Source organism: Mesorhizobium sp. P2_D6, assembly GCF_056404315.1.
Genome location: NZ_JBFUEG010000001.1, coordinates 569,608 through 683,065, shown reverse-complemented (window position 1 = coordinate 683,065; position 113,458 = coordinate 569,608). Strand labels below are relative to the sequence as shown.

Annotated in this window: 104 protein-coding genes, 1 pseudogene and 1 riboswitch (1 of these 106 cut by a window edge); of the genes and pseudogenes, 59 read left to right on the top strand and 46 right to left on the bottom strand. The window is 63.3% G+C overall.

From position 1 onward, the window contains the following. Positions 1–297: 297 nt before the first annotated feature. Together AC1D1L_RS03050 and AC1D1L_RS03045 are read left to right on the top strand one after the other, a co-directional pair. Positions 298–750 carry a DoxX family protein gene (locus AC1D1L_RS03050; RefSeq protein WP_112563722.1) on the top strand — a complete coding sequence of 151 codons (453 nt, stop codon included), beginning with the start codon at positions 298–300 and terminating at the stop codon, positions 748–750. A gap of 163 nt (positions 751–913) precedes the next feature. Beyond that, entirely contained in the window at positions 914–1,894 is a 981-nt protein-coding gene (locus AC1D1L_RS03045) for a complex I NDUFA9 subunit family protein (RefSeq protein ID WP_477338698.1), read from the top strand. 15 nt (positions 1,895–1,909) lie between these two features. On the opposite strand, the gene AC1D1L_RS03040 is transcribed toward AC1D1L_RS03045, so the two are convergent. Further along, positions 1,910–3,280: a cytochrome P450 gene (locus AC1D1L_RS03040; RefSeq protein WP_477338696.1), complete on the bottom strand. Its 1,371-nt coding sequence runs from the start codon at positions 3,278–3,280 to the stop codon at positions 1,910–1,912. Between the two features lie 217 nt (positions 3,281–3,497). Between AC1D1L_RS03040 and AC1D1L_RS03035 the strand changes: the two genes are divergently transcribed. The 3 genes from AC1D1L_RS03035 to gyrB all read left to right on the top strand — a co-directional run bounded on the left by AC1D1L_RS03035 (position 3,498) and on the right by gyrB (position 7,033). Next, complete coding sequence (locus AC1D1L_RS03035; protein WP_477338694.1) at positions 3,498–4,067, top strand: NADPH-dependent FMN reductase; 570 nt, start codon at positions 3,498–3,500, stop codon at positions 4,065–4,067. 28 nt (positions 4,068–4,095) lie between these two features. Beyond that, a complete protein-coding gene (locus AC1D1L_RS03030) occupies positions 4,096–4,416 on the top strand; it encodes a hypothetical protein (RefSeq protein ID WP_477338692.1) in 321 nt (106 codons plus the stop codon). Between the two features lie 145 nt (positions 4,417–4,561). After that, the gene (gene gyrB, locus AC1D1L_RS03025; RefSeq protein ID WP_477338690.1) at positions 4,562–7,033 is read left to right on the top strand and encodes a DNA topoisomerase (ATP-hydrolyzing) subunit B; all 2,472 of its coding nucleotides are present in this window, start codon (positions 4,562–4,564) and stop codon (positions 7,031–7,033) included. Between the two features lie 262 nt (positions 7,034–7,295). Here the strand turns inward: gyrB and AC1D1L_RS03020 are convergent, their stop codons facing one another. After that, the gene (locus AC1D1L_RS03020; protein WP_477338688.1) at positions 7,296–8,747 is read right to left on the bottom strand and encodes a hypothetical protein; all 1,452 of its coding nucleotides are present in this window, start codon (positions 8,745–8,747) and stop codon (positions 7,296–7,298) included. 345 nt (positions 8,748–9,092) lie between these two features. Here AC1D1L_RS03020 and AC1D1L_RS03015 point away from each other — a divergent pair, with 345 nt between their 5' ends. After that, on the top strand, positions 9,093–10,010 hold the full coding sequence (locus AC1D1L_RS03015; RefSeq protein WP_477338686.1) for a hypothetical protein: 918 nt from the start codon (positions 9,093–9,095) through the stop codon (positions 10,008–10,010). Positions 10,011–10,086: 76 nt separating this feature from the next. Here the strand turns inward: AC1D1L_RS03015 and AC1D1L_RS03010 are convergent, their stop codons facing one another. The 4 genes from AC1D1L_RS03010 to AC1D1L_RS02995 form a co-directional block, all read right to left on the bottom strand. Then, on the bottom strand, positions 10,087–11,484 hold the full coding sequence (locus AC1D1L_RS03010; RefSeq protein ID WP_477338684.1) for an NAD(P)(+) transhydrogenase (Re/Si-specific) subunit beta: 1,398 nt from the start codon (positions 11,482–11,484) through the stop codon (positions 10,087–10,089). 6 nt (positions 11,485–11,490) lie between these two features. After that, on the bottom strand, positions 11,491–11,919 hold the full coding sequence (locus tag AC1D1L_RS03005; RefSeq protein ID WP_352555873.1) for a proton-translocating transhydrogenase family protein: 429 nt from the start codon (positions 11,917–11,919) through the stop codon (positions 11,491–11,493). Next, positions 11,916–13,163 (bottom strand): Re/Si-specific NAD(P)(+) transhydrogenase subunit alpha, encoded by a 1,248-nt coding sequence (locus tag AC1D1L_RS03000; protein WP_477338682.1) that lies wholly within the window; start codon positions 13,161–13,163, stop codon positions 11,916–11,918. The genes AC1D1L_RS03005 and AC1D1L_RS03000 overlap by 4 nt, the downstream gene beginning before the upstream one ends. Before the next feature lie 81 nt (positions 13,164–13,244). Beyond that, a complete protein-coding gene (locus AC1D1L_RS02995; RefSeq protein WP_112563740.1) occupies positions 13,245–13,469 on the bottom strand; it encodes an aa3-type cytochrome c oxidase subunit IV in 225 nt (74 codons plus the stop codon). 259 nt (positions 13,470–13,728) lie between these two features. On the opposite strand from AC1D1L_RS02995, the gene AC1D1L_RS02990 reads away from it, so the two are divergent. Beyond that, a complete protein-coding gene (locus tag AC1D1L_RS02990) occupies positions 13,729–14,544 on the top strand; it encodes an alpha/beta fold hydrolase (protein WP_477338680.1) in 816 nt (271 codons plus the stop codon). A gap of 8 nt (positions 14,545–14,552) precedes the next feature. Here the strand turns inward: AC1D1L_RS02990 and AC1D1L_RS02985 are convergent, their stop codons facing one another. From AC1D1L_RS02985 to AC1D1L_RS02960, 6 genes are all read right to left on the bottom strand, one after another. Next, the gene (locus tag AC1D1L_RS02985; RefSeq protein WP_112563742.1) at positions 14,553–14,702 is read right to left on the bottom strand and encodes a DUF3096 domain-containing protein; all 150 of its coding nucleotides are present in this window, start codon (positions 14,700–14,702) and stop codon (positions 14,553–14,555) included. Positions 14,703–14,843: 141 nt separating this feature from the next. Beyond that, positions 14,844–15,608 carry an N-acyl amino acid synthase FeeM domain-containing protein gene (locus tag AC1D1L_RS02980; RefSeq protein ID WP_477338678.1) on the bottom strand — a complete coding sequence of 255 codons (765 nt, stop codon included), beginning with the start codon at positions 15,606–15,608 and terminating at the stop codon, positions 14,844–14,846. 394 nt (positions 15,609–16,002) lie between these two features. Further along, positions 16,003–18,318, bottom strand: a complete 2,316-nt coding sequence (locus AC1D1L_RS02975; RefSeq protein ID WP_477338676.1) for a putative bifunctional diguanylate cyclase/phosphodiesterase — start codon at positions 18,316–18,318, stop codon at positions 16,003–16,005. 141 nt (positions 18,319–18,459) lie between these two features. Then, positions 18,460–21,930 (bottom strand): indolepyruvate ferredoxin oxidoreductase family protein, encoded by a 3,471-nt coding sequence (locus AC1D1L_RS02970; protein ID WP_477338674.1) that lies wholly within the window; start codon positions 21,928–21,930, stop codon positions 18,460–18,462. Positions 21,931–22,149: 219 nt separating this feature from the next. After that, the gene (locus tag AC1D1L_RS02965) at positions 22,150–22,680 is read right to left on the bottom strand and encodes a hypothetical protein (RefSeq protein WP_376740371.1); all 531 of its coding nucleotides are present in this window, start codon (positions 22,678–22,680) and stop codon (positions 22,150–22,152) included. After that, positions 22,673–23,284 (bottom strand): CGNR zinc finger domain-containing protein, encoded by a 612-nt coding sequence (locus AC1D1L_RS02960; protein ID WP_112563752.1) that lies wholly within the window; start codon positions 23,282–23,284, stop codon positions 22,673–22,675. Before AC1D1L_RS02960 ends, AC1D1L_RS02965 begins: the two co-directional genes overlap by 8 nt. Positions 23,285–23,437: 153 nt before the next feature. Here AC1D1L_RS02960 and AC1D1L_RS02955 point away from each other — a divergent pair, with 153 nt between their 5' ends. The 4 genes from AC1D1L_RS02955 to AC1D1L_RS02940 all read left to right on the top strand — a co-directional run bounded on the left by AC1D1L_RS02955 (position 23,438) and on the right by AC1D1L_RS02940 (position 28,070). Then, positions 23,438–24,343 carry a branched-chain amino acid ABC transporter permease gene (locus AC1D1L_RS02955; protein WP_477338671.1) on the top strand — a complete coding sequence of 302 codons (906 nt, stop codon included), beginning with the start codon at positions 23,438–23,440 and terminating at the stop codon, positions 24,341–24,343. 198 nt (positions 24,344–24,541) lie between these two features. Continuing rightward, positions 24,542–25,147: a TRAP transporter small permease subunit gene (locus AC1D1L_RS02950; RefSeq protein ID WP_203277661.1), complete on the top strand. Its 606-nt coding sequence runs from the start codon at positions 24,542–24,544 to the stop codon at positions 25,145–25,147. Further along, positions 25,144–26,922 (top strand): TRAP transporter large permease, encoded by a 1,779-nt coding sequence (locus AC1D1L_RS02945; protein ID WP_477338669.1) that lies wholly within the window; start codon positions 25,144–25,146, stop codon positions 26,920–26,922. The genes AC1D1L_RS02950 and AC1D1L_RS02945 overlap by 4 nt, the downstream gene beginning before the upstream one ends. A gap of 119 nt (positions 26,923–27,041) precedes the next feature. Then, positions 27,042–28,070, top strand: a complete 1,029-nt coding sequence (locus tag AC1D1L_RS02940; RefSeq protein WP_477338667.1) for a zinc-dependent alcohol dehydrogenase family protein — start codon at positions 27,042–27,044, stop codon at positions 28,068–28,070. A gap of 251 nt (positions 28,071–28,321) precedes the next feature. On the opposite strand, the gene AC1D1L_RS02935 is transcribed toward AC1D1L_RS02940, so the two are convergent. Further along, positions 28,322–29,431: a TRAP transporter substrate-binding protein gene (locus AC1D1L_RS02935; RefSeq protein ID WP_477231993.1), complete on the bottom strand. Its 1,110-nt coding sequence runs from the start codon at positions 29,429–29,431 to the stop codon at positions 28,322–28,324. 297 nt (positions 29,432–29,728) lie between these two features. Between AC1D1L_RS02935 and AC1D1L_RS02930 the strand changes: the two genes are divergently transcribed. Beyond that, positions 29,729–30,502, top strand: coding sequence for a gamma-glutamyl-gamma-aminobutyrate hydrolase family protein (locus tag AC1D1L_RS02930; protein WP_477338665.1), 774 nt, complete (start codon positions 29,729–29,731; stop codon positions 30,500–30,502). A 9-nt stretch (positions 30,503–30,511) separates the two neighbouring features. Here the strand turns inward: AC1D1L_RS02930 and AC1D1L_RS02925 are convergent, their stop codons facing one another. The 5 genes from AC1D1L_RS02925 to AC1D1L_RS02905 all read right to left on the bottom strand — a co-directional run bounded on the left by AC1D1L_RS02925 (position 30,512) and on the right by AC1D1L_RS02905 (position 34,555). Beyond that, complete coding sequence (locus tag AC1D1L_RS02925; RefSeq protein ID WP_477338663.1) at positions 30,512–30,919, bottom strand: hypothetical protein; 408 nt, start codon at positions 30,917–30,919, stop codon at positions 30,512–30,514. A gap of 90 nt (positions 30,920–31,009) precedes the next feature. Next, a complete protein-coding gene (locus AC1D1L_RS02920) occupies positions 31,010–31,993 on the bottom strand; it encodes a 2-hydroxyacid dehydrogenase (RefSeq protein ID WP_477338661.1) in 984 nt (327 codons plus the stop codon). Next, complete coding sequence (locus AC1D1L_RS02915; protein ID WP_112563795.1) at positions 31,990–33,012, bottom strand: LacI family DNA-binding transcriptional regulator; 1,023 nt, start codon at positions 33,010–33,012, stop codon at positions 31,990–31,992. Before AC1D1L_RS02915 ends, AC1D1L_RS02920 begins: the two co-directional genes overlap by 4 nt. A 65-nt stretch (positions 33,013–33,077) precedes the next feature. Continuing rightward, a complete protein-coding gene (locus AC1D1L_RS02910) occupies positions 33,078–33,962 on the bottom strand; it encodes a DMT family transporter (protein WP_352582468.1) in 885 nt (294 codons plus the stop codon). 185 nt (positions 33,963–34,147) lie between these two features. After that, entirely contained in the window at positions 34,148–34,555 is a 408-nt protein-coding gene (locus AC1D1L_RS02905; RefSeq protein WP_477338659.1) for a DUF2000 family protein, read from the bottom strand. Positions 34,556–34,601: 46 nt separating this feature from the next. On the opposite strand from AC1D1L_RS02905, the gene AC1D1L_RS02900 reads away from it, so the two are divergent. Then, positions 34,602–35,465: an AraC family transcriptional regulator gene (locus AC1D1L_RS02900; protein ID WP_477338657.1), complete on the top strand. Its 864-nt coding sequence runs from the start codon at positions 34,602–34,604 to the stop codon at positions 35,463–35,465. Positions 35,466–35,480: 15 nt separating this feature from the next. Here AC1D1L_RS02900 and AC1D1L_RS02895 read toward each other — a convergent pair whose 3' ends face one another. Next, positions 35,481–35,951, bottom strand: a complete 471-nt coding sequence (locus AC1D1L_RS02895; RefSeq protein ID WP_477338655.1) for a MarR family winged helix-turn-helix transcriptional regulator — start codon at positions 35,949–35,951, stop codon at positions 35,481–35,483. Between the two features lie 432 nt (positions 35,952–36,383). Here AC1D1L_RS02895 and AC1D1L_RS02890 point away from each other — a divergent pair, with 432 nt between their 5' ends. Together AC1D1L_RS02890 and AC1D1L_RS02885 are read left to right on the top strand one after the other, a co-directional pair. After that, on the top strand, positions 36,384–37,445 hold the full coding sequence (locus tag AC1D1L_RS02890; RefSeq protein ID WP_477338654.1) for a CobW family GTP-binding protein: 1,062 nt from the start codon (positions 36,384–36,386) through the stop codon (positions 37,443–37,445). Between the two features lie 249 nt (positions 37,446–37,694). After that, on the top strand, positions 37,695–38,669 hold the full coding sequence (locus AC1D1L_RS02885; RefSeq protein ID WP_477338652.1) for a WD40 repeat domain-containing protein: 975 nt from the start codon (positions 37,695–37,697) through the stop codon (positions 38,667–38,669). A 2-nt stretch (positions 38,670–38,671) separates the two neighbouring features. On the opposite strand, the gene AC1D1L_RS02880 is transcribed toward AC1D1L_RS02885, so the two are convergent. Beyond that, entirely contained in the window at positions 38,672–39,127 is a 456-nt protein-coding gene (locus AC1D1L_RS02880; protein WP_477338650.1) for a hypothetical protein, read from the bottom strand. Between the two features lie 64 nt (positions 39,128–39,191). Between AC1D1L_RS02880 and AC1D1L_RS02875 the strand changes: the two genes are divergently transcribed. Next, entirely contained in the window at positions 39,192–39,623 is a 432-nt protein-coding gene (locus AC1D1L_RS02875) for a MarR family winged helix-turn-helix transcriptional regulator (RefSeq protein ID WP_477338648.1), read from the top strand. A 17-nt stretch (positions 39,624–39,640) separates the two neighbouring features. Here AC1D1L_RS02875 and AC1D1L_RS02870 read toward each other — a convergent pair whose 3' ends face one another. Further along, entirely contained in the window at positions 39,641–40,093 is a 453-nt protein-coding gene (locus tag AC1D1L_RS02870) for a hypothetical protein (RefSeq protein WP_477338646.1), read from the bottom strand. Between the two features lie 158 nt (positions 40,094–40,251). On the opposite strand from AC1D1L_RS02870, the gene AC1D1L_RS02865 reads away from it, so the two are divergent. The 3 genes from AC1D1L_RS02865 to AC1D1L_RS02855 all read left to right on the top strand — a co-directional run bounded on the left by AC1D1L_RS02865 (position 40,252) and on the right by AC1D1L_RS02855 (position 43,884). Then, entirely contained in the window at positions 40,252–41,634 is a 1,383-nt protein-coding gene (locus tag AC1D1L_RS02865) for an aspartate aminotransferase family protein (protein WP_477338644.1), read from the top strand. Between the two features lie 62 nt (positions 41,635–41,696). Further along, on the top strand, positions 41,697–43,082 hold the full coding sequence (locus AC1D1L_RS02860) for a glutamine synthetase family protein (protein WP_477338642.1): 1,386 nt from the start codon (positions 41,697–41,699) through the stop codon (positions 43,080–43,082). A gap of 28 nt (positions 43,083–43,110) precedes the next feature. Next, positions 43,111–43,884, top strand: a complete 774-nt coding sequence (locus tag AC1D1L_RS02855) for a UdgX family uracil-DNA binding protein (protein WP_477338640.1) — start codon at positions 43,111–43,113, stop codon at positions 43,882–43,884. Positions 43,885–44,109: 225 nt separating this feature from the next. Here AC1D1L_RS02855 and AC1D1L_RS02850 read toward each other — a convergent pair whose 3' ends face one another. The 4 genes from AC1D1L_RS02850 to AC1D1L_RS02835 all read right to left on the bottom strand — a co-directional run bounded on the left by AC1D1L_RS02850 (position 44,110) and on the right by AC1D1L_RS02835 (position 48,479). Next, entirely contained in the window at positions 44,110–45,375 is a 1,266-nt protein-coding gene (locus AC1D1L_RS02850; protein ID WP_477338638.1) for a glycerate kinase type-2 family protein, read from the bottom strand. Further along, a complete protein-coding gene (locus AC1D1L_RS02845; RefSeq protein WP_477338636.1) occupies positions 45,372–45,869 on the bottom strand; it encodes a heme-degrading domain-containing protein in 498 nt (165 codons plus the stop codon). The genes AC1D1L_RS02850 and AC1D1L_RS02845 overlap by 4 nt, the downstream gene beginning before the upstream one ends. 76 nt (positions 45,870–45,945) lie before the next feature. Beyond that, the gene (gene guaD / locus AC1D1L_RS02840; protein ID WP_477338634.1) at positions 45,946–47,259 is read right to left on the bottom strand and encodes a guanine deaminase; all 1,314 of its coding nucleotides are present in this window, start codon (positions 47,257–47,259) and stop codon (positions 45,946–45,948) included. Positions 47,260–47,261: 2 nt separating this feature from the next. Further along, on the bottom strand, positions 47,262–48,479 hold the full coding sequence (locus tag AC1D1L_RS02835; RefSeq protein WP_477338632.1) for a urate hydroxylase PuuD: 1,218 nt from the start codon (positions 48,477–48,479) through the stop codon (positions 47,262–47,264). Between the two features lie 141 nt (positions 48,480–48,620). Between AC1D1L_RS02835 and AC1D1L_RS02830 the strand changes: the two genes are divergently transcribed. From AC1D1L_RS02830 to AC1D1L_RS02820, 3 genes are all read left to right on the top strand, one after another. Next, the gene (locus AC1D1L_RS02830; RefSeq protein WP_477338630.1) at positions 48,621–49,541 is read left to right on the top strand and encodes a LysR family transcriptional regulator; all 921 of its coding nucleotides are present in this window, start codon (positions 48,621–48,623) and stop codon (positions 49,539–49,541) included. A gap of 136 nt (positions 49,542–49,677) precedes the next feature. Continuing rightward, the gene (locus AC1D1L_RS02825; RefSeq protein WP_477338628.1) at positions 49,678–50,628 is read left to right on the top strand and encodes an LLM class flavin-dependent oxidoreductase; all 951 of its coding nucleotides are present in this window, start codon (positions 49,678–49,680) and stop codon (positions 50,626–50,628) included. After that, entirely contained in the window at positions 50,625–51,875 is a 1,251-nt protein-coding gene (locus tag AC1D1L_RS02820; RefSeq protein WP_477338626.1) for an LLM class flavin-dependent oxidoreductase, read from the top strand. Before AC1D1L_RS02825 ends, AC1D1L_RS02820 begins: the two co-directional genes overlap by 4 nt. A 13-nt stretch (positions 51,876–51,888) precedes the next feature. Here AC1D1L_RS02820 and xdhC read toward each other — a convergent pair whose 3' ends face one another. From xdhC to uraH, 4 genes are all read right to left on the bottom strand, one after another. Further along, positions 51,889–52,899 carry a xanthine dehydrogenase accessory protein XdhC gene (gene xdhC / locus AC1D1L_RS02815; RefSeq protein ID WP_477338624.1) on the bottom strand — a complete coding sequence of 337 codons (1,011 nt, stop codon included), beginning with the start codon at positions 52,897–52,899 and terminating at the stop codon, positions 51,889–51,891. Between the two features lie 62 nt (positions 52,900–52,961). After that, positions 52,962–55,322, bottom strand: coding sequence for a xanthine dehydrogenase molybdopterin binding subunit (gene xdhB / locus AC1D1L_RS02810; RefSeq protein WP_477338622.1), 2,361 nt, complete (start codon positions 55,320–55,322; stop codon positions 52,962–52,964). Then, the gene (gene xdhA / locus AC1D1L_RS02805) at positions 55,322–56,803 is read right to left on the bottom strand and encodes a xanthine dehydrogenase small subunit (protein ID WP_477338620.1); all 1,482 of its coding nucleotides are present in this window, start codon (positions 56,801–56,803) and stop codon (positions 55,322–55,324) included. Before xdhA ends, xdhB begins: the two co-directional genes overlap by 1 nt. A 3-nt stretch (positions 56,804–56,806) precedes the next feature. Next, a complete protein-coding gene (gene uraH, locus AC1D1L_RS02800) occupies positions 56,807–57,181 on the bottom strand; it encodes a hydroxyisourate hydrolase (protein WP_192255027.1) in 375 nt (124 codons plus the stop codon). Between the two features lie 199 nt (positions 57,182–57,380). Between uraH and puuE the strand changes: the two genes are divergently transcribed. From puuE to AC1D1L_RS02735, 13 genes are all read left to right on the top strand, one after another. Next, a complete protein-coding gene (gene puuE / locus AC1D1L_RS02795; protein WP_477338617.1) occupies positions 57,381–58,799 on the top strand; it encodes an allantoinase PuuE in 1,419 nt (472 codons plus the stop codon). 20 nt (positions 58,800–58,819) lie between these two features. Continuing rightward, complete coding sequence (locus tag AC1D1L_RS02790) at positions 58,820–59,683, top strand: bifunctional allantoicase/(S)-ureidoglycine aminohydrolase (protein ID WP_477338615.1); 864 nt, start codon at positions 58,820–58,822, stop codon at positions 59,681–59,683. Further along, complete coding sequence (locus AC1D1L_RS02785; protein ID WP_477338613.1) at positions 59,680–60,186, top strand: ureidoglycolate lyase; 507 nt, start codon at positions 59,680–59,682, stop codon at positions 60,184–60,186. The genes AC1D1L_RS02790 and AC1D1L_RS02785 overlap by 4 nt, the downstream gene beginning before the upstream one ends. Continuing rightward, positions 60,183–60,776: a nucleoside deaminase gene (locus AC1D1L_RS02780; RefSeq protein ID WP_477338611.1), complete on the top strand. Its 594-nt coding sequence runs from the start codon at positions 60,183–60,185 to the stop codon at positions 60,774–60,776. The genes AC1D1L_RS02785 and AC1D1L_RS02780 overlap by 4 nt, the downstream gene beginning before the upstream one ends. A gap of 96 nt (positions 60,777–60,872) precedes the next feature. Next, positions 60,873–62,858, top strand: coding sequence for a CocE/NonD family hydrolase (locus AC1D1L_RS02775; protein ID WP_477338609.1), 1,986 nt, complete (start codon positions 60,873–60,875; stop codon positions 62,856–62,858). Positions 62,859–63,012: 154 nt separating this feature from the next. Further along, complete coding sequence (locus tag AC1D1L_RS02770; RefSeq protein ID WP_352582420.1) at positions 63,013–64,599, top strand: ABC transporter substrate-binding protein; 1,587 nt, start codon at positions 63,013–63,015, stop codon at positions 64,597–64,599. Positions 64,600–64,615: 16 nt separating this feature from the next. Further along, on the top strand, positions 64,616–65,575 hold the full coding sequence (locus AC1D1L_RS02765; protein ID WP_112562024.1) for an ABC transporter permease: 960 nt from the start codon (positions 64,616–64,618) through the stop codon (positions 65,573–65,575). A 10-nt stretch (positions 65,576–65,585) separates the two neighbouring features. Then, the gene (locus AC1D1L_RS02760) at positions 65,586–66,410 is read left to right on the top strand and encodes an ABC transporter permease (protein WP_112562025.1); all 825 of its coding nucleotides are present in this window, start codon (positions 65,586–65,588) and stop codon (positions 66,408–66,410) included. Further along, a complete protein-coding gene (locus AC1D1L_RS02755) occupies positions 66,410–68,065 on the top strand; it encodes an ABC transporter ATP-binding protein (protein ID WP_112562026.1) in 1,656 nt (551 codons plus the stop codon). Before AC1D1L_RS02760 ends, AC1D1L_RS02755 begins: the two co-directional genes overlap by 1 nt. A gap of 95 nt (positions 68,066–68,160) precedes the next feature. Further along, positions 68,161–69,000, top strand: coding sequence for an alkaline phosphatase family protein (locus tag AC1D1L_RS02750; protein WP_477338606.1), 840 nt, complete (start codon positions 68,161–68,163; stop codon positions 68,998–69,000). 281 nt (positions 69,001–69,281) lie between these two features. After that, positions 69,282–69,848, top strand: a complete 567-nt coding sequence (locus tag AC1D1L_RS02745) for a sigma-70 family RNA polymerase sigma factor (protein ID WP_477338604.1) — start codon at positions 69,282–69,284, stop codon at positions 69,846–69,848. A 14-nt stretch (positions 69,849–69,862) separates the two neighbouring features. Continuing rightward, on the top strand, positions 69,863–70,531 hold the full coding sequence (locus AC1D1L_RS02740) for an anti-sigma factor (RefSeq protein ID WP_477338751.1): 669 nt from the start codon (positions 69,863–69,865) through the stop codon (positions 70,529–70,531). Then, positions 70,521–71,942, top strand: coding sequence for a S8 family serine peptidase (locus AC1D1L_RS02735; RefSeq protein ID WP_477338602.1), 1,422 nt, complete (start codon positions 70,521–70,523; stop codon positions 71,940–71,942). Before AC1D1L_RS02740 ends, AC1D1L_RS02735 begins: the two co-directional genes overlap by 11 nt. 19 nt (positions 71,943–71,961) lie before the next feature. On the opposite strand, the gene AC1D1L_RS02730 is transcribed toward AC1D1L_RS02735, so the two are convergent. The 5 genes from AC1D1L_RS02730 to AC1D1L_RS02710 all read right to left on the bottom strand — a co-directional run bounded on the left by AC1D1L_RS02730 (position 71,962) and on the right by AC1D1L_RS02710 (position 77,000). Further along, entirely contained in the window at positions 71,962–73,254 is a 1,293-nt protein-coding gene (locus tag AC1D1L_RS02730; protein WP_477338600.1) for an NAD(P)-binding domain-containing protein, read from the bottom strand. After that, entirely contained in the window at positions 73,254–73,820 is a 567-nt protein-coding gene (locus AC1D1L_RS02725) for an OsmC family protein (RefSeq protein WP_477338598.1), read from the bottom strand. The genes AC1D1L_RS02730 and AC1D1L_RS02725 overlap by 1 nt, the downstream gene beginning before the upstream one ends. A gap of 174 nt (positions 73,821–73,994) precedes the next feature. Beyond that, positions 73,995–74,171 (bottom strand): hypothetical protein, encoded by a 177-nt coding sequence (locus tag AC1D1L_RS02720; protein WP_477338596.1) that lies wholly within the window; start codon positions 74,169–74,171, stop codon positions 73,995–73,997. A 211-nt stretch (positions 74,172–74,382) separates the two neighbouring features. Continuing rightward, a complete protein-coding gene (locus tag AC1D1L_RS02715; RefSeq protein ID WP_477338594.1) occupies positions 74,383–75,729 on the bottom strand; it encodes an NAD(P)/FAD-dependent oxidoreductase in 1,347 nt (448 codons plus the stop codon). A gap of 128 nt (positions 75,730–75,857) precedes the next feature. After that, positions 75,858–77,000, bottom strand: coding sequence for an amidohydrolase (locus AC1D1L_RS02710; protein WP_477338592.1), 1,143 nt, complete (start codon positions 76,998–77,000; stop codon positions 75,858–75,860). A 575-nt stretch (positions 77,001–77,575) separates the two neighbouring features. Here AC1D1L_RS02710 and AC1D1L_RS02705 point away from each other — a divergent pair. Beyond that, on the top strand, positions 77,576–78,244 hold the full coding sequence (locus AC1D1L_RS02705) for a hypothetical protein (protein ID WP_477338590.1): 669 nt from the start codon (positions 77,576–77,578) through the stop codon (positions 78,242–78,244). A gap of 853 nt (positions 78,245–79,097) precedes the next feature. On the opposite strand, the gene AC1D1L_RS02700 is transcribed toward AC1D1L_RS02705, so the two are convergent. Beyond that, positions 79,098–80,120 (bottom strand): substrate-binding domain-containing protein, encoded by a 1,023-nt coding sequence (locus AC1D1L_RS02700; protein WP_477338588.1) that lies wholly within the window; start codon positions 80,118–80,120, stop codon positions 79,098–79,100. Between the two features lie 365 nt (positions 80,121–80,485). On the opposite strand from AC1D1L_RS02700, the gene AC1D1L_RS02695 reads away from it, so the two are divergent. The 5 genes from AC1D1L_RS02695 (at position 80,486) to AC1D1L_RS02675 (ending at position 87,074) form a co-directional block, all read left to right on the top strand. Next, entirely contained in the window at positions 80,486–81,841 is a 1,356-nt protein-coding gene (locus AC1D1L_RS02695; protein WP_477338586.1) for an ABC transporter substrate-binding protein, read from the top strand. Positions 81,842–82,059: 218 nt separating this feature from the next. Beyond that, positions 82,060–83,073, top strand: a complete 1,014-nt coding sequence (locus AC1D1L_RS02690; protein WP_023668891.1) for a carbohydrate ABC transporter permease — start codon at positions 82,060–82,062, stop codon at positions 83,071–83,073. A gap of 1 nt (position 83,074) precedes the next feature. Further along, positions 83,075–84,229, top strand: coding sequence for a carbohydrate ABC transporter permease (locus AC1D1L_RS02685; protein WP_477338584.1), 1,155 nt, complete (start codon positions 83,075–83,077; stop codon positions 84,227–84,229). A 5-nt stretch (positions 84,230–84,234) separates the two neighbouring features. Further along, complete coding sequence (gene bglA, locus AC1D1L_RS02680) at positions 84,235–85,896, top strand: beta-galactosidase BglA (RefSeq protein WP_477338582.1); 1,662 nt, start codon at positions 84,235–84,237, stop codon at positions 85,894–85,896. Between the two features lie 65 nt (positions 85,897–85,961). Then, the gene (locus AC1D1L_RS02675) at positions 85,962–87,074 is read left to right on the top strand and encodes an ABC transporter ATP-binding protein (RefSeq protein ID WP_436257745.1); all 1,113 of its coding nucleotides are present in this window, start codon (positions 85,962–85,964) and stop codon (positions 87,072–87,074) included. Between the two features lie 173 nt (positions 87,075–87,247). Here the strand turns inward: AC1D1L_RS02675 and AC1D1L_RS02670 are convergent, their stop codons facing one another. The 3 genes from AC1D1L_RS02670 to AC1D1L_RS02660 all read right to left on the bottom strand — a co-directional run bounded on the left by AC1D1L_RS02670 (position 87,248) and on the right by AC1D1L_RS02660 (position 88,098). Beyond that, positions 87,248–87,487 (bottom strand): DUF680 domain-containing protein, encoded by a 240-nt coding sequence (locus tag AC1D1L_RS02670; protein WP_477338580.1) that lies wholly within the window; start codon positions 87,485–87,487, stop codon positions 87,248–87,250. 123 nt (positions 87,488–87,610) lie between these two features. Continuing rightward, the gene (locus AC1D1L_RS02665; RefSeq protein ID WP_477338578.1) at positions 87,611–87,814 is read right to left on the bottom strand and encodes a DUF680 domain-containing protein; all 204 of its coding nucleotides are present in this window, start codon (positions 87,812–87,814) and stop codon (positions 87,611–87,613) included. 80 nt (positions 87,815–87,894) lie between these two features. Beyond that, positions 87,895–88,098: a DUF680 domain-containing protein gene (locus AC1D1L_RS02660; protein WP_477338576.1), complete on the bottom strand. Its 204-nt coding sequence runs from the start codon at positions 88,096–88,098 to the stop codon at positions 87,895–87,897. A gap of 503 nt (positions 88,099–88,601) precedes the next feature. Continuing rightward, positions 88,602–88,804, top strand: a riboswitch (cobalamin riboswitch). A 116-nt stretch (positions 88,805–88,920) separates the two neighbouring features. Here AC1D1L_RS02660 and AC1D1L_RS02655 point away from each other — a divergent pair. The 8 genes from AC1D1L_RS02655 (at position 88,921) to AC1D1L_RS02620 (ending at position 96,708) form a co-directional block, all read left to right on the top strand. Then, positions 88,921–90,168 carry an aromatic ring-hydroxylating oxygenase subunit alpha gene (locus AC1D1L_RS02655; RefSeq protein WP_477338574.1) on the top strand — a complete coding sequence of 416 codons (1,248 nt, stop codon included), beginning with the start codon at positions 88,921–88,923 and terminating at the stop codon, positions 90,166–90,168. 78 nt (positions 90,169–90,246) lie between these two features. Next, the gene (locus AC1D1L_RS02650; protein WP_477338749.1) at positions 90,247–91,347 is read left to right on the top strand and encodes an FAD-binding oxidoreductase; all 1,101 of its coding nucleotides are present in this window, start codon (positions 90,247–90,249) and stop codon (positions 91,345–91,347) included. Positions 91,348–91,510: 163 nt separating this feature from the next. Then, the gene (locus tag AC1D1L_RS02645) at positions 91,511–91,933 is read left to right on the top strand and encodes a PqqD family protein (RefSeq protein WP_477338572.1); all 423 of its coding nucleotides are present in this window, start codon (positions 91,511–91,513) and stop codon (positions 91,931–91,933) included. Positions 91,934–91,989: 56 nt separating this feature from the next. Beyond that, complete coding sequence (locus tag AC1D1L_RS02640; protein WP_477338570.1) at positions 91,990–93,039, top strand: serine kinase; 1,050 nt, start codon at positions 91,990–91,992, stop codon at positions 93,037–93,039. Next, positions 93,036–93,779 (top strand): glycosyltransferase family 2 protein, encoded by a 744-nt coding sequence (locus tag AC1D1L_RS02635; protein ID WP_477338568.1) that lies wholly within the window; start codon positions 93,036–93,038, stop codon positions 93,777–93,779. Before AC1D1L_RS02640 ends, AC1D1L_RS02635 begins: the two co-directional genes overlap by 4 nt. A 33-nt stretch (positions 93,780–93,812) precedes the next feature. Further along, positions 93,813–94,565, top strand: coding sequence for a glycosyltransferase family 2 protein (locus AC1D1L_RS02630; protein WP_477338566.1), 753 nt, complete (start codon positions 93,813–93,815; stop codon positions 94,563–94,565). Next, the gene (locus AC1D1L_RS02625) at positions 94,565–95,239 is read left to right on the top strand and encodes a glycosyltransferase family 2 protein (RefSeq protein ID WP_477338564.1); all 675 of its coding nucleotides are present in this window, start codon (positions 94,565–94,567) and stop codon (positions 95,237–95,239) included. The genes AC1D1L_RS02630 and AC1D1L_RS02625 overlap by 1 nt, the downstream gene beginning before the upstream one ends. After that, positions 95,236–96,708 (top strand): nucleotidyltransferase family protein, encoded by a 1,473-nt coding sequence (locus AC1D1L_RS02620; protein WP_477338562.1) that lies wholly within the window; start codon positions 95,236–95,238, stop codon positions 96,706–96,708. The genes AC1D1L_RS02625 and AC1D1L_RS02620 overlap by 4 nt, the downstream gene beginning before the upstream one ends. Positions 96,709–96,726: 18 nt before the next feature. On the opposite strand, the gene AC1D1L_RS02615 is transcribed toward AC1D1L_RS02620, so the two are convergent. From AC1D1L_RS02615 to AC1D1L_RS02590, 6 genes are all read right to left on the bottom strand, one after another. Further along, positions 96,727–97,473 (bottom strand): FAD-binding oxidoreductase, encoded by a 747-nt coding sequence (locus AC1D1L_RS02615; RefSeq protein ID WP_477338561.1) that lies wholly within the window; start codon positions 97,471–97,473, stop codon positions 96,727–96,729. Beyond that, complete coding sequence (locus AC1D1L_RS02610; RefSeq protein WP_477338560.1) at positions 97,470–98,081, bottom strand: molybdopterin-dependent oxidoreductase; 612 nt, start codon at positions 98,079–98,081, stop codon at positions 97,470–97,472. Before AC1D1L_RS02610 ends, AC1D1L_RS02615 begins: the two co-directional genes overlap by 4 nt. 136 nt (positions 98,082–98,217) lie before the next feature. Next, positions 98,218–99,744, bottom strand: a complete 1,527-nt coding sequence (locus tag AC1D1L_RS02605; RefSeq protein WP_477338558.1) for a DegQ family serine endoprotease — start codon at positions 99,742–99,744, stop codon at positions 98,218–98,220. A gap of 226 nt (positions 99,745–99,970) precedes the next feature. Further along, positions 99,971–100,720, bottom strand: coding sequence for an MBL fold metallo-hydrolase (locus AC1D1L_RS02600; RefSeq protein ID WP_477338556.1), 750 nt, complete (start codon positions 100,718–100,720; stop codon positions 99,971–99,973). After that, complete coding sequence (locus tag AC1D1L_RS02595; RefSeq protein WP_477338554.1) at positions 100,720–101,886, bottom strand: diphosphate--fructose-6-phosphate 1-phosphotransferase; 1,167 nt, start codon at positions 101,884–101,886, stop codon at positions 100,720–100,722. The genes AC1D1L_RS02600 and AC1D1L_RS02595 overlap by 1 nt, the downstream gene beginning before the upstream one ends. A 99-nt stretch (positions 101,887–101,985) precedes the next feature. Next, on the bottom strand, positions 101,986–102,753 hold the full coding sequence (locus AC1D1L_RS02590) for a L,D-transpeptidase (protein WP_477338552.1): 768 nt from the start codon (positions 102,751–102,753) through the stop codon (positions 101,986–101,988). Between the two features lie 228 nt (positions 102,754–102,981). On the opposite strand from AC1D1L_RS02590, the gene AC1D1L_RS02585 reads away from it, so the two are divergent. The 3 genes from AC1D1L_RS02585 to xylB all read left to right on the top strand — a co-directional run bounded on the left by AC1D1L_RS02585 (position 102,982) and on the right by xylB (position 106,491). Next, positions 102,982–103,605, top strand: a complete 624-nt coding sequence (locus AC1D1L_RS02585) for a LysE family translocator (RefSeq protein ID WP_477338550.1) — start codon at positions 102,982–102,984, stop codon at positions 103,603–103,605. Positions 103,606–103,631: 26 nt separating this feature from the next. Next, positions 103,632–104,954, top strand: a complete 1,323-nt coding sequence (locus tag AC1D1L_RS02580; protein ID WP_477338548.1) for a tetratricopeptide repeat protein — start codon at positions 103,632–103,634, stop codon at positions 104,952–104,954. 82 nt (positions 104,955–105,036) lie between these two features. Next, a complete protein-coding gene (xylB, locus tag AC1D1L_RS02575; protein ID WP_352582371.1) occupies positions 105,037–106,491 on the top strand; it encodes a xylulokinase in 1,455 nt (484 codons plus the stop codon). 32 nt (positions 106,492–106,523) lie between these two features. On the opposite strand, the gene AC1D1L_RS02570 is transcribed toward xylB, so the two are convergent. Further along, entirely contained in the window at positions 106,524–106,886 is a 363-nt protein-coding gene (locus AC1D1L_RS02570; protein ID WP_477338545.1) for a nuclear transport factor 2 family protein, read from the bottom strand. Positions 106,887–107,000: 114 nt separating this feature from the next. Between AC1D1L_RS02570 and xylA the strand changes: the two genes are divergently transcribed. From xylA to AC1D1L_RS02550, 4 genes and pseudogenes are all read left to right on the top strand, one after another. Beyond that, positions 107,001–108,326: a xylose isomerase gene (xylA, locus tag AC1D1L_RS02565; protein ID WP_477338543.1), complete on the top strand. Its 1,326-nt coding sequence runs from the start codon at positions 107,001–107,003 to the stop codon at positions 108,324–108,326. 144 nt (positions 108,327–108,470) lie between these two features. Beyond that, complete coding sequence (locus AC1D1L_RS02560; protein ID WP_477338541.1) at positions 108,471–109,229, top strand: SDR family NAD(P)-dependent oxidoreductase; 759 nt, start codon at positions 108,471–108,473, stop codon at positions 109,227–109,229. A 71-nt stretch (positions 109,230–109,300) separates the two neighbouring features. Then, a pseudogene (locus AC1D1L_RS02555) lies at positions 109,301–109,393 on the top strand (xylose isomerase); the annotation flags it as partial. 204 nt (positions 109,394–109,597) lie between these two features. Then, positions 109,598–109,801, top strand: coding sequence for a hypothetical protein (locus tag AC1D1L_RS02550; RefSeq protein ID WP_475454560.1), 204 nt, complete (start codon positions 109,598–109,600; stop codon positions 109,799–109,801). 61 nt (positions 109,802–109,862) lie between these two features. Here the strand turns inward: AC1D1L_RS02550 and AC1D1L_RS02545 are convergent, their stop codons facing one another. Beyond that, the gene (locus tag AC1D1L_RS02545; RefSeq protein ID WP_181056733.1) at positions 109,863–110,843 is read right to left on the bottom strand and encodes a GlxA family transcriptional regulator; all 981 of its coding nucleotides are present in this window, start codon (positions 110,841–110,843) and stop codon (positions 109,863–109,865) included. A 134-nt stretch (positions 110,844–110,977) separates the two neighbouring features. Between AC1D1L_RS02545 and bcoG the strand changes: the two genes are divergently transcribed. The 3 genes in view from bcoG to AC1D1L_RS02530 are tightly spaced (at most 14 nt apart) and all read left to right on the top strand, a layout consistent with a single transcriptional unit that may run on beyond the window. Then, positions 110,978–111,901 carry a 3-dehydrocarnitine:acetyl-CoA trimethylamine transferase BcoG gene (bcoG, locus tag AC1D1L_RS02540; RefSeq protein ID WP_112565604.1) on the top strand — a complete coding sequence of 308 codons (924 nt, stop codon included), beginning with the start codon at positions 110,978–110,980 and terminating at the stop codon, positions 111,899–111,901. 14 nt (positions 111,902–111,915) lie between these two features. Further along, positions 111,916–112,539 (top strand): HD domain-containing protein, encoded by a 624-nt coding sequence (locus AC1D1L_RS02535; RefSeq protein ID WP_477338539.1) that lies wholly within the window; start codon positions 111,916–111,918, stop codon positions 112,537–112,539. A 2-nt stretch (positions 112,540–112,541) separates the two neighbouring features. Further along, on the top strand, positions 112,542–113,458 hold the 5' portion of the coding sequence (locus tag AC1D1L_RS02530; protein WP_192249378.1) for a carnitine 3-dehydrogenase. The gene runs 178 nt beyond the window's last position; the window shows 917 of its 1,095 coding nt (coding positions 1–917); it begins with the start codon at positions 112,542–112,544; its stop codon lies off the right edge, out of view.

Sequence of the window (113,458 nt, the reverse complement as noted above, 5' to 3'; positions counted from 1 at the left end):
GCGCCCTGCTGAACCTTTCCGCCGGTCGCGGCGACCAATGGCTGCCGGGTTGGGTTTGCCCGGTCGGTGTCTTCTGTCGGATGCGTTTAGGGCCGGAGCGGGCGTATGCCGTCTCAGGTCAGCCGCCTCGAGCCCTGTCTCGACCGTTGCGTCACCCGGAAAACCCCGCTTCGGCGGGGTTTTCTGCGTCTTACGCTAAGTGCGATAAACATGACGGTGAAAGTTAACTTTTGTTAACTTGACTTGCCGGGAGCCATCGGGCGTTTGCGAGTGGTCATCACAACAACAGGAGCTACGATGTCCGTAACCACCGACGCTTCCCGCGACAGACTGATCATCCCGGCGTTTGGCCGCCTGTATTCGTCGCTGCATGACGGGGTGGAAACCCTGCTTCGCGTCATCGCCGGTGGGTTTCTCACCATCCACGGCTCGCAGAAGATCACCAACCCTTTCGGCGCCGCCGAAATGGTCGAGGGTCTCGGCTTCTATCCCGGGGCGTTCTGGTCCCTGCTTTTGTCCTGCACCGAATTCTTCGGCGGCATTTTGATCGCCATCGGCCTGTTGACCCGTCCGGCCGCCTTCGCCGGCATGTTCGTGCTTCTGGTCACCGTCTGGTTCCACTGGATCACTGTCGGCCAGGGGTTTTCCGGCGCCGAAAAGTCGCTTCTGTGGGCGGCGATCCTGCTGTTCTTCGTCATCCGCGGCGGCAATCGCCAATCGGTCGACGCTCGCATCGGCAAGGCGTTCTGAAAGGTGCTTTACTTAGACGCAATTCCAGACGGAAAACCGCTTCACACTTTTCCTGGAATTGCTCAGAAAGGAGGGTGGCAGCGACGACGCGTCACCCTTTGCCTTTGGCCCAAAACGGACTATGAAACGGCTTCAGCCATGCTTTCGAGCGCCGGAGCCAGCCATGACCGAAATCCTGCAAATCCCCAAGCTCGTGGTCGTCTTCGGCGGCTCCGGTTTTGTCGGCCGTCACATCGTGCGGGCGCTGGCCAAGCGCGGCTACCGCATCCGGGTGCCGGTGCGCCGGCCCGATCTCGCAGGCCATCTGCAGCCGCTCGGCAATGTCGGCCAGATCCAGCCGGTGCAGGCCAATGTGCGCGTGCGTTGGTCGGTCGACCGCGCCGTCCAGGGCGCCGACCACGTCATCAATCTCGTCGCCATCCTGCATGAGACCGGCCGCCAGAAGTTCAACACCGTGCACGAATTCGGCGCCCGCGCCGTGGCCGAGGCAGCGCGCTCCGTCGGCGCCGGCCTCACCCATATTTCGGCGCTGGGCGCCGACCTCAAGGCCGAGTCCGACTATGCCCGCACCAAGGCGCTCGGTGAAAAGGCAGTGCTCGAGACCATCCCCGACGCCGTCATCTTCCGTCCCTCGATCAATTTCGGACCGGAGGACAGCTTCTTCAACCGTTTCGCCGACATGGCGCGCTATTCGCCGGTGCTGCCGCTGATCGGCGGCGGTCAGACCAAGTTCCAGCCGGTCTATGTCGGCGATGTCGCCGAGGCGGTGGCGCGTTCGGTCGAAGGCAAGATCAAGGGCGGCCAGATTTACGAGCTCGGCGGGCCGCAGGTGCTCACCTTCAAGGAGTGCATGGAAGAACTGCTCACGGTCATCGAACGCAAGCGGCTGCTGGTGCCGGTACCGTGGTGGGTGGCCAATCTGCAGGCCTCGGTCCTCGGCCTGCTGCCCAATCCGCTGCTGACCAAGGACCAGGTGCTGCAGCTGCGCGAGCACAACATCGTCTCGGAGGCTGCGACCAAGGCCAACCGGACGCTTGCCGGCCTCGACATCCAGCCGCAGTCGATCGGCAGCATCCTGCCGAGCTACCTCTGGCGCTTCCGCGCCGCCGGCCAGTTTCAGCGCAAGCCCGCAGGCATCGCGTAACTAAGGCTCCACGCCCTAAACGCGCCGCGTCACCTGCATCGGCAGGCCGCCCTGCGGCTGCGTCGTCAGTTTCTGCACCGGCCACGGTTTGGTTTCGGCCGTAACATCGAAGCGGAAGCGCGACAGCATGATGGCGAGCGCAATGATCGCCTCCTGCATGGCGAAACTGGCGCCGATGCAGATGCGCGGCCCGGCGCCGAACGGCAGATATTGGAAGCGGTCGATCTTCTCGCGATTTCCCGGATGGAACCGCTCCGGCATGAAGGCGTCGGGCCTGTCCCACAGTTTCCTGTGGCGGTGCACGACCCAGGGCATCACCAGCACGGCGGCGCGCTTGGGCAGCACCAGATCGTTCCACGTCTCGGTCTCGATCGGCTCGCGGTTGATAGACGGCGCCGGCGGATAAAGCCGCAGCGCCTCCTCCAAGGCGGCGCGGGTGAACGGCATGGCATCCAGCCACTTCGTCGGATCGGGTTCGCGCGCCAAGACGGCATCGATCTCGTGCTCGATCCGTTCGCGCTCCCAGGGCGCTTCGGCCAGGCAGTAAAGCGTCCAGCCCAGCGCCCGCGCGGTCGTCTCGTGGCCAGCGCCGATGAAGGTGATGATGTTGTCTTCGACTTCGGCCCGCGTCAGTCCGTCCGGACCTTCAGCCCTGAGCAGAAGCGTCAGGAAATCCTGCGGCGCGGTGTCTGGGTCGCGCTTCAGCCGCTCTTCCCGCATCTTGACCGTGTCGGTGACGATCTTGCGGAAATAGGCCATGGTTTTGCGACCGCGGATGCGGGTCAGCCGCGGCAGCCATTCGGGCGCGCGCAACAGGTCGAGCGGATCGACACGACCCATGGTCTCGAACAGGCGGTCGATCTCCTGCGCGAAACTGCCGGGTTCCCCCGAAATCTCGCCGGAAAACAGCGTTTCGGCCAGGATGTCGTAGGTGAGCAGCGTCATGTCGTGGGCGATATCGGACATGCCGCCATTCTCGTAGCGGGTAACGAACTGCATCGTGCGGCGCAGCATCGGCTCGGCAAAGCCGAAGATGTGGCGCGGCGTGAACACCGGCGCCATCGCCTTGCGCGAGCGCTTCCATACCTCGCCCTCGGCGGTCAGCAGGCCGTCGCGCAGGATCGGGCGCAGGATCATCTGGCGCACCGTCGCCATCTTGTAGTTCTTGGCGTTGTCGATCAGCACGTGTTTGATGAGGCCGGGATCGTTGGCGACGATCAGATGCCCGCCGACGCCATTCGCCGAAATCCAGGGTTCGTTGTAGGTGTGCTCGCCCCACAGTTCGAGCGGATTGCGGTAGACGATCCGCATCATCTCCAGCGTCGAAGGCGGCGTCGTGCGCGGCTTGGGCGCCGGTGGCACAAAGGGAGCGGGCTGCGTGTCCATGAGGTACTCCGCTGATGCCTCAATGTAGTGGCTGGCAATCGGGGCGTCCATGTGACCGAAGGGCAGACCGGAACCCTGCATCGCGGGCATGCTTCGACTGACAGCCTGTTCATCGGATCGTGACCGCCTGTGAAACGGCTGCGCCTTGTCCGGCAGGACACTCTGCAGTAGGGGACAGTCACCAACAGATACTACAAACCGCCCAGGAGAGCCCGCCTTGAAGCACCAGCTGAACATCATCATCGGCAGCACGCGGCCCGGCCGCGCCGGGCCGGTCTTCGCCTACTGGCTGGAGGGTTTTGCGCGCGAACACGGCAAATTCGAACCGGTGCTGACCGACATTGCCGCATTCCACCTGCCGGTTCTGGACGAACCGCATCACCCGAGGCTTGGCAATTATCAGAACGACCACACCAAAGCCTGGTCGAAGGCCATCGATGCCGCCGACGCCTTTGTGTTCGTGGCGCCGGAGTACAATTATTTCGTTGCGCCGGCGATCGTCAACGCCATCGACTACCTCCTCCGCGAATGGAAATACAAGCCAGCCGCCATTTTCAGCTATGGCGGCGTCTCCGGCGGCCTGCGCGCCGCGCAGGCGCTCAAGCCGCTGCTGACCTCAGTCGGCATCATGCCGATCCCCGAAGGCGTCGCGCTGCCGCTCTACCAGAAACTGCTGGAGAGCGACGGCTCCTTCAAGGCCAGCGAGCAGGTGCAGGGCGGAACCAAAGCCATGCTGGATGAGCTGTCGCGCTGGAGCGAGGTGCTGAAGCCGATGCGGGCTGCGTAAAGCAGCCGGTATTCGGCCCGGCTTGCTAATGTCGATCACCCTGCAGAAGATCGGCTATCTGGAAACCGATCGACGTCATTTTGAGGGTTCCAAGGCGGCATTCGAAGCCAGCCTCGCCATTGCCCAGAAACTCGCCCAGTCCGATCCGGACAATGCGATCTGGCAAATCGATCTGGCGCGCGCCTATGTCGCCTATGCCTATGTGGCGAGGGATCCGAAGGCTGCGCTGACCAAGGCGCTCAAGCTGACGCAGGAGCTCGACCGTACGGGACGGCTGGCGCCCGGGGACAAATTCATGATCAAATATTTGCGCAACCTTCTGGCCCATCCCAACGCCCGAAAAAAATAGCCGGCTGCCGGCTGGGAATTCGGCCTCGAAATCCCCGCAAACCTTGGAAAAACCGCCTTTAGCGCCTATATCTAACCAAAATCAGAAGCGCGATTCGGGGCCGATTTTTCGCGCTGCATAAGCGGCATCTAGACAACAGGTTTTCATGAGCGACCAGACCGAGAACACCAACGGCGCCGAAGCCGAATACGGCGCCGATTCCATCAAGGTTTTGAAGGGGTTGGACGCCGTCCGCAAACGGCCGGGTATGTATATCGGCGACACCGATGACGGCTCGGGCCTGCATCACATGGTTTATGAGGTGGTCGACAACGCCATCGACGAGGCGCTGGCTGGCCATGCAGACCTCGTCACGGTCACGCTCAATCCCGATGGTTCTGTCACCGTTATCGACAATGGCCGCGGCATTCCGACCGATATCCACACCGGCGAAGGCATTTCGGCGGCCGAAGTGATCATGACGCAGCTGCATGCCGGCGGCAAATTCGACCAGAATTCCTACAAGGTGTCCGGCGGCCTGCACGGCGTCGGCGTCTCGGTGGTCAACGCGCTGTCAGCCTGGCTGAAGCTGAAAATCCGCCGCAACGGCCAGATTTTCGAAATGAGCTTCACGCACGGCAATTCCGATGCGCCGCTGAAGGCCACCGGCAGCTATGAGCAAAACAAGCAGCCCGGCACCTATGAAGGGCGCAGCGGCTCCGAAATCACCTTCTTCCCCTCGTCCGAAACCTTCACCATGGTCGAGTTCGATTTCGGCACGCTCGAGCACCGGCTGCGCGAACTCGCCTTCCTGAATTCCGGCGTGCGCATCATTTTGACCGATGCCCGCCATGCCGATCTCGTGCGCCATGAGCTGCACTATGATGGCGGGCTGGAAGAGTTCGTCAAATATCTCGACCGGGTCAAGAAACCGCTGATCGACAAGCCAATCGCCATCAAGGCCGAGCGCGACGGTATCACCGTCGAAGTGGCGATGTGGTGGAACGACAGCTACCACGAGAATGTGCTTGCCTTCACCAACAACATCCCGCAGCGCGATGGCGGCACCCATCTCGCCGGCTTCCGTGGCGCGCTGACGCGCCAGATCACCGGCTATGGCGAGTCCTCCGGCCTGACCAAGAAGGAAAAGGTGGCGCTGATCGGCGACGATTGCCGCGAAGGCCTGACGGCGGTGCTGTCGGTCAAGGTTCCTGACCCGAAATTCTCCTCGCAGACCAAGGACAAGCTCGTTTCTTCAGAAGTCCGTCCGGTGGTCGAAGGCCTGGTCAACGAGGCGCTCGGCACCTGGCTGGAAGAGCACCCGACCGAAGGCAAGGTGGTCATCGACAAGGTGATCCAGGCGGCCGCCGCGCGCGAGGCGGCGCGCAAGGCGCGCGACATCACTCGCAAGAGTTCGCTCGGCGTCACCTCGCTGCCCGGCAAGCTCGCCGATTGCCAGGAACGCGACCCGGCGAAATCCGAGATCTTCATCGTCGAGGGTGATTCCGCCGGCGGCTCGGCCAAGGGCGGCCGTTCGCGCCAGAACCAGGCGATCCTGCCTTTGCGCGGCAAGATCCTCAATGTCGAGCGTGCCCGCTTCGACCGCATGCTCGGCTCCGAAATGATCGGCACGCTGATCACCGCGCTCGGCACCTCGATCGGCAAGGACGAGTTCAACGCCGACAAATTGCGCTACCACAAGATCATCCTGATGACCGACGCCGACGTCGACGGCGCCCATATCAGGACCTTGCTGCTCACCTTCTTCTTCCGGCAGATGCCGGAGCTGATCGAGCGCGGCCATCTCTACATCGCCCAGCCCCCGCTCTACAAAGTGACGCGCGGCAAGAGCTCGCAATACATCAAGGACGAAAGCGCCTTCGAGGAGTTCCTGATCGGCTCCGGGCTGGAGGAGGCGTCGCTGACACTCGCCTCCGGCGAGGCGCGGGCCGGGCAGGATCTGCGCGGCTCCATCGACGATGCGCTTGCGGTGCGCCAGCTGATCAACGGTCTGCACACGCGCTACAACAGGGGCGTGGTCGAGCAGGCGGCGATTGCCGGCGCGCTCAATGCCGATGTGCTCAACGATCTTGGCCGCGCCAACGCCATGGCCGAACGCGTCGCCCAGCGTCTCGACATTATCGCCGAGGACACCGAGCGCGGCTGGACCGGCCGCCTGTCGACCTCCAATGAAGGCGTCGGCGGCTATGTCTTCGAGCGCACGGTGCGCAGCGTCAAGGAATTCGCGCAGATCGATGCCGGGCTGATCAATTCGGCCGATGCGCGCCAGCTCGACCGCTATGCGCCGCGCCTCATAGAGGTCTATGGCGAGCCGCCGGTGCTGCGCCGCAAGGACGTCTCCGAAACCATTTCGGGGCCGCTGGCGCTGCTCAATGCGGTTTTTGCGACCGGCCGCAAGGGCCTGACCATGCAGCGCTACAAGGGCCTTGGCGAGATGAACGCCGAGCAGCTGTGGGAAACCACGCTCGACCCGAATGTGCGCTCGCTGCTGCAGGTCAAGGTCAATGACGCGACCGATGCTGACAGCTTGTTTTCGCGGCTGATGGGCGACGAGGTCGAACCACGGCGCGAATTCATCCAGGACAACGCACTGTCGGTAGCTAATCTGGATATTTGAGGACGGGCGCCTCGCTATCGCTTCGTCATCCTAGGGCGAAGCAAGGAGCGAAGCGACGCAGCGCAGACCCCAGGATCCATGCCGTAACATTAAGGCATTGAAAACGGCGCAGAATTCCGCCTCGCTGCACCCTTCGATCGAGGTCACGGAATGGATCCTAGGGTCTTCGCGACGGAGCTTCGCTCCTGCTTCGCCCTAGGATGACGAAGTCGGGAAGGCTTCCGCCAATCATCCACCGATGAACCGCTCTCGACGCCGCCGCTCAGCTCGGTTCCAGTTTGCGGCCGAGGTCGACGGCGTCGCGCAGCACTTGCAGATGCGAGCGCGGCGCGGCGCCTGCCGGCAGGGCGACCTCGCCGCCGGTTGCCGTCAATGACCAATAGAGCGTGTGGGTGAAGACGCGGCCGAGCGAGCTGTGCAGCTCGACCTGGATATTCTCGACGCCGGGGCCGAAATTTTCCGTCATCGGTCCCGAAATAGGATCGCCTGTCGCCCAGCCATTGCCGCGATCGAAGACGTTGGTCCAGCGCGTTGCCGCAAACACCGCGCCATGATGAATCGCGCGCTGCGCCTTGCCTGCGGCGCTGTGACCTTCCTGATAAAGCACGGTGCCGCCGGCCTGCCCGCCATCGGCAATCGGCGGGCACGCCGAGAACAGCCGCTCGGCGAGGCCGCGCCGGAATTCGGCAAGATTGTAGGTCACCAGGAATTCGCTGTGGGAGAGCGGGCTGCCAAGGGTGACGAAATCGCTGATCTTCCACGGCAACGGATGGTCGGCATCCTTGGTCCGCAGTTGCTGGTAGAGCGCCCACTGCCCGCGCCGAAATCCAGCGAAGTCGTTGACGGCAGCAGGCCAAGTCGAACCATCGGAACCAAGCGTTACGTTGTCGAAGGCCTCGACCGCTTCCAGTTTGGCCTTGTCACGGACGGCTTCCAGTTTTCGCGGCCGGAACTCGGCCCACAAGATCTGCAGCAGATCATAGGCGATGATCGACCCCAGGCTGTGCGAGACCAGCACAATGCGGTCGTAGCTGTCGTCCTTCGTGAGCGTCCTGAGCAGCGTCAGGCCGCGGTCGCGGATCAGCGCCCGCTTCCCGATCGTTGCCGCCTCAGCGCGCACATAGGCGGCGACGTCGCCGAAATAGGGCAGGGCGAACTGGTCGACCGCCCAGATGATGAAAGAGGCGAGAGCGGTGATCACGAGGCCGGTAGCCACGGACACAGCCTGCTGCCAGATTGACGTCGCCAGCACCAGTGCCGCGCCGAGAACGAGGATGACGATCAAAAGCGTGGCGACATAGAGCTTGCGGGCGTCAGGCGGAACATCGGCGGGCTTGCGCCACAACAGGTTCGTCACCCAGGCGGCGAGCCGGCCGCGCGTCGTGCCCTGCGTGATGTCGGCCCAATAGAGCTCGTAGAAATCGGTGCGGCGGCCATCGACATCGTAAGGCGTGGTGATGCGGCGCAACTCGTGCGACCTGGTCCGGCTGTCGGGCGTGATCCAGCTCTGGTTGATCGTGGCGCTGGGATTGTCGGGATCAGGGATCTGGGCGTAAGGCGGAGCACGGGTGGGATCGCTGCTCCAGACCGCGTGGACAAAGCCGCGCAGCGTATCCATCGGCCGCTGCTCGCCCATGCCATGCACGATCACCACCGCCTGGCTGGGCTTGTGCGGCGCTTTTTTGGAAACCGGCGATGCGACAGCTTTGGGCACCAACGTCTCCGTTGACGGCAATCCGGTCGACTGGACGGGATTGGTTCCATGCTACCCCTGGATGCCTTCCCGAGCCAGCAATACACTGCAGCCGATGTGAAACTCCGTGAACCAATCCACAGTTTTGCGGTCTTGGCTCGTGCCAACGCGCCAATAGTTCCATTCCCGGCAAACAAAATCATTTTCATTGCCCGCCGGAACGGAAGTCACTGAGAGACATTGTGAAACCATCGATCACGATTTCTCAAGGAGGCTTTCATGGGACGCGGTATTTTGCTCTGGTTGCTCGGTATTCCGATCCCCATCATCATTCTCATCATGCTGTTCGTACGGTAGGGGGCGTCGATGGAGCCCACCGTATCGGCTATTGACCTATCCGCTTCGGAAGAATCCTCCGCTACAGCCGTCAGCTGGGGGCCGATCATCGCCGGCGCATTCGCAGCGTCGACGCTGACCTTCATCCTCATGCTGCTCGGCTCAGGGCTGGGCCTGACCATGGTCTCGCCATGGTCGGGCTCCGGCGCGTCGCTGACCACCTTCGCGGTGTCCGGAGCGATTTGGCTCATCATCGTACAATGGCTGTCCTCCGGTGTCGGCGGCTACCTCGCCGGACGCTTGCGCACCAAATGGGTCGGCGTTCACACCGACGAGGTCTATTTCCGCGACACCGCACATGGCTTCCTTGCCTGGGCGCTGGCGACGCTGCTGGTCGTCGGCGTGCTCGGTTCGGCGCTTTCCTCCGTGCTAGGATCGGGCGTCCAAGCGGCTTCCACAGTGGCATCAGGCGCCGCCATGGGCGCATCGGCTGGCGCGTCCGCCAATGCCGGCCCCGCATCGGCCGACAATGCGACGTCCTATCTCGTCGATTCGTTGTTCCGGCCCGCCGATGCCAGCAAGCTCGCGGCGGCCAATCCGGATAGCGACGCCGCAGCGGTTGGACAGGCCTCGCGCATCCTGATCGCCAGTGCGGCGGCAGGCGAGATTTCGGCTGACGACAAGACCTATCTGTCGCAGCTGGTCGCCGCCCGCACCGGTCTCTCGGAGGCCGACGCCAAGGCGCGTGTCGATGCACTGGTGGCCAAGGTCGAGGACGCCAAGGTGAAGGCAAAGCAGGCCGCCGACACCGCCAGGAAAGGCAGCGCCACCTTCGCTCTGCTTGGCGCCCTGTCGCTGGTCATCGGCGCCTTCATCGCCAGTGCTGCCGCAGCGCTGGGCGGCAGGCAACGCGACGAGGAGGAAGCGGTTTTTATCGCCAACCGCTGAAGCGGCTACGCCACTAAAAAGCAAAAGCCCGGCCGCACCAAGGCCGGGCTTTTTTGTTCCTCTAAATCCGGCCGGATCAGTGATCCATGGCCTTGACGATTTCCTCGGTCATCTTCTTGGCGTCGCCGAGCAGCATCATGGTGCCGTCCTTGTAGAACAGCGTGTTGTCGATGCCGGCATAGCCGGAGCCGAGCGAGCGCTTGACGAACAGGCAGGTTCGCGCCTTGTCGACGTCGAGGATCGGCATGCCGTAGATAGGGCTGCTCTTGTCGTCACGGGCCGACGGATTGGTGACGTCGTTGGCGCCGATGACATAGGCGACATCGGCCTGCGCGAACTCGGAATTGATGTCTTCCAGCTCGAACACCTCGTCATAGGGCACGTTGGCTTCGGCAAGCAGCACGTTCATGTGGCCGGGCATGCGGCCGGCGACCGGGTGGATGGCGTATTTCACGTCGACGCCATTGGCTTTCAACTTGTCGGCCATTTCGCGCAGCGCATGCTGCGCCTGGGCGACCGCCATGCCGTAGCCCGGCACGATGATGACCTTCTGCGCGTTCATCATCAAATAGGCGGCGTCATCGGCCGAGCCCTGCTTGACCGTGCGCTCGATGCCGTCATCGGCCGCTGCGGTAGTCTCGCCGCCGAAGCCGCCGAGGATGACCGAGATGAACGATCGGTTCATGCCTTTGCACATGATGTAGGACAGAATCGCGCCGGACGAGCCGACCAGCGCGCCGGTGATGATCAGCGCCAGATTGCCGAGGGTGAAACCAAGCGCGGCGGCTGCCCAGCCGGAATAGGAATTCAGCATCGAGACGACGACCGGCATGTCGGCGCCGCCGATCGGGATGATGAGCAGCACGCCGAGCAGCAGCGAGGCGGCGACGATCAGCCAGAACACCAGCTTCGCCTCGGTGGTAACCAGCAGCACGATCAGCACGATCAGCGCGATGCCGAGGACGGCGTTGATGACATGGCGGCCGCCGATCATGATCGGCTTGCCCGACATGCGGCCATCGAGCTTCAGGAAGGCGATGACCGAGCCGGTGAAGGTGATGGCGCCGATGGCAACGCCAAGGCTCATCTCGATCAGGGCCTGGGCGTGGATGTCGCCATTGGTCCCGATGCCAAAGCTTTCCGGCGCGTAGATGGCGGCAGCGGCCACCATGACGGCGGCGAGGCCGACCAGCGAGTGGAAAGCGGCGACCAGCTGCGGCATCGAGGTCATGGCGATGCGGCGCGCGGTGACGGCGCCAACGCCGCCGCCGATGGCCAGACCAAGCACGATCAGGCCGAAGCCGCCGGCCGAAGGCACGGCCAGTGCCAGCGTGGTGGCAATGGCGATGCCCATGCCGATCATGCCGTACAGATTGCCCTGGCGGCTGGTGGTCGGATGCGACAGGCCGCGCAGCGCCATGATGAACAGGACGCCGGAGACCAGATAGAGGAAGGACGCGAAGTTGGCGTTCATGGCGCTCTACTTGTCCTTCTTCTTGTACATCGCCAGCATGCGCTGGGTGACCAGGAAGCCGCCGAAGATGTTGACCGAGACGAGCATCAGCGCGACGAAGCCGAAGCCGGTGGCAATGCCCGAGGCCGAGATGCCGACGGCCAGCAGCGCGCCGACGACGATGACCGAGGAGATGGCATTGGTGACGGCCATCAGGGGCGTGTGCAGTGCCGGGGTCACCGACCAGACAACGTAATAGCCGACGAAGATCGCCAGCACGAAGATCGCAAAGCGGAAGACGAAGGGATCGATGGCGCCACCCGACAGGGCGTGCGCGGCATCACCCGCCGCCTCGGCACCACCGGGCGCGTTGGCCAGGTTCTGCACCGCCAGCCGGACGGCGGCACTTGCCTGATCAAGCTGGTCGAGGGCTTTCTGCAAGCTCTGGTCCATCATGCGATCCCCTTCGGCTTGGCGGCTTTTTTCGGCGCGGCCTTCTTTGGCGCGGCGCCGGCAACCATGGTTGTCGTCGGAATGGCCGCCGGCTCGACATGCGGCTTTTCCGGCGCCTTGGCGAAGGCCGGATGCACTACGCGGCCAGCATCGGTCAGCATCGTCGCCTTGACCAGGTCATCGTCGCGATTGATGGCGAGCGTCTTGGTGGTCTTGTCGACCAGTGTTTCCACGAAAGCGAACAGGTTGCGGGCGTAAAGCAGCGTGGCCGATGCAGCGACGCGGCCGGGCACATTGAGGTGTCCGACGATCTTCACATTGTTGGCCGTGGTCACCACCTGACCTGGGACCGCGCCTTCAACATTGCCGCCGCGCTCGACGGCGAGGTCGACGATCACCGAGCCCGGCTTCATCGAGGCGACCATCGCTGCCGATACCAGTTTCGGCGCCGGCCGGCCGGGGATCAGCGCCGTGGTGATGACGATGTCCTGCTTGGCGATGTGCTCGGCGGTGAGCGCCGCCTGCTTGGCCTGATATTCCTTCGACATTTCCTTGGCGTAGCCGCCGGCGGTCTCGGCCGCCTTGAACTCCTCGTCCTCGACGGCAAGGAACTTGGCGCCGAGCGATGCCACCTGTTCCTTGGCGGCTGGTCGAACGTCGGTCGCCGTGACGACCGCACCAAGACGGCGCGCGGTGGCGATCGCCTGCAGGCCGGCGACGCCGACGCCCATGATGAAGATCTTAGCCGCCGGCACCGTACCAGCCGCCGTCATCATCATCGGCAGCGCCCGGTCATATTCCGATGCGCCGTCGATCACCGCCTGATAGCCGGCAAGGTTGGCTTGGCTGGACAAAACGTCCATTGACTGGGCGCGGGTGATGCGCGGCATGAATTCCATCGAGAAGGCGGTGACGCCGGCCTTGGCCAGAGCCGCTACAGCGGCATCATTGCCGTAGGGATCCATGATGGCGATGACCGCCGCACCCGATTTGTAGGCCTTCAGCTCGGCATCCGTCGGTCGGCGGACCTTCAGCACCACATCGGCTTTGCCGGCATCCGCAACCTTGCCGATCGCGGCACCTGCCTTGGCAAATTCCTCGTCGGGAATGCGCGACCTGGTGCCGGCGCCGGTCTCGACGATCACGTCCAACCCCAACGCCGCAAGTCGCTTCACCGTATCGGGCGAAGCAGCAACACGCGGCTCGTTGGCGTCGAGTTCACGAGGGATGAAAACCGTCTGCCCCACCGGATGATCCTTTCGGCTGGAACCTGTTTGCGCAACATGGCGGCCGGAGTCCGGCCGCCTTCCGGCAAAGGGTCTGAAAGTCTATCGGAGAATGAAGGCGCCGACGGCCAGGATCAGCACGAACAGGATGGTCGCCGAGAAGAAGCCACCTGCAAAGAAGCCGAAAGCCATGGCCAGGAGCAGGGCGCCGCAAAATAGCGAACCGTATTTGGCCAGCGCCAGAAAGCCGTGATAGGTGCGGTCGTGCTCCGCATAATCCATCTTCGCGCCCAGTTCGACAGGACCGGTCGGCGTGTGATCAGCCATAGGAATACCCCTTCGAAGACATCTTTGAGGCACATAGCGAAAAGCCGGGCCAAGAGCAATGGCGCTATTGCCGCACGGCCGGTGACAACAGCCTCAAAGGAATGTTGAAACCGGTCAGCACGGCTGCGCTGAAGCCGGTTTTGCGGCCGCCTCAGGCGACCTCGCCAATGCCATTGCAGTTGGACCGATGATTTCACGTTCCTGGCGACAGGATGCGCGCCTATTATTGCTGGAATACCCCGCCGAACGGTGACGCGTCATGATTTCGCTGACACGAATATTTGACTGGAATGGCACCGGCATCGCATGGGGCACGACCGGCTCGGGTCCACCCGTCGTGCTGGTCCACGGAACGCCGTTTTCCTCGCATGTCTGGCACCGGGTCGCTCCCGAACTGGCCCGTGACCACACGCTCTATTTCTACGATCTTCCGGGCTACGGGCGCTCAGAGCAACGGTCGGGCCAAGATGTCTCCCTGGGCATTCAGAACAAGGCGCTGGCGGCAATGCTAACCTTTTGGAGGCTCGAGCGGCCGAACGTCATTGCTCATGATTTCGGCGGCGCCACGGCCTTGCGCGCGCACCTGATCGACGGTTGCGACTATGAGCGGCTGCTGCTGGTCGACCCGGTTGCCGTGCGTCCTTGGGGCTCGCCCTTTGTTCAGCATGTCCGGCAACATGAGGCCGCTTTTGCGGGGACGCCGGATTACATCCAGGCGGCGATCCTGAAGGCCTATATTTCGGGTGCAGCCTACAGGCCACTATCGGATAGCGAGCTTGAGCCCTACATCGCGCCTTGGATGGGACCTGTCGGCCAGCCGGCCTTCTATCGCCAGATCGCCCAGATGGACCAATGCTTCACCGACGAGGTCGAACAGCGCTACCGAGAATTTCGCTGCCCGGTGTCGCTTCTGTGGGGACAGGAGGACCACTGGATATCGCCGGACAGTGGCAAGACGCTCGCCGCCCTGCTGCCGGATTGCGCCCTCACGCTTGTTCCCGGCTCTGGCCATCTCATGCAGGAAGACGCCCCGGAAACGATAGTGGCTGCGGCGCTTCGCTTTTTCGCCGGCTGACGTTTCTCTCAGCCGGCCAGATGCGGGAACAGGCCGAGCAGTCCGACGACGATCAGATAAAGCGCGACGATGTAGTTGAGGAGCCGCGGCATCACCAGGATCAGCACGCCGGCGATCAGCGAGATCAGCGGGGTGAGCGTAAGCGTGGAGATTGTCATGTCGGTATGCTTTCACGTGAACAATTCGGAGGAACCGCCTTTCAGGCGGGGCTACGGCAGCACGAGGGACGCGGCGCCGCCGCCACAAGCGATAACGACGAAGCCACCGGAAAGGTCCATCGCGCAAGAATGAACATCCGTTCAGGCGGCGTCGCGGTAATATTTCGCTGTTGGCAGAATGGACAAGGGTGTCAGCCGGTTGATAGCCGGATTGCCAAACATCAGCCTTTGCTCCGTCGCTGTCGATCTGAAGAACGGCAACCGGTCGAGTATCCGTTGAACATTCTCTTCATTGCCGGGAATTTCGAACAATGCGAGCGGAGGGAGAACGCCCGGAAACGCCTTGCCCGCAGTCCTCTGCGTGGCGCTGAAGAAGCGGGCATAAAATGCGGAATGCTCCAACTTAATCGGGATAAACATCGCGGTCTGGCGAAAATAACAGTAGGCCGCCATGCAAATCCTGAGCGTCAGGAAAGGCAGCACTCCGGGCGCCGGCGCGCTGTCGGGATCTGTCGCGAAGCGGGTTCCGTCGATGAAGGTTTCCCCGCGAGCAAGCCGGGGAAGCAATATTTCGGGATAAGCGTCGACCGAAGGCGAGTATGGCTGGTCACTGGAAATATAGTGGAGGCGCACTGTACTGACCAATTCGCCGTAGCAGTAGACACCGAACCGATAGGAATTGGGCAGATTGTCCCATCGATCCTCGAACATGCCGCCGGCGATCGGGCCGCACATACCTGAGCGCAGATAGGACTTATAGCGGAGTCTGTAGATCGCCTCCAGATCTTCGCCCCCGGTAATGAGACGATATTCGACATGATCCAGCAATTGCATCATGGATCGGTTGAGCGCCGAGTCGATCCTCGCGCTGGCCTCAACCGACGCACTCTTCTTCGCAGTATCCATTGCCAGTCCTCGAAATTCCGCCTGGAAGTAGGCTATTCGAGTTGAAATGAGACACAAGCTGAAAATTCAACATTGCTTATTTACCGCTTGTTAACCTTAACGACCGGGGTCGTTCACCGATTTTGGACACGAAAAAGCAAATGGCGCAGCCGGTGGTTGCCTGATCCGGTCCGGCGGCGGTCATCGAAATTATTCTGAAGTCAGATCTTGAAAGCGCCAAGACGTAGCGGGGTTTGGACGACGCCTGGGCGGTCATCATTTCATCAAGTGAACAATTGCTCTGTGTTTTTAAATGCAATTTCAGGTGGAGAACCACTCACACTTTTCCTGGAATTGCTTCGCTCAGACGCGATTCCGGACGGAAAACCGCTTCACATTTTTCCTGGAATTGCTTTTAGCTGGCTGTCCGTTTGCCGGCGATATGCAGGTCAGCGGCAAACGGCCATGTGACGGTCGACATCGTCTCGATGCCCGATGCGCTGAGCGCGGCGCCGAACAGGAAGCCCTGCAAGAAGTCCGGCTTGACCAAATGGACCAGCGTCTTCAGCTGCTCGAAGGTCTCGACCCCTTCGATGGTGACCGAAAGGCCCAATGTCCGGGACAGGCCGACGATTCCCTGCAGAAGGTCGAGCGACTGCCGGTTCTGGTTCACATCGACCAGGAAAGAGCGGTCGATCTTGATCTTGTCGAGCGGCAGCTTGTGCAGATAGCTCAGACTGGAGTAGCCGGTCCCGAAATCGTCAAGCGCGATGCGCGCGCCGAGAGCCTTCAATTCCTCGATCGACTCGCGCGTCAGCGACTTGTCGTCGAGCAGGGCGGTCTCGGTGACCTCGATTTCGAGCCGGTGCGCCGCAAGGCCCGACTTGGCCAAGGCATCCCTGACCTTCTCGACGATATCGCGATTGCGGAAATCCTTGGCCGAAAGGTTGACCGACACGCCGGTCTGGGCCGGCCATTTGGCGCATTCGGCGCACGCGGCTTCCAGCACGAAAGTGCTTATGTCGGAAACGATACCCATCTCCTCGGCCAGGGGGATGAAGACACTGGGTGAGATCGGGCCGAGATCGGGGTGGTCCCAACGGCAGAGCGCCTCGCAGCTGGCGATGCGCATGGTGTTTACAGCCACGATCGGCTGATAGACGACGCGCAATTCCCTGGCCTGCACGGCGTTGCGCAGATCGGCCTTCATCAGCTGGCGATTGCGGAAGGCGGCGTCCATGGCCGCCTCGAACAGCCTCCAGCTGTTCTTGCCGAGCTCCTTGGCCTTGTAGAGGGCAAGGTCGGCCTTGACGATCATGGCATCAACGTCGGTGTCCTTGACCTTGGACAGCACCGCGCCGCCGCTGGCCTGGATGCGCAAGCCGTGACCGGCAACGTCCACCTCACCCTGCAGGTCCGCGAATATATGGTCGAGGAGGGTGTTGAGATGGCTCTCGTCCTCGACACGGTCGAAGAAGATCATGAACTCGTCACCACCGAAGCGGCTGACATTGACACCTTGTCCGGCGACGGCCGCCAGGCGTTCGGCAACGGCGTAGATCAGCCCATCGCCAACCGGATGGCCGAGCGTGTCGTTGACGCTCTTGAAATCGTCGAGATCAATCACCGCCAGCGCGCACAGGCGGTCGCGGCTGCCCAACGCCATGGCTTCGCCGACCAGCTCATGGAAATAGGCGCGGTTCGGCAGGCCGGTAAGGCTGTCATAGCGCGCCATGAAGCGGATCTTTTCCTCCGCCTCGACGCGGGCCGTCACGTCCTCGAAGGTGATGACGCCGAGTTCCTGGCTGCCTTCACGGGCGGAGAATTCGTAATGCTGGCCGTTGGCGAGCGAGACCAGTACCTTGCGGTCGCGGCCTTCGCGCAGGGCGCGCGTCAGTTGCGCCTCGATGTAGCGGCAGTCCTTCGGGGCCAGCATGCCGCCGGCAACGCCGCGCAGCAGCAGGGAATGAATCGACCGGCCGAGCAGCTGGTCCGGCGATTTCAATGACATCAAATGTGCTGCCTCGGCGTTGGCGACGACCACCTTGCCGTTCGAGTCGAGCATGACAAGGCCATGCGACATCGTATTTAGCGCCCGATCGAACCTTTGCGCCAACTCCTTCGCCTGCCTGTGACCGATGACCGCCGAGAACAGAACGTTGCGGACATGGTCGGCGCTGCTGATGGTGACGATTGTCGTCGGAATGATCATCAGCCCGAGGACGAAGTCGGGGACGTCCATGCGCAGGAAGAGCGCAAGTGCTGCTGGCCCAATGAGGGTCACGGAAAAAATCTGCACCATGCGCCTGGATCCGTAGCTTCGGCCGACAACCGTGAGCAGGGTGGTCAATGCCAACGACACAGCCGCCAGTTCGGCGAAGTCATCGGGACGCAGGTAGATCGACACGAAACACAACGACCCCAACGCGAGGCCCTGCGCACTGCCTTTGAGAATGTAACCGCGTTCCCACGCCTCTGCCTTTTCGACAGTGGGTATAGGGCTGCCTGCCCTGTGGAAGCTGCGGATGCTGAAGTAACGCCAAAGGCTGATCGACAACAGAAGGAAGGCGAAGCCAAGATACAGCGGATCGTGCGTCCGCAGGTAGATCATCAATCCGAGGATCCAGTAGCATACGCCGCCGACCACCAGCATGTAGGCGTTGTCGGATAACGCCCGCACAAACTGGATATAAACATCCGCCGGGATGTCTTCGGTCTTTGCTCTGTCCATACCGTTGGCCCAACGCTAAGCCTTGTCATGCCACACCCGCCTTAAGAAAGGCTTAGAACGGCGGCTTTGGCCCGTTTGCCGAGGGCGGGCAAATGCAGTACAGATTGGGAAATCAAGCTTCAGGTAAACAAGGCGTGTCGATCACTCCGCGGCCTGAAGTTCAGGCCGCGCCGGCGTGTTGGCCAGCCGCTCGACAAGCCTTTTGCGCTCGCCATCGGCCTTTTCGGCGCTGACCTGCCTGACATGGCCGTAGCCGCGAATGAGCGCCGGCACCGAGGCCAGCGCCACGGCGGCCTCGATCCTGCCTGGGGCAAGTGCTGCCGCGACAAGCTCGAGATCGGCCTCATAGCGGGCCAGAAGCTGTCGCTCCATGCGCCGCTCGGCGCTGTAGCCGAACACATCGAAAGCCGTGCCGCGCAGGCCTTTCAGCGCCGCCAGCAGGCGAAAACCCTTCATCATCCACGGGCCGAAGTTCGATTTCTTCTGTTTACCGTCATTGCCGCGCCTGCCCATGATGGGTGGCGCCAGATGAAATTCGAGTTTTTCGTAGCTCTGGAACTGCTTCGACAGTTCCGTGGCGAAGGAGCCGTCGGTGTAGAGCCGCGCCACCTCATATTCGTCCTTGATCGCCATCAGCTTGAACAGGTTGTTGGCCGCCGCTTCGGTCACCGCGGTCGAGCCGGGCACGGCCTTTGCCTCGGCGGCACGCAAAACCGCCAGCTTTTCGCCATAGCGCCGTCCATAGGCGGCGTTCTGGTAGGCGGTGAGGAAAGCGACGCGGCGGGCGATCACATCGTCCAGCGTCTCGGCGATCGGCGCGGCCTTACCGGGCTGGGCGATGAGGCCGCGCACGAACTCCGGCTGATGCGCGGCGCGACGGCCCCAGCGGAATGCGGCGATGTTCATCGCCACCGCTTCGCCGTTCAATTCGATAGCCTTTTCAACGGCTTCTGCCGACAACGGCAGACCGCCATGCTGGAAAGCGAAGCCGAGCATGAACATGTTGGCGCCGAGCGAATTGCCGAACAGTTGCGTGGCGGTTCGCGTCGCGTCGAAGAAATGCGCCTTGTCGTCGCCGGCGGCAGCGCGGATCGCCTTCTTCAGCCGCTCGATCGGCAGCGAGAAATCGGCCGAGCGGGCGAATTCGCCGGGCATGATCTCGGCGGTGTTGGCAAGGAAGATGGTATGGCCTTCGCGCACGGCGCCAAGCACCTTCTTGGCGCCGGAGACGACGAGGTCGCAGCCGAGCACCAGGTCGGCCTTACCTGCCGAAACGCGGATGGCATGAATATCGTCCGGAGTGCGGGCGATGCGGACGTGGGTGAACACCGAACCGCCCTTCTGGGCGAGGCCGGCCATGTCGATCATGCCGCAGCCCTTGTCCTCGAGATGGGCAGCCATGCCGAGCACCGCGCCGATGGTGACGACACCGGTGCCGCCGACGCCGTCGATGATCGCCGCCCAACCCTCTCTGCCGAGTGGGAATTCAGCCGGGACCGGCACGCCATCGAGCGGATCGGTCCGTCCGGCAATGCCTTCAGCCTTGCGAATCTTGGCGCCGTGCACGGTGACGAAGGAGGGGCAGAAGCCGTTGACGCAGGAGAAATCCTTGTTGCAGCTCGACTGGTCTATTCTACGCTTGCGGCCGAACTCGGTCTCGACCGGCTGGATCGAGACGCAGTTCGACTGCACGCCGCAATCGCCGCAGCCCTCGCAGACCAGTTCGTTGATGAACACCCGCTTGTCGGGATCCGGGAAGGTGCCACGCTTGCGGCGGCGGCGTTTTTCGGCAGCACAGGTCTGGTCGTAGAGCAGCACCGAGACGCCTTTGACGTCGCGCAGCTCGCGCTGGACGAGATCGAGGTCGTCGCGGTGATGGATGGTGGCACTGGCCGGGAATTCGGCCTTGCCGGCATATTTGTCTGGCTCGTCGGTGACGATGGCGATGCGCTCGACGCCTTCGGCACGCACTTGCCTTGCGATCATGTCCACCGTCAGGCCGCCCTCATGCGGCTGGCCGCCGGTCATGGCGACGGCGTCGTTGTAGAGGATCTTGTAGGTGATGTTGGCGTCGGTCGACAGCGCGAAGCGGATCGCCAGTGTGCCGGAGTGGTTGTAGGTGCCGTCGCCGAGATTCTGGAAAATGTGGTCGCGCTTGGAGAACGGCGCCTGGCCGACCCATTGCGCGCCCTCGCCGCCCATGGCGGTGAAGCCGACCGTGTTGCGATCCATCCACAGCGCCATGAAGTGGCAGCCGATGCCGGCGGCAGCGATCGAGCCGTCTGGCACCTTGGTCGAGGAATTGTGCGGGCAGCCGGAGCAGAAGAATGGCGTGCGCGAACCAATATCGCTGGCATCGGCAAGCATCGCCTGGAACTGGCGCAGCTTCGCCACCTTCGCGGCGATCTCTTCCGAGGGACCGATGGTGCGCAGAATCCGCTCGCCCAGCGCAATGGCGATCTCGTTGGGGTCGAGCGCGCCTTTGGCCGGGAACAGCCAGTCGCCGCGCTCGTCCTTCTTGCCGACGATGGCCGGCTGGGTGGCGGTGCCATAGAGGTTTTCGCGCAGCTGCACCTCGATCAGCGAGCGCTTCTCCTCGACGACGACGATGGTGTCGAGGCCACGGGCGAATTCGGAGATATGCTGCAGATCAAGCGGCCACGGGCAGCCTACCTTGAACAGACGGATGCCGATGCGGTTGGCGGCGGCTTCATCGACGCCGATGTCTTCGAGCGCCTGGCGGACATCGAGATAACTCTTGCCCAGGGTGATGATGCCGAGCTTCGGGCGGCGGCCGCCCGAATAGATGATGCGGTTCAGCCCGTTGGCGTGGATGAAGGCGGACGCGGCAGCGCGCTTGTGCTCATGCAGCCGCTCCTCCTGGCCGAGCATGTCGATCTCGTGGCGAATGTTGAGGCCGCCGGGCGGCATGTCGAACTCCGGCACGACGATGTTCAGCCGCTCGAGCGCGGCATCGACGGAGGCCGTCGATTCGATGTTGTCCTTGACGCATTTGATCGCCGCCCATGTGCCGGCAAAACGCGACATGGCAAAGCCGTAGAGACCGTAGTCGATGATCTCCTGGACACCGGCCGGGTTGAGGATCGGCACCATGGTGTCGACGAACAGGAATTCGGTGGCATGCGCATTGGTCGAGGATTCGGCCATATGGTCGTCGCCCATCAGAGCGAGCACGCCGCCATGCTTCGACGAGCCGGCGAGGTTGGCGTGGCGGAAGACATCGCCGGAACGGTCGACGCCCGGCCCCTTGCCGTACCAGACCGAAAACACCCCGTCATGCGTGCCCTCGCCCAGCAATTCCGTCTGCTGTGAGCCCCAGCAGGCGGTGGCGGCAAGCTCCTCGTTGAGACCGGGCTGGAAGACGATATCGGCCTGCGCCAGCTGTTTTTTCGCTCGCCACAGCTGCATGTCCAGGCCGCCGAGCGGCGAGCCGCGGTAGCCGGAAACGAAGCCGGCCGTGTTGAGGCCGGCGCGGCGGTCGCGCTCGCGCTGCATCAACAGCATGCGGATGACCGCCTGCGCGCCGGACAGGAAGATGCGCTCCTTGCCAAGGTCGAACTTGTCGTCGAGCGCGACGTCATGCAGCGTCATCAGGCATTTCCTCTGCGGAGGCGGCGGGGGGCAGGCAGCCAACGTAGGAGTGAGATGGCGCAGTCTTTCTCCGCTTGCAAGGCAGGTCAAACGAAATCGAAAGTGCCAGGCAAAGCGCAATGAACGGTCGCCCGTTATCGCTGCTCCCGCACGAAACCGATCCTCAGCGGCTGTGCGGCGACCGAAAATTTCTACTGAGTCGCGTCGGGCAAAAACACGTCAGCCTTTCGAGCAATCAGGCTTGGGCTCGCCCGGCAGCTTGCCGTCGGGATGGCCGGCAAGGTCAGGATTGGCCGTATAGAGCTGGTCGACCACCAGCGGCCGGTCGGGCAGGATCGACTGGTCCTCCGTCGAGATCAGCGTGGTGTCGATCTTCTGCAGGAATGTGCCGTCAGGACCCCTGATGCTGATGGAGATCGCATAAGGCTTGTCCTTGACGATACAGGTCAGCGCCGGGCTTTCCAGGCTGACCTTGTCGAGCTTCGGCCAAACCTTCTGCTCGACCACCAGGGGAGGACCGCCGGCGGGGTTCTGGAAGCTGGCGACCGCCACCTGGCCCTCGCCCATCGGCTGCAGGGGCCGCAGCGTCACGACATAGGTCGCCCGGGCGAGACGGTAGTTGAAGACGACGACCTTGCCGGAAACCTCGAACAGCTTGCCATCGCCGCCGGTGTCGCGGCAGGCGCCGAGCGCGACGGCGGCAATGAGTGCTGCGCCGACAAGGATCGAACGAAAAAACCCCCTAGGCATTCTTGACCTCATGAGGCGCCGTGCGGCGGCGGCGATAGTGACGGCTTGCTTTCTGGCGGTTGCCGCACACCGCCATGTCGCACCAGAGACGGCTGGAATTGCGGCTTCTGTCGACGAACAGCCAGCTGCAATTGGGACAGATCCTGAGCCTGGCAACTGTATCGTCGCGCAGCAGCGACAAGGCTGAAACCGCCAGCGCCGCCTCAAAGGCGATCGGTGTCGCCGGATCGCCGAACGGCCTTCCCGGCGCGCCGATTTCAGCTGGGCTGTGCTCAAGACCGCCGGCGCAAGCCTTGAGAAAGACAGCCAGATCGTCGGCGGCAAGCGCACCTTTCGACACCGCGCCGCGAAACAGGCGGTCGGTCGTCTCGCGGATCGACAGAACCACGGGCGCGATCCTGTCCGGCGAGGCAGCCTCCAGCCGCCTGCCGCCAAGCTCGGCGCCGCGAAAGCCGGTGGCGGCCTCGGCAAAGCGCGCGATCTCGGCCGGATCAGCAAACCGGTCGAAGGTCTTTTCGGGATCGTTGCGCAGCACCACGGTGTTGGCCGTGTCGAGCGCAAGCATGCCGCCAGTGAAGCGATGCGGGGTCCAGGATACCGTCATATCAGAAATCTAACCGATAAATCGCGTTTGACAAGTTAGATTCCACGATGCAAACCTTGGCCCGGGCGCGGCCTCCGCTGCCTTTTTTGTTTGAGCATGTCGTCGCCCCAAAACCGCTTTGCACTTTTGGGCGACATGCTCTGAGGTCTGTCTATGCTCTATTTCTTCCAGCAGGTGCTGAACGGGCTGCATTCAGGCGCGCTCTATGCGCTGCTCGCCTTTGGCTACGTGCTGACCAACGGCATCCTGCATCGGACCAATCTCGCCTATGGTGCACTGTTCGCCTTTTGCGGCCAGACGATGATCCTGACCGTGGCCTTCGGTTATCAGGTATTGTGGCTGACCTTGCTGGCGGCGGTGGTGCTCGGCGTCGTCACGGCTTTCCTCTACGCCGGACTGATCAGCCACGTGCTGTCGCGTAGCGTCTTCGAACCGCTGGCCGAACGTACGCCCAATGCGATTGTGGTGACGACGCTCGGCATCCTGCTGGTGCTGTCGGAAGCCAGCCGCATTGCCGCCGACACGCATGACTGGTGGCTGCCGCCGATGCTGGCGCAGCCCGTTGTTTTCGCGCAAGGCGCCGGCTTCCAGGCGACGCTGACTCTCATCCAGCTCATCGACTGCGCGATAGTTCTGGCGGCAATCATGCTCGCCGCATGGGCGTTCGCCCGCTCCGGCTTCGGCCGCCGCTGGCGCGCCGTCTCCGACGATCCCCAGGCGGCAGCCCTGTGCGGTGTCGATGTGCGCAGGGTGTTCCGGCAAGCGGTGCTGTTCGGCGGCTTCTGCGCCGCGCTGGCCGGCGTCATGGCCGGGCTCTACTACGGCAATGTCAGCTTCGGCTCAGGCCTCATCTACGGGCTGAAAATCCTGTTTGTCACGGCAGTGGGCGGCTATCTCTCGCCGCCGCGGGCTGCGCTCGGTGCGGCCGCCTTCGGCATGGCGGAGTCGTTATGGGCCGGCTATTTCCCGATCGAATGGCGCGATGGCTGGATGTATCTGTTCCTGGTCGCAGCACTCGTGCTGATCGGTCCCGGCCGCGACCAGCAGAAGATCGCCTGATCGCCGAATCCGGCGTCAGACTTTGGTTGCATGACGCAGCAGCCGGCCGGCACTTTATCCCCTGCCTCAAGTCACAACGGCGTTGATCGCGCCCCTGCCATGTTGACCCGCCGGACCATGCACGGCATACCGTTGGGCCACAGCGGCGCGACGGAAAATAAGGGGAGCCGGCGCGCCTTCGACACAAGGGAGGAATGCATGGCAGGGCTGCTCGCTCTATCCAGAACGATTGACCGTATGAACGAGTTCATCGGCAGATGGATATCGTGGCTGATACTGCTGGCAATCCTGGTCAGCGCCGCCAATGCCGTCATCCGCAAGATGTTCGACATCTCGTCCAATGCCTGGCTGGAACTGCAGTGGTACCTGTTCGGCGCCGCCTTCATGCTGGCCGCCGCCTATACGCTGAAGCAGAACGACCACATCCGCATCGACATCGTCTACGGCATGTTCTCGCGCCGCGTGCAGCACTGGATCGACCTGCTCGGCCATCTCTTCTTCCTGATGCCGTTCGTGACGTTGATGGTGATCTATTTCGTGCCTTACGTGTCGCTGTCGTTCCGCAGCGGTGAAATGTCGAACAATTCCGGCGGCCTGATCATCTGGCCGGCCAAGGCGATCCTGCTCGTCGGCTTCTTCCTGCTGGCCCTGCAAGGCATCTCCGAGATCATCAAGAAGATCGCCATCATGCGCGGCGACATGGACGATCCCAATCCGTTCATCTCGGCGCACGAACAGGCCGAGCTCGAGGCGAAAGCCCTCGCCGAAGAAGCCAAGGCGCTCGCCCAGGAGGCACGCCCATGATGGAGTTCATCGCCCAGAACATGGCGCCGATCATGTTCGCCTCGCTGATCATCTTCCTGCTGATCGGCTACCCCGTCGCTTTCTCGCTCGCCGCAAACGGCCTGATGTTCTTCTTCATCGGCGTCCTGCTGTCTCCCTATTCGGGCGGCTCGATCAACCTCGCCTGGCCGCTGCTGCACGCCTTGCCGGACAATTTCTACGGCAGCAGGGTGATGTCGAACGACACGCTTCTGGCGATCCCGTTCTTCACCTTCATGGGCATCGTGCTCGAACGATCCGGCATGGCGGAAGATCTGCTCGACACGATCGGCCAGCTGTTCGGGCCGATCCGTGGCGGGCTTGCCTATGCGGTGATCTTCGTCGGCGCGCTGCTGGCTGCCACCACCGGCGTGGTGGCGGCGTCGGTCATCGCCATGGGACTGATCTCGCTGCCGATCATGCTGCGCTATGGCTATGACCGACGGCTGGCATCGGGCGTGATTGCGGCATCCGGCACGCTGGCGCAGATCATCCCGCCGTCGCTGGTGCTGATCGTGCTCGCCGACCAGCTCGGCCGCTCGGTCGGCGACATGTATGCCGGCGCGCTGATCCCGGGCCTGGTCCTGACCGGCCTTTACACACTCTACATCCTGATCATGTCGATCGTCCGGCCGAACTCGATGCCGGCCCTGCCGCTGGCGGCCCGCACCCTCGGCCACGGTGTCGTGTCGCTCCTGGCGGCACTGCTGGTGGCAGTCGCGGCTTCCTATGCGGCCTATCGCTATCTTGCGCCGACGCATGGCGACAATGCCGATATCCTTGGCGCCAGCGTCGGCGTGGCTCTGATCTACATCGTGGCTATCGCCGACAAGGGCCTGAACATCAACATGATGTCCAGGCTGGCGCAGCAGGTGATCATCGTTTTGATCCCGCCTCTGGCGCTGATCTTCCTGGTGTTGGGCACCATCTTCCTCGGCATCGCCACCCCGACGGAGGGCGGTGCCATGGGCGCGGTCGGCGCCCTTGCCATGGCCGCGATGAAGGGGCGGCTGTCGCTGGATGTCATCAAGCAGGCGCTCGCCTCGACGACGCGGCTGTCGTCCTTCGTGCTGTTCATCCTGATCGGCGCGCGGGTGTTCTCGCTGACCTTCTATGGCGTCAACGGCCACGTCTGGGTCGAGCATTTGTTGACGTCGCTGCCGGGCGGCGAGGTCGGCTTCCTGATCGGCGTCAACATCCTGGTCTTCGTGCTCGCCTTCTTCCTCGATTTCTTCGAGCTCGCCTTCATCATCGTGCCGCTGCTGGCGCCGGCTGCCGACAAGCTCGGCATCGACCTGATCTGGTTCGGCGTGCTGCTCGGCGTCAACATGCAGACCTCCTTCATGCACCCGCCTTTCGGCTTTGCATTGTTCTACCTGCGATCTGTCGCCGCCCGCGTGCCCTATCTCGACCGCCTCACCGGCAAGCAGATCGCGCCGGTGACCACCGGCCAGATCTATTGGGGCGCGGTGCCCTTCGTCTGTATCCAGGTGATCATGATCGGGCTGACCATCGCATTCCCGCAAATGGTGATGCGCTACAAGGGTGCGGCCGTCGATCCGGGTACGATCGAGATCAAGTTGCCGGACATGCCAGGCCTTGCGCCTCTCGGCACACCACCGCCAGCCGATGGCGGCGCATCACCCGCGGCGCCATCGTCGAACGATTTGTCGCAGCCACCGAACTTCGGCGAGACGCCACCCGCCAAGCCGGCGGCGCCGGCGACCGACCTGTCGCAGCCGCCGAACTTCAACTGATGGCTAGAGCGTTTCGCCGTTTAGCGGAAACGGCGAAACGCTCTATCTCTTTGTTTTGACGCAATTCCGGACGGAAAACCGCTTACACTTTTCCTGGAATTGCTCTGAGTGAGGACGTCATGAGAGCTGTGCGCTTGGAAGCCGTGGGTAGCATTGCGCTGCGGGAAGTGGACAAGCCCGTTGCGGGGCCGCAGGATGTCCTGGTGCGCGTCGAAGCCTGCGGCGTTTGCGGCACCGACCGTCATCTCCTCCACGGCGAATTCCCTTCGAGCCCGCCGGTTACACTTGGTCACGAATTCTGCGGCATCGTCGAGGCTGTCGGAGAAGCGGTTTCCGGCATCGTCGTGGGCGACCGGGTCACCGGCGATCCTAACATCTCCTGCGGGCGCTGCAGTCATTGCCGGGCAGGCCGCGTCAATTTGTGCAGCAATCTCAGGGCCATCGGCATCCATCGCGACGGCGGCTTCGCCGACTATGTCGTGATGCCGCAGAGCCAGGCTTTCCTTCTGCCTGCGAACCTCAAGCCAACGCATGGCGCCTTCTGCGAGCCGCTGGCATGCTGCCTGCACGCTGTTGACCTCGCCGGCATCAGGCCCGGCGCTTCCGTGGTGGTGCTCGGCGGCGGCGTCATTGGCCTGCTTACCGTGCAATTGGTCAGGCTCGCAGGAGCGTCGACAATCATCCTGTCGACGCGGCAGGCCCCCCGCCGGGCGCTCGCCGAAGAGCTCGGTGCAACGGCGACGGTCGACCCAAGTACCGTTGACTCGATCGAGGCCATCGCCGGCCCGGCCGGCCTTGTGCCCGGTGGGGCCGATGTGGTGCTCGAATGCGCGGGTGTCCCCGATACCGTCGAACAATCGATGCGGCTGGCGAAGTCGGGCGGTACGGTTGTGATTGTCGGCGTGATGCCGCAAGGCATGAAGGTGCCCTTCGAACCGTTCGACCTCTTGTTTCGCGAACTGAAGGTTCTCGGCTCGTTCATCAACCCCTTCACCCACAGGCGGGCGGCGGACCTTGTTGCGTCCGGGGCAATCGAGATCGACAAGCTCGTTTCAAGACAGGTCGGCCTCGAGGAAGCCCCCTCGGTGATCGCCAATCCGGCCGCGCCCGGCGAGGTCAAGGTGCTGGTGGTGCCGGGAATAGGCTGAGGGTGCGACCCTCCATCCTGCAACGTTGGCGATTGGCGAAACCGGCGATGACAGCGCCCCTCTCCCCGTCACTATACGGGGAGAGGATGCCGGCAGGCAGGTGAGGGGCAGCGTCAACCTTGGAAAGATAAGGTACAATTCGGGGCGCCTACCAAACCCAGGCGATCAATCGCCAAAGCCTGCGCCGCCCCTCATCCCCCTGCCGGGACCTTCTCCCCGTATAGTGACGGGGAGAAGGGGCTAATCCCCGCCTACAGCTTGCCGTTGCGCTGCTGGACCATCATGAAGGTGTCGTAATTGTACTCGGCCACCTGCGCCCAGAGATAGTGCTCCTTGCGGAAGCCCTTGATCGAGTCCCAGATCTTCTTGAACGGTGCGTTCGAGGCTTCCATCTCGGCGTAGACCTCATTGGCCTTCTCGAAACAGGCGGCCATGATGTCCTGGCTGAACGGGCGCAATTTCGCGCCCCCGGCCACCAGCCGCTTCACTGCCGCAGGATTGAGATGGTCGTATTTCTGCAGCATGTTGGCGTCCGCCGCTTGCGCGGCGGTGTGCACCAGCGACTTGTAGGCAGGCGAAAGCTCTTCGTATTTCGCCTTGTTGAACAAGAGATGGACGGTCGGGCCGCCTTCCCACCAGCCGGGATAGTAGTAGTAGGGCGCGACCTTGTAGAAGCCGAGCTTCTCGTCGTCATAGGGGCCGACCCATTCGGCGGCGTCGATCGTGCCCTTTTCCAGCGCCGGATAGATGTCGCCGCCGGCGATCTGCTGCGGCACGACACCGAGCTTCGAGACGACTTTGCCGGCAAAGCCACCGATGCGCATCTTGAGGCCGGAAAGGTCGGCGACGGTGTTGATCTCCTTGCGGAACCAGCCGCCCATCTGCACGCCGGTATTGCCGCCGGGCAGGCCGAAAAGACCTTGCGTAGCGAGGAACTCGTTGAACAGGTCGATGCCGCCACCATGGTAATGCCAGGCGTTCATGCCACGCGCATTGAGCGAGAACGGCACTGCCGCACCCAGCGCCCATGTCGGGTCCTTGCCCCAGTAATAGTATGACACCGTGTGGCAGGCCTCGACGGTGCCGGCAGTGGTGGCGTCGGCGGCCTGCAGGCCGGGCACGAGTTCGCCGGAAGCAAAGACTTGGACCTGGAAATTGCCGTCTGTCGCCTCCGACAGCATCTTGGAGAAGACTTCCGCGCCGCCATAGATCGTATCGAGCGACTTGGGGAAGGACGACGCCAACCGCCACGTCACTTTCGGATTGGACTGGGCGATTGCCGGCGCGGCAAGCGTGGCGGCAGCCGCCGCGGCGCCCACGCCGGTGACCCCTGCCTTGCGGATGAATGAACGACGATCCATGCAGTTCCTCCCTATTGGACCAACAAACCGACATCAGGGACATCTCCTCACGCCCCGGCATCGGTTTGGCCGAAACAATACACGGGCAAGGGGTCGAGTCCAGCATGGCAGCGGGATTTGACGGCGGCGCGGGTGACAAATCCGCAGGCTTGGCGCCCGGCCTGCAACTATAGTCTAACGTTTATGGCGTGGCCCATGCGAGACAATGAAACTTGCCATGGAAAAGCGCCTTCGGATCGCCTATTTTGCAGGCACAATAGCCTATTCGCTTCGCGTCAAAGGGAATCCGGACCTAAAATGCACCAGCCGCTCGTCGCCATCTCGACCGACGTCCGTCAGTTCGACAACTACACCTGGCATGCCGCCCCACAGCAATATATCGAGGCAGCACTTTCCGGTGCCGGCGTGTTCCCGCTTCTGGTGCCGTCCTTCGGCGACCGGCTCGATTTCGATGAATTGTTGTCGTCGGTCAACGGCGTCATGGTCACCGGCTCGAAATCCAACGTGCATCCCTCGCTCTATGGCGGCGACGCCAGCGAGGCCAACGGCCCCTACGATCCGGCCCGCGATGCCACCACGCTGCCGCTAATCCGCAAGGCGATCGAGCGCGGCGTGCCGCTGCTTGCCATCTGCCGCGGCATCCAGGAGTTGAACGTGGCGCTGGGCGGCACGCTCGGCACCGAGATCCAGGAGCGCGAAGGCTCGCTCGACCACCGCGCGCCGGTGAGCGACAACCAGGACGAACGCTTCGCCATTCACCAGACCATTTCGATCAAGCCCGGCAGCTGCCTGGCCGGCGTGTTCGGCGCCGGCGACATCAAGGTCAACTCGCTGCACCGCCAGGGGATCGACCGGCTTGGCTCCAAGTTGCAGGTCGAAGCGGTGGCCGGCGACGGCACGGTCGAGGCTGTTTCGGTGAAGGATGCCCGCGCCTTCGCCGTCGGCGTGCAATGGCACCCCGAATACTGGGTCAAGTCGGACAGCAACTCGGCCAAGATTTTTCGCGCTTTCGGCGATGCGGTGCGCCTGCACGCGGCGGCGAAAACCGGCGCGCGGGCTGCGGCCGAATAATCGATCGTATCAGTTGCCGGGTTGATCTGGGCTGTCGGTTGTCGCCAACGACAGCAGCGGCAAGGCCGGCGCGTAGGATTCGTAGCCATCGCCGTCGGCAACCGAGAAGGTGACGATCGGGTCGACGCCGTCGGCACTGAAAGCCACCGTGCCGTCCTGCTCCTCGCGCCAGAATTTCGCTCGCTCAATGCCGGGCAGCAGCCGGCGGCAATTCGGCGCCACCGTCAACAATAAAAGGCCATCGTTAATCGCGGCGCCGCGGGTGACCGCGCAGTCGCCTTCATCGCCATTGGCGACCAGCCTAAAGCTGGTGGACGGCGTGACCTCGCCGGCAGCGCTTTGCCCAGCGCCACCGTGAAACAGCTGAACGCCGCCGAATAGCGCCGCCGCGGTAGTCAATACGGAAAGTGTCTTCATTCTGGTACTCATCCACGCATACGCCCTGGATGAATAATCATTTCGAAGGGTTAAGCTGACGTTAATAAATGTGGCCGTCGCGCCCCGGCGTTAACCTGATGCCTTCACATTCACCGTCTCCGGCACCGGCGTCAGCGGCCGGCGCTCGCTGAACCAGGACACCAGATTGTCGACGCACAGGTCCGCCATGGCGCGGCGCGTGTGGTGCGAGGCCGAACCGACATGCGGCAGCAACGAGGTGTTGGGCGCTTCGAGCAAGGCCTTGGGTACATTCGGTTCGTCGGCAAAGACGTCGAGCCCGGCGGCGGCGATGACGCCGTTGGCAAGGGCTGCCGCAAGAGCCGGCTCGTCGACTGTGCTGCCGCGGCCGATGTTGACGAACACGCCATTGGCGCCAAGCGCAGCCAGGATTTCGGCATTGACCGCCTTTTCGGTGGAAGCGCCGCCCGGCACCACGGAAATCAGCGTGTCGACCGCTTCGGCAAGACCTTTCAGCGTCGGGTGGTATTGGTAGGCGAGACCTTCAACCTTGCGCCGGTTGTGATAGGCGACCGGCAGCCCGAACGCTTCCAGCCTCCGCGCAATGGCAAGGCCGATGCGGCCCATGCCGAAAATGCCGACATGACGGCCGCGCAAGGTCAGCCGGCTCAGCGGATAGTTGCCCTTCTTCACCCAGCTGCCGTCGCGCAGCCATTTCTCGGCAGTGTACAGTTCGCGCACGGTGTTGAGCAAAAGGCCGATCGTGGTGTCGGCGACCTCCTCGGTCAGAACATCGGGCGTGTTGGTGACCATGATGTTTTTCTTGGCTGCGTGAACGGCATCCACCGAATCGTAGCCGACACCGAAGGAAGCGATGAGTTCGAGCTTGGGCAATGCATCCATCAATGCCGCATTGACACCGGCGAAGGAGGCAATGGCGCGGACGTCACGGCGCATTTCGTCGGTGACAAGTGCGGGATCGGCGCGTTCGATCTTGACCCGTCTGAAGGTGCGGTCGATGCGCTCGACCGCATGGTCGTTGAAATGCCCCGGCACCAGAACGGCGACGGAATTCAATTGTTCGGCCGTGGTCATACACGCTCCACCGGCTTGCCGGTCGACTGGCGCACATGCAGTTCCGGCTTGATCAGTTCCTGCGACGGCCGTACCGCCTGTCCGTTCAACTTGTCGAGCAGCGCGCTGGCGGCGCGGCGGCCGACCTCGCGCTGGCCGTTCCAGACTGTGGTGAGTGCCGGTGTCGCGATTGCCGCCTCCTCGAGATCGTCATAGCCGGTGACCGAGATATCGGCGCCAGGCACCAGGCCGGCGCGGGCAATGCCGTTCATCAGGCCGATGGCGACGAGATCATTCCAGCAGCAGGCGGCGGTTGGCTTGTCTTTGAGCGCCAAAAACTGTCCAGCCGCCTCGAATCCGCCCTGCTTTGTGCGCGGGCCGGGAATGCGCCAGGACGGCCTGACTTCCAGTCCGGCCGCTTCCATGGCGTTGAGGTAACCCTGATAGCGGTCGCGTCCAGTCGAGGTCTGGTCGGTGCCGCCGATCATGGCAATGCGCTTGTGGCCGAGCGAGATCAAATGATTGGTGGCGAGCGCTGTGCCGTAGGCATCGTCGCCGCGAAACACCGGCACGTCGGCGCCCTCGACGGTGCGCGCGATCAGCACCGCCGGCAGGCCGTTTTCCTCGGCCATGACGATGTCGGAGGCCGGTGTGCCGATCGCCGGCGACATGATGACGCCATCGGCGCCAAGCTGCAGCAGCGTGTCGATGAAGGTGCGCTGCTTTTCCAGCTGGTCGTAATGGTTGGAGAGGATGAAGGTCTGCCGGCTGCGGTCAAGCTCGCTCTCGATCGAGCGCAGGATCTCGGCAAAGAACGGGTTCATGATGTCGTGCACAACGACGCCGACAATACCCGAACGCGAGGTGCGCAGCGAGGCGGCGCGGCGGTTGTAGATATAGCCGATGGCGCGGGCATGTTCCTTGATGCGATCGCGCGTGGCGCCTGCGACCAGCGGGCTGTCGCGCAAGGCGAGGGAGACCGTGGCCGTAGACACGCCAAGCGCATCCGCGATCGTCGAAAGCTTGATCTTCTGTGCCAGCCCTTCGCTCCCCGAGTTTTTTAAATTTTTTAAATGCGGCGTTATGCCATCGGATACGGAGCAAATCAAAGTTTTTTCGCCAGCGCCTCCGCTTCGACGTCGACAGTCGTGCGATTGCGCAGCCGCAAACGGTGCTCGCGATGGATGATGTAGAGGCCGCTGGCGACGATGATTGCCGCGCCAACCAGCGTCCAGCGGTCGGGAAATTGGTGGAAGATGATCCAGCCGGACAGGATCATCCAGACCATCTGCGAATAGGGGTACGGCGCCAGCGCCGTGGTGGTCGCCAGGCGGTAGGCCTGCACCAGCATCCAGTGGCCGCCGGCGCCGAACACGCCCAGCATCACCAGAATGAACCAGTGCCAGCCATCCTGCGGTAGCGAATGCGAGAACGGCAGCATCGGCAAAAGCAGCACGGCCGGCGCTAGCGCCGAAAACAGGATCAGGCTTTCCGAGCTTTCGCTGGCCGACATGCGCCGCGTCATGATGACGTAAAAGGAGTTCGACAGCATCGAGCCGAGCGCGAAGAGATGTCCGACGCCGAACACGCCGACGCCCGGCCTTGTGATGACGAGCACGCCGACAAAGCCTGACAGGATCGCCAGCCAGCGCCGCCACCCCGCCCATTCGCCAAGCAGCGGTCCGGCAAGAGCGGTGATCACCATCGGGCCGAAGAAATAGATCGAGGTGGTTTCGGCCAGTTGCAGGGTTTTGAGTGCCATGACGTTGCACATGGTCGAGCCGAACAGCAGCCCGCCGCGCAGGATATGGGCTGGCAGGTTGTTGGCGCGGAACCGCGACGGCTCGCGCCAGCCGCGCAGAAAGACGCCGACAAGCAGGACATGGACGGTGAAGCGCGCCCAGGCGACGATCAGGGCCGAGACGCCGGCCAGCACCAGATATTTGCTCGACGTGTCGAGGAAGGTGAAAAACACGTAGGTCGAAAGCATGAACAGCATCGCCGCGGGCGGCGTTGCGCTTTCGTCTGATTTTGCGGGAACGTTCAATGTCAGGCCGGACAGGGAGGATAGAAGCCTACCTTTGCGGCAATCGCCTGTACCCGGCAAGCCAAAAGCGACTGGCACAACAGGCGCAGGGCACAGGCTCAGCGAATTGCACCGCAACTGCCTACGAATTACGCATGCATGCGGGCGCCTTTGGTGATCTTGTCGACGAGTTTCTTGTCAGCACGCAGCGCGATGCCGACGATCTTGGCGTCATCTGGCGCAAACTCGGCGAAGACGGCACGGTTGGCGACGTCGTGGCCGGTGGCAAACATTTCTTCGACATAGGCTGACGTCGTCACGCCGCGTTCCAGCGCCCTCTGGTGGATCGCATTGAGCGTCGGGCCATCCGCCGACAGCACGATGACCGGCTGGATCGACAGCGGATTGTAGAGATTGCCGGCGCGGTCGCGATAGGGTTCGCCGATGATGTCAGGGAATTGCGCGACGATGCCGCTGGTCAGGAACGCGGTGACGTTAAGCTTCTGCCAGCCCGCGAGATCGTCCCTCAGCACGATTGCAAATTTTGTATCGAACACCAAAATGAGGACTCCGGGAGTTGGCCCGCAAAGGGCAGGATAGGCGATGGCGCAGGGTCTAAACGGTGAGGCGACACAAGGTCTTGAACGTTCGTGCGCGGATGAGGACCGGATCGTTTCAGCGCCGGGCAGCACCGGCATCGAGCGCATCGAGGCGCATTTCCATGGCAACGCCTTCGACCTGCACCGTCACGACACCCTTGCCGTCGGCGTGACGCTTTCCGGCGTGCAGCGCTTCCACTACCGGGGCGCCGTCAACCACAGCCTGCCGGGCCAGGTGATCGTGCTGCATCCAGACGAAGTGCACGATGGCGGCGCCGGCACCGAGGATGGCTTGCGTTACCGGATCCTCTATCTGGAGCCGTCGCTGCTGCTCGACTGCCTCGACGGCGCGCCGCTGCCCTTCGTCAGGGATGCGGTGGTGAGCGATGCTGCCTTGCGCGGCACGTTGCTATCGGCCTTGGCGCCGCTCGACGAAGAACTGGACGGGCTTTTCGTCGCCGATTTCGTTGCGGAGCTGGCGCAGCATCTCGGGCGTCATGCCGGACAGTCGGCAAAGCCGATGGGAAAGACGGCCTGGCGCGCCGCGGCACTGGCGCGAGACTATCTCGAGGAGAATGCCGAGCGGGCAGTCCGTTCCGACGAGCTGGAGGCGATCACCGGGCTCGACCGCTATGCGCTGTCACGCCATTTCCGCGCGACCTATTCCACCAGCCCGCATCGTTTCCTGCTGATGCGCCGGCTGCAAAAGGCAAGAAGGATGATCGCGGCGGGCGAGCCCCTGGCCGAGATCGCCGTTGGCGCCGGCTTCAGCGATCAGAGCCATTTCAACAGACATTTCAAGAAAGCATTCGGCCTGACGCCCGGACGCTGGTCGGCATTGGTGCGCGGACCTTCGATGGCGGCTTAGCTCAAGACGTGCTGATCAATCGTCGATGTCGGTCTCGTCGTCGACGAGCACCAATTCCTCGTTCGACAGATTGGCTTCGATGCGGGCGAGCAGCTTGAACAGCGTCTTCTGCTCTTTCTTGTCGAGGCCCTTCAAGGCCTGTTTTTCCGTCTTCTTCACCGATTTCTCGATGGCGTGGATGATTTCGCGACCGGCATCGGTGAGGAAAATATGCGCCTGGCGAGCGTCTGCCGAGGAGGCGCGCTTTTCAAGAAAGCCCTGCGCCTGCAGCCGGTTGATGGTCTTGGTGATGGTCGGCGGGCGCACGCCGAGGCGGCCGGCGAGATTGCCGGGCGTCTGCCCGTCCTCGCGGTCGAGCGTCAGCATAATCTGGTCCTGGCCGGCATAGAAGCCGTGCGCCAGAAGCCTTGCCGCCAGCGCGGTCCTTGCCAGCCTTGCCGCCGAATGCAGCCGGCTCATCGTTGCAGTCTTGTCCGCCTTGGCCATGGTGATCCCTCTTCGGCCGTACCGGTGCGTGCAGCATAGACGCAGCCGGCCGGTTGGCAATCGACGATCAAAAGATTCCGGCTTTCGAAACAGCTTTGCCGGCAAGCATTTGTGGTGCCCACCGTGGTGATGCCAGATGTTTATTTCAGTTAGATGACAAACGAGTTTCCGCCAAGGCGATTGCAGTGGTTTGAGACGGCGCGGCTTTGCACAGGTCAACGAAGAGGCGTTCAGGCGACGCGCTGGATGATCGGCATCCCTACCACACTGCCTGTTCGGGGGATGTTTCGGTTCACCCACCCGCTCCGTCACCCTCTGGGTCAAACGCCCAGGCGGTTTGCCCCGTGCAAAAGGCTGGCACACATCCTATATCAGGCCAACAATCCCTTCGTGCGGCCCGGAATTTCGCGGCCCAGTCATTCGAGGCAAGACATGAGCGATGCACAGACGACGCAGATCCCCGTGACCGTTCTCACCGGCTATCTCGGCGCCGGCAAGACGACCTTGCTCAACCGCATCCTATCGGAAAACCACGGCAAGCGTTACGCCGTCATCGTCAATGAATTCGGCGAGATCGGCATCGACAACGAGTTGATCGTGGAATCCGACGAGGAAATCTACGAAATGAACAATGGCTGCGTTTGCTGCACGGTGCGCGGCGACCTGATCCGCGTCGTCGAAGGCCTGATGCGCCGTCCCGGCCGTTTCGACGCCATCGTCGTCGAGACCACCGGCCTCGCCGACCCGGTGCCGGTGGCGCAGACCTTCTTCATGGACGACGACGTGCGCTCCAAGACCAAGCTCGACGCTGTCGTGGCGCTGGTCGACGCCAAGCATCTGCCGCTCAGGCTCAAGGACTCCAGGGAAGCCGAGGACCAGATCGCCTTCGCTGACGTCGTCGTGCTCAACAAGACCGATCTGGTCACGCCGGAAGAGCTGGCCAAGGTCGAGGCGACCATCCGCGCCATCAACCCGGCGGCCAGGATCCATCGCACCACGCGGGCCGGCGTAGCGCTGTCCGAAGTGCTTGACCGCGGCGCCTTCGACCTGTCGCGCGCGCTGGAGAACGACCCGCATTTCCTCGAAGCGCACGATCATGATCACGACCACCATGACCACGACCATGATCACCACGATCATGACGGCCACGATCATCATCATCACCATGATCACGCGCACCCCTCCGACATTCACGACGTGACGGTGCAGTCGGTGTCGCTGCGCGGCGGCGAGATGGACCCGAAGAAATTCTTCCCGTGGATCGAGAAGGTCACCCAGATGGAAGGCCCCAACATCCTGCGGCTGAAAGGCATCATCGCGCTTAAGGGCGACGACGAGCGCTATGTCATCCAGGGCGTGCACATGATCATCGAAGGCGACCACCAGCGCGCCTGGAAGGACGGCGAAAAGCATGAAAGCCGGCTGGTCTTCATCGGCCGCGAACTCGACGCCGAGCGGCTGAAGAAGAGCTTTGACGCCTGCCAGGCGGCTTGATTTCGAAACTCTATGGCGCTAGCGCTGCGCCCTTCTTCCTTCTCCCCTTGTGGGAGAGGGTGGCCGAGCGAAGCTCGGTCGGATGAGGGGTGCTCCAGCTTGGCAAGGACGGCGATCCTTCCAACACCCCTCATCCGTCTCGGCGCTGCGCGCCGATCCACCTTCTCCCACAAGGGGAGAAGGTTGGCGCCACGCCTGGCCGCGCCAGCGGCTTCCCGGGGATGGCGACAATTCATTGGAATGGATGTGATGCCCACAGTCGCCCCGCTTGATCTCGATAGCCATTGCCTTGCCGCCGTCTTCCTCGACAACGTGCCGCATTTTGCGCTGGCCGATGGCGCCGTTCATCGGCTCGACAATGGCCACAAGACAATTCAGGCCAATGACGGCCTGCTGTCCACGTTCCATGACGCCGCCAATGACCGGCTGATCACCAGCGGCGAGGACGGCAAGGTGTTTTCCGTTACGGCCGGCGGCAATGTCGGCGAACTGGCGAGCGCCGGCAAGAAGTGGATCACCAGCGTCGCCGCCGGGCCCCAAGGCGCCATCGCCTTTGCCTCGGGCAAGACCGCCTTCGTGCGCTTTGCCGATGGCAAGACCCGCGAATTTGCCCATCCGCGTTCGGTCGAGGGGCTGGCCTTCTCGCCCAAGGGCATGCGTTTCGGCGTCGCCCGCTACAATGGCGCGACGCTGCATTTCCCGGCCGCCGAGGGCAAGCCGGTGGAGCTAGAATGGGCCGGCGCCCACACCGGCATTACCTTTTCGCCCGATGGTGCCTTCCTGGTCACCACCATGCAGGAAAACGCATTGCATGGCTGGAAGCTTGCCGACGGCAAGCACATGCGCATGACCGGTTACCCCGGCAAGGTCAAAAGCCTGTCGTGGAGCGTGAAGGGCAAATGGCTGGCGAGCTCCGGCGCGCCGGCGGCAATCGTCTGGCCGTTTTCGGGCAAGGACGGCCCGATGGGCAAGGCGCCGCTGGAGCTCGGCACCCGCGGCAACGCCATGGTGACATCGGTCGCCTGCCATCCAAGCCAGGATGTCGTGGCCGTCGGCTATGATGACGGCATGGTGATGGCAGTGCGCTTCGCCGACGCCAGGGAGGTGCTGTTGCGCCGCCCGGGCAAAGGCGCCATCACCTCCATGATGTGGGACAAGGAAGAGCGACGCGTCGCCTTCGGCAGCGCCGCCGGCGACTGCGGCGTTATCGACATTTCGGCCTAAACTCAGCGGACCCGGGCGGCCAGCCGAAGCGGCTTTCGCCGCAGCGACAGCCCGTCGTGCATGTTGAGTGACAAAAGCGCAATGTTGACGGCGCCGGCCGTCAGTTCGATCGCTTGGACGATCATGAACAGGATGTCGAAACGCCCGGCATCGGCAAGGCTGCTGAGCAGGACAGCTGAGGGCACCAGCACCAGCAACCCGTTGGCGGCGACGATACGCATGCGCCGTTTCTTGCGCGCGACGACCGGGCTCCTCCACCCCTTGCCGAGCGAGAAGCCGGACGCGCCGGCGACGATCATCGCCGGGATGAGCACGGCCATGCCGGCCAGCACACAGTTTTTGACCGTTGTGACCGCGGCCGGGTCGCCGAACAGCTCAACTGTGGCCGTCGACAGCCAGAAGACCGAAACTGTGATGAGCGCGATGGCGCCCGCCGCTGCGTGAATCCAGGTTTTCATCTTCATCTCCATAGCAAGCTATATATCATTGCATAGCATGCTATTCAACTGCTATCTGGCGGACATGGCATTTCAGAAGGAACGATCCGCCGGATTCCTGGCCAACCACATGGCACGGCTGTTCGCCAACGGGCTGCAGCAGCGCATCCGGCCGCTCGGTCTGGCGCCGGCTCAGTTCATGGCGCTGCTGGCTCTGTGGGATGAAGATGGCCTGACTCAACGTGAACTCGTGCAGCGGCTCAGCGTCGAGCAGGCGACGATGGCCAACACGCTGATCCGCATGGAGCGCGACGGGCTGATCGAACGACGCTCACACCCCGAAGACGGGCGCTCGCAGTCGATCCATCTCACCGCTAAGGCCATTGCCCTGCGCGAACCCGCGACACAGGCGGCGCGTTCACAGAACGAAGCAGCTTTGGTTGACCTAAGCGAAGATGAGCGGCTGGTGTTTCTCGACCTGATGCGGCGCGCCATCGCGTCGATGCAGTCGGACTGACAGCAGATCAAGAAGAGCTATTCGGCCCCGCACGAGACCTTGCCGGTGACTTCAACCGGCTTGCCATCCTGGTCCTTGTCCGCTGCGGCATCATAGATGGCGAGCGTATAGCCCCCGTCATAGACGCCTTCGTCAGTGGTCTTGGTCAGGATCGTCAGTTCGACCGAGTTGAAGCGTTGCGCGGCTTCGTGCTCGCGGTAGATGTTCAGCCGCAATTCCTTGTCGTCCAGCCAGTACTGCGTCAGGTTGGAATCTTCGAATACGGTCTTGCGCAGGCTGTCGCCGTCGGGGCGGCCGAGAATTTCGAGATCGCCACGAAAGTTGAAGGTCGGACCGCCCATGCCCCGAGTGACGCCGGCTTCGACCTCGAATTTTGCCGCCTTGTCATCAGCGGAACACCAGATGCCACCCGACGCGAAGGCCGCGCCAGCCGACAAAAGCAACATCGCCGAACAGATGATCGTCCGCATTTTCTCCCCCAGAACCAAATGCCTAAGCGTATTGGCACCGGGCTTGGCCTCAAGGTCAAGCGCCAGCCGAGTGCTGCTGAACCAATGCAGTGCAGCCCGGCGGCCAATTGCGGTTTGAGATGGCGATTGGCTAGAGTGGTGGCCGAGAGGGGATTTTCATGCATTCAACCGACCATTCAGGCCTATCGATCGGCGGCATCAGCCGTGACCGCATCGCCAGGCTGCGCGAGAGCGAGGCGGAAGCGTTCCGCAAGGCGCGGCCGAAATCGGCAGCCAAGGTCGGCAACGGCCTGCCTGGCTTCTTCGGCGGCGTGCCGATGCACTGGATGAACGACTGGCCGACGCCGTTCCCGATCCTGGTCGACAGCGCCAAAGGCGCCACCATTACCGACATTGACGGCAACAAGCTCGACGATTTCTGTCTCGGCGACACCGGCTCGATGTTCGGCCATTCGCCGCCGCCGGTGGCGCGCGCCATCCGCCGCCAGGCTGGACGCGGGCTGACCTACATGCTGCCTTCGGAGGATGCGCTGGCCATCGGACCGCTGCTGCAAAAGCGCTTCGGCCTGCCATTCTGGCAAATCGCGACGACGGCAACCGACGCCAACCGCTTCGCGCTGCGGGTTGCCCGCGCAATCACCGGTCGCGAAAAGATCCTGGTTTTCAACGGCTGCTATCACGGATCGGTCGACGAGACGATGGTGCGGCTGGTCGACGGCAGACCCGTCAACCGGCCGGGACTGGCGGGCGAATTCCGCGACCTGACCAAGACGGCGAAGGTCATCGAGTTCAACGATGTCGTCGCGCTTGAAGCAGCGCTGAAAGACAAAGATGTCGCCTGCGTCATCGCCGAGCCGGTGCTGACCAATTCTTGCATGGTGCTGCCCGATCGCGGTTTTCATGACGCGCTGCGCAAACTGACGCGCGCGGCCGGCACGCTGCTTTTGATCGACGAGACCCACACAATCTCCACCGGCCCCGGCGGCTACACCAGGAAATTCGGGCTGCAGCCCGACCTGTTCGTGTTGGGCAAGCCGATCGCCGGTGGCGTGCCGGCGAGCGTGTGGGGGATGAGCGACGAGGTCGCCAGCCGCTATGCCGACTACAACAGAACCAAGCAACCCGGTTATTCCGGTATGGGCACGACGCTGTCGGCCAACCCGCTGCAGTTCGCGGCGATGCGCGCCACGCTGGAAGAAGTGATGACCAGTGAGAATTATGACCGGATGGACCGCCTGGCGCTGCGACTCGACGCCGGGCTGACCGGGGTCATTGACCGCTACAACCTGCCCTGGCATGTCGCCCGCGTCGGCGCTCGCGTCGAGTTCATCTGCGCGCCCGGTCCGCTGCGCAATGGCGCCGAGGCCGAGACTGCGCATGCGCCGGAGCTTGAAGCGGCTGTTCACGTCGCGCTGGTCAACCAGGGCGTGCTGATCGCGCCCTTCCACAACATGATGCTGATCTCGCCAGCCACCACCGGCGCCCAGGTCAACCGGCTGATCACCGCCTTCGCCACGGTTGCGGCAAGGCTGACGGCATGAGACAAGCGACTGAACGGGCGGCTAACGAACGGCCTGCCAAGCAAACCTTGAGTACAGCAATCATGACTTCACCTTCGGGCTCGACGCCCGCCGAGGCGCAAGCCTTTCTCGACGCCCATCCTGAAATCGAGGCCTTTGACATCGTCTTGACCGACGCCAATGGGGTCGGTCGCGGCAAGATCGTGCGTCGGCATGAGCTGAAAAGCATTTATGAGGGCGGCCGTCACATGCCGATCTCGATCCTCGGCCTCGACATCACCGGCGAGGATGTGCACGAGACCGGGCTGATCTGGACGACCGGCGACGGCGACCTCAGGGCATGGCCGATCCCCGGCACGCTGGTGCCGCTCTATGGCACGAGCCCGCCGCGCGGCCAGTTGCTGATGGCGATGTACCATCTGGACGGACAGCCAATGTCGTCGGACCCGCGGCTGGCGCTGGCCAGGCAGGTCGACATACTGGCAGCCAAGGGCCTCTACCCCGCCGGCGCCTTCGAACTCGAATTCTTCCTGCTTGCCAATGAGCGTGACGCCGACGGCAAGGTGAAGCCGGCCGACGCCGTGCTCGACGGTCGCCGCTCGGCCAAGACCGAGGTCTATTCCGTCGACCATCTGCATGGCATGGAGCCGCTGTTTTCCGACATCTATGCCGCGGCCAAGGCGCAAGGCATCCCGGCCGAGACGGTGATTTCCGAATACGCGCCGGGGCAATACGAACTGACGCTGAACTACCGCAAGGATGTGATGCGGGCGGCCGACGACCTCGTCATGCTGAAGCGGCTGGTGCGTGCACAGGCGCGCCGCCACGGCGTCACCGCCTGCTTCATGGCCAAGCCGATCGAAAAATACGCCGGCTCGGGCATGCATTTCCACGTCTCGTTGCAGGACAAGGCCGGCAAGAATGTATTTGCCGAAGCCGGTGGCGAAAGCTGGTCGCTGCCGCTGCTGCAAGGGCTCGGCGGCCTGATCCAGACCATGGCGGAATCGATGCTGGTGTTTGCGCCGCATGCCAATTCCTGGCGCCGCTTCGTCTCGCAATCCTATGCGCCGGTGGCGCCGACCTGGGGCGTCAACAACCGTTCGGTGGCGCTGCGCGTGCCGGCTGGCGATGCGAAGAACCGGCGCATCGAACACCGGCCGTCGGGCGTCGACGCCAATCCCTACCTGATCGCCGCAACCGTGCTGGCCGGCATCGTCAAGGGACTGGACGAAGGTCTCGACCCTGGCCCGGAGACGACCGGCAACGGCTATGAAGCAGCCGTCACGCGCACGACCATGCCGGTCGATTGGCGCGCCGCGATCGAGGCCGCGCGGGCGTCGAGCTTCCTGAAAGAGGCGCTGGGCGAGGATCTGCACCGCACTTTCGTGGCGATCAAGCAGTCCGAATATCTGCGCGTCGCCCGCACCGTCAGCGAGCTGGACTACCACCTCTATCTGCACGAGGTGTGAGAGACCTGACGATCAGGCGCAAAAGGAGATGCCGAAGAAATATTGGCGGAACCTTCCGGAGGCCTCGCTCATTCCAGATCTGATCGCAGGCGCGGACGAGGCCGCAAAGGATATGATTGCCAGAATGCCGACGACGCCGGCGCCGCACCACGCCAGGGTGCAGGCCAGGCATTGGCCGAAGCGCGAGCCGGCCGAGGCGCCGGATGATGACGCCAACACCCTTTCCGAGTTGCGCGAAGCCGCGAAGAGTTGCCGCCGCTGCCCGCTGTGGCGCGACGCGACGCAGACCGTGTTCGGCGAGGGGCCTGACAACGCCAAGGTGGTCTTCGTCGGCGAACAGCCGGGCGACCAGGAGGATCTCGCCGGTAAACCGTTTGTCGGCCCGGCAGGCAAAGTCTTCAATGCAATCCTCGATGACGCCGGCGTCGACCGGCAAAAGGTCTACGTCACCAATGCCGTGAAACACTTCAAATTCGAACCGCGCGGCAAGCGCCGCATCCACTCCAAGCCGAATGCCGGCGAGGTTCAGGCCTGCCGCTGGTGGATCGGCAAAGAATTGGAGCTGATCAAGCCGGGCCTCGCCGTGGCACTTGGCGCAACGGCGGCCTTGTCGCTGCTGGGCAGGGCTATTCCCGTGACGAAAATGCGCGGTCAGGTGATCGAGCGCGAGGACGGGTTGCGCGTGTTCATCACCATCCATCCGTCTTTCATTTTGCGCATCCACGAGCCTGCGGACAAGGAAGCCGAGCGCGAAAGGTTTTTGCATGACATGAAGCAGGTGAAGCGGCTGATGGCGGCTTAATCAGGCGACGGTCGGCGCCGCCCCTCATTGCCCTGCCGGGCATTTCTCCCCGTATAGTGACGGGGAGAAAGGCTGTGACCGCGGCTTTCGCAAATCGTCAACGTCGCAAGAAGAGCGCGAAGGCGCGGCCAGTTTCCTTCTCCCCGTCACTATATGGGGAGAAGGTGCCGGCAGGCGGATGAGGGGCAGCGCCGACTTTTGTGCAGACAGGTAACGCGACGTGCTCTACCGGATCAGAATGGCCCGGAGATCGTTGACATTGGTACCGGTCGGCCCTGGCACGAACAGATCGTCAACCGCATTGAACGCCGTCCAGGCATTGTTCCCCGCAAGCATCGCCTTGGCGTCGACGGCGGCTGAACGCATGCGCGCCACCGTCGAACCATCGGCGAAGGCGCCCGCATTGTCTTCCGAGCCGTCAATGCCGTCGGTGTCGGCGGCCAGCGCATGGATGTTGTCCGCACCGCTGATGCCGATGGCGAAGGCCAGCAGGAATTCGGAGTTGCGGCCTCCCTTGCCCTTAGCGCGCAAGGTGACCGTTGTCTCACCCCCCGACAGGATCAGCACCGGCTTGGGAAATGGCCGGTTGCGCGTCGCCACTTCACGCGCGATGGCCGCGTGGATGCCGCCGACCTCGCGCGCCTCGCCCTCGATGGAGTCGGAGAGGATGACGGCTTCGATGCCTTGGCGCCTGGCTTCGGCTGCCGCCGCTTCCAGCGACACGCCGGCCGAGGCGATGAGATGCACTTCATTGCCTGCAAAGCGCTCATCCCCAGGACTTGGTGCATCGGCCTCCGCCGAGTTGATGTGCTCCATCACGGCGTCCGGCAACTTCATGCCATAGGCCGCTATCGAGGCCAGCGCGTCCTCGCGGCTGCCGGTGTCCGGCACGGTCGGACCGGAGGCAACGAGAGCCGGGTTGTCGCCGGGAATGTCGGAGACCACCAGCGACACCATTTTGGCCGGCCAGGCAGCTGCAGCCAGCCGGCCGCCCTTGATGGTCGAGACATGCTTGCGGATGGTGTTCATGGCCGCGATCGGCGCGCCGGAGGCAAGCAGCGCCTCGTTGACGGCGATCTCGTCGGCCAATGTCAGGCCGGCGGCGGGAGATGGCAGCAGCGCCGAGCCGCCGCCCGAAATCAGCGCCACGACCAGATCGTCTGAGGTCAGCCCCTGCACCTTCTCCAGAAGGCGCCGCGAGGCCTCAAGCCCGGCGGCATCAGGCACCGGATGCGCCGCCTCGATGATCTCGATGCGCTCGCATCTGGCGCCATAGCCATAGCGGGTGACGACCAGCCCTTCGATCGGACCGTCCCAGACCTTCTCGAACGCCGCCGCCATCTGCGCCGAGCCTTTGCCGGCGCCAATCACGATGGTGCGGCCTCTAGGTTTCGCCGGCAGATGATCCCGGATCGTGCGTTCGGGATCGGCGGCAGCAACGGCGGCGTCGAAAATGGAGATGAGGAAGGACTTGGGTTCGAGCACGGTCATTCCGCAGACAGCGCCAGTCCACGCTTGTCGACGCCGAGATGATCGCACAGCGCATCGACGACGACGCCATGGTCCTGGCGCTCTGGCAGGCCGGAGACCGTAATCGCGCCAATAACGCCGGCGCCTTTGACCGTCACCGGAAAACCGCCTCCGGCCAGCACATAGTCGACAATGTCCAGCCCTTCGCCGATCTTGAAAGTGCGGTCTGGACGCTGCTGCTCCAGCACCATGCGGTAGGTGCTCTTGAGGTAGCGCTTCACCACATTGATCTTGCGCCGCGCCCAGTCCGGATTGGAGGCATTCGAGCCCGGCATGGCAGCGTAGAACAGGGGGCGATCCCACAGCCTGATGTCGACAATGATCGGCAAATGGTCAGCCAGCGCCCGCTTGCGGATCGCGACGCCGATCTTGAAGGCCACTGCCTCGTCGAAGGCCGGGAAGACCAGCATCTCCTCCTGTTTCTGGATCAGAGCGATGTCGTCCGCAGCGGCCATGGTGTTCCCCTGTCAAATGTCGCCGCACGGTTTGACCGATGGCTGCGGCCGGGTCAAGCAAGGACCGCATGGGAGCCTAGCTGGCCATGTCGCTCTTCGCCGGCCGCCCCGCGACATAGACCTCGCGCACCGCGCGGTCATCGCCCAGCGTCTGCAGCAGGAATAGTTCCTCGGCCAGCGCTTCGACCGTCTCCATCCTCAGTCGCATCGCCGGCGTGGCGCGGGCGTCGAGCACGGTGATGTCGGCGTCGGTGCCTTCATCCAGCGTGCCGACCTTGCCTGCCACCGACAACGCTTCGGCATTGCCGAGCGTGATCTGCCAGAAGGACTGGAACGGGTTCAGCTTCTCGCCGTTCAGCGCGATCACCTTGTAGCCTTCGTCCATGGTGCGCAGCATCGAATAGTTGGTGCCGCCGCCGACATCAGTGGCGGCGGCGATGCGCAGCGGTTTTTCGCGGCGGCGGAAGCGCTGGTAGTCGAACAGGCCGGAGCCGAGGAACAGGTTCGAAGTCGGGCAGAACACCGCGACCGAGCCCGAGTCCGACAGCGCATCCGCCTCGCGTTCCGACAAATGAATGCAGTGGCCGAACAGGCTTTTTTTGCCTAACAGCCCGTACATTTCGTAGACATCGGTGTAGTCGCGCGCCTGCGGATAGAGCTTTTGGGCAAAGGCGATCTCGGCGTGGTTTTCCGACAGATGCGTCTGCATGTGCAGGTCAGGATACTCGCGGCAGAGCGTGCCCGACATCTCCAGCTGTTCGGGTGACGAGGTGATGGCGAAACGCGGCGTGATCGCATAAAGCTGCCGGCCCTTGCCGTGCCATTCCGCAATCAGCGCCTTGGTGTCGTCATAGCCGGATTGCGGCGTATCAATCACGCCGGCCGGCGCATTGCGGTCCATCATCACCTTGCCGGCGATGTTGAGCATGCTGCGCGCATGCGATTCCGCGAAGAAGGCTTCGGCGGACGCCTTGTGCACCGAGCAGTAGGCGGCGACCGTCGTGGTGCCATGGCGTACCATTTCGTCCAGGAACAGCCGGGCGATGCGACGGCCGTGCTGGGCATTGGCGAATTTGGTCTCTTCGGGAAAGGTATAGGTGTTCAGCCAGTCGAGCAGCTCGGCGCCGTAGGAGGCGATCACCTGCATCTGCGGAAAATGCACATGCGCGTCGATGAAGCCCGGCAGCAGCAGATGCGGCCGGTGGTCGATTTTCTTCACGCCCTCACCGGCCTGCTTTTCCACCTGCGCATAGGCGCCGGCAGCGACGATCCGGCCGTCGCGGATCAAAAGGCCGCCATCCTCCTCGTAGCGCCAGGCGGCATGATCGTCGATGGCTTCGGGCCAGCGCAAAAAGCTCAGCGTGCGGCCGCGCAGAAGTGTGGAGGTCATGCTTATTTTCCTGCGCCTTCGAACCAGGCGACCAGCAGCGCCCGCTCCTTGTCGCTGATCTGGGTGATGTTGGCCGGCGGCATGGCGTGGCTGCGCCCGGCCTGCAGATAGATCTCGCGGGCATGCTCGGCAATGCCGGCGTCGGTGTCGAGCATCACGCCCTTGGGCGCGTGGTAGATGCCTTCATAGACCGGCTCGGCAGCATGGCACATCGAGCAGCGGCCAAGCACGGTGTCGCGCACTGCCGGGAAATGCGAAGACGCGATGTAGACCTCGGCCGCGGCGGACGCCTTGGGCTCGCCGGTCAGTATTTTCGGCGCCGTCGACAGCCAGATGATGATCATGAACAGCACCGCAGCCGCCATCCAGGTCCAGTGCGGGTTGCCGGCACGCTTGTGCACGGTGTTGAAATAGTGCCGGATCAGCACGCCGATGATGAACACCAGCGAGGCGATGACCCAGTTGAACTCGGTCGCGAACGCCAGCGGATAGTGGTTCGACAGCATCAGGAACAGCACGGGCAGGGTCAGGTAGTTGTTGTGCAGCGAGCGCTGCTTGGCGATCTTGCCGTATTTCGGATCGGGCTTGCGGCCGGCGATGAGGTCGGCGACGACGATCTTCTGGTTTGGAATAATCACCATAAAGACGTTGGCCGACATGATCGTGGCAGTGATGGCGCCCAGATGCAGGAAGGCGGCACGGCCGGTGAACAGATGCGTCAGCCCCCAGGCGATGAACACCAGCACGCCATAGAGCACCAGCATCAGCCCGGTGTCGCTTTTTCCCAACGGCGAGCGGCACAGAAGATCATAGACCACCCAGCCGACACCGATGGTTGCCATCGACAGCAATATGCCCACCGGCACCGACATTGGCAGGACGTCGGGATCGATCAGGAACAGGTCAGCGCCGGCATAGTAGACCACGCACAGCATGGCGAAGCCTGAAAGCCAGGTGGCGTAGGATTCCCATTTGAACCAGGTCAGATGCTCGGGCATTTCAGCAGGCGCCACCAGATATTTCTGGATGTGGTAGAAGCCGCCGCCATGCACCTGCCATTCCTCGCCGAAGGCGCCGACCGGCATGCCGGGACGCTGGCGCAGGCCAAGATCGAGCGCGACGAAATAGAAGGACGAGCCGATCCAGGCGATGCCGGTGACGACGTGCAGCCAGCGCACGGCAAAACTCAGCCAGTCCCAGAAAATCGCGAAATCCATCATGTGAAATCGTCCCTGCCGTCCGGTTGACTTTACGGTGTGGTACGCAAACGAAAAGAGGCGAGGTGTACGATGACTTTCAAAAAAAAATGGAAAATACTAGGCTGACCACACACGTAGCTACATAAAGAGCCACGAACCCGCATGGCCTATCTCGACAACATCGCCGTCTTCGTTCGCGTCGTCGAGCTTGGCAATCTGTCGGCGGCGGGCCGCGACATGCGCATTTCGCCGGCGGTCGCGTCGAACCGCATCAAGGAACTGGAAAAACATCTCGGCGTGCGGCTGTTCAACCGCACCACGCGGCAATTGATGCCGACCGAGCATGGCACGGTGTTTTACTCCGGCGCCAAGCAGGTACTGGAAGCGATCACCGAGGCGGAAGCCGCTGTCTCGGCGCTCTCCGGCCAGCCGCGCGGCACCATCCGGGTCACTGCGCCGCTCGGCCTCGGGCGGCGGCTGGTGGCCTCGGGCATTCCGGACTTTCACGACAAGTACCCCGATATCGAGGTGCGGCTCAGGCTCTCCGACCACAATATCGACATCATGAAGGAAGGCATCGACGTCGCCTTCAAACTCGGCATCATCGAGGATTCCAGCTTGAGAATGCGCGGCATCATGGAATGCGAGCGCGTGCTGGTGGCGGCGCCGAAATATCTGGAAGCGCGCGGCGAACCGGTGGAGCCGCAGGAACTGATCGGCAAGAAGCACGATTGCCTGATGCTGCGCTATTCCGGTGCGCGCGAATATGTCTGGACGCTGCAAACACCTGCCGGCCCCCAGAAATTCGAGGTGCATGGCCCTTACGACACCGACGATGGCGATGTGCTGACCGGCTGGGCGCTGTCGGGGCGCGGCATCATCAACAAGCCGCGCTTCGAGGTCGAACCCTTCATTCGCGACCGGCGGCTGCAGGTGATCCTGGCCAGCACGCCGCCGACCCCGGTGCAGTTCGCCGCCGTCTATCCGCACAAGAAGCTGCAGGACCCCAAGGTGCGGCTGCTGCTCGACTTCATGGCCGAGCGCTGCCAGCGGCTGATCAAGGACCTTCTGGCTGGCAAATAGGGGGCTGGCCGGCAAATAGCCTGGCCGGAAAGTGATGGGCTGTTGGCCCAGTCGCAAGGGTTGCCTTGCATGCAGGCGACCTTAGGTTTGCATACTCCGCCTCGATGGCCCCGCGCCGACTGACGAGCAAACCACAATGCATCTCGCCGTTTCGCTCAACATTGCTTCCGGGCAGCCGCTCGCCTTCAGCGAGCTCGCCAGCTTTGCCAAGCAGGCGGAGGTTGTCGGGCTGGACGTGATTATCCTCGACGATACCGTGCCGGACAGCGGCGGATCGGAGAGCCCTTTCGAAGCGACGACCTTGCTGGCGGCGCTGGCGACGGTGACGAGCAGGATCGGCCTCGTTGCCGCAGCTTCCACCGTCGCTCACCAGCCCTACAATCTGGCGCGCCGTTTTGCCTCGCTCGACATCATCAGCCACGGTCGCGCTGGCTGGCACGCGACCATGGCGCAGGCGCCACGCGAAGCCGCCAATTTCAGCCGGCCGGAAGGATTTTCCGCCGACGATTTCCGCCGTCGTGTGGAAGAATATATCGGCATCGTCCAGGGCCTGTGGCAGGGCTGGGATGCGGATGCGCTGCTGTTCGACAAGGTCGGCGGCCACTTCCACGATCCCAGCAAGATGCATCTGCTCGACCACAAGGGCGAGTTCTTCTCGGTGCGCGGCCCGCTCAATGTCGCGCGCTCGCCGCAGGATACGCCGGTGCTGGTGATGTCCCGTGTGTCGGAGCGCGTCTTCGATCTTGCCGCCCGCAGCGCCGATGTCGTCTTGCTGGATGAGGCCGAAGACGCCAAGACGCGCCATGACGATCTGAAGCGCCGTGTCGCGGCATGCGGGCGCAAGCCGGATGCCGTGAAGGTGTTGGTGAATGTCTCCGGCGCCAGGTCGGATATCGACCCCGGCAGGCTGGAAGAGCTGTGCCGCTCGAAAAGCTGCGACGGGTTCAACATGGCGATGTCGCCTTCCGCGTTCGGCGGTTTCGTTGAGGGCGTGCTGCCGGAGCTGCGGCGGCGTGGCCTCGTTCACCAAGGCTATCCGGGAACGACATTGCGCGCGCATCTGGGACTTGCCGGAGGCGACCAATGACCCGCCAGATGAAGCTTGGCGCCTTCCTGTGGGCAACCGGCCACCACATCGCCGCCTGGCGCCATCCCAAGGCGCATGTCGCGGCCGGCATCGACATCGACCACTACATCCAGCTGGCGCGTACTGCGGAAGCGGCGAAGTTCGACATGATCTTTTGCGAGGACGCCGCGGGCTTACGCGAAGCCGATGTCGGCATCGCCAGCCAGACCTCGCGCTCGATCGGCTTCGAGCCGATCAGCCTGCTGTCGGCGCTCGCCGTCCCGACCAGCCGCATCGGCCTCGTCTCGACGGCCTCGACCAGCTACAACGAGCCCTACGGCCTGGCGCGGACCTTTTTGTCGCTCGATCGCTTAAGCGGCGGCCGAGCCGGCTGGAATCTGGTGACATCAGCGAGCCCCATCGAAGCCGCCAATTTCGGCGCGACCGGCCTCAAGCCGCATGCCGACCGCTATGAGCGGGCGCGGGAGTTCGCCGAGGTGGTCAGGGGACTTTGGCAAGGTGGCAGCTTTCAAGGCCATGACGGCCAGAGCTTTTCGGTGCGCGACCCGCTCGATTTGCCGCGATCGCCACAGGGTGCGCCGGTGATGGTCCAGGCCGGCGCCTCCGATGTCGGTCGCGACCTCGCCGCACGCACTGCCGATGTGGTGTTCACGGCCGCGCAGACTCTCGAGGAAGCGAAAGCCTTCTACGACGATCTCAAGGGCCGAATGGCGGCCTATGGCCGCGAGCCGAACGATATCAAGATCATGCCTGGCGTGTCGCCCGTGGTGGCGGAAACCGAGGCTGAGGCGCGGGAGAAACATGAGGAATTGCAGGCGCTGATTCCCGACGATGTCGGCGTAGCACTGCTGTCCAGCTATCTCAGCATTTCGGACCTGCATCGCTACCCGATCGACGGGCCGATGCCGGAACTGCCGGAGACCGAGGGCATGAAAAGCCGCCAGGCGCTGGTTGTCGAGCAATCGCGCCGCGACGGCCTTTCCATCCGCCAGCTTGCCCGTCATTTCGCCGGCGCGCGCGGCCATTGGCGTGTCGTCGGTACCCCGGCGCAGATCGCCGACGAGTTGCAGGCGCGGTTTGAAGGCGGCGGGGCCGACGGCTTCAATGTCATGCCGTCCTATTTCCCCGGCGAACTCGATGCGTTCGCCACGCTGGTGGTGCCGGAACTGCAGCGGCGTGGCCTGTTCCGCCGGGAGTACGAGGGTAGCACTCTACGCGAGCATCTGGGGTTGAAGCGGCCGGCGTAGCTGTGGCGAAAAGTTAGCCGGCTATTTCTTTGTCTCGTTGGACCGGATGGTCGATATTTGACGTCGCGTGGTGAACGACCAGCGCCGTCATGATCTCGGCCGCCGCCAGCGCTGCGATCACCGGTGGGCGCTTGTCCTTGACGCCGTCGCCGCCGATCGGCGAGACGAGGCGGGCGAACTCAGCCTCCGTGCCCTCCGCCGATTTCAGGAACCAGTTCCTGAACGTCGCCTTCTTGGTCTTGGAGCCGATCATGCCGACATAGGCCGCATCGTCGCGCTTGAGCGCCTCAGCAACGATGAGGAAATCGAGCGCGTGGTCGTGGGTGAGGATGGCGAAGGCGGCGCCGGCAGGCGCTTTGCGTATCTCGGCCTCCGGCATCGGCGTCAGTCGCGTCTCGACGTTTTCAGGCATGCCTTCCAACGCTTCGGCCCGCGTCTCGATGACGACGCCGTGCACAGGAAGAAGTGCGATGGTCGAGGCCAGCGCCTGGCCGACATGGCCACCGCCGAAGATATAGACATGCGGCAGGTGGGTTTCCTCGGCTTCCGCCGCTGCAACCAGCTCGGCAGCAAGCGCGGCATCGACGACACGGATCAGCACCTCCACGCGCCCGCCACAGCACTGGCCGATCTCCGGCCCAAGCGGCACGTCGAGCGTGGCGCAGACTTCATCGACCTCGATACGGGTTCCCCTCCCCCTCGAGGGGAGGGTGGCGGCGAAGCCGCCGGGTGGGGTCGTTGCGGCAGTGCGCGACGCCCTTGCGGTGCCTCCTGAGAGGCCCCCCTCTGGCCGCTTTGCGGCCATCTCCCCCTCAAGGGGGGAGAAAAGCATCTGCCTGGCCTTGTCGATCGCCATATATTCGAGCTGGCCGCCGCCGATCGTGCCGAAAATCGCCGCCTGCGAGACGAGCATGAAGGCGCCCTTCTCGCGCGGCGTCGAGCCTTTAGTGCCTGCCACTTCGACCAAGGCAAGCCGGCCCGCGCTGGCGAGAAAAGCTCTGAGGCTTTGCACTTTCGAGTTCATCGTCTGCATTCCCACCTGGGAAACATAGCGTTTTCGGGCCGGATTTGCACGTTCTGGCTCGATCAGGCCGATTTGGCGGCTCTCAGCCGTTCGATCGCCATCAGCACCCGTTCCGGTGTCGCTGGGGCGTCGAGACGCGGACAAATCTTGTGGTCGGCAACGCTGGCTACCGCATCCGACAGCGCATGCAGCACCGACATGCCGAGCGGGAAGGGCGGTTCGCCGACCGCCTTGGAGCGGTGCACCGTCGGCTCGTTGGCTTCCGGCCAGTCAGCCAGCGTCACGTTGAAGATCTTCGGCCGGTCGGACGCCAGCGGGATCTTGTAGGTCGACGGCGCGTGCGTGCGCAGCCGACCCTTGTCGTCCCACCACAGTTCCTCCGTCGTCAGCCAGCCCATGCCCTGGATGAAGCCGCCCTCGATCTGGCCGATATCGATGGCGCGGTTCAGCGAACGGCCGGTGTCGTGCAATATGTCGGTGCGCTCGACGACATATTCGCCGGTCAGTGTGTCGACCGAGACTTCCGAGCACGAGGCGCCATAGGCGAAATAATAGAACGGACGGCCCTCGCCCTTGTCGCGGTTCCAATGGATTTTCGGCGTCTTGTAGAAGCCCGTCGCCGACAGCTGGATGCGGGCCATATAGGCCTGCTTGACGAGGTCGGCGAAAGCGATCTCCTGGTTGCCGATGCGCACGCGGTTGGGCAGGAACAGCACCTGGTCGCGCGGCACCTGGTATTTTTCGGCGGCGAAATCGGTCAGCCTATCCTTGATCTGGCGGGCGCCGTTCTGCGCAGCCATGCCGTTGAGGTCGGTGCCGGACGACGCCGCAGTGGCCGACGTGTTGGGCACCTTGCCGGTGGTCGTCGCGGTTATTTTCACCTGGTCGAGGTCGATCTGGAATTCTTCCGCCACCACCTGCGCCACCTTGATATAGAGGCCTTGCCCCATCTCGGTGCCGCCATGGTTCAGATGCACCGAACCGTCGGTATAGACATGCACCAGCGCGCCGGCCTGGTTGTAATGCGTCGCGGTAAACGAGATGCCGAATTTCACCGGCGTCAGCGCCAGCCCGCGCTTGATGAAGCGGCTGTTGGCGTTGAAGGCCTGGATGATCCTGCGGCGGCTTGCATAGTCCGCGCTCGCCTCCAGTTCGGCGACGATGCGATGGATGATGTTGTCCTCGACCGTCTGGTGGTAGGGCGTGACGTTGCGGCCCCCCTCTTTATCACCACTGGTGCCATAGAAATTCTGCTTGCGGATTTCGAGCGGGTCCTTGCCGACGGCAAAGGCGACCTCGTCGATGACGCGTTCGGCGCCGACCATGCCTTGCGGGCCGCCGAAGCCGCGAAACGCCGTGTTCGACACCGTGTTGGTATAGAGCGGCGCCGACTGCGCATGCACCGCCGGCCAGAAATAGGTGTTGTCGCAGTGGAACAGCGCACGGTCGGTGACCGGGCCGGAGAGATCCGAGGAAAAGCCGCAGCGCGCCGCGAACATGAAGTCGACGCCAAGAATGTTGCCGGCGTCGTCGAAGCCGACCTCATAGTCGACGAGGAAGTCATGACGCTTGCCGGTGGCGATCATGTCGTCGTCACGGTCGGGCCGGATTTTGACCGCGCGATGATGTTTCTTGGCGGCAATCGCGGCGAGGGCGGCAAACTGGTTGCCTTGCGTCTCCTTGCCGCCGAAGCCGCCGCCCATGCGGCGGATTTCCACCGTGATGGCGTTGCTCGGCACGCCCAGCGCATGGCTGACCATATGCTGCACTTCGCTCGGATGCTGGGTCGAGGAATAGATGGTGACGTCCTGGTCTTCGCCAGGAATGGCCACCGCGATATGGCCTTCTAGGTAGAAATGCTCCTGGCCGCCAACGCGCATCTTGCCCTTCAGCCGGCGCGGCGCTGCCTTGATCGCGGCAGCGGCATCGCCGCGCTTCAAGGTGAGCGGCGGGGTAACCAGTTTGTCCTTGCGCGGGTCGAGGTCACCGATGTCGGTGACGAAAGGCAATTGACTGTATTCGACCTCGGCCAGCCGCGTGGCGCGGCGCGCCTCCTCGCGCGTCCCGGCAATGACACAAAAGATCGGCTGGCCGTAAAATTGCACCTTGTCGTCGGCCAGCACCGGCTCGTCATGACGGCCGGTCGGCGAGATGTCGTTTTCGCCGGGCACGTCTTTTGCCGTCAGCACATCGACAACCCCCGGCGCGGCGCGCACCGCGGACAGGTCCATTTTGGTGATGGTCGCGTGCGTTGCCGTCGACAGGCCGAGGCAGCCATGCAGCATGCCCGCCGGTTCCGGCATGTCGTCGATATAGACAGCGCTGCCGCTGACATGCTTGTGCGCGGAATCATGACGCTGGTCGGTGGCGACGCCGCCGGAAATCTTCGGTGCCTTGAGGTTGGGAGAAGCGTGCTTGTTCATCAGGCCGCCTCGTTGCGTGACACTTGGGTCGGCTCGCGAGTGCCGCTGGTCTCGGCAAAGAAACGCAGCAAAAGGTTCTTCGCCGCCAGCGCCCGGTACTCGGCCGACGCCCGCATGTCGGTCAGCGGGGTGAAATCCCCGGCATATTCAGCCATCGCGGCTTCCACCATTGCCTCCGTCCACGGTTTGCCGAGCAGCGCCTTTTCGACGCCGAAAGCGCGCTTCGGCGTCGCCGCCATGCCGCCATAGGCGATGCAGATGTCGGCCACCGTGCCGTCCTTGGCCAGGTCGAGGAAAAAGGCGCCGAGGGCTGCGGTGATGTCCTCGTCGCGGCGCTTAGTGATTTTGTAGACGGCAAACTTTGTCCCCTTGGCCGGCACCGGAACGTGCACGGCCTCGACGAATTCGCCCGGCTGCCGGTCCTGCTTGCCATAGGCGATGAAGAAATCCTCGAGCGCGATGGTGCGCCGCTTCTTGCCCCGGCGCAGCGTCAGCTGCGCGCCAAGCGCGATCAGCGGCGGCGGCGTGTCGCCGATCGGCGAACCATTGGCGATGTTGCCGCCGATCGTGCCCATGTTGCGCACCTGCTCGCCGCCGATGCGGTCGAACAACGGCCCCAGCGCCGGAATGCGCTTGGCCAGCGTCGCGAAAGCGTCGGTGTAAGTGACGCCGGCGCCGATGGTGATGGCGTCATTGTCCTCGGAGATCACGCACAACCCGTCGAGATTGCCGATAAAGATTACCGGCGAGATGTCACGCATATGCTTGGTGACCCACAGGCCGACATCGGTCGAGCCGGCGACAACCGTGGCGCCGGGCTCCTTGTCCAGCACGGCGGCAAAATCGTCGACGTTGGCTGGCACGATCAGCCGCTGCTTGCCGGCGCCGATCTCGACACGCGCGCCATCACGCATCGCTTCGAGCCTTGCCGTGATCGCCTTGCGCTCCGCTGCCAGCGGGTCCTTGGCCGCCTTGCCGTAGCTGGAGATGGCGCGCGCAGCGCGCATGATCGCCTCGTAGCCGGTGCAGCGGCAGAGATTGCCTTGCAGCGCCTTTTCGATCGCCGCGTTCGACGGGTCCGGCGACCTCATCCACAGGCCGTAGAGCGACATGACGAAGCCCGGTGTGCAAAAGCCGCATTGCGAACCGTGGAAATCGACCATCGCCTGCTGCACGGGATGCAACTGGCTGGGCGCACCGCGCAAATGCTCGACCGTCACGACATGGGTGCCGTCGAGCGAACCGAGGAAGCGGATGCACGCATTGACGCTTTCGTAGACCAGCTTGCCGGCCGAGAGTTTGCCGACCAGCACTGTGCAGGCGCCGCAATCGCCCTCGGCGCAGCCTTCCTTGGTGCCGCGCAGCGAGCGCTCAAGCCGCAGCCAGTCGAGCAAGGTCGTCTCTGGCGCCATTGATGGCAGCGCGACATCTCTGCCATTGAGGATGAAACGGATCTCGTTGCGTATGGTGACCTTGGCCATGCGTCAGCTCCCCCTGTAGGTCGAGTAGCCATAGGGAGAGATAAGCAATGGCACGTGATAATGCACTGTTGCAGCCATGCCGAAGCGGATCGGCACGCTGTCGAGGAAGGCCGGTTCCGGCAGTTTTGTTCCCTGGCCGCGCAGATAGTCGCCGGCCGCGAAGATCAGTTCGTACTCGCCGGTGCGAAACTCCGCGCCTGCCAGCAGCGGCGCATCGCAACGTCCGTCGGCATTTGTGACAACGGTCTTCAGATGTGTCCGAGCCTCACCCTCGAGGTGATAAAGCGCAATCGACAGGCCCGCCGCCGGCTTGCCGGTCGCGGTATCGAGCACATGCGTCGTCAGACGTCCGCCATCGGCTTTCGACGTTTCTGCCACTGGCGCCTCCCATTTCCAGAACGAACCGGCCCGGGACAATCGAGCAAAGCAATGAATTGTGCGCCAATTAAAGGCGATGCATAAGTCCCGGTCGAGCGGAGCGGCACAAAAACACTTTCAAAAATTTCGAGGGAATGCGTAGGCACCCCTTTCGACTATCCTGATCACAACTTCCGGCGGTGTCCGGCAGGGAGGGGCAATGCGTTACTCTAGAGACATGCGCGGCTATGGAGCCAATCCGCCGGATCCGAAATGGCCGGGCGGCGCGCATGTGGCGGTGCAGTTCGTCGTCAATTACGAGGAAGGCGGCGAGAACTGCGTGCTGCACGGCGACAAGGCTTCCGAAGCCTTCCTGTCGGAAATCGTCGGCGCCGCGCCCTGGGTCGGCCAGCGTCACTGGAACATGGAATCGATCTACGAATATGGCGCCCGGGCCGGCTTCTGGCGGCTGTTGCGCCTGTTCAGCGAGGCCCAAGTGCCGGTGACCTGCTACGGCGTCGCCTCAGCGCTTGCCCGCTCGCCTGACCAGGTGGCGGCGATGCAGGAGGCCGGCTGGGAAATGGCCTCGCACGGGCTAAAATGGATCGACTACCGCGATCATAGCGCCGAGGACGAGCGCCGCGACCTCGAAGCGGCGATCAAGCTGCATTACGAGGTGACCGGGCAGCGGCCGACCGGCTGGTATACCGGCCGCACCTCGGTCAACACGGTGCGGCTCGTCGCCGAAGAAGGCGGTTTCGACTATGTGTCGGACACCTATGACGACGAACTGCCCTACTGGTTCGAGCACAGCGGCGGCACGCAGCTCGTCATCCCCTATACGCTCGACGCCAACGACATGCGCTTCGCCACGCCGCAAGGGTTCAATTCGGGCGACCAGTTCTTTGCCTATTTGAAAGACAGTTTCGACACGCTCTTTGCCGAGGGCAAGGCCGGGCGGCCGCGGATGATGAACATCGGCCTGCATTGTCGGCTTGTCGGCCGTCCAGGCCGCGTGGCGGCGCTGAAGCGCTTCGTCGACTATGTAAAGTCGCACGACAAGGTCTGGCTGGCGCGCCGCATCGATATCGCCAGACACTGGCAGGAGCATCATCCTTATCAGCCGCCGGCGCTCAAGCCGTCGAAAATGGAGTTCGAGACCTTCGTTCACACATTCGGCGGCGTGTTCGAACATTCGCCATGGATCGCCGAGCGCGCCTTCGAACTGGAGCTCGGACCTGCGCATGACAGCGCCGGCGGCTTGCACAATGCGCTCTGCCGCGTCTTCCGCGCCGCCAGCGAGACCGAACGGCTCGGCGTGCTCAACGCCCATCCGGATCTTGCCGGCAAACTCGCCAAGGCGAAGCGCCTGACGGCGGAATCGACCAGGGAACAGGCGTCCGCCGGCCTCGACGCGCTGACCGACAAGGAGCGCGAGCTGTTCTCCAAGCTCAACGCAGCTTACGTCACCACCTTCGGCTTTCCCTTCATCATTGCGGTGCGGGGCAAGACCAAGGAGGAAATCCTCACCGAGTTCGAGGCGCGCATCGGCAACAGCCGCGGCGTCGAACTCGACACCGCCTGCAAACAGGTCGAGCGCATCGCGCTGCTCCGCCTGAAAGACATGCTCCCGCTCTAATGACTGAGGGTCATGACCCCATGGATATGATCAAGACTGACCAGAAAACCTACTATGCGCCGCATGGCGGCCATCCCGGCCAAAATGAGCTTTTGACCGGCCGCGCTGTCTTCACCGAGGCCTATGCCGTCATCCCCAAAGGGGTGATGCAAGACATTGTCACCAGCCCGCTGCCGTTCTGGGACAAGACCAGGGCCTGGATCATCGCAAGGCCGCTGTCGGGCTTTGCCGAGACATTTTCTCAGTACATCGTCGAGGTGCTGCCTGACGGCGGCAGCGACCGGCCGGAGCCGGACGCCGGCGCCGAGGGCGCGCTGTTCGTGGTCGAGGGCGAGTTGACCGTTTCGCTCGCCGGCAAGAAGCACGTGCTTCAAGCCGGTGGCTTTGCCTTCCTGCCGCCCGCGAGCGGCTGGACGGTGCGCAACGAAGGTCGCGAGGCCGTACGCTTTCATTGGATCAGGAAGACCTATGAGGCCGTCGACGGCATCGACGCGCCGGAGGCTTTCTTCAGCAGCGACCAGCAAGTGGCGCCGACGCCGATGCCCGGCACCGAGGGCCGCTGGGCGACGACCCGCTTCGTCGATCCGGCTGACATGCGCCACGATATGCATGTCACCATCGTCACGCTGGAACCCGGCGCCGTCATTCCGTTCGCCGAGACGCATGTGATGGAGCACGGGCTCTATGTGCTGGAGGGCAAGGCGGTCTACCGCCTCAACCAGGACTGGGTCGAGGTCGAGGCCGGCGACTTCATGTGGTTGCGCGCCTTTTGCCCGCAGGCCTGCTATGCCGGCGGCCCCGGCAAATTCCGCTATCTGCTCTACAAGGATGTCAACCGGCACGCCAAGCTCGGCGGGGCGGGCATTGGCGGTCGCGCGCGGTGACCCGTATCACCGCGCGGCCGCTGACCCGCGAAAGCTTTGCCGGCTTCGGCGATGTCATCGACATGGGTGGCGACAATCACTACCCGATCAATGGCGGCAAAACCGAGCGCTACCATGATCTCGCCACGGCTGAGGCGGCGGGACCGAATGCCCGCGTGCTGATCTCGATGGCGCGCGGCACGCCTTACGAACTGCCGCTGAAGCTGACTATGGTCGAGCGCCACCCGTTCGGCAGCCAGGCCTTCATCCCGCTGTCATCGCGGCCTTTCCTGGTCGTCGTCTGCCATGACGGCAAGGATGGTCCGGGCGAGCCGCACGCCTTCATCACCGCGCCCGGCCAAGGCATCAACTATCCGCGCAATCTCTGGCATGGCGTGCTGACGCCGCTCGGCGAAGCCCAGGATTTCGTCATTGTTGACCGTGGCGGCGACGGTTCCAACCTCGAAGAGTTCCACTTCTCGCATCCCTACGAGATCTATCTCCCCGACCTGAGTAAAAAATGACCGACATATCGCTGATCGACCGCCTGCTCGACGTCATCGAGCACGACATCGTACCCAAGACGGCCGAGGGTGTTGCCCATGGCAACAAGCTGTTCGGCGCCGCGATCCTGCGGAAAGAGGATCGCTCGCTGGTGCTGGCCGAGACCAACAACGAGATCGAAAACCCGCTCTGGCATGGCGAGGTGCACTGCCTGAAGCGCTTTTACGAAATGCCGAAGGCGGAGCGTGTCGACACGAAAGACGCCATCTTCATCGCAACGCACGAGCCGTGTTCGCTCTGCCTGTCCGCCATCACCTGGACCGGCTTCGACAATTTCTACTACCTCTTCAGCCACGAGGATTCGCGGGACAGCTTTGCCATCCCGCATGACCTGAAGATCCTGAAAGAGGTCTTCACCCTCGATCCCGGCGGCTACAACGCCGAGAACGCCTACTGGAAGAGCTTTTCCATTCGCAGGCTGGTGCGCGCACTGCCCGAGGACGAGCGCAGCCGGCTGGAGGCGCGGATCGGCAAGATTTCGGCGCGCTATGACGAACTGTCCGGTGTCTACCAGGACAGCAAGGACGAGAACGACATTCCGCTGAACTGAGGTCGTGAAGCGGGCTGCGGCCAGGTCGCAATTTTCGCTGCTCCAGTCGCGAATGGCGATTGAAAGTCGCGGGCTGGCGGGGCGTTATGCCAGCCCATGAAAACCGTCACCGAATTTCCCCGCAAAGTCGTCGAGTTCCCGGATATGGGCATCGTCATGCCGGACGGTTGCCGGCTGTCGGCGCGGGTGTGGATGCCGGAAGATGCGGGTGACGATCCGGTGCCGGCGATCCTCGAACATCTGCCCTATCGCAAGCGCGACGGCACCATCTTTCGCGACCAGCTGACGCATCCCTATTTCGCCGGCCACGGCTACGCCTCGATCCGCGTCGACATGCGCGGCAATGGCGATTCCGAAGGGCTGATGGACGACGAATATTCCGAGCAGGAATTGCAGGATGCCTGCGATGTCATTGCCTGGGCGGCAGCACAGCCCTGGTGCAACGGCAGCGTCGGCATGATGGGTATTTCCTGGGGCGGCTTCAACTGCCTGCAGGTAGCGGCCAAGCAGCCACCTTCGCTGAAGGCTGTCATCAGCCTGTGCTCGACCGTCGACCGTTATGCCGACGACATCCACTACAAGGGCGGCTGCCTGCTGACGGAAAATTTCGGCTGGGCCTCGACCATGCTGTCCTACTCGTCGCGGCCGCCGGATCCGTTGATTGCGGGCGACAACCGCTGGCGCGATCTGTGGCTGACACGGCTGGAGAACCAGTCTTTCCTTTTGCCGTTGTGGCTCAGCCACCAGCACCGCGACGCCTATTGGAAACGCGGTTCGATCTGCGAGGATTATTCCGCTGTCAAAGCGGCCGTACTATCGATCGGCGGCTGGCATGACGGCTACCGCAACACGATTTCGCACCTCGTCACCAACATCCATGCGCCGGTGAAGGGCATTGTCGGGCCTTGGATCCACAAATACCCGCACTACGCCGGACCAAAACCCGCCATCGGTTTCCTGCAGGAGGCGTTGCGCTGGTGGGATCGCTGGCTGAAGGGCGTCGACACCGGCGTCGAGGCCGACCCGGACTATCGCGCCTATGTGATGGACAGCGTGCGTCCGGCGCGCTGGCACCCAGAGCGGCCGGGCCGCTGGGTGGCCGAACAGGAATGGCCGTCAACCAACATCAAGCTGCACGAAGTCGAGCTCATTGCTGCAGGCGCCAAGCCGGCGATCGTTGCGACACCGCAAAGCTGCGGACTCGAGGGCGGCGAGTATTTTCCCTTCACCTTCGGCCCGGAGCTGCCGGGCGACCAGCGGCCGGATGACGCGCTGTCCGTCTGCTTCGATCAGCCTGTGCTTGCCGAGGCGCTCGACATCGTTGGCGCGCCGGAGCTTCTGGTCCGGATATCGTCTGATCGGCCACAGGCCAACATCGCGGTGCGGCTGTGCGACGTGCATCCCGACGGCGCGTCGGAACTGATTTCCTACGGCGTGCTCAACCTCACCCACCGCAACTCACATGAGTCCCCGCAAGCGGTGGTGCCGGGCGAGACCGCTTCGGCGCGTGTCGTGCTCGACCAGTGCGCCTACCGTGTGCCGGCCGGACATCGCCTGCGCATTGCCGTTTCCAGCGCTTATTGGCCGATGATCTGGCCCTCACCGGAGCCGGTGCGGCTCGACCTTTCGGCGGCGACGCTGAGGCTGCCGCTGCGCCCGCTGGCGAAAGGCCACGAGGCCTCATTCCAGGCCCCTGAGGGTGCCACGCCCTGGGCAACCGAGACTATCCGGGCGGCGAATTCCGAGCGTCATGTCGATCGTGACGAAAAGACCGGTATCGTCACGCTATCGATCACGGACGATTTCGGCGCCGTGCGCGATCTCGCGCATGGGCTGGCCAATGGTAGCATCGCCCGCGAGACGTGGGTCATCCATCCCGACGACCCGCTGTCCGCCTCGGGCAAAACCCACTGGACGCAGACCTTGTCGCGAAATGGATGGTCGGTGCGCACCGAGACATCGGCCGAAATGCGCAGCGACGCGCAAAACTTCATCGTCAGCGCCAGAATCGAAGCCTATGAGGGCGAAACGCTGGTTTTCGCGCGCGATTTCGAAGAGACCCTCCCGCGCTCTTTGCTCTGAGCGCCGATCTGGCTGGTCCAGTTGCGACGTGCGATTTACGCCACGGCATGTCGCATTCGGTCTTGCTTAAGGCTTTGGCTTCCGGTCATTATTCCCCCGGTAATAACAAACAAAAAACGACCACAAGGTCGAACCCACAGAGTGAGGAACTCAAATGTCAAACGAACTCGAATATCTGAGCCGGCGCGTTGCGTCCGGCAAGCTGAGCCGTCGTGATTTTCTCGGCCGCGCCGCAGCACTCGGTGTCACGGCACCCTTCGCCAATATGCTGCTTTCCAGCGCGGCTCGCGCGGAAGGCCCGGTCAAGGGCGGCACGCTGAAGGCCGGCCTGGTCGGCGGCGAATCCACCAACAGCCTCGACCCGGCGCTGATGATGACGCAGGTGCCGTTCGCCTTCGGCAAGTGCTGGGGCGAAATGATCGTTGAGCTGTCGCCCGAGGGCAAGCTCGAGAACCGCATCGCTGAAGAGATCGGCTCGTCGGACGACGCCAAGGTGTGGACGCTGAAGATCCGCGACGGCGTTGAGTTCCACAACGGCAAGACCGTGACCGCCGAGGATGTCGCTGCCACACTCGAGCGCCATTCCGACGAAAAGTCGAAGTCCGGCGCGCTCGGCTACATGAAAGGCATCGAGACCATCAAGGCCAGCGGCAAGGAAGTGGTGCTGACGCTGAAGGAGGCCAACGCCGACCTTCCCTACCTGCTCAGCGACTATCACCTGATCGTGCAGCCCAATGGCGGCAAGGACAAGCCCGATGCCGGCATCTCGGCCGGTCCGTACGTGGTCAAGACCAACGAGCCCGGCGTGCGCCATGTCGGCGAGCGCTTCGCCAATTACTGGCAGGGCGACAAGATGGGCCATGCCGACCAGATCGAAGTCGTCGTCATCAATGACGCGACGGCGCGCACGGCGGCCCTGCAGGGCGGCCAGGTCAACATGATCAACCGCGTCGAGCCGAAGATCGTCGACCTGATCAAGCGCGTGCCCGGCGTCACCATCCGCAACCATGCCGGCCCCGGCCACTATGTCTTCATCATGCATTGCAACACGGCGCCGTTCGACAACAACGATCTGCGCATGGCGCTGAAGCTGGCGATCGACCGCGAGGAGATGCTGAACAAGGTGCTGCGCGGCTACGGCTCACTCGGCAACGACTTCCCGATCAATTCGTCCTATCCGCTGTTCACCGAGATCGAGCAGCGCAAATACGATCCTGACAAGGCCAAGTTCCACTACAAGAAGTCGGGTCATGACGGCACCGTGCTTCTGCGGACCTCCGACGTCGCGTTCCCGGGCGCCGTTGACGCATCGCAGCTCTTCCAGCAGAGCGCGGCCAAGGCCGGCATCAAGATCGAGCTCAAGCGCGAGCCCGGCGACGGCTACTGGAACGAGGTCTGGAACAAGCAGCCCTTCTGCGCCTCCTACTGGGGCGGCCGCTCTACGCAGGACCAGATGTACTCGACGGCCTATCTGTCGACCGCCGACTGGAACGATACCCGTTTCAAGCGTCCGGATTTCGACAAGATGGTGCTGGCGGCGCGCGCCGAACTCGACGAGGCCAAGCGCAAGCAGATGTACCACGACATGGCTGTCCTGGTGCGCGACGAGGGCGGCTTGATCCTGCCGATGTTCAACCAGTTCATCGATGCCACCGGCGCCAAGGTCGGCGGCTGGGTCGACGATCCGCATCAGGAGCTGATGAACGGCTACGCGCTGGCGAAGTGCTGGCTCGAAGCCTGAGCCCGGCTTTGCGGATATGTCCTCACCCATCTTGAAACTGATTGCCCAGCGCGTTGCGCTGGGCATCGTCCTCCTGCTGGCCGTTTCGGTCCTGATCTTCGCCGGTACACAGATTCTGCCCGGCGACGTCGCGCAAGCCATTCTCGGACAGTCGGCGACGCCGGAGTCGCTCGCCAATCTGCGCGAGCAGCTCGGCCTCAACCAGCCGGCTTACATCAGGTACTTCCACTGGCTCGGCGGGGCGCTCACCGGCGATCTCGGCACGGCGATGTCGAGCGGCCAGGACATCGCGACCTCGATCAAGGGGCGGCTGTGGAACACGCTGTTCCTCGCCTTCTGGGCGGCGGTCGTGGCCGTGCCGCTGGCCATCATTCTCGGTCTGATCGCGGTGCGCTACCGCAATGGCTGGGTCGACAAGCTGATCTCCGGACTGGCACTCGCTTCGACGTCCTTCCCAGAGTTCTTCATCGGCTACGTGCTGGTCTTCTTCTTTGCGGTCAAATATCAATGGTTTCCGGCAATTTCCACGGTCTATGACGGCATGCCGTTCGGCGAGCGCATGCAGGCGATCGCCCTGCCGGCCGCCGCGCTGACGCTGGTTGTGCTGGCGCACATGATGCGAATGACCCGCGCGGCCATCCTCAACGTCATGCAGTCGGCCTATGTCGAGACGGCGGAACTGAAAGGCCTGTCGGCCTTCAATGTCATCCGCAAGCACGCTTTCCCCAATGCCATCGCACCGATTATCAACGTCGTCATGCTCAACCTCGCCTACCTCATCGTCGGCGTCGTCGTGGTCGAGGTGATCTTCGTCTATCCCGGCATGGGGCAATATCTGGTCGATCACGTCACCAAGCGCGACGTGCCCGTGGTGCAGGCGGTCGGCCTGATCTTCGCCGCCGTCTATATCAGCCTGAACATCATTGCGGACATCGGGGCGATTGTCGCCAATCCGCGCCTCAGACATCCGAAATAAGGGGGCGGGCATGCTCGATATCAGACGCATCCCCATCCCCGCACTGATCGGCATCGTGCTGACGACAATGTTCGTGCTGGCGGCAGTGTTCGCGCCGCTGATCGCGCCCTACAGCAATGCTGAGATCGTGGGCGATGTCTGGGAACCGATGACGGCGGCGCATTTGCTAGGCACTGACAATCTCGGCCGCGATCTGTTGTCGCGCATGATCTACGGCGCCCGCATTACGCTGTTCATCGCGGTGCTGGCCACCGCGCTGTCGTTCTCGCTCGGCGCCATTCTCGGCTTTTCGGCGGCGGTGTTCGGCGGCTGGTTCGACACGCTGTTGTCCCGCCTCGTCGATCTCCTGATGTCGATCCCGACGCTGATCATGGCGCTCGTCGTGCTCTCGGTGCTGCCGACCAATCTGGTGACGCTGATCCTAGTGATGGGCGTCCTCGACTCGACCCGCGTCTATCGGCTTTCACGCGCTGTCGCCGTAGACATCAACGTCATGGACTATGTCGAAGCCGCCAAATTGCGCGGCGAAGGCAGCGGCTGGATCATCTTCCGCGAGATCCTGCCCAACGCGCTGTCGCCGCTGGTTTCCGAACTCGGCCTGCGCTTCATCTATGCCGTGCTGTTCCTGTCGACGCTGTCTTTCCTCGGCCTTGGCGTACAACCGCCGGATGCCGACTGGGGCGGCATGGTCAAGGAAAACAAGGACGGCATCGTCTTCGGCATCGGCGCCGCGCTCATTCCGGCGGCGGCAATCGCTGCATTGGCTATCTCGGTCAACCTTGTCGCCGACTGGATCCTCAACCGCACGACAAGCCTGAAGGGAGGACGCGGGTGATGGCTGACACCAAAGCAAAGCCCGGCCTGCTGCTCGATATCCGCAACCTGCGCATCGAAGCGACAGTGTTCCCGCCCGGCGAGGCGCCGAAGAACATCGTGCTGGTGCACGACGTCTCGCTGACGCTGGAAAAGGGCAAGGTGCTCGGCCTGATCGGCGAGTCCGGCGCCGGCAAGTCGACCATCGGCCTGTCGTCGATGGGCTATGGCCGCGGCGGCGTGCGCATCACCGGCGGCGAGGTGCTGCTCAACGGCCGCGATATCCTCAAGGGCGGCAAGGAAGGCTTCCGCAAGCTGCGCGGCCGCGAGGTCTGCTACGTCGCGCAATCGGCCGCCGCCGCCTTCAACCCGGCGCACAAGCTGATGGACCAGGTGGTGGAAGCCACGCTGCTGCACGGCACTGCGACACGGGCCGAGGCCGAGAAACGCGCCGTGGCGTTGTTCAAGAAGCTCAGCCTGCCGAACCCCGAAACCATCGGCGAACGCTTTCCGCACCAGGTCTCCGGCGGCCAGCTGCAGCGCGTCATGACGGCGATGGCGCTGTGCTCGGAGCCCGATCTGATCGTCTTCGACGAGCCGACCACCGCGCTCGACGTCACGACGCAGATCGACGTGCTGGCGGCAATCAAGGACGCCATTCGCGACACCCATGTCGCGGCGCTCTACATCACCCACGACCTTGCCGTCGTTGCCCAGGTCTCCGACGAGATCATGGTGCTGCGCCATGGCCGGCTGGTCGAATGGGGCGGCACCCGCCAGATCATCAAGGAGCCGCGCCAGGAATATACCAATGCGCTGGTCTCGGTGCATGAGATCGAGCACGCCGAGCAGAAGCCCGGCGCGACGCCGTTCCTGTCGGTCAAGAACGTCACCGCCGCCTATGGCGGCAGCAACGTCAAGGTGCTGAAGAACGTCTCGGTCGACATCTATCCGGGCCAGACGCTGGCCGTCGTCGGTGAATCCGGCTCCGGCAAGTCGACGCTGGCGCGCGCCATCACCGGGCTTTTGCCACCTGAGGAAGGCACCGTCACCTTCGACGGCAGGCCGCTTGCCAACCGGCTTGCCGACCGGCCGAAGGAGGATCTGCGGCAATTGCAGATGATCTACCAGATGGCCGACGTGGCGATGAACCCGCGCCAGACCGTCGGCACCATCATTGGCCGGCCGCTGGAGTTCTATTTCGGCATACGCGGCCGCGAACGCGACAAGCGCGTCGCCGAACTGCTCGACGAGATCGAGATGGGCAAAGGCTTCCTCGACCGCTATCCGGCCGAACTGTCCGGCGGCCAGAAGCAGCGCGTCTGCATCGCCCGCTCGCTTGCCGCCAAGCCGAAGCTGATCATCTGCGACGAGGTGACCTCGGCACTCGACCCGCTGGTGGCCAACGGCATCCTCAAGCTGCTGCTCAACCTGCAGCAGCACGAGAAGGTCGCCTATCTCTTCATCACCCACGATCTGGCGACGGTGAAGTCGATCGCCGATTCGATCGCGGTGATGTATCGCGGCGAGGTGGTGCGCTACGGCGCCAAGAGCAAGGTGCTGACGCCGCCCTTCGACGCCTATACCGACCTGCTCCTGTCCTCCGTCCCCGAGATGGAGATCGGCTGGCTGGAGAAGGCGATCAAGGGACGCCGCATGGCGAGCGCGGGCAACTAGGCGGCCGGCTTCCGCCTCTCTCAAGACATCTGGGGCTTGGCCTGGCCGGCCGCCCCGGATGCTGACCTCTCCCGCAAGACCGCATGGAGCCGCCGATGGCGCTCAAGACCAAGCTTCTCCTCATTGTCCTCGATGGCGTGCCCTATCGGAACTGGCGCCGGCTGATGGGCAATCTCGAGGGATGGGTGCAGTCGGGCGAGGCGCAGGTGTGGAAGATGCGCTCGGTGCTGCCGTCGACATCGGCCTGCTGCTATGCCTCGATCCACACCGGGGTCACGCCGCAGGAGCATGGCATCCTGTCCAACGAGAACCGTTTTCTGGTCAACAAGCCGGACATTTTCTCAGAGGTCAGCAAGGCCGGCGGCAAGACCGGGGCGGTGACGCATTCTTACTGGTCCGAATTCTTCCGCTCCTACCCGTTCGATCTGGTCGACGACATGGAATATGACGAGCCGGACGGGCCGATCACGCATGGCCGCTTCCACACCATGACTGGCTACAACTTGCGCAACCAGATGACCCCAAGCGACGTCGACCTGTTTGCGACGCTGACCATGCTGACCCGGCGCCACGATATCGACTACGGCATCCTGCACACCTGCACGCTGGATTCGATGGGCCACCGCTTCGGCCATGACTGCCACGAAATGGACCATGCCTGCTATGCCATGGACGGCATGCTGGCCGCCTTCCTGCCGGGCTGGCGGCAAGCCGGCTACGAGGTGATCGTCACCGCCGACCACGGCCAGACCGACCGCGGCCATCATGGCGGCCATGACGACGAAATGCAGGATTTCGCGCTGTATTATTTTGGGCAAGGCAATGGACCGGATGCGGACACTTTGCTCGATCAGCTGCAGCTAGCGCCAACGGTGCTGAAGCGGCTGGGTGTGCCGGTCCCGGAGACGATGAAGGCGAAGGCATTTTTGACTTAGTTCCCCCTTCCCCCCTTGTGGGGGAAGGTGGCCTCGCGAAGCGAGGTCGGATGAGGGGTGTTCCAGGGAACGCCGACGCCTCACTCCGCTGGAACACCCCTCAACCGTCTCGGCGCTGCGCGCCGATCCACCTTCTCCCACAGGGGGAGAAGGGAAAAAGGTGCACCACTGGCAACACTCACTCTCTTCGGCTAGCTTCGCCAAAATTCCTTGGCGGAAGGATGAACCTTTTTGGACCGATCGGCGACAGAGCAGACAGGAGCCAGGCGGCTCGACCGGCCATGACGGCAGCGACGGAGACTGATCGCGCGCTTGTTGACCGGGTCGCGAAGGGCGACCGTGCCGCTGTTCGGCTGCTGTTCATGCGTCACCACGCGCGGGTCTACCGCTTTGTGGCGCGCCAGACGGGATCGGAAATGATGGCCGACGATATCGCAAACGAGGTCTTTCTTGAGCTGTGGCGCCAGGCGCCCGGCTTCGAGGGACGCTCGGAAGTCTCGACATGGCTGCTCGGCATCGCCCGTTTCAAGGCGCTGTCGATGCTGCGCAAGAAAAAAGAAGACTGGATCGACGATGACGATGCGGCGCAGGTCCCTGACAGCGCCGACACGCCGGAAGTCGCGACCATGAAGGAAGACAAGGGCACTGCCTTGCGGCGCTTTGTCGATGCCTTGCCGGAAGAACACCGCTCGGTGATCGACCTTGCCTATTACCATGGACAGTCGGTGACGGAGATCGGCGAGGTGCTCAACATCCCGGTCGCCACCGTCAAGACCCGAATGTTCTACGCCCGCAAGAAACTCGGCGAAGCCCTCAAGGCCGCCGGTTACGACAGGGGGTGGCCATGAGCAATCCTGAAGATATGAGTGCCGCTGAGAAGATGTCGCGCCGCGACGAAATGGAAACGCTGCTGCCGTTCTATCTGAACGGCTCGCTGGAAGGTTCTGACCTCCAAGCCGTCGAGGAATGGCTGGCCAGCGATCCGGCGGCAATGGCGGCGCTTGGCGAGGCCGAGGCCGAATTCTCCGGCACCACCGCCGCCAATGAAGCCATCCGGCCGCCGGCCGATGCGCTCAGCCGCTTTGCCAAGGCGCTCGACGCCGAGGTCGGTCCGGCACGCGCGCCGGCAGGCCGGTCTTGGCTGGCGCAGGCGCTCGACCGTTTCATGGCGGTGCCGGTCGGTGTCGCTTGGGCGGCGGCCGCTGTCTTGCTGGCGCTGGTGGTGGTGCAGTCCTACGTGCACACCGGCGGCAAGGGCAATGATTTCGAGATAGCCGGGGCCGAGGACGAGCTGGCGAAACTGCCGTTCGCGCTGGTCAAGTTCAAGCCGGAGGCCAGGATGTCCGACATCGCCGCCTTCCTCGACCAGAACGGGCTGAAGATCGCCGGCGGGCCGACCGCTTCCGGCGTCTTCCGCATTGCCCTCCCGGCCAAGACCGGAGCAGACTATACCAAGTTGCTCGGCCTTATTGCCGCCCAGCCTTTCGCTGAGACTGCGATCGAGGGAAGGAAACCGGTTGATGGCAGCTAAGGCGGTCATTCGATTTGCAATCCTTGCGGCGGCGATGACAATCGCCGCCGTGCCCGCTTTAGCGCAAACCAGCGACTCGAATGCCGGCCGCACAAAGACCGACTGCTCCGACACGACCGGTGCGGCGACAGCCGACTGCCCCAAGGACGACAAGGGTGGCAGAGCAGGCGGCGGCCAGGGCGCTGTTGTCCTTCCGGCGCTGATCGTCGACCTGTTTCCCAATCCGCCCGCTTCCGCGGCGCCGGTGCCGACGCCACGGCCGTCAGCGCCGCCTGCCGACACGCAGGCCGGGCCACCAGCCGGTGGGCCCATCGTTTCGCCGACCGATCTTGTCGCGACCGCGCCGCGGCGTGCCATCGCCGGCGCGTTCGTGCCCGACGAGGTGCTGGTGACTGTCGATGGTGACGCCGGCGCCGTTCAGCAAATCGCCGCCTCCTTCGGCCTCGAAGTGCGCTCGCAGCGCCAGTCGCGGCTGCTCGGCACCACGCTGGTGCGCTTCGGCATTCCCGACGGCCGCCCGGTCGGCACCGTGCTGGCGCAGCTGGCCGCCGACGGCCGCACCCAGCGGCGCGAACCAAACCATATCTATTCGCTGCAGCAGGCTGCCGGCATCGTCAACTATGCCTTCGAGCGCATCCAGCTCGACAACAAGCAAGCCAGCGGCGAGAACGTGCGCGTCGCCGTCATCGACACCGGCATCGACGACACCAATCCCGCGCTGTCCGGCGTCATTGCCGACCAGTTCGACGCCATGCCGGAAGTGCCGATCGAAAAGCGCGACCATGGCACCTCGGTCGATGGGCTGATCGCCGGTGTCGGCGCGCTCGAAGGCATGGCGCCCGGGGCCAGGATCTATCATGCGCGCGCCTTCGAGGACGGCAGGTCGACCATGGATGTCATCCTGTCGGCGCTCGACTGGGCGGCGGAGCAGAATGTCAGCATCATCAACATGAGCTTCGTCGGCCCCAAGAACGATTTGCTCGCCACCGCTTGCCGCAATGCGCGCGGGCTTGGCATCATCCTGGTTGCGGCGGCCGGCAACAACGGGCCGAAAGCGCCCTATGGCTACCCCGCCGCCTATCCCGGCGTCATCGCGGTGACCGCCACCGACGCCAAGGACGGGCTGATGCCGCAGGCCAATCGCGGCGCCTACGTCTTCATCTCGGCGCCCGGCGTCGAGATGGTGGCGCCGAGCGGCGCCGGCTCGGACGTGGTCACCGGCACCTCGTTTGCCGCCGCGATCGTTTCCGGCGCCATCGCCAATCTGATCCACGCCGCACCCGAGCGCTCGGCCGACGACATCGAAAAGGCGCTGGCCGCCACCGCCCGGGATCTCGGCCCGAAGGGCCGCGACAAGGATTTCGGCTATGGGCTGCTGGACATCAAGGCGGCCGAAGCGGCGAAGCAGTGAATTTGCGGCGCGGTCCCCTTCAAGTGGCAACAGCGCGCAGTGGCATCTCACGCTTGATCGTCCTGTCGAGATAGTCGGTCAGATGCGCGGTTAGTTCCCGCGCGTCGTCTTCGGCGCCGTGAATGAAGCTCGATTTCCGGCGACGCAGATATGGCAGGCCCACCACATAGACTCCGGGAACGTCAGCAACGCCTCGATCGTGCTTCAGATCGCCCTTGCGATCGAAGATCGGCAAATCCAGCCACGAAAAGTCCGGCCGAAAACCGGTGGCCCATAGCACCGTGCGAACGTCTTCGCCGAGTTTGAGCTTCAGTTGCGGCGCCGCGTCGATTGCAGTGGGGGCAAAGCGCTCGATGGGACCGACGCCGGACGGTGCATTCGCCTCTGCCCATTCGTCGATCGATGCGAGCAGCCGGTTCATCTTCAGGTCGGCAAGCGCGCAGACGTTGCGGAGCGTTCCTGAAAACTGGGCTGTTGCGTCGCGAATGCCCATCAGGCGTCCGACGATTTTAACGCCTTGCCCCCGCAGGACATTGAGATCGAGCGTGGTCCGGTCTGATGCGCCCGCAAGCTGCGGCGACGGTACTCTTCGGGCGCGGTCGGGGTCGTCTGCCTCTTCGATACGTTGGTCGAGCACGCCCGTCGCAAGCATCCACCATTGGATATCGCGACCCCGATAGACGCGCGGCAGCCGGACGTGTTCGCCCACCGCGAGCGTGACGGGCCGGCCGCTGAGCTGGATCTCCTGCGCCAATTGCAGACCTGTCGCCGATGCCCCAACCACCAGCACCCCGCCAGGGACAAGCTGCCCGGGATTGCGGTAGGAGTGAGCCGACAGCTGTTCAAGGGTCGCTGGCATGGCATCGGCCAATCGCGGTATGACCGGCTTGTTGAAGCCGCCAGTGGCGAGCACCACGGCTCGGCACAGCCAGTCCCCATTTTGGGTTTCCACCCGAAAGCCGTGGCTGCTCTGCGCAACTCTGTTGACTGCGGTGCGCGTTAGAACCGGTGCTGATGTGTATGTGGCGTAATCGGAAATGAAATCGGCGATCTGCCCGGCGCTCATGTAGCCGTCCGGATCGTCGCCCTGGTATGGGTAGTCGGGGAGCCGCGCCATCCAGTTGGGCGTGAGCAAGCGCAGCGAATCCCAGCGTTCCATGCGCCAGCTATTCGCGACCTCGCCTCGCTCGAGAACCACATGCCTGAGCGAGTGCTGGCCCAACAGATAGCTCATCGCCAGGCCTGAGTGACCGGCGCCGATGACGACGACGTCAACGGCGCCGGCGATCCCGCGCGATGCGCTTTCGCTCATCAGGATTTGCTCGAGGTGACCGTGACATCGGTTGGGTTGGCGATCACGTCAAAAACGGCCGAGCGCTTCTGCGACTGCGCGACAAGAGCGGCTATGTCTTCCGCGCTGGCGTCCGCGTCGATGTCGTAGTGCACTTTGATGCCGTCGAAACCATTGCGCACGTCCGGATCGATGCCAAGGATGCCCTGGATATTCATGCCGGCCTCGAGCGTTGCCTTGACCGAGTGGAGCTGGATGTTGCGGTTTTGCGCGACAGCGGCGATGCCCGCGGTGAGGCAGCCGGCCAGTCCGACCAGCACAAATTCGACGGGTGTCGCACCCTTGTCCTCGGACGCAAAGATTTCCGGGTGATCGGACTCGAAGTTGTAGGTCTGGCGATGCTGCTGTTCTGCGCCCAGGCCGAAGAATCCGTCGACTGTGGCTCGGTTGTGGGTCCCCTTGACCCATTCACTTGTCGCGCGCCACTTGAAACGGGCGGCCTCGGGGGCATCCTTCAGCGCCTCGCGGGCGCCAAGCAGGGCGGCTACGTTGACACCATTTGTGGCGGTTTCCGTGTGCTTGGTCATCGGTCGTACTCCTGTTGACAGGTGAGGGTCCGGCTTACAGCGGACGGAATGTCTTCCCACGGGCGTGTTGTGCGCAGCATGGGAGTGAGCATGGAATCGCCTGGCGAAGCGCTGTGCTGGCGTAACTCCTGCAGCCGAACTCCAGCGATCGCCGAGGTTGGGGTGGCGCCTCGTTCAGAGGATCCTGCCCCAGCTGTTTGATGAGAGCCTTTTTTGGCGCGGTGTAACTGGCCAGCCAATGTCCTTTTGAATTTCCAATGGCAGGCTGTTCAGAACGCGTTCGGACTTTCGTGCTTCCAGGGCGTTTTTGATGACCGCCCCATAGCGCGCGACCGTTTCAAACATTGACATCTTCTTCTCCTGTAGAGCTTTGGGCGCCTCGGGATATACCCAGGGAGCCGCTCAACAGTCTGTTAAATGCTCCACATTTGTATCTGCAAGGTTGCACCAAAACCGACGTTCGGTAACAAAATCGCAAATGACCTACGCGAGGGATTTCGGCTACGGGTGGCCGGACACGAAGGCGGCGACGAAGAAGAAGTGGCGGATACGCGCGGCCAATTCAGAGGGCCGGACCCAACCGGACAGGACTTCCATCATAGAAGCGCGACAGCCGGAAGCGGGTGAGGTCGTACCCGGTCTCGTTTCCCTGGATCATGTCGGCAACGACGCGACCTATGCCAGGCCCGATACCGAAGCCGTGGCCACTCATTCCCGTCGCGACGAAAAGGCCGCCGACTGCCTCCACCCGATCCACGACGGGGACGACGTCGGGCATGGCGTCGATCATGCCGCCCCAGCCTGCTTTCAGGCGAACCGTCTCGAACTGCGGAAAGAGGTGCTTGAACTTGCGTTCTATCGAACGCAGACGGGCCCGTTCAGGGGCCGGGCTGAGCACACGCATTCTCTCGAAAGGGCTGCGCGAATCCGGCGCCCAATCGCGCGGCGTCGACCAGGCATCGGGGTAACCTGACGGCGCGAACGGAAAGTAGCGTGTTCCCAGCGGATTGTCCTTGAGGGCCGGAAGGTATTTGGTGGCGTGACGGAATGCGTCCGGCCCCACATAGTGCAAATGGCTGCCGCCCGCGGCGAGCGTGTAGCCGCCATCCTGCCGGCGCCTGAAAGCGATGTGTTCGTCAGTCGCCGCACCTGCATAGATCTCGGGCAAGGGCTCCGTTGCGGCCACGGTTACCCTGACGCTGAGCTGGGGGATGGAGACGCCATGTCTTCTCAGGAACAGGGACGACCAGGCGCCACCCGCGACCAGCACGGTGGAGGTCTCGATATACCCCGCCTCGGTCCATAACCCTCGGACCCTGCCGGCCGAGATCTCGAGGGTTCGCGCTGCGCAATTCTCTACGATTTTGACACCCTTTCGGACGGCAAGCCGGGCAAGCGCCGGCACCGCCAGCCAGGGCTCCGCACGCATGTCGGAGGGTGTCGTCATCGCGCCCTTGAATGTGCGCGACATGCCTTTGATGAGCTTCGCGGTTTCGTCGCCGTCCAGGAGGCACGTGTCGAGATCATGGATCGCGGCGATCTTCATGAACGCTTCGAGGCCGGCCATGTCCCTGTCCGAGTTCGCCAGATAAGTCACGCCTGTCTGGGTCAGGCCGATGTCTTCGCCGCATTCCTCAGCCAGCTGCCGCCACAGGCGGATAGCCTCGATGACGATGGGCAACTCGTCGGCGTCCCGTCCCTGCTTTCTGATCCAGCCCCAGTTGCGGGACGACTGTTCGGCTGCAACGCGTCCTTTTTCCACCAGCGTCACCGGGATGTTCCGCGCCGCAAGGAAAAGCGCTGTCGTTACGCCGATAACACCGCCACCAATGACCACCACCTCCGAACTCTTCGGCGGTGGACCTGGATGCTGGATTGGATCCGTTTCGGAGAACGGGAATGTGGGCAAATGGCGCATCCCTGTGGGCTGGTCGATGGCTCTGGCTTACTCGTTGCCACCCCCTAGAAGCCAAATCAAGGACAGGGCCAGGCAGACCGTTGTCCCACGACCCACAGCTCCGAACTTTCACAGGCCTTCTATCCGGAGTTTATCGGCATTGCCGTCTCGACCAGACGCGTCCAGTACGAGACCCCATAGGGAATTGCCGCATCGTTGAAATCGTATGACGCGTCATGCAAGCCGGCAGTGTCGCCATTGCCGATGAGCGCGATGTTGCCGGGCCGCTCGTCAAGCATGAACGCGAAATCCTCGGACCCCATGAGCTGAGGATGCTCGGCATCAACGGCTTCCATGATGTCGTGCGCGACAGCCGCCGCCAGCGCGGTTTCGGCCGGATGGTTCACGACCACCGGATAGAGGCTCCTGAACTTGACCGTCGCGGCCGCCCCGTAGGACGCGGCAATGCCTTCCGAGATTTCGGTGATGCGCTGCTGCATCATGTCCCTGACCTCGGGATCGAACCAGCGCGCGGTGCCGCGCATCAGCGTCGATTGCGGGACCACCGCTCCCGAAACGCCGCCATTCAACGAGCCGATGTTTATGACCCCGCTCTTCAGCGGATGGACGTTGCGCGCGATGATGGTTTGCAGAGCTATCAAAATGTTGGCAGCGGGGAGTAGCGTGTCGACGCCCGCCTGCGGACTGGCCGCGTGAGCGCTCTTGCCTTCGATGGTGATGCGAAAGCTGGCCACGGCAGCGCCGAATGGCCCCATGCGGGTGGCGAAATGGCCGATCGGCAGCCCGGGCTCGTTGTGCAGGGCGAACACTTTCTCGATGCCCCAGCGACTCATCAACCCGTCATCGCACATGGCTTTCGCGCCGGCGCCGCCCTCTTCCGCAGGCTGAAAGATCAACACCGCCGTGCCATCGAAATTGCGCGTATCCGCGAGCGCCCTCGCGGCGCCCAACAACATCGCCGTGTGTCCGTCATGGCCGCACGCATGCATCCTGCCAGGGATCTGCGATGCGTAGGAAAGGCCGGTCGTTTCCTCGATCGGCAGCGCGTCCATGTCGGCGCGCAAACCGATCACCTTGTCGGAGGGCCGGCTTTTTCCCGCAATGACGCCGACGACACCGCTGATGCCGACACCCTCGGTGACGCTGTCGCAGCCAAACGCCCTCAGCTTGTCGGCGACGAATGACGAGGTGCGCGGTAGCTCATATTGGAGTTCGGGATGTGCGTGCAGATCACGCCGCCATGCGATGATCTCGTCGTACATGATCCGCGAAATCCTGCTGTTACGCCTTCGACCATCGCACAGAAAAAGCACCTCAAGAAGGCGTCGCGACCGTCGAGACTATTGGGTCTTCATCCTAGACCGGCGCCCCGGCGACCGACTGTGATCTGTCGCGGCTTCAATGCGCCTCGCGCCGACCTTCCTATCTGTATTCCACGGAAGTCGCCCTCCGAGGTGAGATCGCACTGTGAAAGTCCCGTGATGCTACTCCTTATGGAGACGACGCCTAAGCCCTATTAGGTACTTGGCGCACACAATGGGAACAATCTCACATAGTGCAAGTTTCCCCTCGGTCAAACCGAGTCTATACGAGGTGAACTGGCATGCTGAAATTGCTCACTGCAAGCACGGCCGCAATGGTGTGCTCACGAGTTTGGTAAGAATAACTAGCAGCGAGGGTCGCGCCATTGATGTTCAGAGGTAGATCACCTTCAGAGTTCGAAGACAACACGCGCCCGGGCTGGGTTCACTTTAGCATGCGCCACTGGAGATGGAGCGCCATTCCCGTATGCATATTGCTGCTCTGGCTGATATCTCCGGCAAACGATGGGGCCGAAATGCAGCAGAAGCTCAAGGCGGCGCACGGCGAATTGGCGGCGGCAAAAGCGCAACTGGACTTGATGCAGCGCGCCGAACGCAACGCCAACGAGCAGGCGCGTATAGCTGCCGACACTGCGGCCAAGCAGGGACAGGCCTTGAAGGAGGCGAGCCAACGAGACGAAGCCCTCACACTCGATCTGGAAGCGGCGCGCCGCGTCATCAAAGGCTTGCAAGCCAAAGCCGTTCTCTTGGATGAAGCGCGCCATTCCATGGCAGTTTCCCTGGCCCAGGCGAACCGGGCGTTTGATGAGGAGCTGCACAGGGCTGAGCTCTCCGAACACGAACTCGCCATGGCCCGCCAGGAACGCGACGTGGCCAAGCAGATTTCTGCAGAGTTGAGCGCTGCCTTGGAGCGGGCGCGCGAAAAGGTCATCGGCATGGCCATCAACCTTAGCGCCGCGCGTAAGGCGATCGAGCTCGTCAAAGCGCAAGGTGTGCGTCGTACCGCGCGTATCAAGCAAGCAACCGAAGCGCGGGCCGTGGCAGATCCCCGTGCAAGCCAACCGGCACGTCAACGGGCGTTGCAGGAGAAAAACAAGAAGGTTCAAAAATCATCAAAACGGGTGCTGGTGGCGACGACTATCACCCTCCCCGATGCGTTGCTCCCCACCCCGCAGGGCCCCTGATCGTGAAAACAAAGAGCGCAGCTGGGGTGGGCCCAAACCTATGCCGCAGGAGGAATCCCGCAATGTACAGATACGTGGCAGTCGCCCTGATTGTCGGTGTAGCCACTGGACCTGCCTCGGCCCTCGACGTGGGTGCTGGCGGTAAGGTCGGCGGTCTCGGGGTAGGTGCTGGAGTGAGCGCCGGTCGACAAGGCGTCTCTGTCGGGGTCGGTGCGAGCGTCGACGGTGTCGGCGGAACAAGCGTTGGAGCATCGGTCGGCACGGACAACGGGGCGCTCGGCGTGGGCATCGATGCTGGCGGCAATGTGGGCAGCACAAGCGGAGGCGTATCGACAGGTACCGGCAACCCGTCTGCTGCTGCGGCGGATACTAGCGGCAGCCCGGCCCCAGACAATACTGCCGTTGTTTCGACCAATAGCGCTACACGCGCCATCGACCTGCCATCCACCCTCAAGCCCTCCAAAGCCGGGCGCGGCGAGCTCGGTAGGACTATCACGGGCTATCCCTTTGGGGCCCTGGCATCATTGAAAACGAAACCCGGGACGACGCCTGCAGTCGTGAGCGCCTGCCGTGCGGCGATCGTGTCTGCCGCAATGCCGCTTGGCGCCTTGCGTGTGTCGGCGGTGAGTGCCGGTCCAATGCGCCAACGTCACGCTGCGTTGATGGCACCGATCGAGGTGCGAATACAGTACGCACGCCAAGGCAAAATCCAAGTGCGGCAGGCGAGAGTCATATGTCGTCTCGACGCGGCGGGAAAGGTCACCGCGGTAATATAGCGAGCGCCTTTCGGCTCGACGACAGAGGGCAGCTTCCGGTCGAACTATGGTCACTGCCAGCCATCGAGAGTTCCAGCCTAAACCGGCGCCCCAGCCACCGAGCCCCTGACCACCAGGTCGACCGGCCAGACCTCACCGCGAGCGCCTTCCTCCAGACCGGAAATGCGCGCCGCCAGCCGTTCGGCGATGCGGGCCCCGGCGAGGCGGATCGACGAGCGTGTCGTCGACAGCGGAACGGAAAAATTCTCGGGCTTCAGCCATGGGAAGACGTCGTCATGGGCGATCAGCGACAGGTCGCCGGGAATGGTCAGGCCAAGGTCGCGCACCGCGCGCACGACGCCGAGCGACATGATCAGGCTGGAGCAGGCGATCGCGGTTGGCGGCTCGCTCTGTTCGAGCAGGCGCCGCGCGGCGCGATAGCCGTTCTCCTCGGTCATCGTCACCGAGCAGACATGGCGCTCGCCGAGTGTCAGGCCGCTGGCGGCCAGTGCGCGACGCATGCCGCGCTCGCGGTGGATGGCGAAGGTCTCGCGGTCGTCGCCATTGATCAGCGCCAGCCGGCGATGGCCGAGCTGGACCAGCAGCCGGGCCGCTTCGTGGAAGGCGCCCTCATTGTCGATGTCGGTGAACGGATAGTCGAAATCGAAGCCGTCGCTGCGGCCATGGACGATGAAGGGGATGCCCAGCGTGTTGACCAGCGCCACCCGCCGGTCGGCCGGCCGCGGCGAGGAGATGTAGACGGCGTCGACCTGGCGGTTGGCGACGATGCGGCGATAGGTGGTCTCCTGGTCGTCGGCGTCTGCCGGCGACAGAACGAGGTCGAGTTCGTGCGAGCGGGCATAGTCGCCCAGGCCGGAAAGGAACTCGACAAAATGCGGATCGATGTCGACCGAGGCGCCGGTCGGCAGGACATAGCCGATCATGCCGGTCTTGCCGGTCGCCAGCCGGCGCGCGCTCGGGTTGGGCCGGTAGCCGTGGCGCTTGGCGGCATCCACCACGCGCCGGCGGGTTTCCTCGTTGACCTCCGGATAGCCGTTCAGCGCACGGCTGACCGTTGTCTGCGACAGCGCCAGCATATGGGAGAGCTGTTTCAGGTTCACTGGGAGGCCTCCAAGCCTCAAAGCGCTTTTAATTTCGGATCCGCGCGGGCGCCATGGCAGGCGCTTCCGAACCATGGGCACCATACGCACTGGTCCGGCCAGTTTGAAGCATAATACGCTGCTGCACCGCCAAAAAACTATGCTGCAGCGCACTTTATCAAGTGTTGCAGCTTGAAATCAAATCGATTAGACCGCTTACCCTCTTGACTTCCGTTGGATTCAATGGCGAGATCAAAACGACCAAAGCGCTTTGGAAGACTCTTTCGAAAGGTTGCGGTTCCTTTCCGAGTGAGTCACAGTCCTGCGGCGTCGGCGGGCGGAATGGAGGTTCCGTCCGGGTGTATGTGACCACTGGGAGGAATGCGATGAAGAAGATGCTTCTGCTTGGCGCCGCGTTTGCAACGCTCGCCCTGAGCCTGCCGGCGCAAGCCGAACTGAAATTCAAGCCGGGTGAAGACAAGCGCTTCAACTGGGCCAACTACGAAGAGCTGAAAAAGGTCGATCTCAAGGGCGAGACGCTGACCATCTTCGGACCCTGGCGCGGCGAGGACGAAGGTCTCATCCGCACGGTTCTCGAGTATTTCCAGGAAGCCACCGGCGCCGAGATCAAATACTCCTCGTCGGAGAATTACGAACAGCAGATCGTCATCGACACCCAGGCCGGCAGCCCGCCCAACATCGCCGTGCTGCCGCAGCCGGGCCTGATCCAGGATCTGGCCTCCAAGGGCCTGCTGACGCCGCTCGGCGACGACACCGCCAAATGGGTCAAGGACAATTACGGCGCCGGCCAGTCATGGGTCGACCTCGGCACCTTCAAGGACAAGGACGGCAAGCCGGGCTTCTTCGCCTTCCCCTACAAGGCCGACGTGAAATCGCTGGTCTGGTACTCGCCGGACAATTTCGAGGAAGCCGGCTATAAGGTTCCCAAGACCCAGGAAGAACTCGCCGACCTCGAGAAGAAGATCATCGCGGACGGCGGCACGCCGTGGTGCATCGGTCTCGGCTCGGGCGGCGCCACCGGCTGGCCGGCGACCGACTGGGTCGAAGACATCATGCTGCGCACCCAGACGCCTGACGTCTACGACAAGTGGGTGAAGAACGAGATCCCGTTCAACGACCCGGCGGTGGTCAACGCCATCGACATCTTCGGCAAGATCGCCACCGACGACAAGATGGTCGATGGCGGCGCCAAGGCGGTTGCCGCGACCGACTTCCGCGACAGCCCCAAGGGCCTCTTCTCGGTGCCGCCGAAATGCTACCTGCACCATCAGGCATCGTTCATCCCGACCTTCTTCCCGGAAGGCACCAAGGTGGGCCAGGATGCCGACTTCTTCTACTTCCCGCCCTATGCGTCCAAGCCTGAACTGGGCACGCCCGTGCTCGGCGCCGGTACGCTCGCCATGATCACCAAGGATTCGAAGGGCGCGCGCGCCTTCATCGAATTCCTGAAGATGCCGCTGGCGCATGAAATCTGGATGGCCCAGGGCGGCTTCGTGACGCCGCTCAAGTCGGTCAACAAGGATGCCTATGCCAGCGACGCGCTGAAGAAGCAGGGCGAAATCCTCGCCAATGCCTCGACCTTCCGCTTCGACGGTTCGGACCTGATGCCGGGCAAGATCGGCGCCGGCGCCTTCTGGACCGGCATGATCGATCTGGTTGGCGGCAAGTCGGCCCAGGATGTCGCAACCGACATCCAGAAGAGCTGGGACGCGATCAAGTAATCAGCGGCCAAGCAATCAGCGGCGAGTCAGCAGCCGCTTTGGCTGCAAGTTCAGGACTTCCTCCATAGACTGGATCCGGGCCTTGTTGGCCCGGATCCGACCGGCGCCGTACGCCGGACCGATTTGCGTTCGTTCGTTCCGAATAACTTAAATCGGCGCATTGCCACATCGCCAGGGCTGTTCAAAGCCCGGCCGATCATGCGCAGGGAGAGGGACCCATGGCTGCTCAGATCTTATCGGCCATTTTTGTCATCATCATCGGCGTCGGCGGCTGCGTCGCCTATTTCTGGGGCGCCAACAAGCTGGTCGACCTGATTTTCCCGTCGCGCGGCGTCGCCGGGGCTGCGGCCATCGACAATCTGCGCCGGCAAGGGCTGGTCCGTCCGTGGCTGTTCGTCGGCCCGGCGATGATCATCCTTACCGTCTATCTGATCTATCCGGTGGTGGCGACGCTCTGGCTGTCCTTCCTCGACCGCGGCGGCCAGCACTTTGTCGGCTTCGCCAATTATGAATGGGCGTTCGGCGACCGCGAGTTCCGCAACTCGATCCTGAACAACATCATCTGGCTGGCGGTGGTGCCGGCGGCCTGTACCTTCCTCGGGCTGATCATCGCCGTGCTCACCGACAAGATCTGGTGGGGCACGATCGCCAAGAGCCTGATCTTCCTGCCGCTGGCGATCTCCTTCGTCGGCGCCAGCGTGATCTGGAAATTCATCTACGAATATCGCGGCGAGGGCCAGACGCAGATCGGCCTGCTCAACGCCATCATCCAGTATTTCGGCGGCCAGCCGCAGGTCTGGATATCGCTGCCGTTCTGGAACAATTTCTTCCTGATGATCATCCTGATCTGGATCCAGACCGGCTTTGCCATGGTCATCCTGTCTTCGGCGCTGCGCGGCATCCCTGAAGAGACGCTCGAAGCCGCGGTCATCGACGGCGCCAATCCGTTCCAGATCTTCTGGAAGATCATGGTGCCGCAGATCTGGGGCACCATTGCCGTGGTCTGGACGACGATCACCATCCTGGTGCTGAAAGTGTTCGACATCGTGCTGACCATGACCAACGGCCAATGGAACAGCCAGGTGCTGGCCAATCTGATGTTCGACTGGATGTTCCGCGGCGGCGGTGATTTCGGCCGCGGCGCCACCATCGCCATCATCATCATGATCGCGGTCATCCCGATCATGGTCTGGAACATCCGCCAGGCGAACAAAGAGACGGGAGGGCATTGAGATGGCCGTCGCGACCGGAAAATCCTTTGCCAGCCGTTTCGGCGTCCACATCGCCGTGCTCATCTTCGTCGCCATCTGGACCGTGCCGACGCTCGGCATCCTGGTCTCCTCGCTGCGCGACAAGGACCAGATCATCGCCTCGGGCTGGTGGAATTCGTTCTCCAGTTCCACCCAGACCGAAGCCGGCCGGTTGCCGCCGGCCTCGGCGCAGGTCGAGAAGGACGGCAAATTCGTGCTTGCCGGCAACATCTTCGGCGACGCTGCCGCCCGCAACATCAGCGCTTTCGGCGTCAAGTCGGCGGCACCGACGCAATATCCGGCCGGCACGACTGCCGATCTCGGCGATGGCGTTACCCTGCAGCTCAATGCCGACGGCACGTTCGTCATGTCGTCGCCGAAAGCCTTTGAGGGCGACCGCGGCCAGCGCGTCTATTATGCCTCGTCGGCGCCGCCGAAATTCACCACCGGCAATTACAACACGGTGCTGTTTTCGGAAGGCATCGGCCGCTCGTTCATGAACTCGCTGACCGTCACCATTCCGGCGACCGTCATCCCGATCCTGATCGCGGCCTTCGCCGCCTATGCACTGGCCTGGATGCGCTTTCCCGGCCGCGCGCTGCTGATCGCCGTCATCATCGGCCTGCTGGTCGTGCCGTTGCAGATGTCGCTGATCCCGTTGCTCAAACTCTACAACGGCGTCGGCACTTTCTTCGGCGTGCCGTCGAAAACCTATCTCGGCATCTGGCTGGCGCATACCGGCTTCGGCCTGCCCTTCGCCATCTATCTCCTGCGCAGCTATATTGCCGGCCTGCCGCGCGAGATCATGGAATCGGCGCGTATCGACGGCGCCAGCGATTTCGAGATCTTCGTCAAGATCGTGCTGCCGCTGTCATTCCCGGTGCTGGCCTCCTTCGCCATCTTCCAGTTCCTGTGGGTTTGGAACGATTTGTTGGTGGCGATGGTTTTCCTCGGTACCGAGGGCGATCAGATCGTGCTGACCGCCAAGCTCAATGCGCTGCTCGGTTCGCGCGGCGGCGACTGGGAGATCCTGACGACATCGGCCTTCGTCACCATCATCGTGCCGCTGATCGTGTTCTTCTCGCTACAGCGCTATTTCGTCCGCGGGCTGCTGGCCGGCTCGGTCAAAGGAGGTTGAGACTGATGCAATCCGCTTTGAAGGCGACCTCGAAACCCGATCTCGCCGTCGATCGCGACTGGTGGCGGGGCGCGGTGATCTACCAGATCTATCCGCGCTCCTACCAGGACTCCGATGGCGACGGCATAGGCGACCTCAAGGGCATCATCCGCAGGTTGCCCTACATCGCCTCGCTGGGTGTCGATGCCATCTGGATTTCGCCCTTCTTCAAGTCGCCGATGAAGGATTTCGGCTACGATGTCTCGGACTATTGCGACGTCGATCCGATGTTCGGCACGCTTGCCGATTTCGACGCGCTGGTGGCGGAAGCCCATCACCTCGGTCTCAAGGTGATGATCGACGAAGTGCTGTCGCACACCGCCGACATCCATCCATGGTTCAAGGAAAGCCGCGCCAATCGGGCTAACCCGAAGGCCGACTGGTATGTCTGGGCCGACGCCCGGGCGGACGGCACGCCGCCCAACAACTGGCTGTCGATCTTCGGCGGCTCGGCCTGGCAGTGGGACACAAGCCGCCAGCAGTATTATCTGCATAATTTCCTGTCCGAGCAGCCGGACCTCAACTTCCACAATCTGGAAGTCCAGGACGCGCTGCTCGACGTCACCCGCTTCTGGCTGGAGCGCGGCGTCGACGGCTTTCGCCTCGACACCATCAATTTCTACTTCCACAGCCAGGGGCTGGAGAACAACCCGCCGCTGCCGCCGGAAGAGCGCAACGACCAGACCGCACCCGCTGTCAATCCGTACAACTACCAGGACCATCTCTACGACAAGAGCCGGCCGGAGAACCTTGCCTTCCTCGAGCGGTTCCGGACGCTGCTCGACGAATATCCGGCGACCGCCGCCGTCGGCGAAGTCGGCGATTCGCAGCGTGGGCTGGAAGTGGTGGCCGCCTACACGGCCGGCGGCAAGCGCGTCCATATGTGCTATTCCTTCGACTTCCTGGCGCCGGAAAAGATCAGCGCCGCCAAGGTGCGTCAGGTGCTGGAAGCCTTCGGAAAGGTCGCCAGCGACGGCTGGTCATGCTGGGCCTTCTCCAATCATGACGTGATGCGTCCGGCTTCGCGCTGGGCCGCCGATGAGGCCGATCCGGCCGCCTATCTCAAGGTGATCTCGGCGCTGCTGATGTCGCTGCGCGGCTCGGTCTGCCTCTATCAGGGCGAGGAGCTTGGGCTGGGCGAAGCCGAGCTTAAGTTCGAGGATCTGCAGGACCCCTACGGCATCCGCTTCTGGCCCGAATTCAAGGGCCGCGACGGCTGCCGCACGCCGATGGTGTGGGATGCAACCGCCAGCAATGCCGGCTTCTCGACGGCCAAGCCCTGGCTGCCGGTACCGGGCAAGCATTTGTCGCAGGCGGTCAACGTGCAGCAGGGCGACGCCGCCTCGCTGCTTGAGCACTACCGGCGCTTTCTCGGCTTCCGCCGCCAACATCCGGCGCTGGCCAAAGGCGACATCGAGTTCATCGAAAGCGAGGGCGACACCGTCGCCTTCACCCGCCGCGAGGGCAATGAGCAGATCGTCTGCGTCTTCAATCTGGGCAGCAGGCCGGCCGAGGTCGATCTCGGCCAGGCGCTGCAGCCCTTGGCCGGGCACGGTTTTTCGGGACAATCCGGCACAGGTTCGATCCGCCTCGGCGGCTACGGCGCCTGGTTCGGGCGCATCGACTGAGTTTTGACGAAACGGAATTTCTTGAGGAAATCTGGGTTCTCTAGGGAAATCACTGGGAGGAAATCATGGCCGATGTCACGCTGAGACAAGTGAAGAAATCATACGGCAATCTGCACATTCTCCATGGCATCGACCTCGACATAAAGTCGGGTGAGTTCATCGTCTTTGTCGGCCCGTCGGGCTGCGGCAAGTCGACCTTGCTGAGGTCCATCGCGGGGCTTGAGGAGATCACCTCCGGTGAGCTGAAGATCGCCGGCGAGGTGGTCAACGATGTGCCGCCTTCGAAGCGCGGCATCGCCATGGTGTTCCAGTCCTATGCGCTCTACCCGCACATGACCGTCTACGACAACATGGCGTTCTCGATGAAGATCGGCAAGGAAAGCAAGGCCGAGATCGACAAACGGGTACGGCAGGCAGCCGAGATCCTGCAGCTGACCAAATATCTCGACCGTCTGCCCAAGGCGATGTCGGGCGGCCAGCGCCAGCGCGTCGCCATCGGTCGCGCCATCGTGCGCAACCCGAAAGTGTTTCTGTTCGACGAGCCGCTGTCGAACCTCGACGCGGCGCTGCGCGTCGCCACCCGCATCGAGATCGCCAAGCTCAAGGAATCGATGCCGGCTACAACGATGATCTACGTCACCCATGATCAGGTCGAGGCGATGACGCTGGCCGACCGCATCGTGGTGCTGAAGGACGGCCATATCGAGCAGGTCGGCACGCCGATGGACCTCTACAAGAAGCCCGGCAATCTGTTCGTCGCCCAGTTCATCGGCTCGCCGGCCATGAATATCTTGCCGGCGACAATCGACAAGACCGGCGACCCGACCATCGTCAGCCATGTCGGCGGCCGCAAGGCCACGGTGCCGATCGCGACACCGGCTTCGGCCAAGGGCGCGGCGGTCAGCTTCGGCGTGCGGCCGGAAGATCTGTCGGTCGCCACCGGCACGGAGTATCTTTTCGAAGGCGTGGTGGACTATGTCGAGCAGCTCGGCGAGGTCCAGCTGGTCTATGTCGACATCGGCCGCGCCGACCTGCCGCTGGTGACCAAGCTGCCCGGCAATGTCGAGGTCAAGCGCGGGGCGAAGCTGCGGTTGACTGCGGATGCCGGCGACCTGCACATCTTCGACGCCGACGGGCATTCCTTCTCGCTCAAGCCGGTGGAAGTGAAGGCGGCCTGAGATCGGCGCGTCGTATCGGCATGAAAAAGAGCGGCGGGCCAGGCCCGCCGCTCTTTTTTAAAACTTCGGCTGTTAGAGCAATTCCAGGAAAAGTGTGAGCGGTTTTCCGTCCGGGAATTGCGAAAAACAAACAGATAGAGCGGTTCGCCGTTTCTGTGAAACGGTGAAACGTTCTAGCGATTGCCGAAGAGGTTCCGGTCGCTGCCTTGCGGGGCGGACTTCTGTACGTCGCCCGACGAGTTCAACAGCTTGTAGACCGGCGAACCGGTGTTGGGCACCGACGACGTCCGGGTGTTGTCGACGTTGACGGTCGCCTGGTTGTCGACGGCGCTAGAGCCGACATTGTCGTTGCGGGCATAAGCACTGCCGGCGGCAATCAAAAGCGCAGCGGCAGCAAGAGCGATCTTCTTCATGTCAAGTCTCCTGAATTTTTATCATGTGGCAGAGCGGCTGGTGATCACGCCGCTCTGCAGCTTGTTCGATGTTCGACTGGGATCGTTGTCCGAAAAACTCTGAGGTCAGATCCCGATCGTCTGTTAGCGACCGAAGAGGTTACGGTCGGCGCCCTGTGCGGGGGCCTGAGCAGCCGGATCCGACTTCGCAACCGAAGCCGTGTGGCCACTATCCGTCGACGTAACCGCAGGCTGGTTGGCGCCGTTCGAACCATAGTTGTCACTGGCGGCGAAAGCGCTGCCGGAAACGGCCAGAACGGCGGCGGCAGCAACGATGATCTTTTTCATTTTAAATACTCCTGAATTTCTTCGAGATCCCAAGAGCGGCGGACAGGCCGCCACGCTTTTGTTTGGATCGGTATCAGCTGTTAACGGCCGAAGAGGTTGCGGTCGCTGCCCTGAACGACGGGCTGCTTGTCAGCGGGCACCGACTTCTGAATGGAAGCCGTATACGAGCTGTCAACCGCGGCAGCGGGCTGGTTCGCACCATTGGAACCATAATTGTCGCTACCAGCGAAGGCGCTGCCGGTGATGGCCAAAACGGCGGCGGCAGTAAGGATGATCTTTTTCATTTTTAGTACTCCAGTTTTGCTGTCCGTCTAGCGGCGTGTGGTGGGAGCAATTCGCGTCGTTCGGACAAGCCCCGATGTGGGAAAGCCATAGGCTGGTTTCCAATCACGAAGTTGTTCCGGCTGGGCCATGATTTCACCTCTTGTAATTTTCATAAGCATGCCTATCATCTCACTTTGTGTAAATAATACAAAGTCTTATGTGACCATGCCGTCTGGCTCACCGAGTGTGTCCGGGCGTCAGCGTTCACACTGTCCTGCACGCATTGTCAACAGAAACGAACCGTTCGGTTCGATTTTAGAAACTGCTAATAGTCACTTTTCGATACCGTTGACGTGTTTTCCCTTAGTCGGCAGTCTGATTCGTGGTGATTTGCGAGGGGCCGCGATCCGCCCCGAAAACAACGCCGTCAGCCCCACGATCGTCTGCCGCCGCGTTTGTCGTGCGTGTCGCGCCGCATGGAGACGATGTCGCTTTCATGCCGATGTCGCGATCGCTGCCGTGATTAGATGATCCCATCTCAGGTGCCGCTTCGTGACGACGGAGCGGAGAATTGGGAAGCCGGTCAGAATCCGGCGCTGCCCCCGCAACGGTGGTGGAGTTCAAGTCGCAACGGGAGACCACTGGGCAAGAAGCCTGGGAAGGTGTCGCGATGGTCCGCAAGGACAACTCCAGAGCCCGGAAACCAGCCCGAGATGCTTGAACTCGACTGATCGCGGTGGGCGGTCAAGAGGTGGATAGCGCATGCCGGCATATTGCCGGCCTGCGGCCGATCCTTCCTCCATCACCACCAAGTTCAGTCCTTAAACCACGAGGACAGAACTATGGATGCGCGCAACGACATGCTGAGGCTCTTGAACGGCCGCAAGCAAGGCTTTTCGCTCGAGCAACCCTTCTACACCGACCCGGACTATTTCAAGCTCGACATGGAGCTGATCTGGTATCGTGACTGGCTGTTCGTCGGCCATGATTGCGAACTGCCGAAGCCCGGCAGTTATATCACCGTGCAGATCGGCGACTATCCTGTGGTGCTCGTCCGCGATCAGAAGGGCAACATCAACGCCTTTCACAATTCCTGCCGCCATCGCGGCAGCCGGGTCTGCAACACCGAGAAAGGCACGGCGGCAAAGCTCGTCTGCCCCTATCACCAATGGACCTACGAGCTCGACGGCCGACTGCTGTTCGCCCGGCAGATGGCCGAGGGTTTCGACAAGAGCCAGTTCGGCCTGAAGCCGGTCGCCTGCGAAAGCGTGGCCGGGTACATCTTCATCTGCCTGGCGAAAGAACCTGCAGACTTCGCGCCGATGCGGGCCATGATCGAGCCCTACCTCAAGCCGCACCGGCTGAGCGAAGCCAAGATCGCTTTCGAATCGACCATCGTCGAGAAGGGCAACTGGAAGCTGGTCTGGGAAAACAACCGCGAGTGCTACCACTGCGCCGGCAACCATCCCGAACTCTGCAAGACCTTCCCGGAAGCGCCGACGGTAACCGGCGTGCAGGGCGCCGACAGCGATCCGGAGATGCTGGCGCATTGGGCGAAATGCGAAGCGGCGGGCCTGCCGAGCAAATTCCGCATCGATCCGGCCGGACAATACCGCGCCACCCGCGCGCCGCTGTTGCGCGATGCCGTCAGCTACACGATGACGGGAAAGCGCGCGGTGGCGAAGAACCTCTCCGACACTGTTGCCGCCGACCGTATCGGCACCTTGATGCACTACCACTATCCGACGACCTGGAACCACATCCTCATCGACCATGCAGTGACCTTCCGGGTGCTGCCGATCAGCGCCACCGAAACCGCGGTGACGACCAAGTGGCTGGTGCACAAGGATGCGGTCGAGGGTGTCGACTACAACCTTGAAGAGCTCACGCATGTCTGGACCGAAACCAACGACCAGGACCGCCGCATCGTCGAGGAAAACGCCTTCGGCATCCTGTCTCCGGCCTATGAGCCGGGCCCCTATTCGGAGCTGCATGAGGGCGGCGTGATCCAGTTCGTCGAATGGTACGCAGCCTTCATCGGTCCGCGCCTTGCCGAAGGCGGCCGGCCGGCGCTGCGCAGCGTCGCGTGAGCTCATGTCGCCCAAAAGTGTATTGCGGTTTTGGGATCACGACATGAGCAGAGCAAAAAGGACAGAGGGATGAATGCGATGACGGATCTTGGGCTCTATCGCCATCTCGACCAGATGGCGCCGTGGAATGACAGGCTGCAGGTGCTGGAGGTGATCGGCGTCAGCGACGAGGCGCCAGGCGTCAAGACCTTCACCTTCCGCTCCGACAACCAGACCTGGTTCCGCTACAAGCCGGGTCAGTTCGTGACGCTGGAGCTGCCGACACCGGACGGGCCGCTGATGCGCACCTACACGCTGTCGTCATCGCCGTCGCGGCCGTTTTCGATCGCAGTAACGGTCAAGGCGCAGGCCGGCAGCATCGGCACGCGATGGATGTTTGACCATCTGACGCCCGGCTCGCATGTCAAGGCCTATGGACCGGCCGGCGACTTCTCGTTGCACAGCCACCCGGCGGCCAAATATCTGTTCATTTCGGCCGGCTCCGGCGTGACGCCGATGATGTCGATGCTGCGCTGGCTGAACGACTGCGCGCCATGGACAGATGTCGGCTTCGTCAATTGCGCGCGGCGTGCGGAAGAGATCATCTTCCGCAAGGAACTCGAACTGCTCGGCGGTCATATGCCCGGCCTGTCGCTCGGCTTCATGATCGAGGAACGCTCGAGCCGTGAAGGCTGGTACGGCCATATGGGCCGCATCGACGCGATCCGGCTGCCCTTGCTGGCGCCCGATTTCCGCGAGCGCGAGATCTTTTGCTGCGGTCCCGATCCCTTCATGCGCGCCGTGCGCGGCATGCTGGATGCCGCCGGCTTCGATATGATGAAATATCATCAGGAGAGCTTTGCCGCGCCCGCGGTGGAGGAAATCCCGGCGCCGTTTGCGTCTCCCGCTGAAGAAGGCATCACTGCTCCTGCCGAAGCCGTGACGCCGATCCGCTTCTCGCTTTCGGAGGTCGACGCCGAATGCGTCGCCGGCCAGACCGTGCTGCAGACGGCGCGCGCCTCGGGCGTGCGGATTCCCGCTGCCTGTGAATTCGGCCTGTGCGGTACCTGCAAGGTGAAGAAGGTCTCCGGCGGTGTCGAGATGAGCCACAATGGCGGCATCCTCGACCACGAGATCGATGACGGCTTCATTCTTGCCTGCTGCTCAAAACCGCTGTCGGCGCTCGAAATCGAGGCCTGAGCGGCCGCCATAACCGTAGCTGCTCATCAGGCGCAGACAGGGTGCCTGCGGGTCTTTGTCTTGCCAAGAATGGGCCAACTGATTTAGACGCACTCTCGGAAGGGCTTGCCAGACCGTGAAATCGGCGCGATCCCTTCAAGGGCGTCTGGGACGGGATGGAGCGATGCAGCAACGGGTCTATGCGGTCGCGAGCAAGGATATCGTGTTCGAATCGTTCGATGGCGAGGCCGTCGTTCTCGACCTCTCGAATGGCAAATATTTCGGCTTCTCCGATTCCGGCAGCCGCATCTGGCAGGCGCTGTCGTCAGGCGTCGCCGCCCAGGCGCTGGTCGGAGCGAAAGCGGGTGCGGCGACAATAGGGTTGGCCGATCTCGACAGCTTCATTGCCCGGTTGCTCGACTTCGGGCTACTGGCGGCTGCGGAAACACCAGCGCAACCGCTTTCAGGCGACCTGCTGGCTGAGCTTGCCGCCACCAGCGAGCCGCTCAGAGTCGACGTCCATGACGACCTTGCCGATCTCATCATCGTCGACCCGATCCACGAGGTCGAGGAACCGCTCGGCTGGCCGGCGGTGAAACAGGCATAGACATTCCCACAGGCTTCCAGGGCGCATTCGCGACGCCGGTCGCCGGAACACAGGCCATGTCCTCGATCACGCTGCGGACCCTGTCGAACTATGCGCGCCACGTGCTGGCAGCGACCGAAGACGCCGCCGCCAGCTACGCCGTGGCCGCCAAGATCCGGTTGCCCCTGCTGAACCTGACGATCCACCTCAGCCATGGCGCCCTGGCGGATGCCATGGGCCATGCATTTATACAGGCTCCGGACAATCAACCTGTATCCGGCAACTGCCGCATTTTCGTCGCCCATCCCGGCATTGACGGCATCTCCGCCCCGGCGAGCTGGGGCCGGGGCGAGTACAACCATCATGCCTTTGCCGGCCGGCTGGCCGAGGCCGGATTGCGCGGCAGCTATTATCATGACCTCGACTTCTGGCAATTCCATGATCCGCAACGCCATGTCGGGGCGCAGCTGATGATGTCGGCCGACGCTTATCCGCCATGGGAACAAGGGGCGCCGTTGCGGGCGTTCCTGCACTGGGAATATGCGGCGCGCGGCATGCGGCTCACCCATGCCGGCACACTGGGCATCGACGGCAAGGGCGTACTACTGGCCGGCGCCGGCGGCGCCGGTAAATCCGGAACCGTCGTTGCAGGTCTCCTCAACGGGCTCGACAGCGTCGGCGACGACTATGTGCTGGTCGACCGGACAGATCGCGTGACAGCGCGGCCCCTGTTTGCCACGCTCAAGCAGGACCCGGAGGGTTTCAAGCGGCTGAAGCTGGGAGACCGGCTGAAATCGTACCAGCCGCTGAACTGGCAAGGCAAGCACGCGTTTCACATTGACGAGATCGCACCTCGGCCAATCCCTGAAAATCTAGACATTATCGCGTTGATGGTGCCACATATCGGTGGAGGTACGAAAAGCTCGATCATGCCCATATCGCGCAAGGACGCCATGATTGCCCTGGCACCGTCCGGCATCGTGCAGATGCCGGGCGAGCGGGAATCCGGCTTTCGCTTTTTCGGCGACCTCACTCGCGATCTGCCTTGCTACCGGCTGTCCCTGGGGACCGAGCCGCGGGAGATCGCAGCTGCGATAGCGGATTTCATCCTGGCAGGCGCTGCATGAGACTGAGCGTCATCATGCCTGTCTACAACCGCGAACTCTATGTCGTCCCCGCGCTGCGGTCGCTGCTCAGGCAACGCGACGATGCCGATCTCGATATCATCATTATCGACGACGGTTCGACGGACGGCTCCGTCGACGCCGTCCGGACGCTGATGCAGGAGGCATCGTGCATCCGACTGTTCCAGCAGTCCAACCAGGGTGTGGTCAAGGCACGCAATGCCGGCCTGAGGCAATTGCTGCCGCAGGCCGAGTTCGTGACGTTCCTGGATTCGGACGACGTTTCCCCGGCTGGACGGTTCAAGGCCGACCTTGCCCTCTTCGAAGCCGATCCTGCCCTAGAGCTGACGTATTCGCTGATGACGCGCGTCGATCTCATGGATGACGAGGCGCTCTACCCGGCGCCGGGCGGTAGCGGCCCTACCATGCGCGGCGTGAGCCTGAGCGCGGCTATCTTTCGCAGAGAACTCGTAGACCGCACCGGCGCTTTCGACGAGGATCTACGGCAGGGCGAAGACACCGACTATCTGCTGCGCATCTTCGAAACCAGCCCCAGACATGTTCTGCCCGATACAATCGCAGTCTACTATAGGCGCCATCCTGGCAACCTGACCAACCAGACTGGTGTGGCGATGCGCGAACTTCTGCATGTGATCCAGAAATCGATGCAGCGGCGCAAGGCCGATCCGTCACTGCGTCCGGTCGAGGGGCTTTTCGAGATCAAGCGCACGGCCGATTGGTGACAGGATGAGCACGTCAAGGCCCGGGATGCGTGCATGAAGCTCAGCGTGATCATGCCGGTGTATAACCGCGAACGCTATGTCGGCTCTGCGCTGCGCTCGCTGCTCAGGCAGCGCGACGCCGCCGATCTCGACATCATTGTCATCGATGACGGCTCGACCGATGGCTCGGCAGAAGTGGTGCGCGCGATGATGGACGAGAATTCGTGCATCCGCCTGTTCCGGCAGTCCAACATGGGCGTGACCCGCACGCGCAACACCGGTCTCGGCCTGCTTCTGCCGGAAACGAAATTGGTGTCTTTTCTCGATTCGGACGACATCTCGCCGGCCGGCCGCTTCAGGAACGATCTCGCCTTTTTCGAAACCGACCCCAGCCTTGACCTGACCTATTCGTGCATGACACTGGTCGATCATCTCGACAACGCGACGCTGGAGCCAGCCGCCGACAGCCATAGCATCACGGTTCGTGGCATTCATCTGTCGGCAGGAGTCTTCGCGCGTCGACTTGTCGAGCGGATCGGCGGCTTCGATACGGATTTCAACCAGGCCGAGGACACCGACTACCTGCTGCGCATCTTCGAAAGCGGACCGAACTACGTCATGCCTGATACAGTCGCCCTCTACTACAGGCGCCATCCCGGCAACATGACCAAGGAAGCCGATGTCCAGTCTCGCGAATTCATGCGCGCCGTCTTCAAATCGATGAAACGGCGCGAAGCCGACCCATCGCTGCGGCCGATCGAGGGCATCTTCGATCTCAGGCCGCTTGCGGATTGGCGGTTCCTGTGATGGCCGGCTACGGCGTCGTCATTCCGGCGTTCAACGCCACCGCCACCATCGCCGAGACACTGCGCTCGGTCGCGGCCCAAACGGTCGCACCTGAGGCCATTGTCGTCGTCGATGATGGCTCGACCGACGACATTGCGTCAGCAATCAACACGCTGGATATGCAGGTCATGCTGCTGCGCCAGGAAAACGCCGGCCCTGGCAGCGCCACCACCAGGGGCATCGCCGCGCTATCGACGCCCTTTATCGCCACGCTTGACGCCGACGATCTGTGGCTGCCGACCAAGATCGAAAAGCAGCTCGCGCATTTCGAGCGGTCTCCGGCGACGTCGGGGGTCTTTACCCATATGAGCAATTTTCGCGGCGGCCGGCCCGATGCGCCGGATGCAGCCGCTGTGCCGGGCTGGTCGCGCACAACGATGATGATCCGCCGTGCGATCATCGGTGCGGTCGGCCCGATCGTCGATCCGCCTGGCGGACGCGGCGAGATGATCGACTGGATCGCCCGCGCGCGCGAGGCGGGCTTCGCGCTGGGCATGCTGGACGAAGTGTTGGCGCTGCGCCGCATCAGTCCCGGCAGCCTGTCTTATGGCCGAGATTGGCGTGATCGCGGTTATCTCGAAGTGGCCCGGCTCGCCCTGCAGCGCCGGGCGCGAAACAAGGCGGATCGCAATTGACGGCTATAGCGATCCGCCGCATCGGTCGCCGGTTTCCGGATTATGGCTGGTCGTGGCCAACAGGCGGGCTTGACCAGTTGCTGAAGGCCGCGCTGTTGCCCGATGAAGAGGCTGCCGCCAACCAGGCGGCGCGTTGGCTCGACGAGAACGACATCGACCAGGTTTCCTTTCGCGAGCACCGGCTGCTGGCGGCGATCTCCGACAGGTTCGGCCGCAAGCTCGCTGGCCACCTGGCCCATCCGCGCCTTGTCGGCCTGCAAAAACTGCTGTGGACCAGATCGCGGCTGGCAATGCGCGAGGCGGAGCCGGCCCTGCAGGCCATGGTCGATGCCGGCTGCGCGGTCATGCTGATCAAGGGTGCCAGCCGCATCGCGGTCAACGCCGCGGCGCAGCGCGGCCGGGTGGCGCACGACATCGACATACTGGTGCGCCCGCAAGACACAGTTGCAGCCTTCGACGTGTTGCGCGACCGCGACTGGCAGATCGCCACCGGCGTCAGCCCGCAGTTTCTGCGGACGAGGCTGGCGTCCTTGCGTTCGATGAATTTCTTCAAGGGCAGTTTCGGCGACATCGACCTGCACCAGCAAGCCTATGACGGATCGCAGCAAAGCGCCGAGGATGATTTGGCGATATGGCAGCGGGCGCTTGCGGCCGAATTCAACGGCGTCAGGCTACTTGTTCCCTCGCCTGCCGACCGCATGACGCTGGCGATCGCGCATGGCGGCCTCGATGCACACACCCACAGCGACTGGCTGGTCGACTGTGCGGTCGCCATCCAGGGCGGCGAGGTCGACTGGGAGGTGTTTGCCGACATCCTCGCCAAGCGCCGCCTGGCCGTCGCCGCGGCGGTAGCGCTCTCCTACCTCAGTCTGGAGATCGGCATTGCGGTGCCACAGGCCGAACTCGCAAGAACGGTGGCGATGGCCGATCGCGCCGGCCTGTCGCGCTGGTCGTCGGTTCTGCAAGCCAAGCCGCGCACCGATTTCGGGGGGCTCATCTGGCTGTCGCGCGGCGTCGCCAAGCAGCTGCGCCTGAAACGCAAGAAGGGCCGCCTGCAGCAGCCGGCACCCGAAATCGTCTGGCGCGGCAGACCGTCCCTGCGCAAGGCAAAGCCAGTGCCGGCGCCATTCGCGCTTTCGCAAGCGCTTCCGCAGCCGGCAGGCGCCGGGGACATGATGCTGGACGTGACCGTCAGGATCGTCGTTCCGCCGGTTCGGCGCCGCATCGAGATGGAGATCAATGCCAACGGGCAGCATATCGCCCGCTTGCGCTCGCAGGTGATCAGCCGCGGCGGCGGCGAAAAGGTGCTGCATTTTCGCGGCCGGGTGAGCCTGGAGGAGCCAGGCCGAGCGCTGGTGCTCGAAGCGCGGCCGTCACGCCAGTTCCGCAACTGGGACAATGAAGCCGACGTCGCTACCTATGCCGCGCTGCCGTTCCAACTGCTGTCGGCACGGTTTTTGCCCGCCTGACGACAGGGGCCAGCCCGCTCAGACTCCGTAGCGCTCGGTGCGGATGATTTCCGCTGATAGGCCGGCGTCGATCAGCGCCTGGGCGGCAGCCGAGACGAAGGCATTCGAGCCGCACACGAAAGCAAGCGCCGGCGGTTGCGGCAGCCGCGCCTGCGCCTGCATGACCATTGCCGTGTCGATGCGCCTTGAATAGTCGGACGGACGCTGTGCGGCTTCGCGCGTCAGCGTCAGCACAAGGTCGAAACCGTCGCGGCGGTCGTCGAGGCTGATCAGCTCGTCGCGGAAGATCACCTCGTCCCAGACCCGCACCGAAAACATCAGCGCGACCGGCACCGCCGATTTGCGCAAGGTCCGGTGACGCACCATCGCCATCAGCGGCACCACGCCGGAGCCGCCGCCGACCAGAAGCAGCGGCCCGCCATCGCGGTCGGACCAGACAAAATGGCCGCCAAGCGGTCCGCGCAGCTCGATCTCGTCGCCGACCGCCGCCACCTCGTGGAAAAAGGGCGAAACCTCGCCGTCGTCGAGTTTTTCGATCGCCAGCTCGATCGCGGCGCCGCTCTCCGGCGCCGAGGCGATGGAATAGGAACGGCGCGCCTGATAGCCGTCAGGCGCCGTGAGCCGGACGTCGACATGCTGCCCGGCGCGATAGGCGAAAGGCCGCGACAACGCGAAGAAGAAACTGGTGACGCGCGGCGTGCGCTTTTCGATGCGGGTGATCCTGGCTGTCTGCCAGGGCGATTGCGGCGCCGATGCCTCGCTCATGGATCGCCGCTATAGCGCTGCTCACGCCACGGATCGCCATAGATGTGATAGCCGCGCAATTCCCAGAAGCCCGGCTCGTCGCGTTCGGTGAACTGCAGACCGTTCAGCCATTTGGCCGACTTCCAGAAATAAAGATGCGGCACCAAAAGCCGCGCCGGACCGCCATGGTCGGGCGTGATCGGCTTGCCTTCATAAAGCAGCGCCACCATCGCCTTGCCGGTGGTGAGATCTTTGGCCGGCACGTTGGTGGTGTAGCCGTCAAACCCATGTGCCAGCAGGAAGCCGGTCGGCGCTTCGATGCCGGCATCGGCGAGAATGTCGTCGACCAGGACGCCTTGCCAGGCCGTGTCGAACTTGGTCCAAGCGGTGACGCAATGGATGTCGCGCGTCATCTTGGTCAAGGGCAGCTGGTTGAACTCGGCCCAGTTCCATTTCTTGATCGGGCGCGGGCCGTGCTTGAGCGTGAACGACCAATCCTCGGTGCGCACGCGCGGCGTTGGCCCGGCGGACAGGACCGGAAAACCCTGTTCGAGATACTGCCCGGGCGGGATGCGGGCATCCGTCTCTGTCGGAGGCTTTCGACCGGAGGAAAAACCGCGAGTGACCATCTCAGACTATCCGTTTGCAGCAGGCCATTACCGACCCTGCCGCAGTGTTCTCGAAGATGTGCTGGCGGGCAACAGGAATCTTGGGTGGCGCGGCAGGCCCGCCAGGATCACCCCGGCGGGCCTGCCGCATCGTGCTTCAGCCGGCGGCGAAGGGCACGGCGACGAAGATCTGCGCGTCGCCGCGATCGACCAGAAGCAGCACCGACTTCCGGCCCGACTTGCCCGCCTCGGCGATCGCCTGGTTGGCCTGTCTTGCGTTGCGCACCGGAGACTGGTCGACGGCGACAATGACATCGCCCGGCTGCAGGCCGGCATTGGCGGCCGCCTTGTCCGGATTGACGCGCTCGACCACGGCGCCGCGTTGGTTGGACGCCAGGTTTAGCTCCTCGCGGATATCAGGCGTAAGGTCGGTCAGGCCGAGGCCCAGCGAGGGAACGCGAAGCGCCTGGCCGGCCGAGGGCTTTTGATTGTCCCCCTCGGTCGAGGCCGACTTCACATCGTCGCTGTTGCGGCCGACATCGGCTGATATTTGTACCGTCTTGCCGCCGCGCCAGACGTCGAGCGTTTCCTTCGCGCCGGGCGCGACATCGGCGACGGCCCGCGACAGGTCCTTGGGATCCTTGATCGCCTCGCCGGCGAAGCTGGTGATGACGTCGCCGGTCTTGATGCCGGCCTTTGCCGCCGGCGATCCCTCGGTGACCTCGGAGACCAGCGCGCCGCCGGGATGGTCGAGGCCGACCGCACCCGCCACATCCGGCGTCACCGGCTGGATCTGGACCCCGAGATAGCCGTACTGGATGTTCCCACCCTTCATCAGCTTGGCGACGACCTTTTGTGCCTGGTCCGACGGAATGGCGAAGCCGACGCCGACACTGCCGCCATTGGGCGAATAGATCGCCGTGTTGATACCGACGACATTGCCGGCGACATCGACCAGCGGGCCCCCGGAATTGCCGTGGTTGATCGGGGCGTCGATCTGGATGAAATCGTCGAACGGCCCGCTGTTGAGGTCGCGGCCGCGCGCCGAAACGATGCCGGCGGTGACCGTGGTGCCGATGCCGAACGGATTGCCGATGGCGAGCACCTGATCGCCCGGCATGAGCTTGTCGGAATCGCCCCATTTGACCGTCGGCAGCGGCTTGTCGGCCTTGATCTTGAGCACGGCAAGATCATTCTTGGCGTCGTGGCCGACCAGCTTCGCGGGAAGTTCGGTGCCGTCGTCGAGCGTCACCTTGATCGAAGTGGCGCCGTCAATGACGTGGTTGTTGGTGACGATAGTGCCGTCGGCGTCGACGATGAAGCCGGAACCAAGCGCCTCGGCACGCTGCGCCTGCTGTGGCGGCGTCTTCGGCATCGGGATGCCCTGGTCGCCGAAGAACTGGCGGAAATAGTCGTCGAAGGGCGAATTGCCGCCGAAAGACTGTTCCTCGCTCATGTCTTGCGGCTGCGCCTTCATGACGGTGGTGACCGTCACCACCGCAGGTTTATCGACGGCCACGATTGGGGCGAAGGAGCCGTTGGGGGCCGTTATCCCGGCGACAGGGGTCTGGGTGGTGGCCACGGCGGAGCCAGCGCTTTGGGCGAAAGACGCGACGAAGGGACTGACGATCAGCGCAGCGCCCAGCAAGGCCGCGACGCGATGTCTGCGAATTATGTCTGACATGGTCGTTTGTCCGGGCGAGAAATGATCGGGCACCGTGGCCGTTCCGGGAGAGAATCGGCCATCGGCGTGTCGGCGGTCGCGGTTGCCCGTCTCGCCTGGCATGGCAGCCGGCCGGATCGACAGCCCTGCATCTAGGGTAGGGATCGGCCCGATTTAGGGTTTTTGCGCCACCTTACGAAGATTTAATTTCCACTCACATTTTCGTTAGACGGCGGGCAAGCCACCCTCAACGCCCTTCTGCGCGTCGGAGATAAGCGGTAGCGATCTCGCGCATTCGATTGCCGTCGAAGCTCGGCCCATGGCCGCCATGACCGAGGCGGACAGGCAGCTCGATGAGCCGCTGCATGGTGCGGCGATAGTCGGGTTTGGAGGAGTCCGGCAGGTCGTCGATCAGCATGGAATCGTAGATGGCGTCGCCGGCAAAGAACAGGCCGTCCGCCTCGTCGAAGAGCGCGATCGAATCCGGAGAATGGCCGGGCAAATGCAGCACGCGGAACTGCCGGTCACCGAGGTCGACGATGTCGCCTTCGTCCAGTGTGCGCGTCAACGGCGCCGGTGGGATCTTGTAGTCGGCCGCCGTCCAGCCTGGCATCGGCAATTTCGACACGGCGCCGTCGAGATTGGTGAACATGTAGGCGTAGGTCACCTGCTCGTTCATGGTCTCGAAATGTTCGGCGCTGTGCCGCGGCCCGGCCCGCTGCGGAAACTCGTGCAGCGAGCCGACATGGTCGAGATGGATGTGGGTGGCCACAGCGATGAGCGGCTTGCCCTGCGGCGTATCGATCTCAGGCGCCAGTGGGCAGATGCCCATGCCGGTGTCGACCAGCAGGTCGGCGTCGCGTCCCCTAAAATGCCAGATGTTCGCGCGCACGAAATCATGCACGAACGGTTCGGTCAGCATCGTTGTGCTGGCGTCGATGACGGTCTTGCCGAACCAGTCGCCGACGACACGCTCGCCGCCAAAACGGTCACCCATCAGACGAAGGGCTTTCCGACCTTGTATTTTTCCGGCACCAGCCGCTTCAAATAGGCCAGGCCGGCTTCCGACAGCTGGTTGACGTCGGGCTTCATGAAATCGTCTGGCATATGGCGCGTCTTGCCGGCGACGTTTTTGAGCGGCACCTTCTTCAGCACGGTCTTCGTGCCGTCATACTGCAGCGCCACCGAGCCGCCGCCTTCGCCGGCAACGACAACCGCGAAGGCGCCGGCGTCGAAGGCCTCCTGCGCGTCGACGGCGCTGATCGCCCCGATATAGCCGCGCGGCATGTAGCCGAGTGCATCGACGCGGGCACGCTTGCCCGGCAGGCCTTCGGCGAGAGCCCGCTCGAGGGCGGCCGGCAGGTCGCTGCCCGACAGCTTGACGTTGCCATGGGCGTCGCGCTCGAGCTTATCCGGCGGCACCAGGCTCTCGACCAGCGCCTTGCCGTCGGCGGTGCTGACGCCTTCGGAGACGGCGACGATGCAGCGCTTGTGGCGGTCGAGCGAGGCGCGCACATCGTCGACGAAGCCGGCGGCCGAGAATGGCCGTTCCGGCACGTAGACGAGATGCGGGCCGCTGTCGGGATCGAGCTGCCAGGCGGCGGCTGCGGCGGTGAGGAAGCCGGCATGCCGGCCCATGACGATGCCGACATAGATGCCGGGCAGCGCGCGGAAATCGAGATCGACGGACAGGAAGGCGCCGGCAACGAATTCGGCCGCCGAGATGAAGCCCGGCGTGTGGTCGTTCTCCTCGAGATCGTTGTCGATGGTTTTTGGCGCATGCACGAATGCGATGCTGCCGCCGGCGGCGTCGGTCAGGATCTGCTGGGTGCCCGACGTGTCGTTGCCGCCGATGTAGATGAAGGCGTCGGCGCCCGCCTTCTTCAGGCCATTGAGGATGACCTCGCAATAGGCGGCATCCGGCTTGTCGCGCGTCGAGCCGAGGGCGGCACTCGGCGTTCCGGCGATCAGCCGCAGCCGATCCTCGGGGATGGCCGACAGGTCGACATAGTTGCCGTCACGAATGCCGCGCACGCCATGGATGGAGCCCAGCACCTTGGCGCCGGGATGGCGCTTGCGGATTTCCAGCGTGGCGCCGACGACCGTCTGGTTGATGACGGCAGTCGGGCCGCCGCCCTGTGCGATGACAAACGTTCCAGCCATGCTTGATGTCTCCCGGCGCAATGGTTTTCAGGCACCTTGGCCTAGCTTGCCGCATCGCGCAACGAGAGTTTCGAGTGGCGCCAAACCGCCGCAGAAGGATCAGACGACGACGACCGGGTTCTTCTTGGAAACGCGGCTGTAGAGGTCGATGATGTCCTGGTTGATCAGGCGGACGCAGCCCGACGACATCGCCTGGCCAATGCTCGCCCATTCGGGCGAACCGTGGATGCGATAGCCGGTGTCCTTGCCATCCTGGTAGATGTAGAGGGCACGCGCACCGAGCGGATTGGTGAGGCCACCGGGCTGGCCATTTTGCCACTTCACCAGTTCCGGCTTGCGCTGGATCATTTCCGGCGGCGGCGTCCAGGTAGGCCATTCCTTGCCGTACTGAATGTTGGCGCGGCCGGACCAGCGGAAGCCGTCCTTGCCGATGCCGACGCCGTAGCGGATGGCGTCGCCGCCCTCCTGCACGAGGTAGAGCTTGCGCTCCTGCAGATGGACGACAATGGTGCCGGGCGCCTCGCCGGTCTCGTTGACGACGATCTGCCGGCGGAACTCCGGCTTGACCTTCTGATAGGGCACCGCCGGCACCTCGAAGCCGCCGTCGTTGAGCGCGGCGTACATGACGTCTGGGCCGGTGATGTTCTTGTCGACACTGATCGCGGGGCGGATCGGCCGCACCGAGCCGGTGACCGTGTCGTCCAGCTGCAGCTGCGGCAGTTCGAGCGTCGCGGTGCTGCAGCCGGCCATGCCGATCAGCGCCATGGCACTGACTCCTGACAGGACGAAGCGGCGGGAATAAAGATGTTCGGTTTCGATTGCGTCGCCATTTGCAGGCGGCGTCAGATTCTGCGGCAACTCACGCATGCACCCAAACCCTACGCTGTCGGCGGGAAACACGGTCCGGCCGGATAGCACGCAGTTTCGCCAGACATGGTTGAAAAAGGGTGAAGGTCTTCAGGCTTGCCTTAACCCTATACCCTGTATGCCTACACCGCCCGCGCGAAACGGCACGCCGCGCATTTTTTGAGATGGCTCTTTACATTCCCGCGCACCCGAGGATTTATCCTTTTCTTTGCGCTCAAGGAGACAAAGATGTCGTTCGAAAACTGGGCCGCCTTCGCCGCCGCCTCCACCGTCTTGCTGATCATTCCCGGCCCGACCATTCTCCTGGTCGTGTCCTATGCGCTAGGCCAGGGCTGGCGCACCGCCTTGCCGATGGCGGTCGGCGTGGCGCTGGGCGACTTCACCGCCATGACATTGTCGATGCTCGGCATCGGCGCCCTGCTGGCCGCATCGGCGACTGTGTTCACCATCCTGAAGCTGATCGGCGCCTGCTATCTGATCTATCTCGGCATAAAACTGTTTCGCGCCGGCGGCGCGCTCAAGGCAGAGCCGCGCACCGACGCCGTGTCGGCGGCCAAAATGATGGCGCATGCCTGGCTGGTCACCGCGCTCAACCCGAAAAGCATCACCTTCTTCGTTGCCTTCCTGCCGCAGTTCCTCAACCGGGAGGCCGAATTCTGGCCGCAGATGCTGACTTTCGAAACCACCTTCCTGGCGCTCGCCTTCGCCAATGCCTTCGGCTACGCGCTGATTGCGGCGCGCGCCCGCAACGTCGTGCGCAACCCCAAGGCGATCCGCATCTTCAACCGCACCGGCGGCACGCTGCTGGTCGGCGCGGGGATAGCTACCGTGGCAATGCGTTCGGGTAACTAGGCTCCGCGGAGCATTAAGGGCCGGGCATGGCAGTGAAGGATACATTCGGCCTGACATTTTCGGGTGCAACCGAGACGGGATTTTTGCCCTACAGCCAGGCTGTCCGTGAATTGCAATGCTTCATCGGCGACCCGGTCGCTTCCATCGATCGCGCCATTGCAGCCGACCCGGGCTTCGTCATGGCGCATGTGTTCAAGGGCTATCTGTTCGGCCTCGCCACCGAGCGCGAGGCAACTGCGCTGGCCAAGGCATGCCACGAAACGGCACTGCCGCTTTCCGCGACCGCGCGCGAGCGGGCGCATGTCGCTGCCCTTGGCCATCTCGCCGCCGGCCGCTGGCACGAGGCCTCGCGCTTGCTTGAAGATATCGCCATCGACTTCCCGCTCGACGCGGTGGCGCTGCAAACCGGACACCAGGTCGACTTCTTCACGGGCAACGCCCGCATGCTGCGCGATCGCATCGGCCGCGCCCTGCCGTCCTGGCAAGAGAATATGCCGGGCTATCATGCCATTCTCGGCATGCAGGCCTTTGGACTGGAGGAAATGGGCGATTATGCGCGCGCCGAGAGGCTGGGCCGGCAGGCTGTCGATATCGAGCCGCGCGACGGCTGGGCGCAGCATGCTGTCGCCCATGTCATGGAAATGCAAAGCCGGCAAAGGGACGGCATCGCCTGGATGCGCGCCAATCCCGAGGCGTGGACGAAAGAGAGTTTCCTGCAGGTGCACAACTGGTGGCATTTGGCGCTGTTCCACTACGATCTCGGCGAGACCGAAGAGGTGTTGGCCCTGTATGACGGGCCGATCTACGGCGCGCCGTCGACGATGGCGCTCAATATGGTCGATGCCTCGGCGATCCTGTGGCGGCTTTATCTCGGCGGCGTCGATGTCGGCGACCGCTGGATAGCGCTCGCCGCCAACTGGCCCAAGGTCGGTGCCGGCAATTACGCCTTCAACGACGCCCATGCCATGATGGCCTTCGTCGGCGCCGGGCTCGAGGCGCCAGCCAAGACCTTGCTCGAGGCACAGCGCGAGGCGATGCGCGGCAGCGACGACAACGCTGCCTTCACCAGGGATGTCGGCCATCCGTTGACACTGGCGATCAAGGCTTTTGGCGAGGGCGACTACAATGAGGCGGTGCGCCTGATCCGGCCGGTTCGCTCGATTGCTCATCGCTTCGGCGGCAGCCATGCCCAGCGCGACGTGATCGACCTGACGCTGATCGAGGCGGCGTTGCGCGCCGGCGACACAGCATTGGCACGGGCGCTGGCGGCTGAGCGTCAGCTGGCTCGGCCGGACAGCCCGCTGTCGGCGCTGTTTTCTCGACGGGCCGCCAATTTGTCAGAGAATTGACCCGCAGCGGATCTTGTTTTAAAAACTGGCCAAGCCAGATTTTTTCGAGGCCCGAAAAAATTAATGGCAGTGGGAGGATTGCATGTATCTCGGCCTCGATCTCGGTACGTCGGGCGTCAAGGCGCTGTTGATCGATGCCGGGCAAACCGTCATCGGCTCCGGCCATGCTTCACTTGACGTATCGCGGCCACATCCCGGCTGGTCCGAGCAGAATCCGGCCGACTGGGTCCGAGCCTGCGAGACCGCTATTGCCGAGCTGAAATCAGCGCATCCGAAAGAGCTTGCCGCCGTCAAAGGCATCGGCCTTTCCGGCCACATGCACGGCGCAACCTTGCTCGACGCCGGCGACCAGGTGCTGCGCCCCTGCATATTGTGGAACGATACGCGCAGCCATGCCGAGGCGGCCACGCTCGATGCCGACCCACGCTTCCGCAAGCTGACCGGCAACATCGTCTTCCCCGGCTTCACCGCGCCAAAACTCGCCTGGGTGAAGAATAACGAACCGGCTGTCTTCGCCAAGGTGGCGAAGGTGCTGCTGCCCAAGGATTTCCTGCGGTTCTGGCTGACCGGCGAGCATATGTCGGAAATGTCCGACTCGGCCGGCACCTCATGGCTCGACGTCGGCAAGCGGCGCTGGTCGCCGGAACTGCTTGCCGCCACCTCGCTCGACGAGAAGCAGATGCCATCGCTGGTCGAAGGCACTGAAAAGGCTGGCGCCTTGCGCGCCGACCTCGCCTCCAAATGGGGCGTCCAGGCTGGCATCCCGATTGCCGGTGGCGCCGGCGACAATGCGGCTTCGGCCTGCGGCATGGGCACGGTCGGCGCCGGCCATGCCTTCGTTTCGCTCGGCACTTCCGGCGTGCTGTTTGCTGCCAATGCCTCCTACCTGCCGAACCCGGCCAGTGCGGTCCACACTTTCTGTCACGCACTGCCCAACACCTGGCACCAGATGGGCGTCATCCTGTCGGCGACGGATTCGCTGAACTGGCTGTCGGAGGTATCGGGGAAGAAGGCCGGCGAATTGACCGCCGAACTCGGCGAGGCGCTGAAGGCGCCGAGCGGTGTATCGTTTCTGCCTTACCTCTCGGGTGAGCGCACGCCCTACAATGATTCCGCCATCCGCGGGTCCTTCACCGGGCTGGCGCATGAATCCAGCCGTGCGGTGCTGACGCAAGCGGTGCTTGAAGGCGTTGCCTTTGCCTTCCGTGACAGTCTCGAAGCCTTGAAGACGGCGGGTACGACGTTGACGCGGGTGACGGCGATCGGCGGCGGCTCGCGCTCGCGCTACTGGCTGAAGGCGATCGCCACCGCGCTGCAGGTGCCGGTGGATCTCCCGGCAGATGGCGATTTCGGCGCCGCCTTTGGTGCGGCCCGGCTCGGGCTGATTGCCGCGACGGGGGCGGATCCGCTGGCGGTATGCACGGCCCCGAAGACGGATGCCACCATTGAGCCGGATGCTGGGCTTAGTGGGGCGTACGCAGATGCCTATCAGCGCTATCGGGCATTGTATCCCGCGATCAAGGGCGCCACGGCGTGAGCGGTTTCTCGCCCACGCCGCAGCCTGGCAACTCACTGCGCCGGCACCTTGTCGAGGAAGCCGGTGACGCTTTTCAGCCGCCCGTTCTCGATGACACCGATATCAGTACCTTCGATAACCGACGGCACACCCTCCGGCCCCAGATTCCACGAGAAGCGGATCGTGTCGCCAAACCCGTCCGGCGTGCCCTTCAGCGAAAACCGGAAGCCGGCAAAACGCTGCTGCACGCCATCGATGAGGGCGGCCACACCCGCATGGCCGTCGCCCTGCATCAGCGGATCGCGGTAGCTGATATCTTCGGTGAAGGTCGCCTTGAGCAGTTCGGCGCGGCGATCCGCATCGGCCTCGTTCCAGGCGGTGATGTAGTTTTGAGCGATCGTGTTGAGGTCGGTCATGGTCTGTCTCCTTCGTTGAGTGGCTTTGACACCAGCCTTTTCACCCCTTGGCAGAACGAAACCAATTACGCCTGAGGTAAGCAGGGCGAACTATTTCGAGAGAGGACAGAAATCATGAGCAGCGGATTTTTCGGCGACATCAAAGCAATCAAGTATGAGGGGCCGGATTCGACCAATCCGCTGGCCTACCGCTTCTACAACCCGGATGAGGTCGTCGCCGGCAAGCGGCTGGAAGACCATCTGCGCTTTGCCGTCGCCTACTGGCATTCCTTCGCCTGGCCGGGCGGCGATCCCTTCGGCGGCCAGACCTTCGACCGTCCCTGGTTCCCCAAGGCGGGCGGCATCGACACGATGGAACTGGCCAAGCTGAAGGCAGACATCGCCTTCGAGATGTTCTCGCTGCTTGGTGCGCCATATTTCTGCTTCCACGACGCGGATGTGCGCCCGGAAGGCAAGGATTTCTCCGAAAGTGCCGCGCGGCTTGACGAGATCGCCGACTATTTTGCAGCCAAGATGAAGAAGACCGGCGTCAAGCTGCTCTGGGGCACGGCGAACCTGTTCTCCAACCGCCGCTTCATGTCGGGCGCCGCCACCAATCCAGATCCGGATGTCTTTGCCTATGCGGCGGCGACGGTGAAGAGCTGCATCGACGTCACCAAGCGGCTTAAGGGCGAAAACTATGTGCTGTGGGGCGGGCGAGAGGGCTATGAGACGCTGCTCAACACCGACCTTGCCCGCGAGCAGGAGCAGGCCGGACGCTTCCTCAGCCTGGTCGTCGACTACAAGCACAAGATCGGCTTCAAGGGCACGATCCTGATCGAGCCGAAGCCGCAGGAGCCGACCAAGCACCAGTACGACTATGACGTCGCCACGGTCTATGGCTTCCTCAAGCGCTTCGGCCTGGAGAAGGAAGTAAAACTCAACATCGAGCAGGGCCACGCCATCCTCGCCGGCCATTCCTTCGAGCACGAACTGGCGCTGGCCAATGCGCTGGGCGTCTTCGGTTCGATCGACATGAACCGCAACGACTACCAGTCGGGCTGGGACACCGACCAGTTCCCCAACAATGTGCCGGAGATGGCGCTGGCCTATTATCAGGTCCTGCAGGCTGGTGGCTTCAAGACCGGCGGCACCAATTTCGACGCCAAGCTGCGTCGCCAGTCGCTGGATCCGCAGGACCTGCTGATCGGCCATATTGGCGGCATGGATTCGTGCGCACGCGGTCTGAAGGCAGCCGCGAAGATGGTCGAGGACAAGGCGCTGTCGGGTCCGCTCGCCGAACGCTATGCCGGCTGGAACACGGCCGAGGCCAAGGCGATGCTGTCGGGCAAGCGCACGCTGGAGGACATCGCCGAGCGCGTGGTCAAGAAGAAGATCGAACCGCAGCCGCGCTCCGGCCGCCAGGAACTGCTGGAGAACATCGTCAACCGCTACGTCTGAGACCTGGTACCTTGGGCTGACATAAGCCGCGCGTGGCCGAAAAGCCGCGGCGGCTGACCTCCGCCAGTCAGCCGTTCCCGCAGCACGGTCGCCAAAGTGTGTGGTAAGACCGCGACGGCGCACCCAGCGGAGCCTGATTTGACCATGCCTTCTTCAACCACCAAGCGTGCGCTGATCACCGGGGCGGGTGCTGCTGACGGCATCGGCATTGCCATTGCGCGGCAGCTCGGCCTTGCCGGTCATGCCGTTTTCCTGAACGGTGCCAGCGCGCGTGTACTCGATCGCGCCGCCGAGCTTTGTGCCGAAGGCATAAATGCCAAAGCCGCAGTCGCGGATCTCACCATCGCAGCCGAAGTCGCGCGGCTACGGGCTGATGTCGGCGCTGTCGACATCCTAGTCAACAATGCCGGCATGGGCTCGCTGGCATCGCCCTCGGCCGATAAGGCGTTTCTCGCCATGACCGAGGCCGACTGGGACCAAGGGATCGACGTCAGCCTAAAGACCGTATTCCTGGTCACCCGCGCGTTCTTGCCGGCGATGGTAGAGGCAGGCTATGGGCGCATCGTCAATGTGGCGTCGGTCACCGGGCCGCTGGTGTCTTTCGAAGGCACATCAGCCTATTCCGCCGCCAAGGCCGGCATGGTCGGCCTGACGCGCACGCTGGCGCTCGAAGTGGCAAAAAGCGGCATCACGGCCAATGCCGTGGCCCCCGGCTGGATCGAAACGGGCTCGTCGAGCGCAATGGAGCGGCAAGCTGCCCTGCACACGCCACCGGCGCGGGCCGGACGACCGGACGAGGTTGCCGCAGCGGTGGTGTTCCTGGCATCGGAAGGCGCGAGCTACGTCAACGGCGCCCTGATGGTGGTCGACGGCGGCAACAGCCTTCAGGAGCGCAAGGGCTGAATCCGAAACGACCGGTCGTTCACGATCGGTCGCGGGTTACGGAAAGCATTGGAAATAGCATCGCCAACGCACTAGCCGAGCGCGTTTTCAAGAAGAAGATCGAGCCGCAGCCAAAGTCCGGCCGCCAAGTGTATCTGGAGAACGTCGTCAACCGCTACGTCTGAGGCGGAAAGCCGATTCGTAGTGCTCAAGGGCGGCAAGGTAACATCCCGGCCGCTCTGGAATGGGGTTTGCGCAAGACCCTATCCGCCGACAAGCTTTTGCCTCGCACCGCCCCTCAATGACCTCGCTCTTGCCTTCAAACTGCCGTCACGTATCTCGTATAAGGATGCCGTTGTGGCGGGTGAAAAGGAAGGAGGCGAACCGATATGCAGCACGAACGCGAAATCGACGCCCTGCTCTCATCCGGCGAGACCGGATCGATCATCGACCGGCTGATGGCGCTGCCGCGGCCGACCGACAATGTGAAAAACGAATGGGATCGCGCTGTCAGCAGCCGTTTCGAAGTCCGACTGGCGAGGCAGATGCGCTCGCAGATGGACGCCGGCAGCGATCGACAGAACGCAGCCTGATCTCTCTTTGTCTGTGCATGTCGTTATCCCAAAACCGCGACGCACGTTTGGGCGACATGCATCAACCTCTGCGGAGCCGCACCGGCGCTTCGCCGAACGCTCTTGAAAACGCTCTGGAAAATGCCGCGGCGGACGAAAATCCCGTCCGCCCGGCAATATCCGCCATGGCGATCCGCGTGTCGACCACCAGCCGCCGCGCCGCGCCCAGCCGCAGCCTAAGATAGTAGGCGCCGGGCGTCTCGCCGATCGATTTGCGAAAAATGCTTTCTAATGTCCGTGCCGTCACCCCGGCGCGTTTCGCCACCGCATCTATGGTCAGCGGCTGGTCGACATGCGATTCCATCAGCCGGATCGCTTGCGCCAGCCGCGGGTCGTAGCCGTCGAGTCGGCCGAGCGAGACCAGCGGTTGCGCATCGGTCGCGGCGCGCGCCTGGTCGTAGATGAAGACGCTGGCGACATCGAGCGCCACGGCCATGCCCAGGCGCGTACGGATCAGATGCAGCATCAGGTCGAAGGTCGGCGACGCCCCGCCCGAGGTGAAGACGGGCCCATCGATGACGTAGCGGTCGGGACGGACATCAACGCCGGGAAAGGCCGACGAAAAATCCTCCATGTCTTCCCAATGGGTGGTGGCGCTGCGCCCTTCCAAGAGACCCGCTCGCGCCACCAGCCAGGTACCGGCCTCGACGCCGCCACAGGCACGGGCCGCGCGGGCCGCGCGGCGCAGACCGGAGAGCAGCGCTGATGTCGCGTAATTCTGGGTGCCGAAGCCGGCGACGACGACAAGCACGTCGGTAGGCTCGGCCGCATCGAAGCGGCCGCTGACCGCCACCGGCAGGCCGCATGTGGTGACCGGCGCCTCGCCGGTGACCGAGACCAGTTTAAAATCGAACAGGGTCTCGCCGGAGATGCGGTTGGCGGCGCGCAGCGGGTCGACGGCCGATGCCACACACATGATGGACGAGCCGGAAAACACCAGCAGCGTCACCTTGAGCGGCGAGCGTTCCGAGCGAAAGATGGTCGGTTTTTCGCTTTTGATCATGGAAGCTTCGTAAATCGCAAAACAGTCCCCCGCAAGTCCGATCATTGTTGGCCTGTTCTTGTGCATGTCGTTATCCCAAAACCGGTTCCCACTTTTGGGCGACATGCACGGCTGATGTTTGGGAGGAGAGTTCCATGCCGCTCGCGATGAACCGTGAGGTTTTCATTACCTGTGCCGTGACCGGATCCGGCGGCTCGCAGGACCGCTCGCCGCATGTGCCGCGCTCGCCCAAGCAGATTGCCGATTCGGCGATCGATGCGGCCAAGGCCGGTGCTGCCATCGTCCACTGCCATGTCCGCGACCCTGAAACCGGCAAGCCCCGCCGTGATGTCCATCTCTACCGCGAAGTGACCGAGCGCATCCGCGACGCCAATGTCGATGTGGTGCTCAACCTCACCGCCGGTATGGGCGGCGACATGGTGTTCGGTTCGCCGGAGGCGCCATTGCCGCTCAACGAAAAAGGCACCGACATGGGCGGCGCCACCAACCGCATGGAACATGTGCGCCAGTGTCTGCCGGAAATCTGCACGCTGGATTGCGGCACCATGAACTTCGCCGAAGCCGACTATGTCATGACCAACACGCCCGGCATGCTGCGCGCCATGGGCGGCATGATGACGGCGCTCGGCGTCAAGCCGGAGATAGAAGCCTTTGACACCGGCCATCTCTGGTTTGCCAAGCAGCTGGTCGAGGAAAAGGTGCTCAACGCCGATGCGCTGGTGCAACTCTGTATGGGCGTGCCGTGGGGTGCGCCCGACGACCTCAACACCTTCATGGCGATGGTCAACAATGTGCCGTCGACCTGGAACTGGTCTGCCTTCGCCATCGGCCGCAACCAGATGGCCTACGCAGCAGCGGCGGTTCTCGCCGGCGGCAATGTCCGCGTCGGGCTCGAAGACAATCTGTGGCTCGACAAGGGCGTGCTGGCAACCAATGCACAACTGGTCGAGCGCGCCGCCAGCATCGTCACCAATCTCGGCGCCCGTATCCTCGGGCCGGAGGAAGTGCGCAAGAAGCTGAACCTGACCAAGCGGGCGCCGATCGCAGCCGCTGCGTAAAACGGGAGCGGATCATGGCTACCGTCAAATTCACGGCGATGAAGGATGGCGACAAGGACGACTACGAGTTCCTGACCGCCCATGAGATCGACTATGCCGCCAAGACCGGCGAGCGGCTGCTCGACGCGCTGGTGCAGCTCGACGAAGGCCTGTCCGGCTACAAGATCACAAGGCTCGGCCATTCGCTGCAGGCGGCGACGCGGGCGTGGCGCGATGGCGCCGACACCGACTGGATCGCCTGCGCGCTGCTGCACGATATCGGCGACATCTACGCGCCCTACAATCACGACGAATACGCCGCTTCGATCCTGAAACCTTTCGTGCGCGAGCAATGCACCTGGGTGGTGGAAAAGCACGGCGACTTCCAGCGCCTCTATTACGCTCACCATCTCGGCGGCAACCGTCACGCCCGCGACCGCTTCGCCGGCCATGCCTATTTCGACGATTGCGACCAGTTTTGCGAACGCTGGGACCAGTCGAGCTTCGACCCCGATTATGAGACGCTGCCGATCGAATTCTTCCGGCCCTTCGTGCTCGAAGTCTTCGCCCGCAAGGCCTACGACGCATCGGTCATTCGCGCCGGCGAGCGCGTGCCCCTTATCGACCCTCAGACAGCCAAGACAAGAACCGGAGCCTGACCATGAGCATCATCAACAAGGCGGCCGCTATCGGCGGTGGTGTCATCGGCGCCGGCTGGGTGGCGCGATTGCTGCTCAACGGCATCGACGTGTCGATCTTCGATCCGGATCCGGAAGCGTCGCGCAAGGTCTCTGAAGTGATGAAGGGCGCGCGCCGCGCCTACAAGCAGATGGTTCCCGGCGGCTTGCCCAAGGAGGGCAAGCTGACTTTCGCCAAGACCATTGCCGAGGCAGTCGCCGATGCCGACTTCATCCAGGAGAGCGTGCCGGAACGGCTCGACCTGAAACACCGTGTGCTGGCCGAAATCGATCTTTATGCACCCGCTAACGCCATCGTCGGCTCGTCGACCTCCGGGATCAAGCCGACCGACATGCAGGTGGCGATGAAGAAGCATCCGGAGCGACTGGTTGTCGGACATCCCTTCAACCCGGTCTATCTCCTGCCGTTGGTCGAGATCGTCGGCGGCGAACAGACGTTCCCCGAGGCAATCGAGGTTGCGAAAGAAATCTATGCCTCGATCGGCATGAAGCCGGTGGTGATCCGCAAGGAGATCGAGGCCTTTGTCGGCGACCGCTTGCTGGAAGCCGCCTGGCGCGAGGCGCTGTGGCTGATCAAGGATGGCATCTGCACCGTCGAGGAGCTCGACGACATCATGCGCTACGGCTTCGGCCTGCGCTGGGCGCAGATGGGCATGTTCCAGGTCTATCGCGTCGCCGGCGGCGAGGCCGGCATGCGCCACTTCATGGCGCAGTTCGGGCCGTGCCTGAAATGGCCGTGGACCAAGCTTATGGACGTGCCGGAGTTCAATGACGAACTGGTCGACCTGATCGCCACCCAGTCGGACGACCAGGCGCATGGCCTGTCGATCCGCGAGCTGGAAAAGATCCGCGACGACAATCTGGTCGCGATCATGGATGC

Coding starts and splice junctions, on each gene's coding strand:
- AC1D1L_RS03050 (WP_112563722.1), top strand. CDS start 298: ATGTCCGTAACCACCGACGCTTCCCGCGACAGACTGATCATCCCGGCG.
- AC1D1L_RS03045 (WP_477338698.1), top strand. CDS start 914: ATGACCGAAATCCTGCAAATCCCCAAGCTCGTGGTCGTCTTCGGCGGC.
- AC1D1L_RS03040 (WP_477338696.1), bottom strand. CDS start 3,280: ATGGACACGCAGCCCGCTCCCTTTGTGCCACCGGCGCCCAAGCCGCGC.
- AC1D1L_RS03030 (WP_477338692.1), top strand. CDS start 4,096: ATGTCGATCACCCTGCAGAAGATCGGCTATCTGGAAACCGATCGACGT.
- gyrB (WP_477338690.1), top strand. CDS start 4,562: ATGAGCGACCAGACCGAGAACACCAACGGCGCCGAAGCCGAATACGGC.
- AC1D1L_RS03015 (WP_477338686.1), top strand. CDS start 9,093: ATGGAGCCCACCGTATCGGCTATTGACCTATCCGCTTCGGAAGAATCC.
- AC1D1L_RS03010 (WP_477338684.1), bottom strand. CDS start 11,484: ATGAACGCCAACTTCGCGTCCTTCCTCTATCTGGTCTCCGGCGTCCTG.
- AC1D1L_RS03005 (WP_352555873.1), bottom strand. CDS start 11,919: ATGATGGACCAGAGCTTGCAGAAAGCCCTCGACCAGCTTGATCAGGCA.
- AC1D1L_RS02995 (WP_112563740.1), bottom strand. CDS start 13,469: ATGGCTGATCACACGCCGACCGGTCCTGTCGAACTGGGCGCGAAGATG.
- AC1D1L_RS02990 (WP_477338680.1), top strand. CDS start 13,729: ATGATTTCGCTGACACGAATATTTGACTGGAATGGCACCGGCATCGCA.
- AC1D1L_RS02985 (WP_112563742.1), bottom strand. CDS start 14,702: ATGACAATCTCCACGCTTACGCTCACCCCGCTGATCTCGCTGATCGCC.
- AC1D1L_RS02980 (WP_477338678.1), bottom strand. CDS start 15,608: ATGGATACTGCGAAGAAGAGTGCGTCGGTTGAGGCCAGCGCGAGGATC.
- AC1D1L_RS02975 (WP_477338676.1), bottom strand. CDS start 18,318: ATGGACAGAGCAAAGACCGAAGACATCCCGGCGGATGTTTATATCCAG.
- AC1D1L_RS02970 (WP_477338674.1), bottom strand. CDS start 21,930: ATGACGCTGCATGACGTCGCGCTCGACGACAAGTTCGACCTTGGCAAG.
- AC1D1L_RS02965 (WP_376740371.1), bottom strand. CDS start 22,680: ATGCCTAGGGGGTTTTTTCGTTCGATCCTTGTCGGCGCAGCACTCATT.
- AC1D1L_RS02960 (WP_112563752.1), bottom strand. CDS start 23,284: ATGACGGTATCCTGGACCCCGCATCGCTTCACTGGCGGCATGCTTGCG.
- AC1D1L_RS02955 (WP_477338671.1), top strand. CDS start 23,438: ATGCTCTATTTCTTCCAGCAGGTGCTGAACGGGCTGCATTCAGGCGCG.
- AC1D1L_RS02950 (WP_203277661.1), top strand. CDS start 24,542: ATGGCAGGGCTGCTCGCTCTATCCAGAACGATTGACCGTATGAACGAG.
- AC1D1L_RS02945 (WP_477338669.1), top strand. CDS start 25,144: ATGATGGAGTTCATCGCCCAGAACATGGCGCCGATCATGTTCGCCTCG.
- AC1D1L_RS02940 (WP_477338667.1), top strand. CDS start 27,042: ATGAGAGCTGTGCGCTTGGAAGCCGTGGGTAGCATTGCGCTGCGGGAA.
- AC1D1L_RS02935 (WP_477231993.1), bottom strand. CDS start 29,431: ATGGATCGTCGTTCATTCATCCGCAAGGCAGGGGTCACCGGCGTGGGC.
- AC1D1L_RS02930 (WP_477338665.1), top strand. CDS start 29,729: ATGCACCAGCCGCTCGTCGCCATCTCGACCGACGTCCGTCAGTTCGAC.
- AC1D1L_RS02925 (WP_477338663.1), bottom strand. CDS start 30,919: ATGAAGACACTTTCCGTATTGACTACCGCGGCGGCGCTATTCGGCGGC.
- AC1D1L_RS02920 (WP_477338661.1), bottom strand. CDS start 31,993: ATGACCACGGCCGAACAATTGAATTCCGTCGCCGTTCTGGTGCCGGGG.
- AC1D1L_RS02910 (WP_352582468.1), bottom strand. CDS start 33,962: ATGCTTTCGACCTACGTGTTTTTCACCTTCCTCGACACGTCGAGCAAA.
- AC1D1L_RS02900 (WP_477338657.1), top strand. CDS start 34,602: ATGGCGCAGGGTCTAAACGGTGAGGCGACACAAGGTCTTGAACGTTCG.
- AC1D1L_RS02895 (WP_477338655.1), bottom strand. CDS start 35,951: ATGGCCAAGGCGGACAAGACTGCAACGATGAGCCGGCTGCATTCGGCG.
- AC1D1L_RS02890 (WP_477338654.1), top strand. CDS start 36,384: ATGAGCGATGCACAGACGACGCAGATCCCCGTGACCGTTCTCACCGGC.
- AC1D1L_RS02885 (WP_477338652.1), top strand. CDS start 37,695: ATGCCCACAGTCGCCCCGCTTGATCTCGATAGCCATTGCCTTGCCGCC.
- AC1D1L_RS02880 (WP_477338650.1), bottom strand. CDS start 39,127: ATGAAAACCTGGATTCACGCAGCGGCGGGCGCCATCGCGCTCATCACA.
- AC1D1L_RS02875 (WP_477338648.1), top strand. CDS start 39,192: ATGGCATTTCAGAAGGAACGATCCGCCGGATTCCTGGCCAACCACATG.
- AC1D1L_RS02870 (WP_477338646.1), bottom strand. CDS start 40,093: ATGCGGACGATCATCTGTTCGGCGATGTTGCTTTTGTCGGCTGGCGCG.
- AC1D1L_RS02865 (WP_477338644.1), top strand. CDS start 40,252: ATGCATTCAACCGACCATTCAGGCCTATCGATCGGCGGCATCAGCCGT.
- AC1D1L_RS02860 (WP_477338642.1), top strand. CDS start 41,697: ATGACTTCACCTTCGGGCTCGACGCCCGCCGAGGCGCAAGCCTTTCTC.
- AC1D1L_RS02855 (WP_477338640.1), top strand. CDS start 43,111: ATGCCGAAGAAATATTGGCGGAACCTTCCGGAGGCCTCGCTCATTCCA.
- AC1D1L_RS02850 (WP_477338638.1), bottom strand. CDS start 45,375: ATGACCGTGCTCGAACCCAAGTCCTTCCTCATCTCCATTTTCGACGCC.
- AC1D1L_RS02845 (WP_477338636.1), bottom strand. CDS start 45,869: ATGGCCGCTGCGGACGACATCGCTCTGATCCAGAAACAGGAGGAGATG.
- guaD (WP_477338634.1), bottom strand. CDS start 47,259: ATGACCTCCACACTTCTGCGCGGCCGCACGCTGAGCTTTTTGCGCTGG.
- AC1D1L_RS02835 (WP_477338632.1), bottom strand. CDS start 48,479: ATGATGGATTTCGCGATTTTCTGGGACTGGCTGAGTTTTGCCGTGCGC.
- AC1D1L_RS02830 (WP_477338630.1), top strand. CDS start 48,621: ATGGCCTATCTCGACAACATCGCCGTCTTCGTTCGCGTCGTCGAGCTT.
- AC1D1L_RS02825 (WP_477338628.1), top strand. CDS start 49,678: ATGCATCTCGCCGTTTCGCTCAACATTGCTTCCGGGCAGCCGCTCGCC.
- AC1D1L_RS02820 (WP_477338626.1), top strand. CDS start 50,625: ATGACCCGCCAGATGAAGCTTGGCGCCTTCCTGTGGGCAACCGGCCAC.
- xdhC (WP_477338624.1), bottom strand. CDS start 52,899: ATGAACTCGAAAGTGCAAAGCCTCAGAGCTTTTCTCGCCAGCGCGGGC.
- xdhB (WP_477338622.1), bottom strand. CDS start 55,322: ATGAACAAGCACGCTTCTCCCAACCTCAAGGCACCGAAGATTTCCGGC.
- xdhA (WP_477338620.1), bottom strand. CDS start 56,803: ATGGCCAAGGTCACCATACGCAACGAGATCCGTTTCATCCTCAATGGC.
- puuE (WP_477338617.1), top strand. CDS start 57,381: ATGCGTTACTCTAGAGACATGCGCGGCTATGGAGCCAATCCGCCGGAT.
- AC1D1L_RS02790 (WP_477338615.1), top strand. CDS start 58,820: ATGGATATGATCAAGACTGACCAGAAAACCTACTATGCGCCGCATGGC.
- AC1D1L_RS02780 (WP_477338611.1), top strand. CDS start 60,183: ATGACCGACATATCGCTGATCGACCGCCTGCTCGACGTCATCGAGCAC.
- AC1D1L_RS02775 (WP_477338609.1), top strand. CDS start 60,873: ATGAAAACCGTCACCGAATTTCCCCGCAAAGTCGTCGAGTTCCCGGAT.
- AC1D1L_RS02770 (WP_352582420.1), top strand. CDS start 63,013: ATGTCAAACGAACTCGAATATCTGAGCCGGCGCGTTGCGTCCGGCAAG.
- AC1D1L_RS02765 (WP_112562024.1), top strand. CDS start 64,616: ATGTCCTCACCCATCTTGAAACTGATTGCCCAGCGCGTTGCGCTGGGC.
- AC1D1L_RS02760 (WP_112562025.1), top strand. CDS start 65,586: ATGCTCGATATCAGACGCATCCCCATCCCCGCACTGATCGGCATCGTG.
- AC1D1L_RS02755 (WP_112562026.1), top strand. CDS start 66,410: ATGGCTGACACCAAAGCAAAGCCCGGCCTGCTGCTCGATATCCGCAAC.
- AC1D1L_RS02750 (WP_477338606.1), top strand. CDS start 68,161: ATGGCGCTCAAGACCAAGCTTCTCCTCATTGTCCTCGATGGCGTGCCC.
- AC1D1L_RS02745 (WP_477338604.1), top strand. CDS start 69,282: ATGACGGCAGCGACGGAGACTGATCGCGCGCTTGTTGACCGGGTCGCG.
- AC1D1L_RS02740 (WP_477338751.1), top strand. CDS start 69,863: ATGAGTGCCGCTGAGAAGATGTCGCGCCGCGACGAAATGGAAACGCTG.
- AC1D1L_RS02735 (WP_477338602.1), top strand. CDS start 70,521: ATGGCAGCTAAGGCGGTCATTCGATTTGCAATCCTTGCGGCGGCGATG.
- AC1D1L_RS02730 (WP_477338600.1), bottom strand. CDS start 73,254: ATGAGCGAAAGCGCATCGCGCGGGATCGCCGGCGCCGTTGACGTCGTC.
- AC1D1L_RS02725 (WP_477338598.1), bottom strand. CDS start 73,820: ATGACCAAGCACACGGAAACCGCCACAAATGGTGTCAACGTAGCCGCC.
- AC1D1L_RS02720 (WP_477338596.1), bottom strand. CDS start 74,171: ATGTCAATGTTTGAAACGGTCGCGCGCTATGGGGCGGTCATCAAAAAC.
- AC1D1L_RS02710 (WP_477338592.1), bottom strand. CDS start 77,000: ATGTACGACGAGATCATCGCATGGCGGCGTGATCTGCACGCACATCCC.
- AC1D1L_RS02705 (WP_477338590.1), top strand. CDS start 77,576: ATGCAGCAGAAGCTCAAGGCGGCGCACGGCGAATTGGCGGCGGCAAAA.
- AC1D1L_RS02695 (WP_477338586.1), top strand. CDS start 80,486: ATGAAGAAGATGCTTCTGCTTGGCGCCGCGTTTGCAACGCTCGCCCTG.
- AC1D1L_RS02690 (WP_023668891.1), top strand. CDS start 82,060: ATGGCTGCTCAGATCTTATCGGCCATTTTTGTCATCATCATCGGCGTC.
- AC1D1L_RS02685 (WP_477338584.1), top strand. CDS start 83,075: ATGGCCGTCGCGACCGGAAAATCCTTTGCCAGCCGTTTCGGCGTCCAC.
- bglA (WP_477338582.1), top strand. CDS start 84,235: ATGCAATCCGCTTTGAAGGCGACCTCGAAACCCGATCTCGCCGTCGAT.
- AC1D1L_RS02675 (WP_436257745.1), top strand. CDS start 85,962: ATGGCCGATGTCACGCTGAGACAAGTGAAGAAATCATACGGCAATCTG.
- AC1D1L_RS02670 (WP_477338580.1), bottom strand. CDS start 87,487: ATGAAGAAGATCGCTCTTGCTGCCGCTGCGCTTTTGATTGCCGCCGGC.
- AC1D1L_RS02665 (WP_477338578.1), bottom strand. CDS start 87,814: ATGAAAAAGATCATCGTTGCTGCCGCCGCCGTTCTGGCCGTTTCCGGC.
- AC1D1L_RS02660 (WP_477338576.1), bottom strand. CDS start 88,098: ATGAAAAAGATCATCCTTACTGCCGCCGCCGTTTTGGCCATCACCGGC.
- AC1D1L_RS02655 (WP_477338574.1), top strand. CDS start 88,921: ATGGATGCGCGCAACGACATGCTGAGGCTCTTGAACGGCCGCAAGCAA.
- AC1D1L_RS02650 (WP_477338749.1), top strand. CDS start 90,247: ATGACGGATCTTGGGCTCTATCGCCATCTCGACCAGATGGCGCCGTGG.
- AC1D1L_RS02645 (WP_477338572.1), top strand. CDS start 91,511: ATGCAGCAACGGGTCTATGCGGTCGCGAGCAAGGATATCGTGTTCGAA.
- AC1D1L_RS02640 (WP_477338570.1), top strand. CDS start 91,990: ATGTCCTCGATCACGCTGCGGACCCTGTCGAACTATGCGCGCCACGTG.
- AC1D1L_RS02635 (WP_477338568.1), top strand. CDS start 93,036: ATGAGACTGAGCGTCATCATGCCTGTCTACAACCGCGAACTCTATGTC.
- AC1D1L_RS02630 (WP_477338566.1), top strand. CDS start 93,813: ATGAAGCTCAGCGTGATCATGCCGGTGTATAACCGCGAACGCTATGTC.
- AC1D1L_RS02625 (WP_477338564.1), top strand. CDS start 94,565: ATGGCCGGCTACGGCGTCGTCATTCCGGCGTTCAACGCCACCGCCACC.
- AC1D1L_RS02615 (WP_477338561.1), bottom strand. CDS start 97,473: ATGAGCGAGGCATCGGCGCCGCAATCGCCCTGGCAGACAGCCAGGATC.
- AC1D1L_RS02610 (WP_477338560.1), bottom strand. CDS start 98,081: ATGGTCACTCGCGGTTTTTCCTCCGGTCGAAAGCCTCCGACAGAGACG.
- AC1D1L_RS02605 (WP_477338558.1), bottom strand. CDS start 99,744: ATGTCAGACATAATTCGCAGACATCGCGTCGCGGCCTTGCTGGGCGCT.
- AC1D1L_RS02600 (WP_477338556.1), bottom strand. CDS start 100,720: ATGGGTGACCGTTTTGGCGGCGAGCGTGTCGTCGGCGACTGGTTCGGC.
- AC1D1L_RS02595 (WP_477338554.1), bottom strand. CDS start 101,886: ATGGCTGGAACGTTTGTCATCGCACAGGGCGGCGGCCCGACTGCCGTC.
- AC1D1L_RS02590 (WP_477338552.1), bottom strand. CDS start 102,753: ATGCGTGAGTTGCCGCAGAATCTGACGCCGCCTGCAAATGGCGACGCA.
- AC1D1L_RS02585 (WP_477338550.1), top strand. CDS start 102,982: ATGTCGTTCGAAAACTGGGCCGCCTTCGCCGCCGCCTCCACCGTCTTG.
- AC1D1L_RS02580 (WP_477338548.1), top strand. CDS start 103,632: ATGGCAGTGAAGGATACATTCGGCCTGACATTTTCGGGTGCAACCGAG.
- xylB (WP_352582371.1), top strand. CDS start 105,037: ATGTATCTCGGCCTCGATCTCGGTACGTCGGGCGTCAAGGCGCTGTTG.
- AC1D1L_RS02570 (WP_477338545.1), bottom strand. CDS start 106,886: ATGACCGACCTCAACACGATCGCTCAAAACTACATCACCGCCTGGAAC.
- xylA (WP_477338543.1), top strand. CDS start 107,001: ATGAGCAGCGGATTTTTCGGCGACATCAAAGCAATCAAGTATGAGGGG.
- AC1D1L_RS02560 (WP_477338541.1), top strand. CDS start 108,471: ATGCCTTCTTCAACCACCAAGCGTGCGCTGATCACCGGGGCGGGTGCT.
- AC1D1L_RS02550 (WP_475454560.1), top strand. CDS start 109,598: ATGCAGCACGAACGCGAAATCGACGCCCTGCTCTCATCCGGCGAGACC.
- AC1D1L_RS02545 (WP_181056733.1), bottom strand. CDS start 110,843: ATGATCAAAAGCGAAAAACCGACCATCTTTCGCTCGGAACGCTCGCCG.
- bcoG (WP_112565604.1), top strand. CDS start 110,978: ATGCCGCTCGCGATGAACCGTGAGGTTTTCATTACCTGTGCCGTGACC.
- AC1D1L_RS02535 (WP_477338539.1), top strand. CDS start 111,916: ATGGCTACCGTCAAATTCACGGCGATGAAGGATGGCGACAAGGACGAC.